The sequence below is a fragment of the Streptomyces monomycini genome (assembly GCF_022271435.1).
In the GTDB taxonomy this organism is placed as follows: Bacteria; Actinomycetota; Actinomycetes; order Streptomycetales; family Streptomycetaceae; genus Streptomyces; species Streptomyces monomycini.
In genome coordinates this window covers 1-106,995 of record NZ_JAFIQY010000028.1, presented here as the reverse complement: position 1 = coordinate 106,995, position 106,995 = coordinate 1, and the positions used below count along the sequence as shown (strand labels likewise).

The window sequence follows — 106,995 nt, the reverse complement described above, 5'->3', positions numbered from 1 at the left end:
CTGGTTCAGCCGCCTGCGCATCCGCTGGGAAACCCGCGACGACATCCACGAAGCATTCCTGAAACTCGCCTGCTCACTCATCTGCTGGCGACGCCTGCGTCCCACATTGCGTTAGGAGCTCTAAGCCGTTGCCCGCCGGACTTGGTAGTTCCAACGTGTGAGCGACCGGACGACGGTTTCAGAGCCGATGGGGTTGGCGCTGTGCACGAAGACCGTTCCGATGCGGAAAGGCCGTCCGTCGAAGGCTGCTTCTTCCATGAGCGTCACCACAGGCATGATGCTGTCGTCGCCGCCGAGATCGTGGTCCAGCCAGAGTTCGTCGATGAGACTGTCGCGGTGCTCTTGCAAGAGCTGGACACCTTCATGACTGGTGCGGGCGATCCGGGTGGCCCACGGTAGCGGTCGCAGGTCGTCAATGCCGAGGATGACGGGCGTCGGTGCGGCTGGTTGCTCTTTCACCTGACCATCATCACAGTCGGGCGACCACAGGAAGCACGGAGGACAGCGAGGACGGCGCAGCCGGCGTCGCGGTCAGGTCGCACAGCACGGTAGCGGCTCTGGCCGCAACCTCCGTGCGGCCGGCGTCGAGATGAGGCGTTCGAAGCACTGCGGGAGGCGGAGTACGGATCGGGCTGCGGCAAGGCGTCGTACGGTTCATCGAGGGCTCTTCTCCGGGGGTGATGCGTTTCGGCCGATCCGCGGCACGGCCTGCTTGGCTTGCAACGGGCCGGAGCAACAGCGACGACCTCCACGATGTCCCGGTACGCATCCGGCAGCACCGCCACGGCCAGGTCCTCCCGCCACGGCGGCACCGTCACCACCCCGTTCCGGACTTCCGCTTACAACAACACGCCGACCACGTCAGTAGCAGGCCGGCAGGCGTGTCGGTGTCGGGCGGCTTTCCGTGAGGTCGAAGGGGGCGGGGGGACGGCCGGCCCAGATCCGGCGCGAGGCGTGCTCGGGGTAGGGAGCGGTGTGCGATTCGGCGGCCAGGATGCGGGTGAGCTGCTGGTCAGGGTGGTAGGCGGGCCACCCGGGGACACCGGTGGCGGCGAACCGGACCCACGCCTGCCGGAGTTCCTGGGACACCGCGACGGCTTCGGGGGTCGGCTGGTCACCGAGGAGCTGCTTGCCGGTGGGGCTGTCCATCGTGCCGAACGCCAGGGGCACGTCGAGGCTGTGACAGGCACCCAGGTCGCCTCCCAGCGCCGGGGAGGCGAGAGCCAGCTCGAACAGGTACGAACTGCCGCCGGCTGCGGCATTCGCCTCGGCCAGCAGCAGCGACGGCATCCGGAAGGTGGCGTCGGAGAACACCGTGTCCAGCAGTTCTTCCGAGGTGGCGCGCGGGTGGGCGGCGCGGTAGGCGTCCGGGCCGCCCGGTGCGGGGGCGAGCAGGTCCAAGGCGGTGCGGGCGTCCTCGTCGGTGAACGTGCCCAGCCGTCCGGTCATGACGCTGAACAGCCGGAATTCGTCGCGGGTATGACCGGCGAGGAGTTCGATGCCGCTCGCACCACCACTGGACCATGCGGCCCAGGGCGTTTCGCTCAGGACTTCGCCGTCGACCACGGGGCACATGGCGATACCGACGTGGGCGAGCCGCCCCCAGCTCTGCTGGTAGCGGGGGAGGTCGGCGCCCAGAGAGGTGACCTCGTCTGCCAGGCGTTGCGGGGCGATGTCGCTGAGGGCCGCGGCGGTGGGCGCGGTCCCGAGCCGGTCCGCGAGCACGGCGGCGACCTGTTGGGCGAGCGCGGGGGTGCAGTGGAAGCCCGGCACCGAGTGGGTGATGGCCCGGCGGAACAGGGGGCGCGCCGGCTTCATCGTCAGCAAGGCGGCGACCGATCCTGCCCCGGCGGACTGTCCGGCAACGGTGACCAGGTCGGGGTCGCCGCCGAAGCGGGCGATGTTGCGCCGTACCCAGTGCAGCGCCGCGATCTGGTCGAGGAAGCCGCGGTTGGGCGGGGCGCCGTCGAGCAGGGCGAAGCCCTCCGCGCCCACCCGGTAGTTGACGCTGATCACGACGAGTCCGGCCTCGGCCAGTGCCGTCGGGTCGTACACCGGGTCGCTGGAGTCTGCCGTCATGTAGCCACCGCCGGGAAACCACACCAGCACCGGCAGCCCCGCCGCTGACGGGTCCGGGGTGCAGACGTTGAGCGTCAGCCAGTCGGTGCCTTGCGCTGAGGGTGCGTGCACCGGCGTGGACTGCGGCCCCAGGGGCCCGAACCGCGCCGCCTGCCGTGTCCCCTCCCAGGGCCGGGGCGGGGCTGGTGCGGCGAACCGGAGCCGGCCCACGGGCGGCTGTGCGTACGGGATGCCACGGAAGGTCGCGTGCCCGCCTCGCCGGCGGCCCTCCAGTACGCCCTCCGTCGTACGCACTCTTGGATGCTCAGACATGCTGCCGCCCCTCCCCGGTCGTCCGGTCGTCGCGTCGCAGGGTCTCAGCGTTATCGGCCAGATGTATTATGTCAACTGTATGAGAACGCGGGAGGACCGCGACTCCGGGACGAGCAACCACAGAGAGGCCGAGCATGCCGAAGCAGGTGGACCACCGCGAACGCCGCGAGACGATCGCCCGGGCACTGTGGCGAGTGGTCGAGCGGCGCGGCGCGGTACATCTGACGATGCGCGAGGTCGCGCAGGAGGCCGGCCTCTCCCACGGGGCGGTGCAGCACTACTTCACCTCCCGCGAGGCGATGCTCACCTTCGCGATGGACTTCGCGGCCGAACAGACCGCACTGCGCGTCGGCCGGGGCGTCCAAGAACTCGGCGACCGGCCGCACCCCCGCGCCGTGCTCCGGCTGATGCTCACCGAAATGCTCCCTCTGCATGCCGACGCCCGCGCGACCAGCCGGATGAGCGCGGCCTACGTCCTGGAGGCGCTGCATGACGAGAGCGTTCACGCGCGGGCGCGCGACGGGATGCTCCAAGGGCGCGCCGCCGTGGAGCGGCTGGTCCGCCAGGCCATCGCCGAGGGGCACATCAGCCCCGACCGCGACCCGGCGACCGAGACCAACCTGCTTCTCGCCCTGACCGGCTTCACTCCCCTGATCGAACTGAACGTGCTCGACCCCCAAGAGGTCCTCACCACGGTCGACCACTACCTGGACCGGCTGTTCACCCGAGAAGAGCACCGCCCGGGGACGCCCCGAGGAACCGGTACGACAAGCTGCCTTCCCGAACCCGGCGCCACCGCCGGACGGAATGTCCGTGACTCCGGTGCCCGGTGACGACCGCCAAGTGCCGGTGATGAGCGACGACCGCCGCGCCGCCTTCCTCTGTTACCCGCCCACCGACCGTGCCAACGCCTGGCACATGACCTTCGACGGCTTCCGGACCGCCCTGGAGCATGCCTTCCCCAACGCCTTCACACGCCTCAAGGCCACCAGCTTCCAGGGAGGCGGTCACCTCGCATTCGAAGTAGCGACCCCGGACAACCCCGGCCTGCGCGGGATCGCCCCCCTCCCCGTCGAAGAGTGCGGGTGCATCACCCTCACCGACGCATCACCCACCGACGCCGCCCAGATCGCCCACTGGCTGCTCCACTGAACGGCCGTAGGGTTACTGATCGTGCGCTCAGCGCATCGGAGTCTCGTCCAGGTACTCCAGAACTCCGATCCAGCCCTTCATCGGCGTATATCGTGACGCAGCTCCGCTTCCGCGTGGCGAGTAGCCGGTCCGTCTCGCATACGCGCGACGCAGACGTCGGTGACCAGGCGCTTGCCTGGGCCGTAGCTGCCTCACCTGGGCGTCATGGTTATCACGGGCGGCAGGTAAGCTCTGGTCACGTGACTGCCAAGCCCCGCATTCCGAATGTCCTGGCCGGCCGCTACGCCTCCGCGGAGCTCGCCGTCCTGTGGTCCCCCGAGTACAAGGTCAAGCTGGAGCGCAAGCTGTGGCTCGCGGTGCTCCGTGCGCAGAAGGACCTCGGGGTGGAGGTGCCGGAGGAGGCGCTCGCCGACTACGAGCGGGTGCTGGACGACGTGGACCTGGCCTCGATCGCCGAGCGGGAGAAGGTCACCCGGCACGACGTGAAGGCCCGGATCGAGGAGTTCAACGCCCTCGCCGGGCACGAGCAGGTCCACAAGGGCATGACCTCGCGTGACCTGACCGAGAACGTCGAGCAGCTGCAGATCCGGCTGTCGCTGGAGCTGATGCGCGACCGTACGGTCGCCGTCCTGGCGCGGCTGGGCCGGCTCGCCGGTGAGTATGCCGAGCTGGTCATGGCGGGGCGCTCGCACAACGTCGCGGCGCAGGCCACCACGCTGGGCAAGCGCTTCGCAACCGCCGCCGACGAGCTGCTGGTGGCCTACGGGCGGCTGACCGACCTGCTGACCCGCTACCCGCTGCGCGGCATCAAGGGCCCGGTCGGCACCGCACAGGACATGCTGGACCTGCTGGGCGGCGACGCCGCGAAGCTGGCCGAGCTGGAGCAGCGGATCGCCGGGCACCTCGGCTTCGGACAGGCGTTCACCTCCGTCGGGCAGGTCTATCCGCGCTCGCTGGACTACGACCTGGTCACCGCGCTGGTACAGCTGGCCGCGGCGCCGTCCTCGATCGCCAAGACGATCCGGCTGATGGCCGGCCACGAACTGGTGACCGAGGGCTTCAAGCCCGGCCAGGTGGGCTCGTCCGCGATGCCGCACAAGATGAACACCCGCTCCTGCGAGCGCGTCAACGGCCTGATGGTCATCCTGCGGGGTTACGCCTCGATGGCCGGCGAGCTGTCCGGCGACCAGTGGAACGAGGGCGACGTGTCCTGCTCGGTGGTGCGCCGGGTCGCGCTGCCGGACGCCTTCTTCGCGCTGGACGGTCTGCTGGAGACGTTCCTGACCGTGCTGGACGAGTTCGGCGCCTTCCCCGCCGTCGTCGCGCGGGAGCTGGACCGCTATCTGCCCTTCCTCGCCACGACCAAGGTGCTCATGGGTGCCGTACGGGCCGGGGTGGGCCGTGAGGTGGCACACGAGGCGATCAAGGAGAACGCGGTCGCCGCGGCGCTCGCCATGCGCGAGCAGGGCGCGGAGCGCAACGAACTGCTCGACAAGCTGGCGGCGGACGACCGCATCCCGCTGGACCGTGCGCAGTTGGACGCCCTGATGGCCGACAAGCTGTCCTTCACCGGTGCCGCCGCCGACCAGGTGGCCGCCGTCGTGTCGCGGGTCGAGGAGATCACCAAGCAGTACCCCGAAGCCGCGGCGTACGCGCCGGGCTCGATCCTGTGAGGCCCCGCTGAGATGGGATTCACTCCCGAGGAACTGCAGGCCGCGCGCGGCCGCCTCGTCCCCGACGTGGCGGCGCCCGGCCTGCGGGTGCTTTTCTGTGGCATCAATCCTGGGCTGATGTCGGCCGCCACCGGGCACCACTTCGCCCGCCCCGGCAACCGCTTCTGGCCCGTACTGCACAGGTCCGGGTTCACTCCCCGGCTCCTGAAGCCCGCCGAGCAGGAGGAGATGCTGGCGTACGGCATCGGCATCACCAATGTCGTGGAGCGGGCGAGCGCGCGGGCCGACGAGCTGAGCGCCGAGGAGTTCCGCGAGGGCGGGCGGCAGCTCGCCGAGAAGGTGCGGCGGCTGCGCCCGGCGTGGCTCGCGGTGGCCGGGGTGACGGCCTACCGGGTGGCTTTCGACGACAAGCACGCCAAGGTCGGCCCGCAGGACCGCACGATCGGTGGCACCCGCATCTGGGTGCTGCCCAACCCCAGCGGGCTCAACGCGCACTGGCCGCCGGCCGCGCTGGCGGAGGAGTACGGACGGCTGCGCGCGGCGGCTTTCGCCGACGAGACCGACGAAGCCGACGAGACCGAGGGAACCGAGGAATCCGAGGAAGGTGACGCGCGGGACGTGTGAGTCGCGCGTTACGGGTAAGGCGTGCGTTGTGTGTAGGGCGCACGGGGTGGTGGGGCCGTGCGGAGCGTTTAGCCCGTTCGGGAACGTTGCGCCGGGTGGATACGGCCAGTGAGCCGAAATGCCGCCCGGCGTTCCGTTAGCCCCATTCGTGTCGCTCCTATGCTGGTTATGCCGATTTCGACCTTTACGTTGATACTCGGAGTTACCGATGTGCCGCTCAGCCCCTAGCGACAGGACGAGATGACTACCGGTCAGCCTCAGCCGCCGCGCGTCCGGCGGAACAAGCGGTCGGACGGAGGAAGAAACTCCGACACCGACCGGCTGCTGCGCACCCTGCTGCGCCGACGCAAACACCAGCTCAGTGTCGAGGAAGTCACCGTCACCCCCGGACCGCAGGTACGCCGCGCGGTCACTGCGGCCGCCCTCGGCAACATGATGGAGTGGTTCGACTTCGGGGTCTACGCCTATCTGGCGGCCACGATGGGCAAGGTCTTCTTCCCGTCCAGCTCCCCCGGCGCCCAGCTCGTCTCCACTTTCGCCACCTTCGCCGCCGCCTTCCTCGTGCGGCCGCTCGGCGGTCTGGTCTTCGGGCCGCTGGGCGACCGCATCGGACGGCAGCGGGTCCTGGCCGCCACCATGATCATGATGGCGATCAGCACCTTCGCGGTCGGCTTCCTGCCCGGCTACGACTCCATCGGCTTCGCGGCGCCGCTGCTGCTGCTCCTGTGCCGACTGGTGCAGGGCTTCTCGACCGGTGGTGAGTACGCCGGTGCCACGACCTACATCGCCGAATACGCCCCGGACAAGCGCCGCGGCTTCCTCGGCAGCTGGCTCGACTTCGGAACCTTCGTCGGGTACGCCCTCGGCTCGGGCCTGGTCACCGTGCTCACCGCCGTACTGGGAACGGACGGTCTGGAGAGCTGGGGCTGGCGTATTCCCTTCATGGTGGCCGGCCCGCTCGGCCTGATCGGCCTCTACATGCGCATGAAGCTGGAGGAGACTCCGGCCTTCAAGCAGGAGGCGGAGGCCGCGCGGCAGGAGGCCGAGAACGCGAGCTCCGGCGACACGCCCGTCGAGGAGGCCCGGCAGTCCGGCAAGGGCCGGCTGAAGGAGATCTTCACCGGGCACTGGGAAGCCGTGCTGATCTGCATGGGACTGGTGCTGCTGTACAACGTCACCAACTACATGGTGACGTCCTACCTCCCCACCTTCATGACCGAGACGCTCGGCGAGGACGCCACGACCGCCCAGCTGCTGGTCCTGGGCACCATGGTCGTCGTGGCCCTGACGATCACGACCGTGGGCCGTACCTCGGACCGGTGGGGCCGCCGGCCGGTGTTCATGGCGTCCAGCATCGCGCTCGTCGCGCTGGCCTATCCGGCGTTCCTGCTGATCCGGGGAGGCGGCATCCTGCTGCCGGCCTTCGGGTGCCTCATCCTGGGCCTGCTGCTGGTGTGCTTCGCGGGCACCTCCGCCTCGACGCTGCCGGCGCTCTTCCCCACCCATCTGCGCTACGGGGCGCTGTCCATCGCGTTCAACATCTCCGTTTCGCTCTTCGGCGGCACCACTCCGCTGGTCGCCTCCGCGCTGGTGGAGTCCACGGGCAGCCACATGATTCCCGCGTACTACCTGATGATCGCGGGTGTCATCGGCTTCATCGCCGCGTTCTTCCTGCACGAGACGGCGGGCAAGCCGCTGCGCGGCTCGGGGCCGATGGTCGAGACCCCGGAACAGGCCCGCGAGCTGGTGGCGCACAGCCGGACCGAGGCCGGGCGCCAGGCCCGGGACATCTGGATCCGGTTGCGCCACCCCTGGGCGCACCACCGCGACAAGCAGGGCGATCAGGACAAGTAGAACAAGGAGGATAAGGGGGGTGATCCGGGCCGGCAGCTCGGAGCCCGGTACGGGGGTGGCCGCGCCGGTACGGCCCGCGCGCGGCCCCCGCACGCCACGGGCCCGGAACGGGTGGCGGTGGCGGTGCAGTCGGTCCACACCGGGCCGGCGGCGCCGGCACCGCCACCCGTTTTCCGTGCTCAGCGCACCGCATCCGCCCGGCCCACCGCCGCCAGCAGCTGGAAGACCGGCATCCCGGGCCCGCCCTCCCCCAGACCGACCGCGATCCAACGCCCTTCGGCGCACCAGGTGTGCACCCGCGGGACCTGGCCGCACAGGACGTCGAGCGGCGGCCGGACGGGCATCCCCATGGCCACCCGCTCCAGATGGCCCGCGAGGTCGAGCACCTCGGGCTCGCCCCAGCGTAAGCAGAGAGCCGATATGAGTCCCTCCAGCTCGGCGCGGTACTCCTCGGCGGTCTCCGCGACGTCCGCCGGGTCGGCGTCCCAGAGCTGGTCGTCGCCGCGCAGCTGGGCGACGTGGAACCCCGGACCGCTCTGGACCATGGCGGAGCGGACCGGCTCGTCGGGGAAGTCGCGGCCGCGGAGGAGGTCGATGGCGGTGAGATGCTGTGCGGTGGTGGTCGTGTGCGTCATGCCGTCAGTAAACCCCCAGGGTCTGACAATTGGCTCCGCGTCAGGCCGGCGGCGGCCCCCGGCACGGTGCCCGGGACTCGCCGCACACCGGCTGACCGGCTACGATCCGCCACACACGCAATGCGAGGGAGACGGACGTTGGGGCGGCTAACCGGCGGGGACCCCTCCCTGCTGCGACGGATCAACTCCACGGTGGTGCTGCACGCGCTGCGCGCCGCCGACTCCCCGACGCTCACCCACCTCGTGGAGGTGACCGGGCTGTCCCGGCCCACCGTCGAGGGCGTGGTCGAGGGCCTGATCGAGACCGGCCTCGTGGTCGAGGCGCCCGCCGACGAGGGCACCGCCCGCCGCCAGGGCCGCCCGGCCCGCCGCTTCCGCTTCCGTACCGAGGCCGGGCATCTGCTCGGCATCGAGATCGGCCCGCACCGGGTGGCCGCCCTGCTGTCGGACCTCGGCGGGCGGGTGCTCGGCTCCGCGCAGCGGTCGGTCGAGGAGTCGGCGTCCGCCGACGAACGGCTGGAGAAGGTACGGGCCGCGGTGGCCGAGCTGCTGCGGCGGGCGGGCGTGGCCCGCAGTTCGCTGCGCGCGGTCGGCGTGGGCAGCCCCGGCATCGTGGAGGCGGACGGCACCGTACGGCTGGGCACGGCGCTCCCGGACTGGACCGGTCTGCCGCTCGGCGACCGGCTGCGCCGCTCCTTCCGGTGCCCGGTCCTGGTGGAGAACGACGCGAACGCCGCCGCCGTGGCCGAGCACTGGAAGGGCGCGGCCGCCGCTTCGGACGACGTCGTGTTCGTCCTCGCGGGGCTGAGCCCGGGGGCCGGCGCGCTGATCGGAGGGCGGCTGCACCGCGGTTTCGGCGGTGCAGCCGGGGAGATCGGCGCGCTGCACCTGCTGGGACGCGAGGCCACCCCGGAGAAGCTGCTTTCCACAACCGGGCAGCCGCTGCACCCGCTGGACGAGGCGCAGGTGGCGCGGGTGTTCGCCCTCGCGCGCGACGGTGACGCGCGGGCCAGGGACGCGATGGACCGTTTCCTTCAGCGGCTGGTGCACGACGTCGCGGCGCTGGTGCTCGCCCTCGACCCCGAACTGGTGGTTGTCGGCGGCTGGGCCGCCGGCCTGCACGACGTACTGGAACCGCTCCGCGCCGAGCTGGCTCGTTACTGCCTGCGGCCGCCCCGGGTGACCCTGTCCATGCTCGGCGAAGCGGCGGTGGCCACGGGCGCGCTGCGGCTCGCGCTGGATCACGTGGAGGCCGAACTGTTCGCGGTGGACGGAACGGTCACGGCGCGGCGCTGACGGGCGCGGGCGAAGCAGACGGGCGAAACGGATGGGCGGGGTGGATGGGTGGGCTGGGGCTTAAGGGCGGGGGCGGAGCCGAAAGCCGGAAAGCGGGGGCGGAGCCGAAAGCCGGAAACCTGAACACACGGCTGGGTGAGCCTGGACGTACGGCTGCGTGAGCCGGTCCGTACAGCGGAGTGGGCCTGGACGTACACCCAGGTGGGGCCAGGCCCACTCCCGGGCCGATCCGGGGGATACCGCACGCCACGCGGTGCACAGTGGGGTGGTCGAGCCGTACCGGCCGCACCGGCGCACCGCGGGAACCGTGATCGCCGCGGCCGGTCGATGGAGCAGCGGAAAGGATCGTGCGACCGATGGTGTCGTGGGTGACCAGTGCCTTCGTGGGATTCGCGAGGGCGTGTGCCGTGGTGATCGTCGTCCTGTCGGTCCCGGCGGTGTGGGCCGCCGCCGTGGCGCTCGGCATCTGGTGGGGTGCGGCCAACCCGTGGTCGTGGGTGGCGCCGCTCGTGCTGGTCTGCGGGGGCACGCTCGCCCTGTCCCGTCCGGTCTGCCGGGCGGTCCGCTTCCTCGTCGCGAGGTGGACGGCCACCGTCGTGCCCGCCGGATACCGGCAGGCGGAGCCGGTGGTCCGTATGTCGACCGGCTTCTGGTGGAACGGCTTCTCCTACGAGCGCACGCGACGGGACGCCCTCCTGGACCAGCGGTGGCGCATCCGCTGGAACGATCCGGCGAACTGGCGCGACCTGCGCTTCACGGTCCTCGCACCGTTCACCACGGGTGTCGTCTCGGCCGTCCCGCCGGCCGGGGTCGCGGCGGCGGTCCTCGGGTTCAGCCAGCCGACGCCCGTCGCGCGCCTGATCGGGGTGGCCGGCTCCCTCGTGGCCGTCGCGAGCGCCCCGTACGCGTGGCGTTCCGTACGGCCGGTGGCCGTCCGCTTCCTGGGCCCTTCACGGGCGATGGCGCTGGCCGACCGGGTGGACGAGCTGACCGCCCAGCGCGCGGACACGACGGTCGCGCAGGCCGCCGAGATCCGGCGGATCGAACGGGACCTGCACGACGGGGCCCAGGCCCGGCTGGTGGCGCTCGGACTGTCCCTGGCGACCGCGGAGAAGCTGATGGCGACCGATCCCGACCAGGCCAAGGCGCTGATGCGGGAAGCCCGCGTGGGCGCCACCGCGTCGCTGACCGAGCTGCGGGAGCTGGTCAGGGGCATCAACCCGCCGGTGCTCAACGAGCGGGGTCTCGTCGATGCCGTACGGGCTTTCGCCCTGGACAGTCCGCTGGAAGCGACGGTCAGCGCAGGGCCGGAACTGCGGCTGGATCCGCCGGTAGAGTCCGCGGTGTACTTCGGGATCGCCGAACTGCTGACCAACGCGGTCAAGCACGCCCACGCGGACCGGGCCCGGATCACCCTCGTCCGGGACGAGTCCGGCCTCGTCGTCGCCGTCGAGGACGACGGCGGGGGCGGAGCCGTCGAGCGGGCCGGCGGCGGACTCGCGGGGCTGCGCCGCCGCCTCGCGGTCTTTGACGGCACCCTGGAGATCACCAGCCCGGCGGGCGGCCCGACGCAGGTGAGGATGATGGTGCCATGCGCATCGTTGTAGCCGAAGACCTCTATCTCCTGCGGGACGGGATGGTGCGCCTCATCGAGGCGTGCGGGCACCAGGTGGTGGCCACGGCGGCCACCGGACCGGAGACGCTCGAAGCCCTGCTGACGTGGCGGCCGGACGTCGCCGTCGTCGACGTCCGGATGCCGCCGGCCCAGTCGGACGAAGGGCTGCGCGCGGCCCTCGCCGCCCGCCGTGAGGTGCCCGGCCTGCCGGTCCTGGTCCTGTCCCAGCACGTCGAACAGCTCTATGCCCGCGAACTCCTGGCCGACGGGGCCGGCGGTGTCGGCTACTTCCTCAAGGAGAGCGTGTTCGACGCCGACCAGTTCATGGACGCCCTGGAACGGGTGGCCGGCGGCGGGACCGCCATGGACCCGGCCGTCATCGCCAAGCTTCTGGCCAGCGGCTCCTCGCACCGGCGCCTCGCGGAGCTGACCGAACGGGAGCACTCCGTGCTCGGCCTCATGGCCGAGGGCCTGTCCAACCAGGCCATCGGGCAGCGGCTCTTCCTCAGCGAGAGCGCCATCAGCAAGTACACCACCTCCATGTTCGGCAAACTCGGCATCACCGACGACGACAGCAACAACCGCCGCGTCCTGGCCGTCCTCACGTATTTGAACAGGCCCTGACCTTGTCATCTATGGTCCGGCGTCGAACGAGGCTCGAACTTGATCCGTGATTATCAGTTCAGCGGAGGTGAGGGCGGCGGACGGCAGGCTTGTGCCGGCCGTGGGTGTCTCGCCGTGGCTGCGGCCGGACGTCAACACGTGCAGGGCTGCCTGTCGACATCCTCGGCCGGCTTCGTTCAGACCGAGACGGATCAACACCCAGCAGGAACACCGTCTCCTGGTCACGCTCCAGCTCGATGACCCACGGCGATGGCGTCCCCTCTGGAGCGGTCAGCACGTAGTTGCGGCAGATCCCGTGAAAGGAAAGGGTCGAGATCGAGTCCGCGATCGGGTCTCCCGGATGTGAGCCCCTCAGCAGGGCGACTGTCTCGCCGACAAGATCAGGGCAGACATCAGCCAGACGCAACGGGCTTTTCTCGGGACTGCGGGACTCCATGCCCCGAAGCATGTCAGGTCCCCCCAGCCCACCGGCTCGACCGAAGCGGCAGTGCACACGTTGAACGACAAGCTGACCGTTCTCCCCGGCAGGCCTCTGGGCCGGTCCCCGGCGTGACGCGGGGGCGTTGTCAGACCCCCCGGCTAGTGTGCTGACAGTTGCTCCGGAGACCGGCCGGGCAGGTGTCACGCGGCCGGTCACGGGGCCGAACCGGGGAGAGCGCGATGAGCGAGGGTCAGGAGTCGGGCACCTATCCGTCGTCCGCCGGGTATGCGCGGGTCAACGGCCTGGATCTGTACTACGAGATCCATGGCACGGGGCAGCCGCTGGTCCTGCTGCACGGCGGACTGCTCACCATCGACCTGACCTTCGGCGGCATACTGCCCGCGCTCGCCGCGACGCGGCAGGTCGTCGCCGTCGAGTTGCAGGGGCACGGGCACACCGGCGACATCGACCGGGACCCTACGCTCGCGTACCTGGCCGACGACGTGGTGGGGCTGCTGGACCATCTCGGGATCGGCCGGGCGGATTTCTTCGGGTTCAGCCTCGGCGGCCTGACCGCCCTCCAACTGGCGCTCACCCGGCCCGCGCGGGTGGACCGGCTGGTGCTCGCCTCCACCCACTACCGGCCCGACGGCTACCACCCGGAGGTCCTCGACCCACGGGCGCGGGCGGGCTCCCGGCGGATGCCCACCGAGAGCGACTTCCAGGAGATGTACGAGGCCTACGCGAAGGTCGCCCCCGATCCCGGCCGCTTCGAGGCGTTCGCCGAGAAGCTGCAACCGACGGTGCACGCCTTCGAGGGCTGGCCCGCCCGGGCCCTGGCCGGCCTGGAGGCGCCTGTCCTCCTGCTGGTCGGCGACACCGACTTCGTGCGGCTGGAACACGCCGTCGAGATGCACGAGCTCATCCCCGGCTCACAGCTCGGGGTGCTGCCGGGGACGACCCACAGCGACCTGCCGCGGCGCGCCGACCTCGTCGTACCGCTGGTGCGGGCCTTCCTGAGACCGCCGGCCGACGCGTCACCGGCCGGTACGGGGGCAGGTTCCGATGACCGATGAGCCTCTGCGACGCCTCCGTTCAGCCGCGTCCGGTGTCGATCACGCAGAAGCGGTTGCCCTCGGGGTCGGCCAGGACGACGAAGTCGGCGTCCTCCGGGTAGCGGTCCCAGTCGACCCGCCGGGCGCCCAAGGCGACCAGGCGCTCGACCTCGGCGGCCTGGTCGGCGGCGTCACCGGCGTACAGATCCAGGTGGACCCGCGGGTGCTCCTGCGCGGGCGTCCCGCTCCGGCCGATCGACACCTGGACACCGGTGCCTTCCGCGGGCTTCAGCACCACCCAGCCGTCCTCCGCCTCCTCGCGGGGCTCATACCCCAGGGCCTCCGCCCAGAAGGCGGCCGCACGCCGCACGTCCGAAGCACCCAGCACGACCGACCCGACTCTCAGCATGGGCCGATTATCGCGCGGCAACGCTCCGGAGGCGGCGTCGGCCTCCCGTACGGCCCGTACGGCCCGTACGGCTCAGGCCTTGCCGTCAGCTCGCGAGGACGGTGACGCCCGTGTCGGTCTCGTTGTCGCCGAAGGTGAGCCGGCAGGTGTCGGCGCGGTAGGTGGACAGGGCCACGGCCGCGGTGCGGCCGCCCGCGAAGTAGCGGGTGGTGACGACGAGGACGGGGGCGCCGGGCAGTCGGTCCAGTTCCTTGGCGTCGTCCGCGCGGGCCGAGCCGAGTTCCACGGCACGGTCCTGGCCTTCCAGTTCGAGCTGCTGGAGCTCGCGCAGGACGGTGCGGGCGCGCGCCGGGGCGTCCACGGCCGCGCCGACGGCGGCCTCGGCTTCCGGTACGCAGCGGGCCGGGACGTAGAGCTGCTCGGCGGCGACCGGCTGGCCGTGCGTGACGCGGCTGCGGTGCACGACGTGCACCTGCTCGCCGGGCGTCAGTTCCAGCAGACGGGCCACGGCCGCGGGCACGTTCCGCGACGCGACGGCGTCGACGGGCTGCCAGTCGTCACCGGGCGCGCCCGGCCAGGTGTGGTGGGCGGGGTCGACGGCCACGCCCACGCGGGGCGGCGCGACGGTCGTGCCCACGCCGCGACGGCGTTGCAGCCGGCCTTCCAGTTCCAGTTGTTCCAGCGCCTGCCGCAGGGTGGCACGGGCGACGCCGAACCGCGCCGCCAGCTCGCGCTCGTTGGGCAGGATCTCACCGACCGAGAACTCCGAGTCCAGCGCCTCGCTGAGCACGGTCTTGAGGTGCCAGTACTTCGGCTCCGGCACCGTTTCGAGCTGCGTGGTCCCCACCCTGTCCTCCGCCATGGCCGTCTTCCCGGCGGAGGTGGTCCCCACCGGAGCGCGGGCCCGTCCCGAGCCCGCGCGTGCGCCCGGATATGAGCGCTTCTTTATTAAAGGTTGTTGCAGTATCCCTGTGACGATATGGCCGCCCCCACCCTTGGTCAAGACCAATCGACCGATCCGTTCACGGCCGGTGACCGGTGACCGTGATCGGCTAGCCTGCCGATCATGCTCACGCTGCTGCACACCTCGCCCGTCCACGTTCCGGTCTTCGACGCGCTGCGCGACGAGGACTCCCCCGGTACGGTCCTGCGGCATCTCGTACACCCGGACCTGCTCGACCGGGCCCGCGAGGAAGGCCCGGAGGCGGTCGGGACGGCGGTACGGGACGTGCTCGCGACAGCTGCCGGGGAAGGGGCCGCGGCGATCCTGTGCACGTGCTCGACCATCGGCGCGGTCGCCGAGGAGGCCGCGGTGGCCGTCGGTGTGCCCGTCCTGCGCGTGGACCGGCCGATGGCCGCCGCGGCCGTCGCGGCCGGATCGCGCGTCACCGTGCTCGCCACGGTGCAGAGCACCTTGCGGCCGACGGCGGACCTGATCGCCGAGGAGGCCGCACGCGCGGACAGCAAGGTCAGCGTCGTCACCCGGGTCGTGCCGGGTGCCTGGGACCTCTTCGAGGCGGGCGACCAGGAGGGGTGCGACGATGCCGTCGCCACGGCTGTCCGTGCCGCGCGGCGCGAGGCGTTCCCGGGCGGCGACGGGGAGCGCGCCGACGCGATCGTCCTCGCTCAGGCGTCAATGGCCTCGGCGGCGGAGCGGGTGGGTGACGGTGCGGCGGTGGATGACGGTGCCGAGGCGGGCGACGGCCCGGTGGGCGACGCCGCGGCGGGCGGTTCCGGACCAGACGGTCCCGGAGCGGACGGTGCTGAGGTGGGCGGTTGTGGAACAAACGCTTCCGGAGCGGACGACGTCCGGTCCCCGTACGGAATCGTCCTGTCCAGCCCGCGGCTCGGCCTGCGCGCAGCGGTACGACAACTGACGGGTACCGCGTAGCCTCCGCCGGCCCCGGGACGTACCCGAGGCGCTCACCCTCGTCAGTCCGATCGGCCCACCCCGGCAAGCAACGCCAACTTGTCCGGGTTACGGACGATGTACACGGTCTGGATCCGGCCGTCCACCACATCGACCTGGAAGACCGTATCGGGCCGGCCCGCGGAGAGCACCACCAGTGCGACGCCACCGTTCAGCTCCCGGAGGACGTACTCGGCCGACGGGACGCCGGCCCGGGCCACGCCGAGCAGGAAGCGGCCGACCTTGTCCGCCGTCTCGATGATCCGCAGCGGCGCCTGGGCCTTGCCGCCGCTGTCGCCGATCAGTCGTACGTCCTCGGCCAGCAGGGCGAGCAGGCCTTCCAGGTCGTCGCCCGCCGCTGCCGCGAGGAAGCGCTCGGTCAGGTCGCGCTGCCGGGCCGGGTCGACCTGGAAGCGCGGGCGGCGCTCTTCGACGTGGCGCCGGGCGCGGCCCGCGAGCTGGCGCACCGCCGCCTCGCCGCGCTCCAGGACGGTGGCGATCTCCGCGTACGGGTAGCCGAACGCCTCGCGCAGTACGAACACCGCGCGTTCCAGCGGTGACAGCGTCTCCAGCACCACCAGGACCGCGAGGGTGACGGACTCGGCGAGGACGGCGCGTTCCGCGGTGTCGGTGGCCGTGGCGCCGAAGTCGGTGGCCAGGGGCTCGGGCAGCCAGGGGCCGACGTACGCCTCGCGGCGCGCCTGGACCTGCCGCAGCCGGTCAATGGCCAGCCGGGTCGTGACGCGCACCAGGTAGGCACGCGGCTCGCGGACCTGTTGCCGGTCGGCGGACGACCAGCGCAGCCATGCCTCCTGCACCACGTCCTCGGCGTCGGCCACCCGGCCGAGCATCCGGTAGGCCACGCCCAGCAGGACGGGGCGGTGTTCCTGGAAGACGTCGGTCGCGGAGTCGGTTCGCACGCCTTCATCCCAGCGGCCCGGCCGGGCGTTGTCCAGCAGGAACGTCCGTGAGGTGGCCGGTTCGGACGTGATGTGCGGCACCGGGCGGAAGAATCGTGTCCGGACCGCCCGCTGTGCCGCCCGCCCCGCCGTACTCTGCAAGCCTCCCGGAGTTCACCGCCCGTTCGGCGGTGAGGCATCGGGCGCCGGTACGAACGGGAACGTCACCAAGATCGGTCGTCTTACGGGAGGTTTCACATGGCGCAGGGATCCGGCAGAGCCGTCAACCGGCGGTCGGTGCTGCACGGCGCGGCGCTCGGCACCGCGGTTCTCGCCCTCCCCGCCGCCGCGAACGCCGCGGGCGCGGGCGGTTCCGGAGCGGGCGCCGTACCCCGTACCGGAGTGGCGCCGGCGCAGGCGCGTGCCGGGCGGCCGAGTGCCCCGTGGGGCGTGCAGACCGGGGATGTGACGGCCTCTTCCGGGCTGGTGTGGGTGCGGTCCGACCGGCCGGCCCGGATGCTCGTGCAGACGGCGGCCACCGAGTCGTTCCGCAACGCCCGTACCTGGCACGGTCCGGTGCTGGGCCCCGGTACGGACTTCACCGGCACCACCGCGCTGCACGGCCTGCCGTCCGGCGAGCAGGTCCACTACCGGGTGCTGCTGGCCGACCCGTACGACTACCGGCGCACGGGCGAGCCGGTCGCCGGCACGTTCCGTACCGCCTCGGACCGGCGCCGCGACGGTGTGCGCTTCACCTGGTCGGGCGATCTCGCCGGGCAGGGCTGGGGCATCAACCCGGAGCGCGGCGGCTACCGGATCTACGAGGAGATGCGCCGCCGCGATCCGGACTTCTTCCTGTGCAGCGGCGACAACATTTACGCCGACAGTCCGATCGAAGCCAGTGTGCGACTGCCCGACGGCAGGATCTGGCGCAATGTGACCACCGAGGAGAAGTCGAAGGTCGCCGAGACGCTGGCGGAGTACCGCGGTGCCTTCCGCTACAACCTGCTGGACGCGCACCTGCGCCGCTTCAACGCGCAGGTGCCCACCATCATCCAGTGGGACGACCACGAGGTACGCAACAACTGGTACCCGGGCCAGATCCTGGACGACGCCCGGTACACGGAGAAGGACGTGGACGTGCTCGCGGCCCGGTCGCTGCGGGCGTTCCGGGAGTACTTCCCCATCCGTACGCTCCGGTCGGACCGGGGCGGACGGGTCTACCGGGTGATCCATCACGGTCCGCTGCTGGACGTGTTCGTGCTGGACATGCGCACGTACCGGAACGCCAACTCCCCGAACCGGCAGACCGACGACCGGCAGGGCATCCTCGGCGCCGAGCAGCTGGCCTGGCTCAAGCGGGCGCTGTCGCGGTCCCGTGCCGTGTGGAAGGTGATCGCCTCCGACCTGCCGCTGGGACTCGCGGTCCCGGACGGCGGGACGAACTTCGAGGCGGTGGCGCAGGGCGATCCGGGCGCGCCGCTGGGCCGGGAGCTGCAGATCGCCGAGTTGCTGCGGCACATCAAGCACCGCCGCGTCACCGGCACGGTCTGGCTGACCACCGATGTGCACTACACCTCCGCCCAGCACTACGACCCGTCGCGCGCCGCTTTCCAGGACTTCGCGCCGTTCTGGGAGTTCGTCTCGGGTCCGCTGAACGCGGGCGGCTTCCCGGCCGTGCCGCTGGACGGCACCTTCGGTCCGGCCCAGCCCTTCGTCAAGGCGCCGCAGCGGGCGAACGTCTCCCCCGCCGAGAGCCCGCAGTACTTCGGGGAGGTGGACATCGACGGGGAGAGCGGCGAGCTGACCGTGCGGCTGCGTCAGGAAGGCGGGCAGGTCCTGTTCAGCCGGTCGTTGCAGCCGGGCCGGGTCGGACAGCCGGACCGGTAGCGAACGGGAGCTGCCGCCTTTTGCCGCGATTGCGTCCTTTACCCATCGGTCACAGAGCGTTCGCGATCAGGCAACACCCGTGGGCAACGCTGGTCTGCATGACTGACGCGACATCTGCCAAAAGCACCCGCCGCCACCACTGGCGGCGGGACCTGGTCGAGCTGGCGGCCCTGTTCACCGCGGTGTCCGTGGCGGACGCGGTCGCCAACGCCATCGCACACGGCCCGTCGGGTCCGGTGCTGCTGTGCTGCTCGGCGGCCGTCCTGATCGCCACGGCCGGGTTCCACACCTGGTGGTCACGGCGCCACGACCACGCGCCGCCGCCGACCGATACGGGCGCCGCAGCGCCCACCGCTCCGGCCGTTCCCGAAGGGGAGCGGCAGGAGACGGCGCTGTGGCGGATGCGGACCACCGTACGGGACGAACCGGGCAGCCTCGCCGCGCTCTGCACGGCGCTGGCCGGGCACCGGGTGGACATCCTCAGCCTGCAGACGCACCCGCTGTCGGACGGGACGGTCGACGAGTTCCTGCTGCGCGCGCCCGTACCGCTGCCCGCCGCCGAACTGACCCGGACGGTCGCCGCGGCGGGCGGCTCCCGCACCTGGCTGGAGCGCGCGGACGCCCACGACCTGGTGGACGCCCCCACCCGGATGCTGGGGCTGGCCACCCGTACGGCCCTGGACTCCGCCGAGCTGCCGCTCGCGCTGCGCCAGTTGCTGGGCCGCTGCACCATCCGTTCGGTGCCCGCGGCAGCCCTGAACGGGCGCCCGGCCGCCGAACGGGTGCCGGACGAGGGTCTGCTCGAAGAGCACCGCATGACGTTCCGTGACCCGTCCGGGGGATCCGTCACCATCGAACGCCCGCACCTGCCCTTCACGCCCACCGAGTTCGCCCGGGTACGGGCGCTCGTCGAGCTGGACGCCCGGCTCGGCCGGCGGGTGCCGCCGCGCCGCGACGTGCTGACCCTGCCCGAGGGCAACGCCCTCACCGTCCGCCGCGCCGACGCCTCGGACCTGGCCGCGGCCCGTGAGATGCACGACCGCTGCTCGGCCCGGACGCTGGCGATGCGCTACCACGGCCCGGTCGCCGACGCCGAGCGCTATCTGGACCACCTGCTCAGCCCCCGCTTCGGCCGCACCCTCGCGGTCGAGACGGCGTCCGGGCGGCTGGTGGCCCTCGGCCACCTGCTGTGGGACGGCGAGGAGACGGAGGTCGCGCTGCTCGTCGAGGACGCGTGGCAGCAGCGCGGCATCGGGTCGGAGCTGCTGCGCCGGCTGGTCGGCATGGCGGCCGACGCCGGCTGCGCGAGCGTGTACGTGATCACGCAGGCGTCGAACACCGGCATGGTCGCGGCGATGCGGGGCCTGGGGCTGCCGCTGGACTACCAGATCGAGGAAGGGACGCTGGTGATCAGCGCCCGCCCGAAGGGGCTGCCGGGCCGAAGGGAGTCCGTACGGCCGCAGGCGGCGGCCCGCGTCGTTCCGGAGGCCGGGCCGCGGGCGACCTGACGGCGTGACCGCGAGGCGCCCGGGCCCGCGAAGGAAAGGGGGCCGGCCGGTACGCGAGCGCTCGTACCAGCCGGCCCCGGCGGTACGGAAACCGGTGCGGATCGGTGCCGTACCTCAGTGGCCTTGGGCCGTTCTGTCAGTGCCGTCCTGTCGGTGCCGTTCTGTCGGTGCTGTACTGCTCAGCTCGTCCCGCGGTCCTCAGCGGTTCCCCGAGGACCCGGCGTGCTGCTGCTCAGACCTGCTCCCACAGCGACGGCGTGTTCGCGGGCTCCCAGCCGGGCTGCGCCTGATGGCCCTGGAGGCAGCGGTACGTGGTGCCGTCGTACGTGACCTGGGCGCCCGCCTCGTAGACGGTGCCGGCGGCCCAGGTGGTCTCGCCCGGCTGGCCGGGGCCGGGGTTCTCGGAGCCGCTGGTGCCGGTCTTCAGCGTGAGGCCGTAGCCCTGGAGCAGCGGGTTGATGGGCTGGTAGAAGGTCGTGCCGCCGGAGCGGCAGTTGCCGGACCCGCCGGAGGTGACGCCCTGTGCCTGGCTGCCGGAGATGAAGGAGCCGCCGGAGTCGCCCGGTTCGGCGCAGACCGAGGTCCTGGTCACGCCGCTGACGGTGCCCTGCGGATAGGTGACGCTGGTGTTGTGCTGCTGGATCGTGCCGCAGTGCCAGCCGGTGGTGGAGCCGGAGCGGCATATCGAGGCGCCGACCGCCGCCTGGGTGGAGCCGGCGACCCGTACGTTCTGGCCGCCCTGTCCCTTGACGTACGGCGTCGAGGTCCAGCTGCTGTTGGCGGCGACCCAGGCGGTGTCCCGGCCCGGGAAGGTGGACGCCTGGAAGCTGCCCTGGGCGGCCTGGTTGTACCCGGTGGTGGAGGTCCCGGCGCGGCCGCAGTGCCCGGCGGTGGCGAAGCCCTGCTGGGCGCCGCGGGTGATCGCGAAGCCGACGGAGCAGCGTCCGCCGCCCATGTAGTACGCGTCGCCGCCGCGGATGTCGTAGAGCGGACGGGGACGTTCGGCGGTCGCGCCGACACTGACGAGGCCACGGTCGGCGCCGCTCGCCGCGACGAACGACCGGGCCGCGGCCGGGTCGGCGGCGCGCAGCCGCACGGAGTTCGTCCGCACGTCGACGGCCCACGAGGACGCTTCGGGAGCGGCCCGGCGCGCCGACGCGCGGTCCAGCTTCGCCTTGGCGGCGTCGAGTTGGGCCAGGGTGTGCGGTACGTGGACGGCGCGCGCGCCCGCCGCCCGTACGGCTGCCAGGCGTGCGGCGTCGGTGGTGGCCACGGTGAGGGTGGCGGACTCGGTGCCGCTGACCCAGGCACCGGCGAAGGAAGCGCCCAGCGCGTGGTGCAGGCGTCCGGCGACCGCGCCTGCTTCCGCCTCGTTGGCCAGCCGGCGTTCGGCCTGGGCACGGTCGAGGCCGAGGTCGCGTTTCATCGCCTGGAACACGGCGTCGGACGTGGCGCTGACGGACAGGGTCTCGGCGGCCGAGCGGTGGGGGGCCTGCGGGGACGCCGGGTCCGCCCGTACGGTCTGGGCCGTCGCCGAGCCGGGCAGTGCGGTCAGCACGAGGGCGCCGACGGCGGCGATGACGGCACACGCGCTGGTTCGGGCGTGTCTGTGGCGCATGGGGGAGGTCTCCTCGGTCTCGGGGGGGGTGGAGGTGCCGAAAACGTAGGTGGCGTGTGCCGGCCCGGAGAAGATGTCAGTTGTCCTTCTGCCGGGTGTTATGGATGGTGGGCGGGGCTCATGGGTAGTCGGTGGCTCTCGGCGGCCATGGGCGGCCCGGAGCCACCGCCCGGCCTTCCGCGCCCCCAGGCGGCCCGGGGTCGGCCGCGTCCCGGTGGTCGGCCGGGTCGCCGTGTTCGGCGAGCCACCGCGTGTAGCTGTCGCTGCGCGCGGCGGCGTCGGCGTGGGCGGCGCGTGCCTGGGTGACGACTTCGGTGGCGGACTCCGCCGCGGGGGTTCCCGGATGCCAGCCCACGAGGTGGCGCCAGGTCAGGGGCGTACCCGCCAGCGGTCTGGTCACCATGCCGGGCGTGGGGGGCAGCGTCGCGCGGCACAGGCCGGCGGCCCGGCCGACCTGTACGAGGTGGACGCAGGACGCGGTGTCGGTCTCGTAGACGCGGGTGGGGGTGAAACCGGCGCGGGCACAGGCGAGGGTGAAGCAGTCCGCGAAGCAGCCGTCACCCGGTACGTCCGCCCAGGCTTCCGCCGCCAGTTCCGCCAGGCCGATCTCCCGCCGGCCGGCCAGCGGGTGGCCCTCGGCGAGCATGACGAAGACCGGGTCCACCGCGACCTCCCGCCAGCTGAGCCGTTCGGACTCGGGGGCCGGGGCCTCCCCGCACGCCCCGATCAGTGCGAAGTCCAGCCGCCCGGCGGCGACGGACGCAGCGATCTCGCGTTCGGACCAGGTGGTGAAGGTGGTCACCGGGACGCCCGGACGGACCGTCGCGAGCCGGTCCACCAGCCCGCCGAGCAGCGGGCCGTGGGTGCCGCCGAGCCGCAGACCGGCCACGGCGCCGCCCGCGCTGGTGAACCGTACGGCCTCCTGCTGGAGCTCGCTGATCGCGGGCAGCACCACGCGGGCGCGTTCGAGCACGAACTCGCCCAGCGCGGTGGGCCGCACGCCGAACCGCCCGCGGTCGAAGAGCCGGCCGCCCAGGGTGCGCTCGATGCGTTTGAGCTGAGCGCTCAGGGCGGGCTGGGCGAGGCCGAGCCGGGCGGCGGCCTTGGTCAGGCTGCCCGCGTCGGCAATAGTCCGGATCGTCTTTAAATGCCGCAATTCCAGGTCCATTCTGTGAGCTTGGTGCGCCGCTCCGGGCGGGAGCAAGAGTCCGGTCCGGACCAATGACGGCCGCTTCACCAGGCGCGGCGGCCGGTGCCGCGGCCCTCCGCTCCCGTTCGCCCTGCGCGGACGCGGCGCCCCGACAGGAACGTACGGCGTGCTGGTGATGACGTACCGGGGGCATCCGTACGAGGATGGGGCGCATGTCCCACACCACTGCTTCCGCCAACGCGCCCCTCCCCCGCCAGGTCGCCGACGCCTATGTCGACGCCCTGGTCGACCTGGACCCCATCACCGGTACCTTCCTCGGTGTCCCGGAGAGTTCGAGCCGGCTGCCCGACTTCTCGCCCACCGGCCAGGAAGCCGTGGCCCAGCTGGCCCGTACGACGCTGGACCGGCTCGCCGAGGCCGAGCGGCGGCCGGGCGGGGACAGCGAGCTCGAACGACGCTGCGCCCGGCTGCTGCGGGAGCGGCTGACCGCGGAACTGGCGGTGCACGAGTCGGGCGAAGGGCTGCGCACGGTGAGCAACCTGCACACGCCGCTGCACTCGGCACGCGAGGTCCTGATGATCACGCCGGTCGAGACGGAGGACGACTGGGCGGCCCTCGCCCAGCGGCTGCGGGCGATGCCCGCCGCGCTGGAGGGCTACCGCGCCTCGCTGGAGGCCGGCCTTCAGCGGAACCTCCTCGGCGGGCCGCGGCAAGTGGAGACCGTCATCGGCCAGTTGGACACGTGGATCGGTACGGACCGCAGCTGGTTCGCCGACCTGACCGAGCCGGGCCCCGCGGCGCTGCGCGCCGAACTGGACGCGGCGGCGGCGCTGGCCACCGGCGCGCTGGTGGAGCTGCGCGACTGGTTCCGTGACCGTTACGCGCCGGCGGTCGAGGGCGCGCCGGACGTGGTGGGCCGCGAGCGCTACGCCCTCCTCGCCCGCTTCTTCAACGGCGCCGACCTGGACCTGGACGAGGCGTACACGTACGGCTGGTCGGAGTTCCACCGGCTGCACGCCGAGATGGTCAAGGAGGCCGAGAAGGTCCTGCCCGGCGCCAAGACCCCGTGGGAGGCGCTGTCCTGGCTGGACGAGAACGGTGAGGCCGTGGTGGGCGTCGAGGAAACCCGCCAGTGGCTCCAGGCGCTGATGGACCAGGCCGTCGAGGCGCTGGACGGCACCCACTTCGACCTGGCGGAGCGGGTCAAGCACGTCGAGTCGCGGATCGCGCCGCCCGGCGGCGCCGCCGCCCCGTACTACACCGGCCCGTCCCTGGACTTCTCCCGCCCCGGCCGCACCTGGCTGCCGACGATGGGCCAGACCCGCTTCCCGGCGTACGACCTGGTCTCGACCTGGTACCACGAGGGCGTGCCGGGCCACCACCTCCAGCTGGCGCAGTGGGCACACGTCGCCGAGGACCTCTCGCGCTACCAGACGACGGTGGGCATGGTCAGCGCCAACGCCGAGGGCTGGGCGCTGTACGCCGAGCGGCTGATGGACGAACTGGGCTTCCTGACCAGCGCCGAACGCCGGCTCGGCTATCTGGACGCGCAGATGATGCGGGCGATCCGCGTCATCATCGACATCGGTATGCACCTGGAACTGACCATTCCGGCTGACTCGCCGTTCCACCCGGGTGAGCGCTGGACGCCGGAGCTGGCCCACCAGTTCCTCGCCCTGCACTGCAGCCGTCCCGCGGACTTCGTCGAGAGCGAGATCATCCGCTACCAGGGCATGCCGGGCCAGGCCATCGGCTACAAGCTGGGCGAGCGTACGTGGCTCGCGGGGCGCGAGGCGGCGCGGCAGCGGCACGGCGCGGACTTCGACCTCAAGGCGTGGCACATGGCGGCGTTGTCGCAGGGCTCGCTGGGCCTGGACGATCTGCTGGCCGAGCTGTCGCGGATCTGAGGGGGCCGGCGCCGCGGGTTTCCCGCTGTTCCGGGCCGGAGCTTTCCGGCCCGGAACAGCGGGCCGCGGCCCCCGCACTCATCGGTCCCCGCAGTCATCCGTACCGCATTCCGCTCGCCCGGCTCATTCGCCGGCGGCATGGCCTTCGTCAACGGTATGGCCTTCGCCGGCGGTACGGACTTTGTCGGCGGTGTGAATCTCGTACCGCCAGAAATTCCGGTGCCGCCAGAATTCCACCGCCGACAGGGTGTTCACGGAATGCCTGCGCAGTCGCGCGGCCTGGAATCCCGCGCCGGGCAGCGCTCCGATCACGGCGAAGCACCGGAGCATCGGCCACATGCTGCGGGAGATGTCCTCGACGCCGCGCACCGAGAATCCGGCTTCGGCGGTCAGGCGTTCCAGTGTGCCGTAGGTGAAGCGCTGGAACGACGGCATCGCGGCCCAGTCGTTCAGCTCCCGGAACACCTCGGCCGCCGGTGCCGGCATCCGGGTGGCGGCCTCCCGGGCGTACTCGAACATGACGAGCCGGCCGCCGGGTTTGAGCACCCGGTGGAACTGCTCCAGCACCGCCTCGGCGTCCGCCGCGTGCACCAGTGTCTCCATGGTGTAGACGGCGTCGAAGCTTTCGTCGGGGAAGTCCAGGGCCGCGTAGTCGCTGTGCGAGAAGGTGAGCAGGTGGTCGAGGCCGCGGCGGCGGGCCCGGCGCCGGGCCTGGGCGACATGGGCGTCGAGCAGGTCCACGCCGTGGATCCGCAGCCCGAATCGGCCCGCCAGCCGGCCGGCCACGTCACCCACACCGCATCCGGCGTCGAGAACACGCGCGCCCGCCGGTTGCGCGAGCGTCTCCCCCATGCGGTCTTCCATACGGCGCAGCGCTTTCGACCAGGCCCACGGGGAATCCGTCTCGCCGTAGAAGCCGAAATGCTTGGTGCCGTTCAGAAAGAGGCGGTATCCCAGCCGGGAACCCGGCTGACGGTAATATCGGATGACTTCGCGTACGTTGCTCACGTTGCTCACGTTCAGCACCATGCCAGCCCGGTTCCGTCCGGTACATCGCTTCGGTGCCGGAACCCCCCTTCTGGGGTAGCGGAGGAGGTGATGATCACCGGCAAAAGCCTTGATCCGCCGGGGATTTCACTGCTAGACACCTCCCATGACCGGCTATTCCCCTGACGCCACCGACTGGCGCATCCTCGACGTCCTGCAGCGCAACGGCCGCGCGGGCTACGCCGAACTGGCCCGCGCCGTGAACATGTCCGCGAGCGCGGTGACCGAGCGGGTACGGCGGCTGGAGGAGGCCGGAGTGATATCCGGGTACGCCGCGGTGGTCGATCCCGCGGCAATCGGGCTGTCGGTGCTGGCCTTCGTCCGGCTGCGCTACCCGAACGGCAGCGACGCGCCGTTCCACGGCCTGCTGGAGAGCACGCCCGAGATCCTGGAGGCGCACCACGTCACGGGCGACGACTGCTTCGTCCTGAAGGTCGCCGCCCGCTCGATGAAGCACCTGGAGGAGGTGTCGGGCCGGATCGGGGCGCTGGGCGCGGTGACGACCAGCGTCGTGTACTCCTCGCCGCTTTCCCGGCGTCCGATCAGCGCCTGAGGGGCGCTGCGGGACACGGCGCCGCGTCCGGCCGTCCGGTCAGTCCGGCACCCGATGGCGTATGGACGACCCCGCGCGGTCCTTGACGACCTCCAGCTGGGCCGGGATGCGCTGCCGGAGGTCGGCGACATGGCTGACGATGCCGACGCTGCGGTCCCGTTCGCGCAGCGAGTCCAGGACGTCCAGCACCTCGTCCAGGGTCTGTTCGTCCAGGCTGCCGAATCCCTCGTCGATGAAGAGGGTGTCCAGGCGGGTGCCGCCCGCCTCGTCGGTGACGACGTCGGCGAGCCCGAGGGCCAGGGCCAGCGACGCGAAGAACGTCTCACCGCCGGAGAGGCTGGCGGTGTCCCGCTCGTGGCCGGTCCAGGCGTCGATGACGTGCAGACCCAGGCCGGAGCGGCGCGCGCCGCCGGCCCGTTCGTCGGAGTGCACAAGTGTGTAGCGGCCGGAGGACATGCGGTGCAGGCGCGCGCTGGCGGCGGCCGCGACCTGTTCCAGGCGGGCGGCCAGGACGTAGGACTCCAGGCGCATCCGCCGTTCGTTCTCCGCCGACGTACCGGCGGCGAGGGCAGCTAGGCGGGCGATGCGCTCGTACTCGGTACGCAGGGGGGCCAGCCGGAGTGCGTCGGACTGGGCCCGCGCGCTGAGGCGGTCGAGTTCGGCACAGCGTTCCTCGGCGGCGGCACAGGCCGCGCCGGCAGTACGCAGTCTGCGGCTCGCATGCTCCAGGTCGGCGTGCGCCTGGCCCGGGTCCGCGGGCGGGAGGCCCGCTGCGGCGACCGCTTCGGGGTCGGCCAACGCGGCTTCCACTGCGGCTGTTTCGGTTTGGTGGCGGTCGAGACGCTGTTGCAGGGCGTTCCATTCGGCGTCGCTCAGCAGCGCGGCCGACGCTTCCTGCGGGGTGTCGAAGCCGGCGCGGTAGGCGGCGTCGGACAGCTGGGCGTCGGTCTCCTTGAGGCGCTCGGCGCACGCCTCGGCCGTACGGGCCGCGGCTGCGGCCTCGGCCAGCAGCGCGACCTGCCGCTCCAGGCGGCGGGCCCGCTCGGCGACGCTCGCGAAGCCACCGCGGGCCTCTTCCAGCACACTGTCGAGCGAGGCGAGTTCACGGTCGAGGGCTTCACGGTGGGAGGTGCGCGCGGCAGCGCGACGCTCGGCCTCCTGCTGCTCGGTGCGGCGCCGCTCGTACTCCCGGTCGGCGCGGGCGGACGCTTCCCTGGCGGCATGCAGATCGGCTCCCGCCGCCCGCTCGCGCGCATACGTCTCCCGCAGCTCCTCTTCCGCGCGCGCGAGCTCGGCGACCGGGGTGTCACCGGCGGTCGCGGAGGCGGCGGCCCGCTCCTCCTTCAGGGACTGCTGAGTACGCTCGGCGTCCTGGCGCGCGGACTCGGCCTGCCGGTAGGCGCCGAGCGCCGCTTCCTCGGCCGTACGGTCCACGTGTCCGGCTCCGGTACGGGCCGGGGCGGGGTGCTCGGTGGCGCCGCACACGGCGCAGGCGGTCCCGTCCTCCAGCCCGGCGGCGAGTTCGGCCGCGATGCCGCGCAGGCGGCGGTCCTTGAGGTCGAGCCAGTGTTCATGGGCCGCCGCCGCACGCTCCCGGGCACGCAGCACGTCCTCGTCCGCGGCCCGCAGGCTGTCCGTGAGGTGGTCGCGCCGGCGCGCGGCCGCCAGCCGCTGCCGGGCCGGGTCGAGCTGCGCGTGCAGCTGTTCGGCGCGGGCCGCCGCCTCCTGGGCGGCCTCGATGCGCCGCTGGTTCTCCTGGTGCGCCGGTTCCCGGTTCGCGAGCCACGCGGCGGCGTCCACCAGCGTCTGCTCGTCGGCCCGCGCCTCCCGCTCGATCCCGGCGCGTTCCGCGGCGATCTCGGCGGCGCGGCTCTCGGCCCGGCGGGCCGCCGTCAGCGACCCGAGGTCCTGCCGCAGTGCGCGTTCCAGGGCGGCGAGCCGTTCGGCGTCCGCGCCGGCCAGGTCGGGCGGCAGCTGGGAGCGCCCGCGCCGCTCTTCGGCCTGCGCCGTCCCGTGCTCGCGCCAGGCCGCGTCGCGCAGTGCCAGGGCGGGGGCGACCTCGGAGGCCGCGCGGGCCCGCGCGAGCCGGTCCCGGGCCCGGTCCCGCTCGCCGGACTGCGCCGCCAGGTCCGCCGCGCGCCGCTGCGCCTCGGCGTACCGGCGCTGGAGGCGGTCCCGCTCGCGCTCCTCGTCCGCCCGCGCGCGGGCGGCGGCCTCCGCCGCCTCGGCAGAGTGAACGGCGAGCCGGGCGATGTCGTGCCGCTCGCGCGCATTGGCCCGTGCGACGGCCGCCCGTACCAGTACGGCTTCGGCGAAGCCCGGCTCGCCGGGGCTCGGCGTCTGGGCGGCCTGAACGGTGGCGGCCGTACCGGAGTCCGGGCGCCCGTACTGTTCCGGTACGAGTGCGGTGGCGGTCGCCGTACCCCGGGAGGGCGCAGCCGTACCGGCAGCACGCGCCGCCCGGCCCGCATACGTACCTCTGCCTGTGCCCGTACCGCCACGACGGCCCGGAGCCGGAACCGCCGCCTCCGGTGCGCGTCCCGGGGCGGGGACCGAGGGGTCGACGAGGTCGGCCGGCTCCCCCGCCGCCTGGTCCATCCGGTGGACGAGCGCCAGCAGCCGGTCGTCCCCGGCGGACACCTGGTCGGCCGCGGCCTTGCGGCGGGTGGCCAGCTGGTCTTCGAGGGCGGCGAACCGCCGGGTGTCGAAGAGCCGTCCCAGCAGCCGGGCACGGGCCTCGGCGTCGGCGCGCAGGAAACGCGCGAAGTCCCCCTGGGGCAGCAGGGCGACCTGGCAGAACTGCTCCTTGTTCATGCCGAGCAGCTGGCCGATCTCCTCGCCGATCTCCTGGTGGGACCGGCTCAGGGCCTTCCAGCGGCCGCCGTGGGCGGGGTCCGTGTCCGGCCCGCCGGTGTCGGCATCCGTCCCGTTGGTGCCCGTGTCTGCCCTGCTGGCGCCCGCGCCTCCGGAGCCGGTCACGTACTCGCGCAGCCGGCTCTGTGCCTTCTCGCGGGTCGTGCCGGTCCCGCGCTTCTTCGGGCGGGGCTGCTCCGGCAGCCGGGTGATCTCCAGCCGCCGTCCGCCGACGGTCAGTTCGAGGACCACCTCGGTCGGCGTCGACGGATCGGCGAGGTCGCTGCGCAGCGCCTGGCCGCTCTGCCGCGTCCCCGGCACGGTCCCGTACAGGGCGAAGCAGACGGCGTCCAGGATGGAGGTCTTGCCCGCGCCGGTCGGCCCGTGGAGCAGGAAGAGACCGGCCTGCGCGAGCCGGTCGAAGTCGATGGTCTGGGTCCGCCCGAACGGCCCGAAGGCCGTGACCGACAGCCGGTGCAGCCTCACCCCGCCACCTCCCGCAGCGCGTCGTCGGTGCGTACCTCGTCCAGAGCGGAGCGCAGCACGGCCCGCTCCTCGTCGTCCACGCCGCGCCCGGGCCGTACGTGGGCGACGAAGTCCTCGGCGATCTCCTGGTCACTGCGGCCGCGCAGCCGCTGCGCGTACGAGGCGAGGCTGCGGGCGGCTCCCTCCTCCGGTTCGAAGGCGAGGCTGAGGATGTGCGGGAAGCGGGCGGCGAGCCGGGCCATCGGTTCGTGCGGGCGGGCGGCGTCGGTCAGCGTCGCCTCCACCCACGCGTCCTCGTGGACGTCCAGCGCCGGGTCGGCCAGCAGGTCCTCCAGCTTGCCGCGGAGGCGGGCCAGCGGGCGGGGCACCGGGCAGTCCAGGCGCTCGGCGGTCACCGCGCCCGCGGCGTCCAGGTCGACCAGCCACATGGACTTGCGGTGCCGTTCCTCGGAGAAGGAGTAGGCGAGCGGGGAGCCGGAGTAGCGGACCCGGTCGGTGATCGTCTGGCAGCCGTGCAGGTGCCCGAGGGCCGCGTAGTCGACGCCCTCGAAGACGGCGGCGGGCACGGACTCCACTCCACCGACCGTGATGTCCCGCTCACTGTCGCTGGGCGCGCCACCGGTGACGAAGGCGTGCGCGAGCACCACCGACCGGGTGCCGGCGGGCCGGGCCGCCAGGTCGTCGCGCACCCGGTCCATGGCGGCGCCCAGTACGTGTGCGTGGTCGGCCCGTTCGGCCCCGAACTCGTCCTTGACCAGGGCCGGTTCCAGGTACGGGAGCCCGTACAGGGCGACCTCGCCGTACGCGTCGCGCAGGACGACCGGGGTGGCGCAGGCCGCCGGATCGGTCCGCAGGTGGACCCCGGCCTCCCGCATCAGCCCGGAGCCGACACCGAGGCGGCGGGCGGAGTCGTGGTTGCCGGAGATCATGACGGTGGGCACGCCCAGGCCGGCCAGCCGGTGCAGGGCGTCGTCGAAGAGTTCCACGGCGGCCAGCGGCGGTACGGCACGGTCGTAGACGTCGCCCGCGACGAGGACCGCGTCGACCCGCTGCGTACGGACCGTCTCGACGAGATGATCGAGGAAGGCGCGCTGAGCGGTGAGCAGGTTCACTCGGTGGAACGAGCGGCCGAGGTGCCAGTCGGAGGTGTGCAGAAATCTCACAGCAGCGCTCCGACCTGCATCTTCGTCCTTTCTCGGGCACCGGCTCGGCACCGAGTCGGTACGCACCTGCGTATCAGCACGACCGACTTTAGTCTCTGTGGGCCTCTTGTCCCTCACCGACCTCGTCAGGGGCTCGTGGGGGGGGCTGGTCATCGGTCGAGCCGTCGGCCTTCTCCGCGCTCCGGCTCCGGGGGCGGGGGGGGCGGCCGCGCGCGGTCACGGGATGTGATAGCCGCAGGTCGCAGCGTCAGCGCGCCGGCGCCGGGCGCTCGGCACGGTAAGGCTCAAGTTAGGGCCGCGTTATGCGCGCTTCCCAGGATGGACGCCATGGAGTCCTATGTGCGTCAGACCGAACCCCAAGCCTCTCGCGTGCTCAGTGGCCAGGACGTTCCGATCGCCGTGATCGGCCTCTCCTGCCGGCTTCCCCGGGCCCCGCACCCCGGCGCCTTCTGGGACGTCCTCCGCGAGGGGGTGGACGCGATCGGCGAGACGCCGCGCGACCGCTGGGACGCCGAGGCGTGGTACGACGCCGACCCCGACGCCCCGGGCAAGACGCCCACCCGCCGCGGCGGCTACCTGGACGAGGTGGGCGGGTTCGACGCGGCGTTCTTCGGCATCTCCCCGCGCGAGGCCGCGGCCATGGACCCGCAGCAGCGGCTGATGCTGGAGCTGAGCTGGGAGGCCCTGGAGGACGCCGGGGTCCTGCCCGCCGGCCTCCGGGACACCCGCACCGGCGTCTTCGCCGGCGCCATCGGCGACGACTACGCCACCCTCACCCGGCGCGGCGGGGCCGAGGCCATCGACCGGCACACCCTGACGGGACTCCAGCGCGGCATCATCGCCAACCGCGTCTCCTACACCCTCGGTCTCCACGGCCCGAGCATCACGGTCGACACGGCCCAGTCCTCCTCCCTGGTCGCGGTGCACATGGCCTGCGAGAGCCTGCGGCGCGGCGAGTCGGTGCTCGCGCTCGCCGGCGGCGTCAGCCTCAACCTGGTGCCGGAGAGCACGGTCGGCGCGGCGAAGTTCGGCGGCCTGTCGTCCGACGGCCGCTGCTACACGTTCGACGCGCGCGCCAACGGCTACGTACGGGGCGAGGGCGGCGGCCTGGTCGTCCTGAAGCCGCTGGACCAGGCGCAGCGCGACGGCGACCGCGTGTACTGCGTGATCCGTGGCGGCGCCGTCAACAACGACGGCGCCACGGACGGCCTGACGGTGCCCAGCGCGACTTCCCAGGAGGAGGTGCTGCGGCTGGCGCGGCACCACGCGGGCGTGGCCCCGTCCGAGGTGCAGTACGTCGAACTCCACGGCACCGGCACGCCGGTCGGTGACCCCGTCGAGGCCGCGGCACTGGGCGCGGCCGTCGGCACCGATCCCGGCCGCGACCACCCGCTGCCGGTGGGTTCCGCCAAGACCAACGTCGGCCACCTGGAGGGCGCGGCGGGCATCGTCGGCCTCCTGAAGGTCGCGCTGAGCGTCCACCACCGCGAGCTGCCTCCCAGCCTCAACTACGCCTCCCCCAACCCGCGCATCCCCCTGGACGAACTCAACCTCCGGGTGCAGACCGCGCTCGGCCCCTGGCCCCGGCCGGACCGTCCGCTGATCGCCGGTGTCTCCTCCTTCGGCATGGGAGGGACCAACTGCCACGTCATCGTGGAGGAGGGCCCCGCACCCGCCGAGCCGTCGCAGCCGGCGGACGACGGGGAGAGGGCCGTGCCCGTGCCCTGGGTTCTGTCGGGGAAGAGCGAGGGCGCGTTGCGGGATCAGGCCGCGCGGCTGTGTGACCTGGTCACGGCCCAGCCGGACCTCCGGCCGGCACAGGTCGGGCTGGCGCTGGCGACGACCCGTACACACTTCGCCCACCGGGCGGCGGTCGTCGCTGAGCGGCGGGAGGGCTTCCTCAGCGGGCTGGCGGCCATCGCCCGGGGCGAGGACGCGGCCCATGTGGTTCACGGGCACGCCGACAGTGCGGGAGACGAAGCCCGTATCGCCTTCCTGTTCTCGGGGCAGGGGAGCCAGCGGGCGGGCATGGGCGCGCAGCTTTACGCCGCGTACCCGGCGTATGCCGACGCGTTCGATGAGGTTGATGCGGCCTTGCAGGCAGAGGGGCTGGGCTGCTCGCTGCATGAGGTGCTGGGTGACGCGGAGGCGCTGAAGCGTACGGAGTATGCGCAGCCTGCCCTCTTCGCGTTGCAGACTGCGTTGTTCCGGCTCTGGGAGCATTTCGGGGTGCGGCCGGATTACGTCGCCGGGCATTCCATCGGGGAGATCGCCGCGGCCCATGCGGCGGGCATTCTCACGCTGTCGCATGCTGCGCGGCTGGCCGTCCAGCGCGGGCGGCTGATGCAGCAGCTGCCCAGCGGCGGCGGAATGCTCGCCGTCCAGGCCGACCAGAAGACCGTGCAGCCGCTGCTGGAGGGCGCCGAGGGAGTCGTCGCGCTGGCCGCTGTCAACAGCTCACACTCGGTGGTTCTGTCGGGTGATGAGGACACCCTGGCAGCGCTTCAAGGCGAGTTGGAAGAGCGCGGCATCCGTAGCCGGCAGCTCACTGTCAGCCATGCCTTCCACTCCCCCCACATGGAACCCATGCTCGACGAGCTGCGCGCCGTCACCCAGAGCCTGGACTTCCGTCCCGCGACCCTTCCGCTCATCTCCACCCTGACGGGACAGACCGCCACCCACCGCGACCTCGCCCATCCCGACTACTGGGCCGACCACGCACGCAACACCGTCCGCTTCCACCAGGCACTGACCACCCTCCACGAGCACGGCGCCACCGCCTACCTGGAGATTGGCCCGGACACCAGCCTCACCACCCACACCCAGCACACCCACCCCGACGCAGTCTCCACACCCTCCCTCCGCAAGAGCCAGCCCGAGTCCCACACCCTCACCACCGCCCTCGCCCACCTCCACACCACCGCCACCGCCACCCCTGACTGGCAGCGCCTCTACCCGAACACCACCCCTCGACTCGGTCTCCCCACCTACCCCTTCCAACGCCAACACCACTGGCTCAAGACGGCCGTTTCCGAAAGGCCGTCCGCGGCCGTCCCCGCGCCGGCGACGGGGCCTCGAAGCACCATCCCCGCGCCGCCCGAGAAGCTCTCCCTCGCGGAACGCCTCGCGGGTGTCTCGTCCGCGGAGTGCGAGCGCATTCTGTCGGACCTGGTGCTCACGAACGCGGCGACGGTGCTCGGCCACACGACGCCGGGCGGCATCGGCCCCAGGGAGACGTTCAAGGAACTCGGGCTCGACTCGCTGGGCGCGGTGGAGTTCCACAAGCGGTTGAGCACCGCCACCGGGCTGCGGCTCTCGCCGACACTCGTCTACGACTACCCGAGCCCGGCCGCGCTCACCGAACACCTGCGGGCCGAGTTCACGGGGGAAGCGGTTCTGCCGGACGGTCCGGTCACCGCGGGTTCCGTGGACGAGCCCATCGCCATCGTGGGGATGGCCTGCCGTTATCCGGGCGGGGTGACCTCGCCGGAGGAGTTGTGGGAGTTGGTCGAGGAGGGCCGGGATGCCATCTCGGCCCTGCCGGTGAACCGTGGCTGGAAGGTGGACGAGCTGTACGACCCGGTGCCTGGCCGCCCGGGGAAGACGTATGCCCGTAACGGTGGATTCCTGCACGACGCCGACGAGTTCGACCCGGCGTTCTTCGGCATCTCCCCGCGCGAAGCCGCCGCCATGGACCCGCAGCAGCGGCTGCTGCTGGAGACGTCCTGGGAGGCGCTGGAGCGGGCGGGCATCGACCCGTCGTCGCTGCGGGGTTCCGCGGCGGGCGTGTTCGTCGGTGCCATGTCGCAGGACTACGGGCCCCGGCTGCACGAGTCCGCCGAGGGGTACGAGGGGTACCTGCTGACGGGCAGCACGGCGAGTGTCTCCTCGGGCCGGGTGGCCTACACCCTGGGGCTGGAGGGCCCGGCGGTGACGGTGGACACGGCGTGCTCCTCGTCGCTGGTGGCTCTGCATCTGGCGGCCCAGGCGCTGCGCAACGGTGAATGTGGTACGGCTCTTGCGGGCGGTGCCGCGGTGATGGCGTCGCCAGGCATGTTCATCGAGTTCAGCCGCCAGCGGGGGCTCGCCGCCGACGGCCGCTGCAAGGCGTTCTCCGCCGGTGCCGACGGCACCGCGTGGGGCGAAGGCGTGGGCATGCTCGTCCTCGAACGCCTCTCGGACGCTCAGCGCAACGGCCACCGCGTGCTGGCAACCATCCGCGGCAGCGCCGTCAACCAGGATGGCGCCAGCAACGGACTCACCGCACCCAACGGGCCGTCCCAGGAACGCGTCATCCGCCAGGCACTGGCCAACGCACGCCTCCAGCCGGGTGACGTGGACGCGGTCGAAGCACACGGCACGGGCACCACACTCGGCGACCCCATCGAAGCCCAGGCGCTCCTCGCCACGTACGGACAGGAACGGCCTGAGGACCAGCCCCTCCGGCTCGGCTCGCTGAAGTCCAACATCGGCCACACCCAGGCCGCCGCAGGCGTCGCCGGCGTCATCAAGATGGTCATGGCCATGCACCACGGCGTGCTGCCCAAGACGCTCCACGTCACCGAGCCCAGCCCGCACGTGGACTGGAGCACGGGAGCAGTGTCTCTGCTGACCGATCACGCCCCGTGGCACGCGGAAGAGGACCGGCCCCGCCGCGCCGCCGTCTCCTCCTTCGGCATCAGCGGCACCAACGCCCACCTCATCCTCGAACAGGCCGCCGACGTTCCCGAGCAGGTCATCACCCGGCCGACCGGCGCCGTCCCGTGGGTCCTGTCGGCCAAGGACGAGACGGCTCTGCGCGCCCAGGCCGGGCGGCTGCACACGTACCTGGCCGACGGCCCGCCGCGGCACCCCGCCGATGTCGCGCACGCCCTGGTGGCCGACCGCGCCCTGCTGGAACACCGTGCCGTCGTCATCGGGGAGGACCCTGCGGAACTCCTCGACGGACTGTCCGCACTCGCCCGTGGCGACTCGTCGGCCGGTGTGGTCGAGGGCAGCGTGGCGGGCCCGGGCCGTACGGTCCTGGTCTTCCCCGGGCAGGGGTCCCAGTGGGACGGCATGGCGGAGGAGCTGCTGGACTCCCATCCCGTCTTCGCCGACAGCATCGCCGCGTGCGAGCAGGCTCTGGCGCCTTACGTGGACTGGTCGCTCACCGACGTGCTGCGCCGCTCGCCCGGGGCTCCGGGACTGGACCGGGTGGACGTGGTACAGCCCGCCCTCTTCGCGGTGATGGTGTCGCTGGCGGCGGTGTGGCGTTCGGCGGGCGTCGTCCCGGATGCGGTGGTGGGCCATTCACAAGGCGAGATCGCCGCGGCCCACGTCGCCGGGGCACTGTCGCTCGGTGACGCGGCCAAGGTGGTGGCCCTGCGCAGCCAGGCGATCCGGGCGCTGGCCGGGAAGGGCGGCATGGCCTCCGTACCGCTGCCCTTGCAAGAGACCGAGGCGCGCCTGGCAGGCTGGGGCGAGCGGCTTTCGGTCGCGGCGGTCAACGGCCCGTCGGCCACCGTGGTGGCCGGAGAGCAGGCGGCGCTGGCCGAGCTGGTGGCGGCCTGCCAGGCCGACGATGTGCGGGCCAAGACGATAGCCGTGGACTACGCCTCGCACTCGGCGCAGGTGGAGGAGATCCGCGAAACGGTGCTCCAGGCGCTGGCGGGCATCACACCGCGTTCGTCGGAGGTGGCCTTCTACTCCACGCTCACCGGCGAGCCCGTCGACACCGCGACGCTGGACGCCGACTACTGGTACCGCAACCTGCGGGGCACGGTGCGCTTCGAGCCGGCGATCCGGGCCCTGGCGGCCGACGGCCACCGGATCTTCGTCGAGAGCAGCCCGCACCCTGTTCTGACCATGGGCGTGCAGGAGACGCTGGAGCACGCCGCCGACGCGGCCGGAGACCCCGTTTCCGTCCCGGACCGGGCTCCCGCGGTGATCACGGGGTCCCCGGACCGGGCTCCCGCGGTGATCACGGGGTCCCTGCGCCGTGACAAGGGTGGTTGGCGTGACCTCCTGGCCTCCCTCGCCACCGTGCTCGTCGGCGGCGCCGAGGTCGACTGGAACGCGGTACCCGGCACTTCCGGCCCGGCCGTACGGGTGGACCTTCCCACGTACGCCTTCCAGCGCCGCCGTTACTGGCTCGACGCTCCGGCGCCGTCCGGTGACATGACGGGCGCCGGGCTCGCCCCCGCGGACCATCCGCTGCTGGGCGCCCTGGTGTCGCTCGCCGACGACGACGGGCTGCTCCTCACCGGCCGGCTGTCGCTGCGCGCTCATCCCTGGCTGGCCGACCACGCCGTGGCCGGTACGGTACTGCTGCCCGGCACCGGATTCGTGGAGCTGGCCCTGCGCGCGGCCGAAGAGGTGGGCTGCGACCAGGTGGACGACCTCATGCTCGAAGCGCCGCTGGTACTGCCCGAGCAGGGCGACGTCCAGCTCCAGCTGGCCGTGGATCCGGCCGACTCTTCGGGACGGCACGCGCTGCGCGTGTACGCGCGCCCGGTGGCCGACGCGTCGAGCGCCTCCGGCGCGGGCGCGGAGCCGGTGCCGTGGACCCGGCACGCGACCGCCACCCTCGTACCCGGCGAACCGGCTGCCGCCCATGTGCTGGGCTCCTGGCCACCGCCCGGGGCCGTACCGGTCGACATCACCTCGCGCTACGAGCACCTCGCCGTGCGCGGCTACGAGTACGGGCCGGCCTTTCAGGGACTCACCGCCCTGTGGCGGCGGGGCGAGGACGTGTACGCGGAAGTGCGGCTCGCGGAGGACCTCCGGGCCGACTCCGGTGCGTTTGGTGTACACCCGGCTCTGCTGGACGCGGCGCTGCACTCTGTGATCGACCGCGACACCGGTGCCGACGAGGGTCCCCTGCTGCCCTTCGTCTGGGACGGCGTTCGCCTGCCGGCCGCGGGAGCGACGGAACTGCGCGTCGCGTTCACTCCCGCGGGCCGGGACTCGGTCTCCATGACGGCCTACGACCCGGCCGGTGAACCGGTGGCCGCCGTCGGGCGGCTGACCCTCCGGCCGGTCGTCACCGAGCAGTTGGTGGCGGCGGGGCGCGAGGCCGGGGCGGGACGGTCGTTGTACCGGCTGGAGTGGGCGGCGATCCCGGCTCCGGTGGTCACCGGTGCCGCTGCCTTCCGGGAAGTGGGCGTGGCCGACGTAGCCGACTCAGCCCACGCAGCCGATGAAGGCGGCGAAGGCGGCGACATGGTGCTCCGCTTTAACGGCGGCGAGCTGCACTCCGCCCTCGGCGACACGTTGCGTACGGTCCAGGACTGGTTGGCGGATCCGCGTTTCACCGATGCCCGTCTGATCGTCACCACCCGTGGCGCCCTCGCCGCGCTGCCCGGGGAGGACGTCACGGACCTCGCCTCGGCAGCCGTCTGGGGGCTGCTGCGATCGGCTCAGTCGGAGCAGCCCGGCCGTATCGTCCTGTTGGACATCGACCGAGCCGACGGCAGCGCTGACAGCACAGGCATCACTGATAGCACAGGCAGCACTGACAGTATCGTCGATGACGGTGTCCTGGCGGCGGCGCTGGCCACGGGAGAGCCGCAACTCGCCCTCCGCGATGGCGACTTCCTCGTACCACGTCTGGCTCGGACGGAACCCGCCGCCGCAGAGGCCCCGGTACTGGACCCCGACGGCACCGTACTGATCACCGGCGGCACCGGAGGCCTGGGCTCCCTCCTCGCCCGCCACCTGGTGACCGAGCACGGTGTCCGCCACCTCCTGCTCGTCAGCCGACGCGGGCCCGCCGCCGACCACGCCACCCGCCTCCACGCCGAGCTCACCGCCCTGGGCGCCCATCCCACCATCGCCGCCTGCGACGTCGCCGACCGCGACGCCCTCGCCGCCCTCCTCGGCACCGTCCCCGCCGAGCACCCCCTGACCGCCGTCGTCCACACTGCGGGAGCGCTGGACGACGGCACCTTCCACAGCCTGACTCCGGAGCGGCTGACCCACGTCCTCCGGGGCAAGGCTGATGCGGCGCGGCACCTGCACGAGCTGACGCGGGACAGCGGTCTGACCGCCTTCCTGTTGTTCTCGTCCGTCGTCGCCACGATCGGTTACGCGGGCCAGGCCAACTACGCCGCCGCCAACGCCTGCCTCGACGGCCTCGCCACCCATCGCCGGGCCCAGGGGCTGCCCGCCACCTCGCTCGCCTGGGGCCTGTGGGAGGAGCCCAGCGGTATGACCGGGCACCTGGCGGAGGCGGATGTCACGCGGATGGCCCGCGCGGGCGTCGCGCCCCTGCCCTCGGAGGAGGGCCTGGCCCTGTTCGACGCGGCACTCGCTCGCCGGGAAGCCGTGCTCGTCCCGGCCCGGCTGGACCTGGCCGGTCTTCGGCACCAGGCCGGGTCGGGCGGAATCCCGGCCGTGTTCCGTGGCCTGGTACGTGGTCCGCTGCGCCGCGCCGCACAGGCCGGTGACACCGGTACGGCAGCCGGTGGCTGGGCCCAGCGGCTGGCCGCGCTTCCGGCGGACGAGCGTGAGCGGGCCCTGCTCGACTTCACACGCCGCGAAGTGGCCACCGCGCTCGGCCTCGGTGAGCCCGACGAGGTCACCGCCGACCAGTCGTTCAAGTCGTTGGGCTTCGACTCGTTGATGGCGGTGGAGCTGCGTAACCGTCTCACCTCCGTCACCGGCCTCAAGCTGCCCGCAACCCTCGTCTTCGACCACCCCACCACCCACGCTCTCGCCGCCCATCTCCACGAACGGCTCACCGGAGCCTCGGGGCCCGGCGCCACGTTCACCGCCACGCAGGCCGGCGCCGCCGTCGACGCGGACGATCCCGTCGTCATCGTCGGTATGGCCTGCCGCTATCCCGGTGGCGTCACCTCCCCGGAGGAGCTGTGGCGCCTGGTCGCCGACGGCACCGACGCCATCGGCGACTTCCCCGACAACCGTGGCTGGGACCTGGCCGGCCTCTACGACCCGGACCCCGACCAGGCAGGCAAGAGCTACACCCGGCACGGCGGTTTCCTCCACGACGCGGCGGCGTTCGACGCCGAATTCTTCGGCCTCAGCCCCCGCGAAGCCCTCGCCACCGACCCCCAACAACGCCTTCTGCTGGAGGCTGCCTGGGAGACCTTCGAACACGCCGGCATCGTCCCCCAGTCACTGCGCGGAAGCCGCACCGGCGTCTTCACCGGCATCATGTACAACGACTACGGCAGCCGGCTGAGCAGCGTCCCCCAGGAACTTGAGGGGTACCTGCGCAATGGCAGTTACGGGAGTGTGGCCTCCGGCCGTATCTCCTACACCCTGGGGCTGGAGGGCCCCGCGGTCAGTGTCGACACCGCGTGCTCCTCGTCCCTGGTGGCCCTGCACCTGGCGGCCCAGGCACTGCGCAATGGCGAGTGCACCATGGCTCTGGCGGGTGGTGTGGCGGTGATGGCCACGCCCAACACCCTGATCGAATTCAGCCGCCAGCGCGGTTTGTCCGCCGACGGCCGCTGCAAAGCCTTCTCCGCCGACGCCGACGGCACCGGCTTCTCCGAGGGAGTGGGCCTGGTCCTGCTGGAACGGCTGTCGGACGCGCGGCGCAACGGTCACCAGGTGCTGGCGACGGTTCGCGGCAGCGCCGTCAACCAGGACGGCGCCAGCAACGGACTGACCGCCCCCAACGGGCCGTCACAGGAACGTGTCATTCGCCAGGCCCTGGCCAGCGCCCGTCTTCAGCCGGGTGATGTGGACGCGGTCGAGGCGCACGGTACGGGCACGACACTCGGCGACCCGATCGAGGCCCAGGCTCTCCTCGCCACGTACGGCCAAGAGCGGTCCGAGGAGCAACCGCTCCGGCTGGGCTCGCTGAAGTCCAATATCGGCCACACCCAGGCCGCGGCGGGCGTCGCCGGGGTCATCAAGATGGTCATGGCCATGCGTCACGGCGTGCTGCCCAAGACCCTGCATGTCGCTGCGCCCAGTCCGCACGTGGACTGGAGCACGGGAGCAGTCTCCCTGCTGACGGACAACACCCCGTGGACCGTGGCGGAGGACCGGCCCCGCCGCGCCGCCGTCTCTTCCTTCGGCATCAGCGGCACCAACGCCCACCTCATTCTGGAAGCCGCGCCGCACGACATCGTGGAATCCGAAGGGCCCGCGGACGAGTCGGCGGACGGCGGTGTGGTGCCGTGGTTCCTGTCGGCAGACAGTCACCAGGCACTGGAGGAGCAGGCCACGCGGCTGCGTGACCTGGTCACGGCCCAGCCGGATCTCCGGCCGGCACAGGTCGGGCTGGCGCTGGCGACGACCCGTACACACTTCGCCCACCGGGCGGCGGTCGTCGCCGAGCAGCGGGAAGACTTCCTCGCCGGTCTTGACGCACTGGCCCGGGGCCAGGCCGCCGGGCATGTGGTCCAGGGCCGCGCCACTGGCCGGACCGCCAAACTTGCCTTCCTGTTCTCGGGGCAGGGGAGCCAGCGGGCAGGCATGGGCGCGCAGCTCTACACTACGTACCCGGCCTACGCGACAGCCTTCGATGAGGTTGATGCGGCCTTGCAGGCAGAAGGGCTGGGCTGCTCGCTGCATGAGGTGCTGGGTGACGCGGAGGCGCTGAAGCGTACGGAGTATGCACAGCCTGCCCTCTTCGCGTTGCAGACCGCGTTGTTCCGGCTCTGGGAGCATTTCGGGGTGCGGCCGGATTACGTCGCCGGGCATTCCATCGGGGAGATCGCCGCGGCCCATGCGGCGGGCATTCTCACGCTGTCGCATGCTGCGCGGCTGGCAGTGCAGCGCGGGCGGCTGATGCAGCAGCTGCCCAGCGGCGGCGGAATGCTCGCCGTCCAGGCCGACCAGGAGACCGTGCAGCCGCTGCTGGAAGCCTCTGAGGGAGTCGTCGCGCTGGCTGCCGTCAACAGCTCCCACTCGGTGGTTCTGTCGGGTGATGAGGACGCCCTGGCAGCGCTTCAAGGCGAGTTGGAAGAGCGCGGCATCCGTAGCCGGCAGCTCACTGTCAGCCATGCCTTCCACTCCCCCCACATGGAACCCATGCTCGACGACCTGCGCGCCGTCACCCAGAGCCTGGACTTCCGCCCCGCAGCCCTTCCGCTCATCTCCACCCTGACGGGACAGACCGCCACCCACCACGACCTCGCCCACCCCGACTACTGGACCGACCACGCACGCAACACCGTCCGCTTCCACCACGCCCTCACCACCCTCCACGAGCACGGCGCCACCGCCTACCTGGAGATCGGCCCGGACACCAGCCTCACCACCCACACCCAGCACACCCACCCCGACGCAGTCTCCACACCCTCCCTCCGCAAGAACCAACTCGAACCCCACACCCTCACCACCACCCTCGCCCACCTCCACAACACCAACACCGCCACCCCCGACTGGCAGCACCTCTACCCGAACACCACCCCTCGACTCGACCTCCCCACCTACCCCTTCCAACGCCAACACCACTGGCTCGCTGTCCCCGCCTCTCCCGGCAATCTCACCGCAGCCGGACTCACCGACGCCGAACACCCCCTCCTCGGCGCGGCGGTGGAACTGGCTGGCGGGGAAGGGCATCTCTTCACCGGGCGGCTGTCGACCACGGCGCATCCCTGGCTCGCCGACCACGCGGTACTCGGAATGCCCCTCCTCCCCGGTACGGCCGTACTGGAACTCATGCTGCTGGCCGGAGCGCGGCTCGACACGCCAGTGGTGCAGGACCTGACCCTGGAATCTCCGGTGGCTCTCCCCGAGGGCGTCACCGTCGACGTCCAGTTGGTCGCGGGAAGCGAGGACGCGTCGGGAACGCGGTCGATCCAGCTGTACTCGCGGCAGGGGGAAGGCGCCGAATGGCTGCTGAACGCCGCTGGTGTCCTTGCGCCCGCTGCGCCGGCCACCGTGCCCGAGTCGGCCGAGGCGACCTGGCCGCCCGCCACAGCCGTTCCCGTCGACCTCGACTCGGCCTACCACCGGCTTGCCGAGCACGGTTACGACTACGGTCCGGCCTTCCAGGGACTGTCCGCCATGTGGCGGCTGGGTGACACGACGTTCGCGGAGCTGCGGCTTCCCGCAGAGGACGCGGCGAGCGGTTTTGCCCTGCACCCCGCTCTGCTGGATTCGGCGCTGCACCCGATCGCCCTGGCCGGTCTCGATCTGGCGGACGACACACTCCTGCGGCTGCCGCTGGCCTGGTCCGGCGTCACCTTGCACCGCACCGGGGCCACCGCGCTGCGGGCCCGGCTGACTCCGGCCGGGAACGACAGCATGGCCGTGGAGATCGCCGACGACTCCGGCAGGCCGGTGCTGTCCGCGGTCTCCCTGTCGGTACGCGCCACGGATGCCCGGCGTCTGACCGCCGGCCTCGGGCTGCGTGACTCCCTGTTCCGGCTGGACTGGCAGACGATTCCCATGCCGTCGGCCGGCACGGCGAACGACGCCACCGTGTACGTCGCGGAGTGCGCGAACGGCACCGGGCACCCCGATGAGCTGTCCTCGGTCCTCGGCCGAACGCTCGCCGCCGTCCAGGAGCATCTGGTTCAGGAGGTCCCGCAGCCGCTGGTCGTGGTGACACGGGATGCGGTGACGTGTGAGGCCGTCGATCCGGTCGCCGCGTCGGTGTGGGGTCTGGTGCGGTCCGCGCAGTCCGAGCACCCGGAGCGGTTCGTCCTGCTCGACCTCGACGCGGACACCGAAACCCCGTCGGCCGAACTGATCTCGGCCGTACTGGCCACCGGCGAGCCCCAACTCGCCCTCCGCAACGGCGAACTCCTCGCACCACGCCTGGCACGGACCGAACCCACCACCACCCACACCCCGGAACTCAACCCCGACGGCACCGTACTGATCACCGGCGGCACCGGAGCACTCGGAACACTGCTCGCCCGCCACCTGGTGACCACCCACGGCACCCGCCACCTCCTCCTGGCCAGCCGCCGCGGACCCACCGCAGAACGCGCAGCACAACTCACCGACGAACTCACCGCACTCGGCGCCCACACCACCATCACCGCCTGCGACGTCACCGACCCCGACGCCCTCACCAACCTCCTCTCCCACATCCCCGCCCAACACCCCCTCACCGCCGTGATCCACACCGCCGGCACGACCGACGACGGAGCGCTGGGTTCCCTGACGCCCGAGCGGCTCGACACCGTGCTGCGCGCCAAGGCCGACGCCGCCTGGCATCTGCACCGGCTCACCCAGGACGAGAACCTGGCCGCCTTCGTCCTCTACTCCTCCGTGGCAGGCACCCTGGGCACCTCGGGGCAGGCCAACTACGCTGCCGCCAACGCTTACCTCGACGGTCTCGCCGCTCATCGCAGGGCTCAGGGGCTGCCCGCCATCTCGCTCGCCTGGGGCATGTGGGACACGGCCGACGGTATGGCCGGCGAACTGGGCACCGGAGACCTGGCGCGTCTGGAGCGGATGGGCATCGCCCCGTTCGACGCGGCGGAGGGCCTGGCCCTCTTCGACGCCGCGCTCGGTTCGGGCCTTCCGGTACTCGTACCCGCCCGCCTGGACACGGCCGGCCTCCGTAAGCGGACGGACGGCGTCCCGAGCCTGTTCCGGGGACTGGTACGCGCCCCTGCCCGGACAGCCCGGTCCGACGAGCCCTCGTTGCTCCAGCGCCTGGCCGCCCTGCCGACGGACCGGCAGCGGAGTGTCGTGACGGAACTCGTCCGCGATGCCGTGGCCGGAGTTCTCGGCCATGACACGTCTCGCTCCGTCGAGACGGACCGGGAATTCAAGTCGTTGGGCTTCGACTCGTTGATGGCGGTGGAGTTGCGTAACCGTCTCAACACCGTCACCGGCCTCAAGCTGCCCGCCACCCTAGTTTTCGACCACCCCACCACCCACGCCCTCGCCGCCCACCTGCACGACCAGCTCACCGGAACGACAGCAGCCCCCGTCGCCATACCTGCCACCACCACATTCGGCGACGACGCCGATGACCCCATCGTCATCGTCGGCATGGCCTGCCACTACCCCGGCGACGTCGCCTCCCCCGAAGACCTCTGGCACCTGGTCGCCAACGGCACCGACGCCACCACCGACTTCCCCGACAACCGCGACTGGAATGTCGACGCCCTCTACGATCCCGACCCCGCCCAGGCAGGCAAGAGCTACACCCGCCGTGGTGGCTTCCTCCACGACGCCGCGGCGTTCGACGCCGAATTCTTCGGCCTCAGCCCCCGCGAAGCCCTCGCCACCGACCCCCAGCAACGCCTTCTGCTCCAGACCGCCTGGGAAACCCTCGAACGCGCCGGCATCGACCCCACCACCCTGCACAGCACTCCCACCGGCGTCTTCACCGGCGTCATGTACAGCGACTACGCGTCGAGGCTCCGTCACCTGCCGGCCGAGCTGGAGGGCTACCTCACCAGCGGCAGCGCGGGCAGCGTGGCCTCGGGCCGGGTGGCCTACACCCTGGGCCTGGAGGGCCCGGCGGTGACGGTGGACACGGCGTGCTCCTCGTCCCTGGTGGCTCTGCATCTGGCGGCCCAGGCGCTGCGCAACGGCGAGTGCACCCTCGCTCTGGCCGGTGGTGTGACCGTGATGGCCACGCCCACCACCTTCATCGAATTCAGCCGCCAGCGGGGGCTCGCTCCCGACGGCCGCTGCAAGCCCTTCTCCGCCGATGCCGACGGCACCGCATGGGGCGAAGGCGTCGGCATGCTCGCTCTCGAACGCCTCTCGGACGCGCGGCGCAACGGCCACCGCGTGCTGGCCACGATCCGTGGCAGCGCCGTCAACCAGGACGGTGCCAGCAACGGACTGACCGCGCCCAACGGGCCGTCCCAGGAACGCGTCATCCGCCAGGCACTCGCCAGTGCCCGTCTTCAGCCGGGCGACGTGGACGCGGTCGAAGCACACGGCACGGGCACCACGCTCGGCGATCCCATCGAAGCTCAGGCTCTCCTCGCCACGTACGGACAGGGGCGGGCCAAGGACCAGGCGCTTCGGCTGGGCTCGCTGAAGTCCAACATCGGGCACACCCAGGCCGCGGCGGGCGTCGCCGGGGTCATCAAGATGGTCATGGCCATGCACCACGGCGTGCTGCCCCAGACCCTGCACGCCGAGGAGCCCAGCCCGCACGTGGACTGGAGCAGTGGAGCAGTCTCCCTGCTGACGGACAACACCCCGTGGCCCGTGGCGGAGAACCGGCCCCGCCGCGCCGCCGTCTCCTCCTTCGGTATCGGTGGCACCAACGCCCACCTCATCCTGGAACAGACACCGGAAGCGCCTGTCGTGGCGCAGGCCGAGGAGACCACTGGTGTAGTTCCTTGGGTTCTGTCGGGGAAGAGCGAGGACGCATTGCGTGACCAGGCCGCGCGGCTGCTCGACCTGGTCGCGGCCCAGCCGGACCTCCGCCCGGCACAGGTCGGGCTGGCGCTGGCGACGACCCGTACACACTTCGCCCACCGGGCGGCGGTCGTCGCCGAGCGGCGTCAGGACTTCCTCAGCGGGCTGGCGGCCATCGCCCGGGGGGAGGACGCGGCGCATGTGGTTCACGGTCACGCCGACAGCGCGGGAGACGAAGCCCGTATCGCCTTCCTGTTCTCGGGGCAGGGGAGCCAGCGGGCGGGCATGGGCGCGCAGCTCTACGCCGCATACCCGGCCTACGCGACAGCCTTCGATGAGGTTGATGCGGCCTTGCAGACAGAAGGGCTGGGCTGCTCGCTGCACGAGGTGCTGGGTGACGCGGAGGCGCTGAAGCGTACGGAGTATGCACAGCCTGCCCTCTTCGCGTTGCAGACCGCGCTGTTCCGGCTCTGGGAACACCTGGGCGTACGGCCCGCCTATGTCGCCGGGCACTCCATCGGAGAAATCGCCGCAGCCCACGCCGCCGGCATCCTCAGCCTGTCGCACGCTGCGCGGCTGGCCGTCCAGCGCGGACGACTGATGCAGCAGCTGCCCAACGGCGGCGGAATGCTCGCCGTACAAGCCGACCAGAAGACCGTCCAGCCGCTGCTGGAAGCCGCTGAGGGAACAGTGGCGCTCGCTGCCGTCAACAGCTCACACTCGGTGGTTCTGTCAGGTGATGAAGACACCCTGGCAGCGCTCCAGAGCGAGTTCGAAGAGCGCGGCATCCGCACCCGGCAGCTCACTGTCAGCCACGCCTTCCACTCCCCCCACATGCAACCCATGCTCGATGAGCTGCGCGCCGTCACCCAGAGCCTGGACTTCCGCCCCGCAACCCTTCCGCTCGTCTCCACCCTGACGGGACAGACCGCCACCCACCACGACCTCGCCCACCCCGACTACTGGACCGACCACGCCCGCAACACCGTCCGCTTCCACCACGCCCTCACCACCCTCCACGAACACGGCACCACCGCCTACCTGGAGATCGGCCCGGACACCAGCCTCACCACCCACACCCAGCACACCCACCCCGACACTCCGAGCGCACCCACCCTCCGCAAGAACCAACCCGAACCCCACACCCTCACCACCACCCTCGCCCACCTCCACACCACCAACACCGCCACCCCCGACTGGCAGCACCTCTACCCGAACACCACCCCCCACTCCGACCTCCCCACCTACCCCTTCCAAAACCAACACCACTGGCTCACCGCCCCGGAATCGTCCGGTGAAGCCACCGACTTTGGGCTCGACTCCACCGATCACCCGCTTCTCGGTGCCGACCTGGAACTCGTGGACACCCGCGAACACCTCTTCACCGGCAAGCTGTCCCTGCGCAGTCACCCCTGGCTGGCCGAGCACACCGTGCATGGCGCGGCCGTGCTTCCCGGCAGTGCCTACGTGGACCTGGCCCTGTGTGTCGGAGCCCGTACCGGTCATGCCGTACTGGACGAACTCACCCTTGAAGCGCCGCTGGTCGTGCCCGACCGTTCCCCGGTTCACGTGCAGTTGCTGCTGAGCGAGGCCGACGACGCGGGCCACCGGCGGCTGACCGTCCATTCCCGGCCTGGTGGCCAGGACGCGGCCGGCGCGGCCTGGGTGCGGCATGCGGTCGGCAGCCTGCGGCGGTCGGAGCCCGAGGAGCGGGAGGTTCCCGTTGCGGGTGGTTCCTGGCCTCCGGCCGGGGCGGAGCAGGTACCGGTGGAAGAGCTGTACGAGCGGCTGGGAGCGCGCGGGCAGGACTACGGTCCCGGGTTCCGCGGTGTGACGGCCGTCTGGCGCGCCGAGGACGAACTGTTCGCCGAGGTGAGGCTTCCGGATGCGGTGCGTGGCGAGGAGGCACGGTTCGCGGTCCATCCGGCGCTCCTGGACGCGGCTCTGCACCCGCTGGGCCTGCGCCCCGCGACCAATGCCGGTACCGATGACGGGGTCGACAGCAACAGCCTTCGGCTGCCGTTCGCGTGGAGCGGTGTGCGGCTGCACGCCACCGGCGCCACGGCGGTCCGGCTGAGGGTCGCGCCGTCGTCGGCGGACTCCGTGGCCCTGACGCTGACGGACGCCAAGGGCGCGCCGGTCGTCTCGGTGGAGTCCCTGGTTCTGCGCCCGTTCGACCCGGCGCAGTTGCGCTCGCCCGCCGTGGGCCACCGTGACGCGTTGTTCGCGGTCGACTGGGTGCCGGCTGTACCGGGGGCCGTCGAGGCCACGCCGGAGCACGTCGTGGAGTTCTTCGATTTCGGTACGGAGGCCACTGGGCACCCGGCCGCGCACCGCAGTGCGCAGGAAGCCCTGGCAGCCGTACAGCGATGGCTGGCGGAAGACCGGGGGGACAGGGCGCGCCTGGTGTGTGTCACCCGCGACGCGGTGGCTGCCCGGGGGAAGGACGGTGTGGCCGGCCTGGACGCCTCTCCCGTGTGGGGTCTGGTGCGGTCCGCGCAGTCCGAGCACCCGGAGCGGTTCGTCCTGCTCGACCTGGACGCGGACACCGAAACCCCGTCGGCCGAACTGATCTCGGCCGTACTGGCCACCGGCGAGCCCCAACTCGCCCTCCGTAACGGCGAACTCCTCGCACCACGCCTGGCACGGACCGAACCCACCACCACCCACACCCCGGAACTCAACCCCGACGGCACCGTACTGATCACCGGCGGCACCGGAGCACTCGGAACACTGCTCGCCCGCCACCTGGTGACCACCCACGGCACCCGCCACCTCCTCCTGGCCAGCCGCCGCGGACCCACCGCAGAAGGCGCAGCACAACTCACCGACGAACTCACCGCACTCGGCGCCCACACCACCATCACCGCCTGCGACGTCACCGACCCCGACGCCCTCACCAACCTCCTCTCCCACATCCCCGCCGAACACCCCCTCACCGCCGTGATCCACACCGCCGGCACGACCGACGACGGCACGGTGACCTCCCTCAGCCCGGAGAGCCTGGACGGCGTACTGCGGGCCAAGGTGGATGCCGCCTGGCACCTGCACCGGCTCACCCAGGACGAGAACCTGGCCGCCTTCGTCCTCTACTCCTCCTTCGCCGGTGTCCTGGGCAACGCGGGCCAGGCGAACTACGCCGCCGCCAACACCTACCTGGACGCCCTGGCCGCCCACCGCCGGGCGCTCGGCCTGCCGGGAACCTCGCTGGCCTGGGGCCTGTGGGAGGAGGAGAGTGACCTCACACGGGTCCTGGCCCCGGCCGAGCGGGCCCGGCTCGGGCGTGAGGGTGTCATGCCGATCGGGTCGTCCGAAGGGCTGGAGCTGTTCGATGCGGCGCTCGCCCTCGACACGGCGGTGCCGGTGCCCGTACGGCTGGACCCGGCGGCGTTGCGGCGCCGTGCCACGGCGGGGAGCCTTCCCCCGCTCCACCGGGGGCTGGTGCCGGCCGCGGGGCCCGCGGCGGCCTCCGCCTCCGCCGCGCCCGCCGCGTCCGTGGATGCCGGGGCGGAGCTGCGGCAGCGGCTGTCGGGCGTGGACGAGGGCGAGCGTCACCGTCTCCTGGTCGAGTTGGTGCGCGGTCAGGTGGCGGGCGTCCTCGGTCACACGTCGCCTGCCGCCGTGGCCACCGAGCGCGGTCTGATGGACATGGGCTTCGACTCGCTCTCCGCCGTCGAGCTGCGCAACCGGCTCGGTACGGCCACCAGGTTGCGGCTGTCCACGACCTTGGTCTTCGACTACCCGACTCCGGTCGCGATCGCCGGGCACCTGGTGGAGCGGCTGTCCGCGGAGATGCCCCGGGCCGAGCTGTCGTCGCTGGAGGCCTTGGAAGCGGCGGTCGAGGAGATCGGAGCCGACGAGGAGCGGCGGTCGCGGCTGACGGTCCGGCTGGAGGCGCTGCTCAACAAGCTCGCCGGGGGCTCCGCAGGACTCACCGGGCCCGAGGGTTTCCCGGACGGATTGGAAGCCGCCGCGGACGAAGACCTCTTCGAGTTCATCGACAGTGATCTCGACCTCGACTGAGCCGCCGGTGGGGCCGTCCGGCCGTCCCGGACGGCCCCACCGGAATCCACGAGAGGAAAAGCACCCGTAAGTCTGCGGTTAGCCTTCCTTGTCACCCTGGGCGGAGCAAAGCACCCGCCGTGCGCGGGCGCGCTCCCCCAGGGTGAAGGAAGGCTCGATGACGTCCGTGCGGACCCCCGTCCCGTTCACGTTCACGGAGATCAAGGGACTCGATATCGACCACAGCTACCGGGACCTGCTGGAACACGGGCGCCCGGTGTGGGTGACTCCCCCCTTCGGGGAGGACGCGTGGCTGGTGAGCCGGTACGAGGACATCAAGACGGTGCTCGGCGACAAGCGGTTCAGCCGGTCGGCCGCGCAGGACCGGGACGAGGCCCGGGTGGCGCCGCTGCCCATCAGGGGCAGCATCATGGGCCTGGACGCCCCGGAGCACGGCCGGCTGCGGCGCCTGATCTCGCAGCCCTTCTCCAACCGGAACGTCGCGCGGCTGCGCCCGCGGATGGAGCGGGTCGCCGAAGAGGTGCTGGACGCGATGGCCGGCGAGGGGGCGCCGGCGGACCTGATGGCGTCGTACACGGTGCCGTTCGCGGCGCGGAACATCTGTGAGCTGCTGGGAGTTCCCTACGAGGACCAGGGCCGCTTCCAGGGGTGGATGCAGTCCTTCTTCGGCCGGACGGACCTGCCGGACGACGAGATCGCGGCGGAGCTGGGGCTGCTGCGCGACTATGTGCGGGAGCTGCTGGCCCGGCGCCGCGCCGAGCCGGGCGAGGACCTGATCAGCGCCATGCTGGAGGCCGCGGAGGACGGCTCCTACTCCGAGGACGAGCTGCTGGACCTGGTGTACGTGCTGCTCGTGGGCGGCTACGACACCCCGGCGTCCCAGCTGGCCTCCTGCTTCTACGTCCTGCTGGCCCAGCCCGAGCAGGGGCGGCTGCTGCGGGACAACCCGCAGATCCTGCCGCAGGCCGTGGAGGAGCTGCTGCGCTTCGTCCCGCTCGTCTCGCACGTGACCTTCGCCCGGTACGCGACCGAGGACGTGGAGATCGGGGGCCAGGTCATCCGGGCCGGCGAGGGCGTGCTGTGCGCGACGCCCGCCGGGAACAAGGACCCGCGGGCCTTCGACGACCCCGATGTGCTCGACCTGCGGCGGGCGGCGAACGCGCAGCTGTCCTTCGGACACGGCCTGCACCACTGCACCGGTGCCGCGCTGGCACGGGCGGAGATGGAGGTGGCGATCGGGTCGCTGCTCGGCCGCTTCCCCGACCTGCGGCTGGCGGTGGCGCCGGAGGAGGTGCGGTGGCTGAAGGGCATGCAGATCCGGACGCTCGCCTCGCTGCCGGTCGCGTGGGGGCCCGGCAACTGAGGTGAGATGCGGTACGCAGACGGAGTGAGCCCCGAAGCCGATGCTTCGGGGCTCACTCCGTCCTGCGTGCGCCTCAGCCGGCGTCCATGCCAACCATGCCGTCCGCGCCGTCCGCGCCGTCCGCGCCGTCCGCGAGCAGGATCGCCTGTGCCGGGCACAGGTCGGCGGCCTCCTGGGCGGCCTCCCACTCGCCGGAACCGGGATCTCCGTCCAGGACCACGACATAGCCGTCGTCGTCCTGGTCGAAGACGGCAGGCGCCGCGAAGGCGCACTGTGCGGCTCCGATGCACAGTTCCCGGTCGGCGGTGACCCGCGGCTGCGCCGGACGGCCGGCGGCGCTCACCACGTCACCGGCATTTCCTGGACGCCCTGCACCGTGCCGCTGCCCAGCGGACGGGCGGCCAGCTGGTCGGCGGGCACGGCCAGGCGCAGGTTCGGAATGCGGGTGAACAGGGTGGAGAAGGCGATCTCCAGTTCCAGGCGGGCGAGGCTCTGGCCGAGGCACTGGTGGATGCCGTACCCGAACGACAGGTGGCGGCGGCCGGTGCGGCCGATGTCGAAGTCCTCCGCGTCCTGGTGGACCCGGTCGTCGCGGTTGGCCATCGTCCCCGACAGCAGTACTCCGTCGCCCTCGCGGATGGTCCGACCGGCGATCTGGATGTCGGCGGTCGCGACCCGCGCGCCGGCCAGGTCGGTGACGGCCACACAGCGCAGGACCTCCTCCACCGCGGCCGGTACGGCGGCGGGGTCGGCCTGCATCCGGGCCAGTTGCTCCGGGTGGTCGAGCAGGGCCAGGGTGCCCAGCGCGATGGTGGAGGCCGTGGTCTCGTGTCCGGCGACCAGGATGACCAGGGCGATCTGTACGAGGTCGGAGTGGCTGAGGGTGCCGCCGGCGACCTCCTCCCGGGCGAGCCGGCCGATGAGCCCGGGGCCGCTCTCAGTACGCCGGCGGGTGGCCAACCGGTCGAGGTAGCCGATGAGTTCTTCCCCGGCCGACTGGGAGTCCTCCCGGGTGGTCGCCTGCAGAAGACGGCGGGATGCCTCCTGGAAGAACTCCAGGTCCTCGCCCGGCAGCCCCAGCACCTCGGAGATCACCCGGGACGGCACCGGGAGCGCGAAGTCGCGCACCAGGTCGGCGGGCGGGCCGAGGCGCAGCATCCGGTCGACGTAGTGGTCGACCACGTCCTGGATCACGGGCCGCAGCTCGGCGACCCGCCTGCGGCTGAAATCCGGGTTCAGCAGCCGGCGGTGTTCGTCGTGCTCCGGCGGGTCCATGCCGATGAGCACCAGGCGCCGGGCGACCTCGGCCTGGAAACGCGGCGCCAGGGCCGGGTAGTCGGGGCGCTGCCGGTCGGCGGATATCCGTTCGTCCGCGAGCAGTTGTCGCGCCTCGTGATATCCGGTGACGAGCCACACCACGCGGCCGTCGAAGAGCGTGACCCGGGACAGCGGCGCTTCCTCGCCGAGTCGCCGGTAGGTCTCGGGCGGCTGATACGGGCACGTCCTCGGCTGCGGAAAGGGCGGTGCGCCGGACAGGCCCCGCTGGGCGGTGATTTCCATCGTGATCCCATCGTCTTCAGGTGCGCGGGCACGGGTTTCCCTGCGCAGGCCGGGAACGGGTCTCCCGGCAGCCGGACGCAGGCCAGGAACGCACATCCCTACGGCTGGTTGCAGGCCAGGAACGCACATCCCCGCGGCTGAACGCAGGCCGGGAACGGACATCCCTGCGGCTGGACGCAGGTTAGGAGTCGTCGCCGTTCCCCTCAACCTCGCGTAGTCCGGGCATTAGCGCCGCGTAATACCGAGGACCGCGGAAGCGCCGCGTTAGCCGGGCGGAAGCCACGTTGCGGAGTATGACCCGGGTAGAAAGGAGCAGGTGGTGGATACTCCACGGATCCGAATTCTCTCGGTGGGAACGGCATTGCCCGGGCCGCCGGTCGACAATGCGGCACTGGCCCGCACCTTTGGAATGGACGCGCTGTGGGAACAGTGGGTGGATGCCTTCATCGGCACCCGCCAACGCCATTTGGCGGTCGACATCGCGACCGGTGAGATCGGCGATTCGCTGTCCGGGCTCGGTACGGCGGCCGGCCGCAGGGCTCTGGACACGGCCGGTGTCCGGCCCGAGGAGGTGGACCTCGTCGTGATGGCGACGGCCACCCCGGAGCAGCTCATGCCCGCCACGGTCAACGTCATCTGCGACCGGCTCGGCATCAACGACGTCCCCACCTTCCAGTTGCAGTCCGGGTGTTCGGGCGCGGTCCAGGCCCTGGATGTCGCCCATCAGCTGCTGCAGACCGGCCGGCACCGTACGGCCCTGGTCATCGGTGCCGACGTGCTCGCCAGGTTCTACGACTGCGACGCGAAGCTGGCGCAGCTTCCGCCGGAGCAGCTGGTGAACTACGTCCTGTTCGGGGACGGCGCGGGCGCTGCCGTGCTCACCAACGAGCCGGGCGCGGGCCGCTGCGAGCTGGCGTCCGTCCGTACCCGCCTGACCGGCCTGGACCGGGTGGCCGGGGCGACCCTGGAGTGGTTCGGCCCGGTGGACCGTCTCTCGGACCGGCCGGCGGCCACCGAGGACTACAAGGCCATCGAGCGGTACGTGCCGGAGATGGCCGAGGAGACGCTGCACGAGCTGCTGGACGACCTCGACTGGCGCGCGGACGAGGTCACCTACCTCCTGCCGCCGCAGCTGTCCGGCGTGATGACCCGGCGCATCGTGGAGCGGCTGGACCTGCCGCAGGCCCGTGAGGTCTCCTGCGTCGACGAGACCGGCAACAACGCGAACGCCCTGGTCTTCTTCCAGCTCGAACGGGTACTGGAGCGGATCGCTCCCGGCGAGCGGGCGCTCGGCGTGGCCATCGAGTCCAGCAAGTGGATCAAGTCCGGCTTCGCGCTGGAGGGGGTCTGACGGGGATGTCCACCGCAGCCGTACCCACCGACGAACCCGCGCCCACCGGCACCGGCGAACCGGGGCCCACCGACACCACCACCCCCGCGCCCGCACCCACCACGCCTGCCGACGAACTGCTCGCCCTGCACCGCTCCGGCCGCCTGGCGACGGAGTACCCCCGCCTCAAGACCCTGCTGGCGCAGCTGGACGAGGACCGCTCCGCGCGGGCCGCCCAGCTGCTGGCCCGTGTCGACCCGGACGAGGTGCTGCGGGCCCACCCCTCGCTCCCCGCGCTCACGGTCGCGATCACCGGGCACGGCACGCTGTCCGCCCTCGTCCCGGCCCTGGCCCTGGAGGGCGCCCGGCACGGCATCGTGCTGCGGACGGTCGTTTCCGACTTCGACTCGTACGTCTTCGACCTGGCGGACCCGGGCAGCGCGCTGCACGCCGCCTCACCCGACCTGGTGCTGTGCCTGCTCGATCCCATGGTCGTCCGCGACGAACTGCCCGCGCCCTGGCGCCCGGAGGACGTCGAGGCCGTACTGGCGGAGAAGACCGCCCTGCTGGAAGGGCTCGTCTCCCGCTTCGCCGGCTCGGGCAGTGGCACCCTGGTGCTCAACACCCTGCCCCTGCCGCGCGACCTCGTGGCCCAACTGGTCGACCACCGCTCCCGTGCCCGGCTGGGCGTGCTGTGGCGGGAGGCCAACATCCGGCTGCTGCGCCTGGCGGAGACCCGTCCCGAACTGGTCGTACTGGACCTGGACCCGATCGCCGGCGAAGGCGTCGAGGTCACCGACGCCCGGCTCAGCGTCTACGCCAAGGCCCACCTCTCGCCCCGGATGCTGTCCCGGTACGCCCGGGAGGCCGGTCACCTGGCCCGGCTGGCGGCCGGGCAGACCAAGAAGTGCCTGGCGGTGGACCTGGACCAGACACTGTGGGGCGGTGTGCTCGGTGACGACGGGCCCGAGGGCATCGAGGTCGGCGACGGTCCGCGCGGCGCGGCGTTCGCGGCGTTCCAGAAGGTGGTCGGGCAGCTCGCGTCACAGGGCGTACTGCTGGCCGCCGTGAGCAAGAACGACCTCGGCCCGGTCCGCGACGTTCTCGCCAACCGTACGGAAATGGCCCTGCGCGAGGAGGACTTCGTCCGCCTGGCCGTGAACTGGCGGCCCAAGCACGAGAACCTCGCGGAGCTCGCGGCGGATCTCAACCTCGCCGTCGACAGCGTGGTCTTCGCCGACGACAGCGCCTACGAGTGCGGCCTGGTGCGCCGGGAGCTGCCGGGGGTGGCCGTCGTCCAGCTCGACGAGGAGCCGGCGCGGCACATCGGCAAGCTGCTGCGGGACGGCTGGTTCGACACGCGCGAGCTGACCACGGAGGACCGCGCCCGCCCCGCGCTCTACCGCAGCGAGGCCGAGCGCAAGGACTTCCTGCACACCTTCGACTCCCTCCAGGACTACCTGCGCGAACTCGGCGTACGGGTGGAGATCGGCCCGGTGGCCGACGCCGACGTTCCCCGCGTCTCCCAGCTGACCCTGCGGACGAACCAGTTTAACCTGACCACCCGGCGGCTCCAGCCGGCCGAGGTGCGGGCCCTGGCCGAGGGACCGGCCACTCAGGTCCTGGCCGTGCGATCGGGCGACCGGTTCGGCGACAACGGCCTGGTCGGGGCGGTTTTCCTGCGCCGCGAGGGCAGCACGGTGCACATCGACAACTTCCTCCTGAGCTGCCGGGTGTTCGCTCGTGGTATCGAGCAGGCCGCGCTGACCACGGTGCTGAGCCGGGCGCGGGCCGACGGGGCGCACGAAGTCGTCGGCCACTACCGCGAGAGCGCCAAGAACGCGAAGGTCCAGGACTTCTACCCGGCCAACGGCTTCGCGCGGACGGGCGGGGCCGGGGACGTGGGCGAGCGGCCGGACGAACGCGAAGACGAGCAGCCGGACGCGCACACGAGCGAGCGTCCGGGCGAGCAACCGGACGCGTCCGCGAACGTCCGTACGTTCCGGCACGACCTGGCCGGCATCCCCCCGCTCCCCGACCACCTGCAACTGACCGATACCTCAGAAGGACACACCCCGTGAACTCCATCGACGACTTCGTCACCCTGATCCGCGACGACCTGGGGCTGGACGTCGACATGACCGACGTGGACCGGCCCCTCGACCAGGTCGCGGGCTGGGACTCGCTCCACCTCATCGCCCTGCTCACCCGGCTGGAGCACAGCACGGGACACTCGCTGTCCCTGCCCGCCGCCCTGGAGGCGTCGTCGCTGCGCGGCCTGTACGACGTGGCGGTGACCGGGTGAAGCCGGCTCCCTTCCCGCGCGAGCGGCGGCACACGCTCTACTTCCTCGAAGAGAACCGGGCGTTCGCCCCGGTCTTCCTCGACACCGAGGTCGACATGGGGCAGGTCCGGCGCCACCGCTCGGACGCCGCCGCGGACGGCCGGCGCTACTCGGTGGTCAGCTACGTGCTCCGTGCGGCGGCCCCGGTGATGGCCGCGCACCCCCAGGCCAACGGCGCGATCGGCGGCGGGCTCTTCCCGCGCACCGTCACCAGCGGCACCGCGAGCGCCAAGCTCGTCATGGACCGGCGGCTCGGCGGCCGCCGGGTGGTCCTGGCCGCGGTCCTGCCGGACCTCGGGCGCGCGGACCTGGACGGCATCCAGCGGCAGGTGGACCACTACCGCGACGGCGACCCGCAGGTCATGCCAGAGTTCGACGGTCTGCGCAAGCTGCACCGGCTGCCCGTGCCCCTGGGCCGTGCGCTCTTCCGCCGGGCGACCCGGCCGCTGGCGAAGCGGGTGACCCGCACGGGCACCTTCGCGGTCAGTTCACTCGGGCACGGCGCCGTCGACGGCTTCCACTCGGTGGGCGGCACCACCGTCACGCTGGGCGTGGGCCGCATCCTCGACCGGCCCGTGGTACGGAACGGCGAGGTGACGGTGGCCCCGGTGATGCGTCTGAACCTGGCCTTCGACCACCGGGTCGTCGACGGGGCCGAAGCCGCCGACATCCTCGGCGAGATCAAGGACCGGCTGGAGAACTTCCCGGGCGAGACCGGAGGCCGGGCCGAGGACTCCTCCGGCCAGGCCCGTGACCGCCTGGAAACCCCCCTTGGCGAGGGCCGATGAACGACGTCACCGAACTCAAGCAGTACGTGGGCGCCCACGCCCTCTCGCAGTCGCTGCCCCCGGAGCACTTCCACAAGCTGCTTGACCGCGTCCGTACCGACGAGGGCGGCGCACCGGGGTCCTGGGCGGGCGAATGGTGCCGGGCCGGCGAGCGCCTGGAGCAGGAGGGGCACCTCCTGGAGGCGGTCCGCCACTTCAACATGGCCCGCTTCCCTTACGTCGACGGCCCTGCGCGCGCCGAGGCGCTGGAGCGCTGCGTCAGCGTCTTCGACCGCTGGCGCAAGGAGACAGGCGGTATCGAACGCCTCGACGTGGACACCCCCGAAGGCCGGGTGGGCTGCTGGACGAGCGGCCTGTCCGACACCGGCCGCAAGCCGCTGCTGATCTTCATGGGCGGCATCGTCAGCATCAAGGAACAGTGGGCACCGCTGCTGGGCCGGCTGTCCAAGCTGGGCTTCGCCGGGCTGGTCACCGAGATTCCCGGTGTCGGCGAGAACGGTCTGCCGTACCACAAGGACAGTTGGCGGCTGCTGCCCCGACTGCTGGACGCGGTACAGGGCTCCGCGGACGTGGCGAACACGTACTGCATCACGTTGAGCTTCAGCGGCCACCTGGCCATGCGCGCCGCGCTGGAGGACGACCGCATCCGCGGCGTCATGACGGTGGGCGCCCCCGTCAACGACTTCTTCACCGACCGGGCCTGGCAGGCACAGCTGCCGCGGATCACCGTCGACACCCTCGCGCATCTGACGGGCGTCGCGTCCGCGGACGTCGGCGAACACCTGCGTGACTGGGCGCTGAGCGATCAGGAGTTGCGTTCGCTGCCCGTTCCGCTGGCCTACGCGGCGAGCGCGCGGGACGAGATCATTCCGGCCGGTGATCCAGGGCGGCTCCGCCGCACCGTGCCCGACCTGCGCATCGTCGAGTACGACGACGTGCACGGGGCCCCGAGCCACCTGCCGGAGATGCAGATGTGGGGCTTCCACTCGATCCTGCGCATGAAGGGCGGCCACCTCCTGCCCCGCGCGGCCCTGCGCTACGCGCTGCTGGCCGGCCGGCTGCGCCGCCGTCCGGCTCCCACCCCCGCCTGACCCACCACCTCCTCCTGCCCCACTCCCCCCGTTGGGCCCGTACTCCCCCGAGAGGCTGACACCGTAATGGCGAGCGAGAAAGAGCTTCGCGAATATCTCAAGCGCGCCACAGGCAATCTCGCCGTGGCCCGGCAGCGCCTGCGCGAGGCCGAGGCCGACCGGCACGAGCCGGTCGCCATCGTGTCGATGAGCTGCCGCTACCCCGGCGGCGTCGCGTCCCCCGAGGACCTGTGGCGGCTCGTCGACGACGGCACCGACGCCATCGACGGCTTCCCCACGGACCGCGGGTGGAACCTGGACGACCTCTACGACCCGGACCCCGACCAGGTGGGCAAGAGCTACACCCGGCACGGCGGATTCCTCTACGGGGCAGCCGAGTTCGACCCCGAGTTCTTCGGCCTCAGCCCCCGCGAGGCCCTCGCCACCGACCCCCAGCAGCGCCTCCTGCTGGAGACGTCCTGGGAAGCCTTCGAACGGGCCGGCATCGTGCCCCAGTCATTGCGCGGAAGCCGCACGGGTGTCTTCGCCGGGGTGATGTACAACGACTACGCCTCACGGTTGTCGCCCGTACCGAAGAGCTTCGAGGGCTACCTCGGCTACGGCAGCGCGGGCAGTGTGGCCTCGGGCCGGGTGGCCTACACCCTGGGCCTGGAGGGCCCGGCGGTGACGGTGGACACGGCCTGCTCCTCGTCCCTGGTGGCCATGCATCTGGCGATCCAGGCACTGCGCAACGGCGAGTGCACCCTCGCCCTGGCCGGTGGTGTGACCGTGATGGCCACACCCAACACCTTCATCGAATTCAGCCGCCAGCGAGGCCTGTCCCCCGACGGCCGCTGCAAGCCCTTCTCCGCCGACGCCGACGGCACGGGCTGGAGCGAGGGCGCGGGACTCGTCCTGCTGGAACGCCTTTCCGACGCACGGCGCAACGGCCGCCCCGTTCTCGCCGTCATCCGTGGCAGCGCCGTCAACCAGGACGGCGCCAGCAGTCAGCTGACGGCGCCCAACGGCCCCGCGCAGCAGCGCGTCATCCGCCAGGCCCTGGCCAGCGCCCGTCTCCAGCCGGGTGATGTGGACGCGGTCGAGGCGCACGGTACGGGCACCACGCTCGGCGACCCGATCGAGGCCCAGGCGATCCTGGCCACGTACGGTCAGGAGCGGTCCGAGGAGCAGCCGCTCCGGCTGGGCTCGTTGAAGTCCAACATCGGCCACACCCAGGCCGCGGCGGGCGTCGCCGGCGTCATCAAGATGGTCATGGCCATGCGTCACGGCGTGCTGCCCAAGACCCTGCACGCCGGCGAGCCCAGCCCGCACGTGGACTGGAGCACGGGAGCAGTCTCCCTGCTGACGGACAACACCCCGTGGCCCGTGGCGGAGGACCGGCCCCGCCGCGCCGCCGTCTCCTCGTTCGGCATCAGCGGCACCAACGCCCACCTCATCCTCGAAGAGGCAGCACCCGCTGAAGAAGCGGTGGATGAGAAGCCCGCGCAGGGGGTGCGAGATGTGCCCCTGCCGTGGATCGTCTCGGGACGCAGCGAAGCGGCGGTACGGGAACAGGCCCGTACGCTGCACCAGCGGCTGACGGAGCTGCCGGAGGCCACGCCGGCCGAGGTGGGTCATGCGCTGGTGCGGACACGCACGCAGTTCCCGCACCGCGCGGCCGTGGTGGGAGCCGACCGCGAAACGCTGATGACCGAGCTGGCGGCACTGGCTTCCGGCGACGGCACGGTGGAGCGCGCGGCCGGTGAACCGGGGAAGCTGGCGTTCCTGTTCTCGGGGCAGGGGAGCCAGCGGGCGGGGATGGGGGCGCAGCTTTACGCCGCGTACCCGGCGTATGCCGACGCGTTCGATGAGGTTGATGCGGCCTTGCGGGCGGAGGGGCTGGGCTGCTCGCTGCATGAGGTGCTGGGTGACGCGGAGGCGCTGAAGCGTACGGAGTATGCACAGCCTGCCCTCTTCGCGTTGCAGACCGCGCTGTTCCGGCTCTGGGAACACCTGGGCGTACGGCCCGCCTATGTCGCCGGGCACTCCATCGGAGAAATCGCCGCAGCCCACGCCGCCGGCATCCTCAGCCTGTCGCACGCTGCGCGCCTGGCCGTCCAGCGCGGACGACTGATGCAGCAGCTGCCCAACGGCGGCGGAATGCTCGCCGTACAAGCCGACCAGGAAACCGTCCAGCCGCTGCTGGAAGCCGCCGAGGGAGTCGTCGCGCTCGCCGCCGTCAACAGCTCACACTCCGTGGTTCTCTCCGGTGACGAAGACACCCTGACAGCGCTCCAGAGCGAGTTCGAAGAGCGCGGCATCCGCACCCGGCCCCTCACCGTCAGCCACGCCTTCCACTCCCCCCACATGCAACCCATGCTCGACGACCTGCGCGCCGTCACCCAGAGCCTGGACTTCCACCCCGCAACCCTTCCGCTCATCTCCACCCTGACGGGACAGACCGCCACCCACCACGACCTCGCCCACCCCGACTACTGGACCGACCACGCCCGCAACACCGTCCGCTTCCACCACGCCCTCACCACCCTCCACGAACACAGCACCACCGCCTACCTCGAAATAGGCCCCGACACCAGCCTCACCACCCACGCCCAGCACACCCACCCCGACGCTCCGAGCGCACCCTCGCTGCGCAAGAACCAGCCCGAACCCCATGCCCTCACCACCGCCCTCGCTCACCTCCACACCACTGCCACTACCACTCCTGACTGGCACCAGCTGTACAACACCACCCCCCATTTCGACCTCCCCACCTACCCCTTCCAACGCCAACACCACTGGCTCGCCGCCCCCGCCACCCCCGGCAACCTCACCGCAGCCGGACTCACCGACGCCGAACACCCCCTCCTCGGCGCGGCGGTGGAATTCGCCGACGGGCAGGGTCAGATGTTCACGGGGCGGTTGTCGCTGGCGGCCTACCCCTGGCTCGCCGACCACGCCGTGCAGGGGTCGGTGCTGCTGCCCGGTACGGCGATGGTCGAGCTGGCGCTGCTGGCGGGTGTCCGGCTGGGGACGCCGGTGGTGGAGGATCTGACGCTGGAGGCCCCGCTACGGCTGGACGGCGTCGAGGTGGACGTACAGCTCGCCGTCGGTCCGCAGGAGGATTCCGGGCGGCGGCCCGTGCGGCTGTACTCCCGCAAGGCCGAGGGCGCCGAGTGGGTCCGGCACGCCACCGGCACGCTCGCGCCCGTACCGCAGGACACCGTGATCGACTCCGGCCGGACCGGTGCCGCCTGGCCTCCCGCCGGGGCGGACGCGATCCGGACCGACGATCTCTACGAGCGGCTGGCCGAGCACGGCTACACCTACGGTCCGGCGTTCCAGTGTCTGCGGCGTGCCTGGCGGCAGGGGGACGAGCTGTACGCCGAGGTACGGCTGCCCGGGGAGGCGGCGGGTACCGTCGCGTCGGACGACGAGGGCCTGTTCACGGTGCATCCGGCGCTGCTGGACGCCGCGCTGCACGTACTGGCACTGGAGTCCCTGCCCGAGGCGGGCGAACCGGCCGTGTTCCGGTTGCCGTTCGCGTGGAGCGACGTCCGGCTGTTCGCCGCGGGTGCGACCGGGCTGCGGGTGCACCTGGCGTGGACCGCGCCCGACACGGTGGCGCTGACCGTCTCCGACGAGGCCGGGAACCCCGTACTGACCGTCGGGGCCCTGGCGGTGCGTCCCTTCTCGGCCGAGGCACTCACGGCCGCACCGACCTGGCCCGACGGCCTGCACGGAGTCGATTGGACGCCTCTGCCGGCCCCTGCCGCGACGTCCGCGGAAGCGCCTGCGGCCGTGGGTAACGATCCCTGGGAACTGGCCGGAACGGGCGCGCGCTACGCGGAGTTGTCCGCCGTGCCCGACGGTGTCCCGGCGGTCCTGGTGTCGTACGCCACGGAGCGCGGCGAGGAGGTTCCCGCGGCGGTGCACCGGATGACCGCCGAGGCGCTGACGACCGTCCAGGAGTGGCTGGCCGGGGAGCGGTCCGATGCCGCCCGGCTGGTCGTCGTGACGTCCGGTGCCGTGGAGGCCGGTGAGGGCGACCGGGTGCGGGACCCGGCGGCCGCGTCCCTGTGGGGTCTGGTGCGTTCGGCGCAGACCGAGTACCCGGGGCGCTTGCAGATCGTCGACATCGACGGCAGCGCGGAGTCCCGTGCGGTGCTGGCGACCGCTCTGACCCGCGGTGAGCCGCAACTCGCTCTACGGCGAGGGCAGTTGTACGTACCTAGACTGGTCAGGCTGGGCAGCGGCCGGGACCAGTTGGTGCCGCCTTCCGGCGCCGAGAACTGGCGGCTCGACGTCACCGCCAAGGGAACGCTGGAGAACCTGGCGTTGGTGCCGTGTGAGATGCCGCCGTTGGAGCCCGGCCAGATCCGCATCCGCGTCCACGCCAGCGGCCTGAACTTCCGCGACGTCCTCATCGCCCTGAACATGTACCCCGGCGACGACGCCGTCATCGGCGGCGAAGCCGCCGGCATCATCACCGAAACCGCCCCCGACGTCACCACCCTCCACCCCGGCGACCGCGTCTTCGGCCTCTTCCCCCACGCCACCGCCACCCACGCCACCACCGACCACCGCCACGCCACCCACATCCCCCACCACCTCACCTACACCCAAGCCGCCACCCTCCCCGTCACCTACCTCACCGCCTACCACGCCCTCCACCACCAAGCCCACCTCCAACCCGGCCACAAAATCCTCATCCACGCCGGCACCGGCGGCGTCGGCATGGCCGCCATCCACCTCGCCCACCACACCGGCGCCGAAGTCTTCGCCACCGCCCACCCCACCAAATGGCCCACCCTCCACCACCTCGGCCTCGACAACGACCACATCGCCAACTCCCGCACCACCGACTACGAACACCACTTCCGCACCACCACCAACGGCCACGGCCTCGACACCATCCTCAACACCCTCGCCGGCGAACACACCGACGCCTCCCTCCGCCTCCTCCACCCCGGCGGCCACTTCCTCGAAATCGGCAAAACCGACCCCCGCGACCCCCACACCATCGCCACCCAACACCCCCACATCCACTACCACACCTTCGACCTCCAAAACGACACCACCCCCGACCACATCCACCACCTCCTCACCCAAATCCACCACCACCTCACCCACCACCACATCCCACCCCTGCCCACCACCACCTACGACATCCGCCACGCCCCCCAAGCCTTCCGCCACCTCCAACAAGCCCGCCACACCGGCAAACTCGCCCTCACCCACCCCCAACCCCCCAACCCCCACGGCACCACCCTCATCACCGGCGGCACCGGCACCCTCGCCACCCACACCGCCCGCCATCTCGCCACCCACCACGGCGCCGGACACCTCCTGCTCGTCAGCCGACGCGGACCCGACGCCGAAGGCACCGCGCAGCTCGTCGAAGAACTCGCCGCACTCGGCGCCCACGCCACCGTCGTCGCCTGTGACGTCACCGACCGCGACGCCCTCGCCCGCCTCCTGGCCGACATCCCCTCCGAACACCCCCTCACCACCGTCGTCCACACCCCCGGCGCCCTCCACGACGCCCCCCTGCACACCCTCACCCCCGAACAACTGCACCGGGTACTGCGGCCCAAGGTCGACGCCGCCTGGCACCTGCACGAGCTGACCCGCGACCTGGACCTGAGCCACTTCGTCCTGTTCTCCTCGGTCGCCGGCACCCTCGGCAACGCGGGCCAGGCCAACTACGCCGCGGCCAACGCCTTCCTGGACGCCCTCTCCCAGCACCGGCGCGTCGAGGCCCTGCCCGGTACGTCCCTCGCGTGGGGCCTGTGGGGCGAGGAAAGCGGGATGACCGGCCACCTGGACCAGGCCGCCCTGTCCAGGATCAGCCGTACCGGGGTCGTCCCCATGACGCCGGAGCAGGGGCTGGAACTGCTGGACGCCGCCCTGGCCACCGGACGGCCGGTGGCCGTACCGGCTCCGCTGAACCTGTCCGCGCTGCGCCGCCAGGCCGACGCCGGGTCCTTGCCGGTCCTGCTCAGCGGCCTGGTCCGGGCTCGGCTGCCGCAGGTCGCGGCCGGCGCCGCGGGCACCACGGGCGCCCCCTCCGGCGACGCACCGCTCGCCGCACTGGCGGGGCTGCCGGCTCCCGAGCGGAAGCGGGCGCTGCTGGACCTGGTACGGACCCATGTCGCGAAGGTGCTCGCCCACGCCGAGCCCGAATCGGTCGAGGCCGAGCGCCCGTTCAACGAGATCGGCTTCGACTCCCTGACCGCGGTGGAACTCCGTAACCGGCTGGGCGCGGCGACGGGCCTGCGGCTGTCGGCGACCCTGATCTTCGACCACCCCACCCCGGCCGCGCTCGCCCGGCACCTGTTCGACCTGCTCGACGACCGGCCGGAGCCGGCGGCTCCCGCAGCTGTGCGGAAGGCCGCGGGCACTACTGGGGACACGGCCGACGCGGGTGACGAGGCAATCGCGGTGGTGGCGATGAGCTGCCGTTATCCGGGCGGCGTCGCCTCGCCCGAGGAGCTGTGGCAGCTGCTGGCCGACGGGGTCGATGCCATCGCGGAGTTCCCGGCCGACCGTGGCTGGGACACGTCCGGCCTCTACGACCCGGAGCCCGGTACGCCCGGCCGGACGTACACCCGGCACGGCGGCTTCCTCTACGACGCGCCGCTGTTCGACGCCGAGTTCTTCGGTATGAGCCCGCGTGAGGCGACCGCTGCCGACCCTCAGCAGCGGCTGCTGCTGGAGACCTCCTGGGAGGCGTTCGAGCGGGCCGGCATCGACCCGGCGACCCTGCGCGGCAGCGACACCGGTGTCTTCGCCGGGACCAGCTCCCAGGACTACACGGCGCTGCTGGACGCCGCTCCGGAGGAATCCGGCGGCTACCGGCTGACCGGCAGCTCGGCCAGCATCATTTCCGGCCGGGTCGCCTACACCTTCGGGCTGGAGGGTCCGGCGGTCAGCGTCGACACGGCGTGCTCCTCGTCCCTGGTGGCCATTCACCTGGCGGCCCAGGCACTGCGCAACGGCGAGTGCTCGCTCGCCCTGGCGGGTGGAGCGTCCGTACTGGCCACGCCGACGCTGTTCGTGGAATTCAGCCGGCAGCGGGGGCTCGCCGCCGACGGCCGCTGCAAGGCGTTCTCCGCCGACGCCGACGGCACCGCCTGGGGCGAAGGCGTCGGCATGCTCGTCCTCGAACGCCTCTCCGACGCCCAGCGCAACGGACACCCCGTGCTGGCAACCATCCGCGGCAGCGCCGTCAACCAGGACGGCGCCAGCAACGGACTCACCGCGCCCAACGGGCCGTCCCAGGAACGCGTCATCCGCCAGGCACTCGCCAACGCACGCCTCCAGCCCGGCGACGTGGACGCGGTCGAAGCACACGGCACGGGCACCACACTCGGCGACCCCATCGAAGCCCAGGCCCTCCTCGCCACGTACGGACAGGAACGGCCCGAGGACCAGCCCCTCCACCTCGGCTCCCTCAAATCCAACATCGGCCACACCCAGGCCGCCGCAGGCGTCGCCGGCGTCATCAAGATGGTCATGGCCATGCGCCACGCCACCCTCCCCAAAACGCTCCACATCACCGAACTCACCCCGCACGTGGACTGGAGCTCGGGAGCGGCGCGTCCGGTGGCCGAGACCACGCCCTGGCCGGAGACCGGACGTCCCCGGCGAGCAGGCATCTCCTCCTTCGGCATGAGCGGCACCAACGCCCACCTCATCGTCGAACAGGCACCGGAAGCACCGGAAGTACCGGAAGTACCGGCACTTGAGGCCCCGGCCGTGGACGGCACGGCGGCACCGGCTCCCGGGGTGGTGCCCTGGCTGCTGAGCGGCCGCTCCGCCGAAGCGCTGCGGGCGCAGGCCAGGCAGCTGCTCACCCACCTCGAAGCGGTCCCCGATGCCCCGGACGGGGATGTCGCCCACGCCCTGGCGACGACCCGCGCGGTCTTCGAGCACCGTGCGGTCGTGGTGGCGGCGGACCGGCAGCAGGCGTGCGCCGGGCTCGCCGCGCTGGCGGCGGACGGGCCGGCGCCCATGCTGACGCAGGGCCTCGCCGCATCCGGCCATCAGCCGGTCTTCGTCTTCCCCGGGCAGGGGTCGCAGTGGGCGGGCATGGCCCTGGAGTTGCTGGAGAGCTCCGCGGTCTTCCGCGAGCGGATGCGGGAGTGCGCGGAGGCGCTGGCCCCGTACACCGGCTGGGACGTGTTCGACCTGCTGCACGGCAAGGACGGCGCGACGATGGACACCGCCGACACCGTGCAGCCCGCCCTGTTCGCGGTGATGGTGTCGCTGGCCGCCGTCTGGCGTGCGTACGGTGTCGAGCCGGCCGCCGTCATCGGCCACTCCCAGGGGGAGATCGCCGCGGCCTGCGTCGCGGGGGCCCTCACCCTGGAGGACGCGGCCTGCGTGGTCGCCCTGCGCAGCCAGGTTCTGGACGCCCTGCGGGGACGCGGGGGCATGCTGTCCGTACCCCTGCCGCAGGCGGAGGTGGCGGAACTCCTCCAGCACTGGGACGGCCGGCTGTCCGTCGCGGCGGTCAACGGCCCGCGGTCGACGGTGGTCTCCGGCGACACCGACGCCCTGCACGAGCTGCATCAGCGCTGCACCGAGCGGGACGTACGCAGCAAGGTGATCCCCGTCGACTACGCCTCGCACTGCGCCCAGGTGGAGGACGTCCGCGAACGCCTGGCCGAGGTGCTGGCCTCCGTCTCCGCGCGGCCCGCGGACATCCCGTTCTACTCGACGGTCACCGCGGGCGGGACCGACACCACCGGACTGGACTCCGACTACTGGTTCCGCAACCTGCGCGGGACCGTGCGGTTCGAGGAGACCGTCCGCGCGCTGGTGGCCGACGGCCACCACACCTTCATCGAGATCAGCCCGCATCCGGTGCTGACGACGAGCCTGCGGGAGACGGTGGAGGAGCTCGACATCCGCGGCGGCGCCACCGTACTGAGTACGCTGCGCCGCGACGAAGGGGGCCCGGCCCGGCTGCTGTCCTCGCTGGCGGAGGCCCATGTCCGGGGCCTGCCGGTGAACTGGACCGCGGTGTGGCCGAGGGGCCCGCGCAGCGCCTGCGACCTGCCGACGTACCCCTTCCAGCGGAGCCGCCACTGGGTGCGGCCGGCCGCGCACCGGACGGAACCCGCACAGCTGGGACTCCGGACGGCGGGCCACCCGCTGCTCGGCGCGGCCCTGCCGCTGGCGGACGGTGCCGGCCTGGTTCTCACCGGCAGCCTGTCGCGCACCACGCTGCCCTGGCTGGCCGACCACCAGGTGGCCGGTACCACGCTGCTGCCGGGGACCGCGTTCCTGGAGCTGGCCCTGCACGCCGCCGAGGAGGCGGGCTGCCCGGGCGTCGAGGAACTGACCGTGCTCGCCCCGCTGACGCTGTCCGACGAGACCGCCGACGTCCAGCTGACCGTCGGCGCCCCGGACGAGGACGGGCTGCGGCCCTTCCAGATTCACTCGCGTCCCGGAAAGGCCGACGCCGACCAGCCCTGGACCCGGCATGCCACCGGCACCCTGGGCACGGCGGACCGCGCCATTTCAGAGCGGACGGAGCAGGCGCTGACGGAGTGGCCGCCGCCGGGCGGTGTCCCGGTGGCGCTCGACGGGCACTACGCCACCCTGGCGTCACTGGGATACGAGTACGGACCGGCCTTCCAGGGACTCTCGGCGGCATGGCGTGCGGGCGAGGACCTGTACGCCGAGGTCGCGCCGGCCGAGGAACTGGCGGAGGCGGACACCTCCGGGCTGCACCCGGCCCTGCTGGACGCGGCCCTGCACGCCCTCGGCCTGGACGCTGCGGAGGCGCAGGACGGCGTACGGCTGCCGTTCGCCTGGCACGGTGCCCGCCTGTACGCCCGGGGCGCCCGGGCGCTCAGGGTGCGGCTCCGGCCCGCCGGTGCGGACGCGGTGGCGCTGACCGTCTGTGATCCGGCCGGGCAGCCGGTCGTCTCGGTGGAGTCGCTGGTCCTGCGGACCGTCGAACCCGGCCGGCTGGCCGGTGGCCCGGACACGTCCGACGCGATGTACCGCGTGGAGTGGACCGCGGTGTCCGAGCCGTCCGGGAGCCCCGAGCTGTCCGGGGACGACAGCCGTTGGGCCGTGGTGGACTCCCCGGCCCTGGCCGATGCCCTCGGTGCCGAGTCCTGCGCCACCCTGCGGGAGGCCGCCGACTCGGTGCCCCACGTGGTGGTGGTCGAGGGCCTCGCGTACGGCGACGGTGACCTCACCCCGGCCACGCACGAAGCGACGCACCGGGCCCTCGGCCTGATGCAGGAATGGCTCGCCGACGAGCGGTTCGCCTCCTCGAAGCTGGTGTTCCTGACCCGCGACGCGGTGGCGGCGGCACCGGGCGACCGGATCGGCGACCTGCCGCACTCCGCGGTGTGGGGGCTGCTGCGCACGGCCCAGTCGGAGCATCCCGGGCGCATCGTGGTGATCGACCTCGACGGCAAGGGGGAGGTGTACGGGAAGGTCCGCGCCGCCGTGGCCGCCGGCGAGCCGCAACTCGCCGTACGGTACGGAGAGTTGTCGGCGTCCCGGCTCGTACGCGCGACGGTGTCCGAGAGCCTGGAGCTGCCGTCCGGAGCATGGCGTCTGGAGAACACCGCCAAGGGAACGCTGGAGAACCTGGCGTTGGTGCCGTGTGAGATGCCGCCGTTGGAGCCCGGCCAGATCCGTATCCGCGTCCACGCCAGCGGCCTGAACTTCCGCGACGTCCTCATCGCCCTGAACATGTACCCCGGCGACGACGCCGTCATCGGCGGCGAAGCCGCCGGCATCATCACCGAAACCGCCCCCGACGTCACCACCCTCCACCCCGGCGACCGCGTCTTCGGCCTCTTCCCCCACGCCACCGCCACCCACGCCACCACCGACCACCGCCACGCCACCCACATCCCCCACCACCTCACCTACACCCAAGCCGCCACCCTCCCCGTCACCTACCTCACCGCCTACCACGCCCTCCACCACCAAGCCCACCTCCAACCCGGCCACAAAATCCTCATCCACGCCGGCACCGGCGGCGTCGGCATGGCCGCCATCCACCTCGCCCACCACACCGGCGCCGAAGTCTTCGCCACCGCCCACCCCACCAAATGGCCCACCCTCCACCACCTCGGCCTCGACAACGACCACATCGCCAACTCCCGCACCACCGACTACGAACACCACTTCCGCACCACCACCAACGGCCACGGCCTCGACACCATCCTCAACACCCTCGCCGGCGAACACACCGACGCCTCCCTCCGCCTCCTCCACCCCGGCGGCCACTTCCTCGAAATCGGCAAAACCGACCCCCGCGACCCCCACACCATCGCCACCCAACACCCCCACATCCACTACCACACCTTCGACCTCCAAAACGACACCACCCCCGACCACATCCACCACCTCCTCACCCAAATCCACCACCACCTCACCCACCACCACATCCCACCCCTGCCCACCACCACCTACGACATCCGCCACGCCCCCCAAGCCTTCCGCCACCTCCAACAAGCCCGCCACACCGGCAAACTCGCCCTCACCCACCCCCAACCCCCCAACCCCCACGGCACCACCCTCATCACCGGCGGCACCGGCACCCTCGGAGCACTCCTGGCCCGGCACCTGGTCACTCAGCACGGTGTCCGGCACCTCCTGCTCGCCGGCCGACGCGGACCCGACGCCGACGGCGCCGCGCAGCTGTCCACCGAACTCACCGCCCTCGGTGCCCAGGTCACCATCGCCGCCTGCGACGTCGCCGACCGCGACGCCCTCACCGGCCTGCTGGCCGGCATCCCCTCCGAACACCCCCTCACCACCGTCGTCCACGCCTCCGGTGCCCTGCACGACACCCCCCTCCACACCCTCACCCCCGAAGAACTCGACCACGTCCTCCGCCCCAAGGCCGACGCCGCTCTCCTGCTGGACGAGCTGACGCGCTCGGCGGACCTGGACGCGTTCGTGATGTTCTCCTCGGCAGCCGCCACCGTCGGTTCGCCGGGCCAGGCCAACTACGCGGCGGCCAACGCCTTCCTGGACGCCCTGGCGCACCGGCGCCACCGCGAAGGCCTGCCCGCCGTCTCGATGGCCTGGGGCCTGTGGGAGGACGCCTCGGGGATGACCGGGCACCTGGCGGACACGGATCACGGCCGGATGGCGCGCGGCGGCGTCCGCCCGCTCGCCGCCGACACCGGTCTGGCGTTGTTCGACCGGGCTCTGACCGGCGCCGATCCGGTGGTGGTACCCGCCCTGCTGGACACCGCCACCCTGCGCGAGCGCGCCGCGGCCGGCACCTTGCCGGCGCTGCTGACGCGCCTCTTCCGGGCCCCGGTGCGCCGGGCGGCGCAAGCGGGCGGCGCGGCCCCGGCGGCCGGCTGGGACCGCAAGCTGGCGGCCCTGCCGCCGGAGGACCGGCACCGCGCACTCCTCGACCTGGTCCGGGCCCATGTGGCCACGGTGCTCGGATATCCGGATCCGGGCACGGTGGACGACCAGCGTCCGCTGAAGGACGCCGGCTTCGACTCGCTGACCGCCGTCGAACTCCGTAACCGGCTCGCCGAGGCGACCGGGCTGCGGCTGCCGACGACCGTCGTCTTCGACCACCCCACTCCCGAGGACCTGGCCCGCCATCTGCTGGCGCGGCTGCTGCCCGAGGAGCCGTCGGTGCCCGACCCGGCCTTGGCCGAACTGTCCCGTGTCGAGGCGGTGCTGGCGGGCGCAGTGCCCGTCGACGACGCCGTACGGCGGGAGGTCGTCCAGCGTCTGGAGACGCTGGCCGCCACCTGGGGCCGTACGCCGGAGCCCGCGCGGCGCTCGGCGGCCCAGGAGATCGCGGAGGCCACGCCGGACGAGCTCTTCGCCCTGATCGACAACGACTACGGCCCTTCGGCCCCCTGACGCCGGCCCGGCCGACGCCGGCAAGGAGAACACCACGATGACCAACGAAGAGAAGCTGCTCGCCTATCTGAAACGGGTGACGGCCGACCTCCAGGAGACCCGGGAACGCCTGCGGGAGACGCGGGAGGCGGCCTCCGAACCGATCGCGATCACCGGCATGAGCTGCCGTTTCCCGGGAGGTGTGGACACCCCGGAGGAGCTCTGGCGCCTGCTGGAGTCGGAGTCCGACGCCATCAGCGCCTTCCCCGGCAAGCGGGGCTGGGACCTGGAGGCCCTGTACCACGCCGATCCGGACCACAAGGGCACCACCTACGCCACCGGCGGTGGCTTCCTGCACGACGCGGGTGACTTCGGGGCCGACTTCTTCGGCATCAGTCCCCGCGAGGCCACCGCGATGGACCCGCAGCAACGGTTGCTGCTGGAGCTGGCCTGGGAGTCCTTCGAGGGCGCGGGCATCGTGCCGGCGACCCTGCGCGGCAGCCGTACGGCCGTCTTCGCGGGCGTGGTCGACCAGCGTTACGGGCCGCCGCCGCACGAGGCTCCGGAGGAGTCCGAGGGCCAGCTCATGACCGGTACCGCCAACAGCGTGGCTTCCGGCCGGGTCTCCTTCACCTTCGGGCTGGAAGGGCCGGCGGTGACGGTGGACACGGCGTGCTCCTCGTCCCTGGTGGCCATTCACCTGGCGGCCCAGGCACTGCGCAACGGCGAGTGCACCATGGCCCTGGCCGGCGGTACGACGGTGATGGCCACCCCCAGCACCTTCATCGAGTTCAGCCGTCAGCGCGGGCTCTCCCCCGACGGCCGCTGCAAGGCGTTCTCCGCCGACGCCGACGGCACCGGACTGGCCGAGGGCGCGGGGCTGTTGCTGCTGGAGCGGCTGTCGGACGCCCGGCGCAACGGACGCCGCATCCTGGCCGTGATCCGCGGCAGCGCCGTCAACCAGGACGGGGTGAGCAACGGGCTCACCGCGCCCAACGGGCCGTCCCAGGAACGCGTCATCCGCCAGGCACTCGCCAACGCACGCCTCCAGCCGGGAGATGTGGACGCGGTCGAGGCACATGGCACCGGCACCACGCTCGGCGACCCCATCGAAGCCCAGGCGCTCCTCGCCACGTACGGGCACGAGCGGCCCGGGGACCGGCCGCTCCACCTGGGTTCACTGAAGTCCAACGTCGGACACACGCAGGCCGCCGCGGGCGTCGCCGGCGTCATCAAGATGGTCATGGCCATGCGCCACGGCGTGCTGCCCAAGACACTGCACGTCAGCGAGCCCACCCCGCACGTCGACTGGGACGCGGGCGCGCTCTCCCTCCTCCGCGCCGCCACCCCCTGGCCGGCCGAGGAGGACCGGCCCCGCCGCGCCGCCGTCTCCTCCTTCGGCATCAGCGGCACCAACGCCCACCTCGTCCTCGAACAGGCACCGCCCGCCGACGGCACGGCGGACGGGCCGCCCCCGCAGGACGTACCCCTGCCGTGGATCGTCTCGGGGCGCAGCCGTACGGCCGTACGGGCCCAGGCGCGCCGTCTGCACCGGTACCTGCTCGACCGGCCCGAGGCCTCGGCCTCCGACATCGGACTGTCCCTGGCGGCCACCCGGACCCACTTCCCGCACCGCGCGGCCGTGATCGGGCGGGACCGGAAGGAGCTGGCCGGCGCTCTGGAGGCGCTGGCGCGGGACCGCGGAAGCTCCTCGGTGGTCCGGGGCACCGCCGCGGGCGCGGGCGGGACCGCGTTCCTCTTCTCCGGCCAGGGCAGCCAGCGGCCGGGCATGGGAGCCGGGCTGAGCGAGGCGTTCCCGGTCTTCGCCAAGGCCCTGGGCGAGGTCTGCGACCATCTGGACGTCCATCTGGACCGTCCGCTGCGGGACCTCCTCTTCGCCGCGCCGGACAGCCCGGAGGCGGCGCTGCTGGACCGTACCCGCTACACCCAGCCGGCGCTGTTCGCCCTGGAGACGGCGCTGTACCGGCTGCTCACCCACTGGGGCGTCATCCCGGACCGGCTCATCGGGCACTCCGTCGGGGAGCTGACCGCCGCGCACGTGGCCGGTGTCCTCGACCTGCCCGACGCGGCGGCGCTGGTGGCCGCCCGGGCGCGGCTGATGGACACGCTGCCCGCGGGCGGAGCCATGATCGCCGTGGAGGCCGAGGAGGACGAGGTCCGCGAGCGCCTGGCGGGACTGGCGGAACCGGTGGACATCGCCGCCGTGAACGGTCCCCGGGCACTGGTGCTGTCCGGTGAGCGGGAGGCCACCGAGCGCGTCGCCGGTCACTTCCGGGAGCTGGGACGGCGTATCAAGCCGCTGCGGGTCAGCCACGCCTTCCACTCACCGCTGATGGAACCGATGCTGGAGGAGTTCCGGGCGGTCGCCGGGACGCTCACCTACCACCCGCCGTCGATCCCGGTGGTCTCCAACGTCACCGGCCGGCCGGCCGGGGCCGAGGAACTGTGCTCCCCCGACTACTGGACCCGGCACATCCGCGCGGCCGTCCGTTTCCACGACGGCCTGCGCCGGCTGAGCGAGGACGGTGTGACCACCTACCTCGAACTGGGGCCGGACGCCGTGCTGACCGCCCTCGCCCAGCTGTCGCTGCCCGCCGGGCAGCACGTGTTCGCCCCCGTCCTGCTCAAGGACCGGCCCGAGGCCGAGCGCCTGGTGGACGGTGTGTCCCGGGCGTGGGCGAACGGCACGGAGGTCGACTGGGACGCCGTCTTCCCGGGCGCCCGCCACATCGAGCTGCCTCCGCACGCCTTCCAGCGCCGCCACTACTGGCTGCCCTCGGCCGCCGCACGCGGTACGCGGCGGCCGGACGGCGCCCAGGCGGGGTTCTGGGACGCGGTGGCCCGCCAGGACCTGGCCGGGCTGGCGGAGTTCCTCGGGCTGGAGGAGGAGCGCCGGTCCGCGCTGAGCGAGGTACTGCCGGCCCTGTCCGCCTGGTGGCTCCGTACGGCTCCGGAACCCGCCGCCGAACAGGAGGAGCTGCCCGGCCGGACGGCGGACGCCGCCAAGCAGCGGCAGCTGGCCGAGAGCCTGGCCGGCTCCACCGTCGCGGAGCAGGAGCTGGCCCTGCTGGAGATCATCCGTACCCACTCGGCCGCCGTACTGGGGCACGCGGAGCCGGGGGCCGTCGCGGCGGACGCCCGGTTCATGGATCTGGGGTTCTCCTCCTTCACCGCGCTGGACCTGCGCAACCGACTGTGCGAGGACACCGGGCTGCTGCTGCGGCCGGTCGTCGTCTTCGACCACCCCACGCCGGTGTCCCTCGCCCGATACCTGCGCACCGCACTCGGTGCGCGGAACGACCAGGAGTGACTGATGACTTCGAACAACACCCGGCGCACGGTGGTGGTCTGCGGGGCGGGCCCGACCGGGCTGATGCTGGCCGCCGAACTCCGGCTGGCCGACGTGGACGTGGTGATACTGGAGAAGCGGCCGGGCGGCACCGACGACCGCGAATCGCGGGCGCCGGGCGTCTACGCGCGCACGGTCGAGATCTGGGACCAGCGGGGCATCCTGGAGTCCTTCACCGGCAGCCGCACGGGCCGGTACAGCCACTTCGCGCTGCTGCCGGTGGGTGTGGACCTGGGCGTGCTGGACAGCCCGCACGCGGTCATGCTGCTGCCGCAGGCCCGCATCGAGCGGGTGCTCGCCGAGCGGGCGGCCGCGTTGGGCGCGGAGATCCGGTACGGCCATGCGGTCACCGGCCTGCGGCAGGACGAGGAGGCCGTCGAGATCGAGGTGACGGGTCCGGACGGCCCGTACCTGCTGCGGGCCGCCTACGCCGTGGGCTGCGACGGGGGGCGCAGTACGGTCAGGGCGCTCACCGACGTGGACTTCCCCGGCACCGACGCCACCGCGGACGTGCTGCTGGCGGACGTCTCCGGCATCAGCCGCGACCTGCCCGGCCTCAAACTGCACCCGTTCCCCTTCGTCCGTACCGGGCGGGGCTGGATGGCGGTCTCGGCGGTGGCCGTGTCGCCCTCGGGCGAGGACGTCCTGCGGTTCATCATCGGCGACTCCTCCCGGCCGCCGGTGCGGCGCGCGGAGGCACCGAGCTTCGCGGAGGTGTGCGAGGCGGCGGCCGCGGTCGCCGGCATCGACCTGTCCGGTGCGACGCCGCACTGGGTGAGCCGGTTCGGCAACACCACCCGGCAGGCGGCGCGTTACCGCATCGGGCGGGTGCTGCTGGCCGGTGACGCGGCCCATGTGCACCCGCCGTTCGGCGGGCAGGGGCTCAACCTCGGGGTGCAGGACGCCGTGAACCTGGGCTGGAAGCTCGCGGCCGAGGTCCACGGCCGGGCACCCGCGGGCCTGCTGGACAGCTACGAGCGCGAGCGCCACCCGGTGGCCGCCCGCGTCCTGCTCAACACCCGCGCCCAGAACGCGCTGATGGCGCCGGGGCCCGACATCGACGCGCTGCGCACGGTCTTCGCCGAGTCCCTGGAGGCGCCGGAGGTCAACGAGCGGCTCGCCGGGGAGCTGAGCGCGGTCGACGTACGGTACGACCTGGGCGACGCGCACCCGCTGGTGGGCATGCGGATGCCGCACCGCGAGCTGACCACCCCGGACGGGCGCGGGACCAGCACCCTGCGGCTGCTGGAGCGGGCCCGGGGCGTCCTGCTGGACCTGAGCGGCGATCCCGGTCTGAAGGGCGCGGCGGACGGCTGGGCGGCCCGGGTGGACACGGTCGCCGCCACCGTCACCGCAGTCGCCGCCACGGGCGGTACGGACGGGCCGCACGGTACGGAGGACGACCTGGCCGCCGTACTGATCAGGCCGGACGGCCATGTCGCCTGGGCCGCGCCCCGCAACCGCCCCGTGGACCTCCGGGCCCTGGAGGCCGCTCTGCACCGCTGGTTCGGCCCGGCCTCCGCCGCCGACGCCCGGTGAGCGGACCCGCCGCACCCCCTGCCGAACCCCCTGAACCAACCGCATTCCCCACCCCGCGTTTTCCCGTACCGAGAGGAACCGACATGCCGCTGATCGACCCCTTCACCGCCGCCGTATCGATGTGCTCCGCCTGCGCGGCCAGCATGGACACCGAGCCCGCGACCGTGACGGAGGAACCCTCCGACGACTGCTTCACCCTCACCGGCCTGAGCGAGACGGTCGACCTCGACTACCGGGCCGTCGAGGAGTCCGGCTTCCACGCGGGTGACCGCAGCACCCACACGGACGAGTTCTTCGACGCCGACGGCGCCTCGGTGGGCCATCTGCTCGGGCACAGCTGGAAGGTCCTCAAGCAGGCCGACGGCCGGCTGATGGCGTTCTACCGCGAGGAGATCGACCTGCCCGACGGGCAGATCCAGACGGCCGGCTGGATCGATGTGAACGCCATCCTCGCCGGGGAGTGGCAGGCGCTCCACGCGGTGGGGACCGGCGGCCGGTTCCTCGGCAAGGTCGGGGTACGCGAGCTGCGCAGCGAGGTTCTCCGGAAGCGTTTCCGGGCAAACCTTGTGTTGTGCGGTGCGGTGAGCCGCTGAGTTCCCGGGGGCGGCGGTGCGCCGCCGCCCCCGCTCGCTCCCGTACACGGCACGCCCGTACGTGGCACACCACCGGCTCCGTACTCCGTACCGAACCATGTGGTTCGGTCCGTACCCGTACCGCATGCTTTGCCGCGGTTCATTGACCGTCTTGAGCACGGCTGGCTACGTTTTCACCAGTCGGTCCGGGCACGGCGCGAAACGGCGCCGCATTCTCCGGCCAGAAACTTGGAGTAGCACGTGCGGTACAGGATTCTGGGAAAACTTCACGTCATGCACGACGGCGAGCCGGCCTTCCTTTCGGCCCACAAGAAGGAGGTCATCCTCGCGGCGCTGCTGGCGAGAGCGAACCGTGTGGTGCCGATCGACGAACTCATACCGGAAATCTGGGGTGACCGGTCACCGCTGCGGGCCACCACGACCGTACACGTCCGTATCTGCGAACTCCGCAAATTTCTGCGCTCGTGCGGAATGCCGGAAAGCCCGGTGATCACGCGCTCGCCCGGCTACTTCATCCGCGTCGAGCCGGGTGAGCTGGACGCCCAGGTCTTCGCCGGCCTCGCCGCGCGGGGGCAGGAGGCGTCGCAGGCCGGGCGGCACCACGAGGCAGTGGAGGCGCTGCGCGGCGCCCTGGACCTGGTCGGCGAGGACTCCCTGGTGGGGCTGCGCGGCGGTCCGATCGTCAACGGTTTCGCGAACTGGCTCGACGAACTGCGGCTGTCCTGCACGGAATCCCTGCTGGAATCCGAGCTCGCGCTGGGCCGCCACCGTGACACGGTCAGCCGCCTGCAAACCCTTTTCGCCCAGCACCCTCTGCACGAGGCGTTCCACCGTCAGCTCATCATGGCGCTGCACCGCTGCGACCGCCGGGCCGACGCGCTGCGGGTCTATCAGCTCGCCCGGAACATTCTCCAGAAGGAACTCGGCCTGGAGCCGTGCCTGGCGACGCGGCGCGTTCACCATGCGGTGCTCACCGCGGACGAGGATTTCCACGCGAAGGCGGCCGCGTAACCGTATCGGGCTCCGGCGGAATGTCCGCCGGGACCGAAAGGCGCGGCATTCCCGGGGCGGACGGCCGGCCCTTCTCCAGCTGGTGCAGCGCCTCGGCCAGACAGGACCGCCCGGAGACGTTCAGCTTCCGGTACACGGCGGTGAGGTGCTTCTCCACGGCCCGCTGGGTCACCCCGAGTTCCGCCGCGATCTCGCGGTTGCTCAAACCGCGGGCGGCCAGCCGGGCGGCGGTGAGCTGCCCGCCGGTGGGCCCGGCGGGCACCGCGGCCCAGGCGGTGGGCGGGCTGCCGGTGCGGGCGGCGAGGTCCGGCACACCGCATTCTCCGGCGAGCACCGTGCCCTCGCGGAGCAGGGCGGTGGCCCGCCGGTCCCCTTCCCGGGCGCGCCGCCGGCCCAGTTCCAGCAGGGCCCGGGCCAGTTCCAGGCGGTTGTGCGAGGCGCGCAGCACCTCCACGGCCTCCGTCAGCAGGACGGTGCCGGGCGCGCCTTCGCTCAGGGTGCCCCGCACCCTGAGCGCCCGGCCGAGTGCCGCCGGGGCCCCCCACGCCCGGGTGCGGTCGCACGCTTCCCGGGTCAGTTCGTCGGCGGCCGCCCGGTCGCCGAGGCGGTGCAGCGCGAGAGCTGCCAGGGAGCGCCAGGGGAAGAGGGCCGAGTCGTGCCATCCGGCCTGTTCCAGGCGCCTGCCGCAGGCGAGGAAGTGGTCGGCGGCCGCCGCCGGGTCGCGTCGGAGCCAGGCCTGCTGGCCCCGCAGCATCCGGTGGCTGACACCGCGGTAGACATCGGTGACGTCCGGGCTCTCGGGGCCGGCGCCCTCGTCGACGAGACGGTCGCACAGGCGGGCGTCCATGGTCTCGATGGCGACCATGGACAGCGCGATGGTGGCCGCGGTGTTCGACGGCCAGCAGTCGACGGCCAGTTGCCGCGTCTCCAGCGCGAGTGCCCTGGCCCGCGTCATGTCCCCGGAAGACAGCAGCACCAGGGACCGGCCGGTGCCCGCCATCACCCTGGGCACCAGCGCGTTCTGTTCCACGGCCCGGTCCAGCAGGGTCTGCGTCCAGGCCGGCAGGTCCTCCAGCGCGTCCGCCGACAGGAGGATGAGGAGCAGCAACGGCAGCGTGGTGTACGTGACTTCGGGTACCGGTGGCTCGTGGGCCAGGATCCTGCGGGCGAGCCGCAGCGTGTCCGCGCGCGTGACCTGTCCGGCCGCCATCGCGTCGTGCAGCATGACGGTCGCCAGTTCGCGTTCCGCGACCGTCGACAGGCGCGGTTCGGGCCCCAGGTCCCGCAGCCGCCGCACCGCCCCCGCCAGGCGTTCCGGGGTGGTGGGCTCCGCGCAGTGCAGGCGGGCCCGCAGCCGCAGGGACAGCTGGTGCTCCACCTCCTCCGGGGCGCCGGGGACCAGGGCGGCCTCGACCGTGCGCAGCAGGTCGGCCGTCTGCGGTGGCGCGGTGTCGAAGACGGGCGGTGAGATGCGGGTCAGCGCCACGGCCCGCTGTCTGGCCGAAGGCAGCAGGGGCACCGCCTGCGACGCGTGGCGCGCGGCCATCCAGGGGTCGTAGACGCGTTCCACGCCGGCCAGGTCGACCAGGACGGCGGCCCGGTCCTCGCCGTCCGTGGACGTCTCGCGCAGGGACCGCCGCAGGTAGCACACCGCCTCTTGCGGCGCGCCGCGGTCGAGGGCGGCTTCCGCCGCGGCACGCAGCACGGTGACGGCCCACCGCCCGTCGCGGGAGGTGTCCGGGTGCGCGGCCATCAGGCGGGCCGCGACCTGTTCGGCGGGGTGTCCCGTACGGTGCAGCAGCACCGCGGCGTCGCCCATGAGCCGGTGCAGGTCCGCCGCGGCGACGGTCTCCCGCGCGGCTTCGAGGACGACCTGGTGCAGGAAGGCCGGCGGGCGGCCGTCTGTGTGCGGGGCGAGCAGGCCCAGCCCGCGCAGGGCCCGTTCGGCGACGGCGCAGCCCACCGGGTCCAGTCCGGCCAGCGTGCCCACCAGTGACCGGTCCGCCTGTTCGGCCAGTACCGCGAGGGCTGTGGCGAACTCGGTGAGGGGCGACGGCAGTTGTCTGATACGCAGGGTGAGGTGGTCCCTGAGCGGGGGCGGGCAGACCCGGGCGACGGTCCCGGCGTGTTCGGCGGACGGCCGCAGGCCCGCTCGGTGCAGCTCGTCGCCGAGGTGGACGGTGAGCATCGGGTTGCCGCCGGCGGCACGGTGGCAGGCGTCCGCGAACGCCTCGTCCGCCGGTTCGCCGAACTGCCGCTCCACCATGGCTCGTACGGCCTGCCGGGACAGCGGGCGCAGCCGTAGCACCGTCGCACTGCTCTCCAGGACGTCCCGCACCAGCGGGGTGGCGCCCCGGGGGTCTCCGTCGGCGAGGGTGGCCACGACGGTGACGGGCCTCACCAGGGGGCGCTTGGCGACGTACGCGAGCCAGCGCAGCGACGCCTCGTCGGCCCAGTGCAGATCGTCCACGGCGATCAGCAACGGCGCGTCCGCGGCGATGTCCTCCACCTGGGCGCGCAGTCGCCGCAGTACGGGGTGGGGTACCGCCTCCTCCGGCGACGCGGGGTCGTACAGGAGGCGGCCGTCCGCCTGTGCGGGCTCGAAGAGCTGGTGGACCACGCCGAGGGGGAAGTCCCGTTCCGACCAGGCGGCGTCGGCCCGCAGTACGCGTGTCCCGCTGTCCTCCGCCCGTGCCGACACCTCGTCGAGCAGTTCGCTCTTGCCCGCGCCGAAGCCGCCGACGACGACGGTGAGGGGGCTGCCCGCCCCGGTGGCCGCGTCCGGCGTGCCGGTCAGCGCGCGCAGTTCGGCTTCACGTTCCAGCAGCACGCGGATCAGCCCCGCACCGCGGGCGAGCGGCGGAGCGCGGCCCTGCCGCCGACGCCGAGCTTGCGGTAGGTCCTGGTCAGGTGCATCTCCACCATCCGGCGGGACACCGAGAGGTGCTCCGCTATCGCTGTGTTGGTCATACCGTCGCGGACGAGTCCGGCGATCCGCGACTCGGCCGCGGTCAGCCGCCCGCCGGCCGGGGTGCAGCCGTCGTCGGCGCGGGGTTCGGGGGTGTCGGCCTGCGGGAGGACCGGGGCGGGCGAGCCGATGAGCTGCCGGAGGCGGTGTGCGCGGCGGGTCGAGGACCATTCGGGGGGAGGGTCCTCGGCGAGCAGCCGGGCGGCCTCGGCCCTGGCCGCGCGGGCCCGGTCGCCGCCGGCCGCCAGGGCCAGGGCGAGCAGCCCGTTGCCCCGGGCGCTCCTGGTCCCCCAGGTTTCGGCGGCCGCGTGCTCCGCCGCCGCCAGTCGCTCGGCACCGGGCCGGTCTCCGCAGCCCAGCCGGGCGGCAGCGGCGGCGGCCCGCCACGGCACGACGGCGGGGTTGCGCCACCCCCGGGACAGCAGCGACTGCCCGCACTCCGACAGGTCGGCCAGCGCCGCCTGGTGGTCACCGGTCCGCAGCCCCAGCCGCCCCCTGGCGTAGAGGAACATCGGCCACCACAGTCCGTTGACCGACCGCGCGGGGAGGTCGGCGGCGGCCGCCAGCCGGGCGTCGTCCACCTCGTTCCGCTCCAGGTGCAGCATGACGCGCAGGGCCACGGCGAGCGGCCGGGTCTTCACCGGCGCGGAGCCCGTCGGCGTCGCCCAGGCGATCTCCGCGAGGTCGCGCTCCGTCTCCTCCAGCCATCCCCGGCGCAGAGCGACGGCCGCGCGGATGTTCAGCGCCGCGACGACGGCGGTGCGTATCCCCTCGGTCCTGGCCTCGGCGACGATGTCGTCCAAGTGGGCCATGGCGTCGTCGTACGCGTCGGCCAGGCCCAGAGTGAAACAGGACGCGAGCCGCACGGTGAACAGCCGCGGGTGGCCGGGGACGTGGCACAGCGCGGTCCGCGCCAGCTCCCGTACCCTGCCCGGCGGGAGAGCCATGGTCAGAGCGGTACGCAGCGCCAGCGCGCCCGTCTGGGCAGGCCCGCGGGGCTCTTCGGGCAGGGGCGCCACCAACGGGATGTCCACCGCTTCCTCCCGGGGCGCGGCGTCCTCGATCAGCCAGTACAGGGCCTGGTAGGCGGCGCGCTCCGCGTCCTCCGCGCCCGGGCGGGCCCAGGCCAGCGCGGTTCCGTGGCGCACCGTCGCCGCGTTGCCCCAGGCCGTGAGCAGGTCGGCGGCGCGCAGCCGGGCCGTGTGCGGTACGCCGTGGTCGGGGCTGCTGAGCACGCCCCACAGTGAGTGGTCGCCGCTGTCGGGGGTGCCGGTGACGGATGCCGCGCCCCGGTCGACGAGCAGGTGCGACCGGCCGTGGACGTCGAGCGGTTCGGCCAGGGCGCGTTCCAGGTAGCGGACGGCACGGTCCGGGTCCGTGGTGCGGCAGCGGGCGGCCGACCCGGCCAGCGCGGCGACCGCCCAGTCGGCGCCGTCCGGCGGGGCGCCGAGCAGCAGTTCGGCGAGGGTGGATTCGGGGAGGGCCGCGCGGTGGCCGAATACGGCGGCCCGGGTGTGCAGCGCGGTCCGCTCCTGGTGGGTCATCCCGGCGAGTACGCAGTCGGCGACGCTCTTCGGGGCGCGGGGGTGGTCACCGTCCAGCACCAGGCCGGACCGGGCCAGCCGGCGCAACGCCGGGCCTGCCGACAGGGTGTGCAGCCCGGCCAGGTCGCCCAGTTCGGCCGGGCCGAGGTGCGGCCCGCACACGGCGATCACCCGGAGCAGGGCGGTGAGTTCGGCGGAGAGCCCGTCCACCTGCCGGGCGGTACGGGCCTGGACGCACTCGGCCGCGAGCCCCGGCAGTCGGGCCGCTGTCGGGGCGAGTCCGTCCGCCCGGAGCGTTTCCAGCACGCTGTGCAGTACGGCGGGGCTGCCCTCGCAGGCTGCGGCTGCCGCGTCGACGAGTTCTTCCTCGGCCGGGCCCCCGCAGGCGGTGGCGAGCACGGCGGCCACACCGTCCCGGGTCAGCGGACGGAGGCGGAGCCGAGTGGTGTCCGGGGCACCGGCCCGGGCCCCCGTGGCGCGGCCGGCCGTCCCGGGGCCGGTGAGGGGAAGGGTCCCGGACGTCCCGGCGACGAGGATCGCCATGGGGACGTGGCGGACCCGCCGGAGCATCGATTCCAGCCACTGCCGCGACTGCGGGTCGCACCACTGCACGTCGTCGACGGCCAGCAGCAGCGGCCGCTCACGGGCGGCGGCGAGGAACGGCTGGCACAGTCCGGGCAGCGGGGTGGTGGAGACCTCGCGGTCCGCTTCCGGGCCGAGCCGCACGAGGAGTTGGGAGACGACGCCCCGGGGCAGGTCCGCCTCCGCCGGAGAGCCGTGCGCGACCGGCACGGCGCACCCCGCCGCACGGGCCCTGGCGACCGCGTCCCGCAGCACCGCGCTGCGGCCGCTGCCCGGAGGTCCTTCGACCATGACCACCGCGGGCCGTCCCGCGAGCAGCCCGTCGACGGCCGCGCGGACGGCGCGCAGTTCCGTGTCCCGCTCGACCAGCAGCACGTCCGGGGTGCCGGGGTGCTCCGCCGTCCCCGTCATGTCGTCGCCTGGTACGGGGAGCGGTACACGGACAGCGAGGACGGCGATGACGGCGACGCGGGCGATGACGCAGGCGGGGACGCGGGCCGTGCCGTGGACGGCCCCGGACGTACGGTGCGCAGCGCGAGCGCGCCGGGCAGTCCCGCCCGCCCCGCCAGGCCGAGTTTGCGGTAGACGGAGGTGAGGTGCATCTCCACGGTCCGCCGGCCGAGGAACAGGGTCTCCGCGATCTCACGGTTGCTGGCGCCCCGCGCCGCCGACCCCGCCACCTGCCACTCCGTCGGGCTCAGCCGGGCCAGGGCGCCGGCCGTCCGGCGGGCGCCGCCGCCCGCGGTGGCCAGGACGCCGAGGGTCTTGGCCGTCAGGGCGGACGAGCCGCAGTGCCGCGCCGTCTCGTACGCGTCCCACAGCCGCCGGTACGCCCCCTCGGCGTCACCGCGCCGTGCCAGGGCGCTGCCCAGCAGCATGTGGGCCCGGGCCCGGTCCAGCCGCGCCTGCGTCCGGGACAGCTCGTGGACCGCCTGCTCCAGCAGGGCGACGCGCCGGTCGCCGGTCGCCGCGATGCCGGCGGTGAGGAGGGCCAGGCCGACGGCGTGGCGGGTGCCCCAGCGCCGGGCGGGTTCCAGGCCGGCGTCGGCGAGTTCGGCGGCCTCACCGGTGCGCCCGAGCCCTGTCAGGGCCGTGACGGCCAGGGAGCGCCAGGGCCCCCAGGCGGGATTGGTCAGGCCCGCGTCGTCCAGCCACCGTCCGCAGGCGCGGGCATGGGCCAGGGCGCCTTCCAGGTCGCCGCGGTGCAGCCGCTCCTGGGCCCGCACGGTCAGGTAGTAGGGCTCGTCCAGAACCGAGTACTGCAGGTGACGTTCGGTCACCTGGTCGAGCACCGGCTTCGCGGCATCGGGCCCGAACCGTTCCAGCTGCACCCTCGCCCACGCGGCGAGCGGGGAGGCGGAGCAGGTGCGCTGCCCGGGGTGGCGCATGCCCTCCAGCGCGGCGCGCGCGTCGGCGGTCGCGGCAGGGATGTCCCCCAGCCGGTGGCGCACGGTCGAGCGGGCAGCCAGCAGCGCCCAGCGGGGCACGCACCCGGCGCTGTCGGCCAGGGCCCGGCCGAGCATTTCCAGCGTCATGCCGGGCTCGTCGGCCAGGTAGCAGACCAGGGCCGCCTGGACCCGCATCCAGTCGGGCACCTCGGTCTCCCCGGCCCGTACGGCCCGGTCCGCCAGGTCGGCCACGGTACGGGCGGAGGTTCCTTCGACGGCGCCCAGCAGAGCTCTGGGGAGCAGGCCGGCGGCGCCGTCCGGCGCCCGGGCGGCCGCGTCCCGTACCCGTGTGCCCAGCGCCTCGGAGGCCGGTCTGTCGTGCAGGGCGGCGAACAGGAGAGCGGCCTCGGCCCTCCGGCCCAGCTCGCGGTCGGCCGGGCCGGTGTCCGATGCGGACGCCTCCCCCAGCGTCCGCCGGGCGTGGGAGAGGACGTCGAAGGCCGCCGAGGGGTTGCCGGTGGCCACCGCGGTCGTACCGAACTGCACGGCGGCCAGGGCATGCAGCCGGGCGTCGGCGGTCTCGTGCAGCAGGCGTTCCAGGACGTCCAGCGCGGCCGACGGGTCGGTGGTCACCAGCGCCGCGGCCAGCTCCAGTCCAGTACGCACCCGGCCGTGCTCCTCCCGCTCGTGCGCCAGCAGCAGGCGCAGGCAGGGGACGGCCTCCGCGGGGGCACCGGACCACCGGGCCTGCTCGGCGGCGTCCCGCAGCACGCCGAGCATCCACGCCTCCGTGAGCCGGGGCAGGAACAGCAGGTGCGCGGCGACGTCGTGCGCCGGGCAGCCTTCGTCGTTGAGCAGCCGGGCGGCGCGGGTGCGCAGGTCCGTCAGTTCCTCGGGCGGTGTGGTCGCCAGCACGATGGCGCGCAGGCTCTCCGGTTCGCCGATCGGCGGGACGTCACCGTAGCCGCCGAGGATCTCGGACGCCTGCCAGGCGGACACCCCGGCGAGCGCTCCGACGCGTTCGGGCGTGGCCGGGTGGCCGTCGGCGGCAGCGGCGGGCGGCGGGGTGCCGGTCCAGCCGAGGACGGCGGCCGCGCGCAGCACCCGGCGCCGCTCCTCGGGCAGCCGTCCGAGGTGGGCGCGGACCACGGCGGTACGCGCCTCGTGCCAGCCCTCGTCGGCATGGCCGACGGCGTCGCCGGCCGGCGGCGTCCCGCGGCGGCGAAGGCGCACCAGCAGGTGGCGCAGGAGCAGGGGGTTGCCGCCGGTGAGGGCGGCGCAGCGCCGGACGAAGGCGGGGTCGGGCGGTGTGCCGAAGGTGCGTCCCACGACCTCGCCCACGGCGGCCTCGCGCAGCGCTTCCAGGGTGACCAGGCGGGTTCCGGGCTGGCGGACGAGCGTACCGAGCGCGGCCCTGGCGGAGCCGGTGCCGTGCGCGCCCCAGGCCAGGACGATCAGCAGGGGCAGGCCCTCCGCCTCTCGCGGGAGGCGTTCCAGCCGGCGTAACGACCGTTCGTCGCACCACTGCGCGTCGTCGACGACGAGCACTCCCGGGCCCCGCCCGATCGCGTCGGCCACCGCCTGCCAGGTGCCGCTGCCGCCGGACGGCAGGCGCTCCGCGTCCGGGAGCAGGCGTCGCAGCGCGCCGTGTTCTTCCTGGCTGTGCCGTTCCTCACAGACCGTGTCCAGCACGGTGGCGCCGCGCAGCCGGGGGTCGCGACGGAGGGCCCGCAGCAGGCTGGTCTTGCCGGTGCCGGCCGCGCCGCGCACCACCACGCGGCGGGCCGTTCCGGTGCGGGCCTCCTCGGCGGCCTGGACCAGGGCGGCCAGTTCGGCATGACGGCCTGCCGGCCGGCCGCCGGCCGAGGGGCTCCTCGGTCGCATTCGGTCCTCCGGTCGATCAGATGATCTTGGGTTCGCGCATGGTGCGCCGCCCCCCTTGCCAACCGCTTGCCGGATCCTTGCCGTCTGCCCGTAAGGGACCGGAAGCCGGGTTGGAGCCCGCCTTTTTCCATGGAAAGATCCACTTCGGCCGGTGGTGCGCGGCACGGCACCCTCCGGCCACACGCATTTCTCGTACGTGCCGGATTGGGACCGGACATGCCCTCACACCCGGCGGCCACCGCCCCGGACGAGCCTCTGCTGAGGGTTCTGGGCCCGGTGTCGGCCCGTCATGGCGGACGCACCCTGACGCTCGGCCCGCCGCTCCGGCGGGCGCTGCTGTCCCTGCTGCTCGTACGCCTGGGCCGGGTGGTGCCACAGGATCTGCTGGTGGAGGAGTTGTGGCCGCGGGAACCGCCGGCCCGGCCCGTCGCCGCGCTGCAGAGCCATGTGTCCCACCTGCGGCGTGCGCTGCGCCCCGTGGCCGACGCGGCCGGTCCCCCGGTCCTGCTGCACCGCGCGTCCGGGTACGTCCTGGAACTGGAGCCGGAGCAGACCGACGTCCACCGCTTCGAGCGGCTGGTGGCGGCCGGGCGCCGACGGCTGGAGCAGCGGGATCCGCGCGGCGCTGACCAGCGGCTCGCCGCGGCGCTCGGGCTGTGGCGGGGCTCGCCGTACGCGGAGTTCGACGCCTACCCGCCGCTACGCGACGAGCAGCACCGGCTCGAACAGATCCGGCTGACCGCCGTGGAGGCCCATGCCCAGACCCGGCTGACCCTGGGCCGCCCGGCGGAGGTGGCGGCGGACCTGGAGCCGGAGGCCCGCGCCCATCCCGCCCGGGAGCGCCTGGTCGGCCATCTGATGCACGCCCTGCACCGGCTGGGGCGGCGGGCCGAGGCCCTGGAGGTGTACGAGCGCACCCGCGGCCACCTGGTCTCGGAGTTCGGCGTGGACACCGCGGCCGAACTCCGCCGTACGAGGGCCGCGATCGTACGGCAGGAGCCGGGCGACGACGGCCCGGCCGGGCCACCCCGTCCCGTACGGGATGCCGAGCCGCCTCCGGCCACCGCGGGCGATGCCGCACCGGCCTTGCCCGAGTCCCAGGCGCGGCCGGACGGCGGACCGGCGGCGGACGGGCGCGAGGCCCCGGCACCGCCCGCCGAAGGGCCGGCGGCGGACGAGGGCCACGACGCCGGATGCCCGGCCGGCGCGTTGCCGTTCACCGGACGGCACCGGGAGCTGCGCAGACTGACCACCGCGGCGCTGGCGGCGCGGGACGGCCACGGCCAGGTGACAGGTGTGTTCGGCCCGGCCGGCATGGGCAAGACACGGCTGCTGCTGGAACTCGCACCGTGGCTGGAGGACACCCCCGCAGGCGGGGACGGCACCGCGCCGGAAGGGGTGTGGGGGCACTGCTTCCCCGGCGAGGGCATGCCGCCGTACTGGCTGTGGACCCAGGTCCTGCGACGGTTGTCCGCCACCCGCTCCGCGGCCTTCGACGAGGCGGCACGGCCCTTCGGCGCCCTGCTGGGCCCGCTGCTGCCAGAACGGACCGGCACGCTGGGCGAGCGGCCGGGCTTCCCTTCCGACTGGGAGCACGCCCGCTTCCTCGTCCACGACGCCGTCTGCGAGATCCTGCTCACCCTCGCCGGGCAGCGCCCGCTGGTGCTCCTCCTGGAAGACCTGCACTGGGCCGACTCCGCGTCCCTGGACCTGCTCAGGCTGCTGAGCACCCGCGGGCAGGGGCACCCGCTGAGCATCGTGCTGACGGGCCGCGAGTTCGAGGTGGAGTCCGACGCCACACTGCGCCGCACGCTCGCCGAGATCCTGCGCGGGCCCTGGTCCGGGACCGTACGCCTGGACGGTCTCTCCCGTGAGTCCGTCGCCTCCCTGGTCCGGGCCCAGGCCGGCCGGGAGGTCCCCGCCGAGGTCGTCGAGGTGCTGCACCGGCGCAGCGGGGGCAACCCGTACTTCGTGGCGCAGTTGCTGTCCCTGCTGGGGGACGCCCGGCGGCTGCACCGGCCCGATGCGGTGGAAGTCCTGCTGGCGCGCGTCCCGACCGGTGTACGGGAGGTGCTGCACCAGCGGTTCGCCGCGCTGCCCGAGCCGGTGCTGGCGGTCCTGCGGCTGTGCGCCGTCATCGGCTCCGAGGTCGACACGGATCTGCTGCACCGTGTGGCGGACGCGGACGAACCGGTCGGCTCGGCACTGGAGTCGGCGATGGACGCCGGGCTGCTCGACGAGGACCCCCGCCATCCCGGACAGCTCCACTTCGCGCACGCCCTGGTACGGGAGACACTCGTCGACGACCTGGGAAGCGAAGCCCGCCAGCGGCTGCACGCCAGGGTGGCCGAGGTGCTGGCCGCCCGCGGCCACGGCCGGATCACTGGGCAGGAGACCGAGCGCGTCGCCCACCACACCTGGCAGGCCAGGAGCATCCTGCCCGCCGGACGGATGCTTCCGCGCCTGATGCGCGCCGCCGAACACGCCGAACAGCACCTGGCCTACGAACAGCGGGAGACCTGGCTGCGCCGGGCGATCCACCTGAACGGTTTCCTGCCTCCGGACCGGCCGGCGACCGTACGGCTGGAACAGCAGCTGCACATCCAGCTCGGCCAGGCGCTGGCCACCACCCGCGGCTACGGCCACCCCGAAGCGGAGCGGGCACTCGCGCACGGCCGGGCCCTCAGGGCGGTCACCCGGACCCCCGAGGACCCCTCGGTGCTCTGGGCCCTGTGCGCCGCCTACCTGGTCACCGGGCGCTACGAGGAGTCCCGTGAGTTCTCCGGCCTGCTGCGGGAGATCGCGGAGCAGCGCGGGGAGCCGGTGGCGCTGCTGGGCGCCGCGTACGGGGAGGGCATCGTGCTGCACGTACGCGGCCTGCTGCCGGAAGCGCTCACCGAACTGGAACGGGCCGTCGGACTGGCGGACCGCTTCGCACGGGAGGACCACGCGCTGGCCCGCACCTTCCAGCACGACCCGCGGGTCTCCTGCCGCTCCTACGACGCCTTCACCCACTGGCTGCTGGGCGACCACCGCGCCGCCGGGCGACGCCGCCGGGAGCTGCTGAGCCTCACCGCGAACGGCAGCCGGCCCTCCGACCGGTCGTTCGCCCTGTACGTGGACGCGGTGGTGGCCGCCTGGGAGGGGGACGCGCGGACCGCCCACCGCTCCGGCTCCGAAGGCGCCCGCCTGGCGGGGGAACACGGCCTGCGGTACTGGGAGGCGATGCTCGGCCTGCTGGACGGCTGGGCGCTGAGCCACCTGGGGCAGGCGGACGACGGCCTGTCCCGGATGCACTCCTGCCTCACCGAACTGGACGGCTCCAGAACGCATTTGCGCCAGGCCCTCCACCTGGGGCTGCTCGGCCAGGCACAGCACCACGCGGGGCGGCCGCAAGAGGCCGCGGCCACCTTCCGGTCGCTGCTGTCCGCCGTCGAGAGCCATCAGGAGCAGGCGTACTTGAGCATGGCGCTGCCCACCACCCGTCTGCTTCACGAGTTGCTGCACTGAGCGTGGGCTCTTCCGGTGGTCCTGACGGGCAGGCGCGTCCGCGGTCACGGCCGGCAGACCCGTCCGGCAGCCCGCCGGAGCGCCCGCCTCCGGACCTCCGGACCTGCCGAAGGCGCCGGTCCACCCACCGGCGCCTTCGGAGAACGTCGGCGCGGCGTCAGGACTTCGCCGCCTGCTGCCCCTGCTTCGCCGCCTTGTCCGTGATGTCGACCGTGTCCTTCGCCGGGGGCGCGGTCACGTTCACGTCCGTACCGAAGTCGCTGAACTTCAGCGTGGTACTGACGCTGGTCCGCGCGCCGCTGCTGCCCTGCTTGCCGCTCTGCGGCTTGACCTCGACCTTCTCCTGGCGGAGCCGGCCCTGCGCGTCCAGCCAGATGTCGAGCGGCAGCCGGTCGCCGAGCTGCGTCCTGAGCTGCTTCGCCTGCTGGGCGTTGCCCTTGGCCAGCTCCGCCACGTCGACGGACACCTTGTAGTGCGTCGTGGCCGTACCGTCGACGGTCTCGGTGCCGACCTTCGTGACGTCCTTGTCGCTGATGCCCTTGGTGTAGTTGAAGGAGGACGTCGGGTCCTCGTACTGCGAGCTGCCGCCGTTCTGCTGCATCAGCTTCTTCAGATCCACCTTCAGCCACGACTTGCCCTGCGGCAGCTGCTGCCGCTGGGCGGCGGGCGGCTGCTGGTAGAGGGCACCGTCCACCGTGCGCTGACGGATCTGCTGGTTGCCGGTCCGCAGCACCATGTCGCTGCTGCCGTTGCCGAGGTCCACGACCCCGGACCCGCGGACCTCCGCGTTGTTGCCGCCGCTCTGCGCCCGCGTGAGCAGCGTCATTTTGGCGGTCTTGGCGGCGGTGGTCTTCTGGTGCGCGGCCCGTACCGCCTGCGGGCCGTCCGCCGCGGCGCTCTGAGAGGCCGACGCCCCGTCCTGCTTACCGGGGTCCTTGCCCGATGCCTTGTCGTTCCCTCCGCCGCAGCCGGTGACGAAGGCCAGGGACAGTGTCCCGGTCGCCGCCACCGCTAAGAGACGCGGACGGTTGCTCACAGTTCGCACGGTTCTCACTGAGACCTCCTGGTCGCCATCCCGTACAGGCCGACGGTGTCGTTGCGGGTGCCCCGTGGCGCACGGATGAATCACGGCGTCTTGCGGACGGCGGGGTGCCGGTCACCGGCCGCCGTCTCCTGCCGCGCCCTCCTGTCGCGCGCCCTTGCCGTGCCCCCTTTCGCGCCCCCTGTCGTACCAAATAAGTCGACAGCGGCGAAAGAATCGTTCTTTCCCAGCCTCCACCCTTCGGAATCGAGCCAGCCCCGCATATGGCCTGAACATGGTCGAACACGCCTTCCGCAATTGACGGCGCCACATGCCGCGGGCAGCCTTTCCCTTACTGCCACAGCAACGGGATGGGGACGCAAGTGACCGTCAACGGTAATGGCCAGTCCGCCGACGAACCGTACGTCATCACCGGCCGGGGGCAGGACGCCGCCCCCAAGAACGCCTTCTCCTTGTTTGCCGACGTCAACTACAACGTGGGAGGGTCCCGCACCAAAATCCTCGTCATTCCGGCGAACGGCACGGCGAACAACTTCAGCGATTACGGGTTCGACCAGAGCGACGACGGCGTGAGCAGCGTCGTCAACAACACCGGCCGGGACAACATCCTTTTCACCCGCACCAACCAGGGCGGCTCGCAGTTACCCGTACCCGCCGACTCCTCGGTCGCCGACCTGACGCGGATCCCCCTCTCCGGGAGCCCCACCAGCACCTGGAACGACCAGGCCCAGTCCGCCCTCGCCTTCAACAAACCCGTACCGCTCCCGGTGTTCACCGCGCCGAAGCCCAGCGCGCAGACCCAGGAGCGCCGGCAGGCGGTCCAGGGCAACGCGGCCCCCGACGTCCAGCAGGTGCTGCTCTACCAAGGGGTGACGCTGCTGGGCACCTGCCCGGTCAAAGACAGCACGTGGGAGTACACCCCGGACACCGACTGGCCGCTCGGCCAGCACGACCTCTCCGCCATCGCGGTGCGCGACGACGTCCTGTCCGGCAAGGCGCCGCTGCGGTTCTACGTCGTCCTGCCGACGCCCGTCGTGGACATCCGGTCCCCCCAGGACGGCGCCGAGGTGGACAGCGGCGCCAGCATCGACGGTGTCGCCTTCAACGCCGACACGGTGACGCTCGCCGAGGGCGCCGCCCAGCTCGGCACCGCCAAGGTGACCAGCAACCTGTGGAGCTTCGCCCGCGAGGGCGGCTGGTCGGCCGGGAAGCACAGCGTGACGGCGAAGGCCGTACGCGGCAGCCAGGAATCCGCGCCGGAGACCGTGAATTTCACGGCGGCCAACAAAAACCTCACGGTGGAAAGCACCTTCAACTCCTCCTGGCAGGACTGGCAGACCCACAAGTACATCTACTCCTACGACGTCACCATGTACGCCGGTGACACCGATGTGAAGCACTGGCATGTCGGCTTCGGCCAGCTCCCGGACGGCTCGGTTCTGGCCCCGGAATTCGAGGCGAGTTTCTGGGGAATGGTCATCAGTGACGGCTCCGACGGAAACGTCGTCCTCGGCTCGCCTCCCGAGGGCGTCCACATCGTCCCGGCCAAGGGCCATCTGACCCTGCGCGTCCTGGTGCTCATTCCGACGCAGGACGAGGCGTACAAGAAGCTCTACGGCCTGTTCGCCAAGTCTCTGGCCGAATAACGGCCGCCGCCTCGACAGGCACGAATACCGCGGGGCCCCGGGCGCATGGTCCGGGGCCCCGCGCTCGCGTGCCTCGCGCACCGGGCAGGCCGCGCCCGCCTGCTCCCCCGCCCCGCCCGCGAGCGGTCATCGGCCCTTCCCCGCGGCGCGGCTCCCGGCATCGGGGACGGTGCTCGCGTACTGGGCGGCCTGAATCTCGTAAAGGGAGCGGTAGTGACCGCCGTCGAGAGCCATCAACTGGGCGTGGGTGCCCTGCTCGATGAGGCGGCCCTCGTCGAGGACGTAGATGAGGTCGGCGGTCGCGGTGGCGGCGAGCCGGTGGGTGATCAGCAGGACGGTGGTGCCGTCGTCGGTGAGGGCCCGCAGGGCCTGGAACGCCTCGACCTCGGCCCGGGGGTCGAGCGCGGACGTCGGCTCGTCCACGACCAGCAGCGGGGCTTCACGGTAGTGCGCGCGAGCGGCGCCGACGCGCTGCCACTGCCCGCCGGAGAGCTGGGTGCCGCGCTCGAAGCCCTTGACGACCAGGCTGTCCCAGCCGTGCGGCAGGGAGGTGACGACGTCGGTCGCGTCCGCTTCGTCGGCCGCCCGCTCGACGCGCCACTGTTCCAGCCGCTGTTCGCTGCGCCCTATGTGGATGTTGGCGCGGGCGGTCATCGGCCAGTGCGGGAAATCCTGGGCCAGCAGCGCCACCTGGCCGAAGACGGCCGCTCGGTCGGCGTCGCGGGTGTCGGTGCCGTTCCACAGCAGGCGCCCGTCGCTGGGCAGGTACAGGCCGGCCACCAGTTTGGCCAGGGTCGACTTGCCCGAACCGTTCTCCCCGACCAGCGCCACGACCGTGCCGCGGGGAATCGTCAGGTCCACCTTGTCCAGGGCGGGTGAGGTGGCGCCGGGATAGGTGAACGACACGTTCTCCAGGCGGACCTCCTCCAGCGGCCCGGTCAGCGGGACTCCCCCGGCGGGAATGGCGTGCCGCTTCGCGGTGCTGCACGCGTCCTCCCAGTCCTTGAGGTACATGGCTTCCTCGTAGAGGCGGTTGAACTGCATGACCAGGGACATCAGGCCGGCGCTGGACGTCCGTACGGCGATCACGGCGGTCCCGGCCACGGCCAGCGGCATACCGCCGCCGGTCAGCAGCAGCCACAGCGCGCCGTAGGCGCCCAGGGACGCCAGGCCCGAGGCCGCCGAGGCGACGGTCTGGGTGCCGGCCTCGGCGCGGGCCAGCCGCTGCTGCTCGCGCTCCACCGTCCTGGACATGTCCGCGTACGCGTCCACCAGCAGCCGCCCGGCACCGTGCACCCGGATCTCCGCGGCGCACGCCTGGTCGGTGAGCTTCTGGGTGATGACGGAGATGGCGCGACGGTGCTCGATCCAGGTGTGCCGGGACTCGTACTGGCGGCGGGCCGAGAGCACGGCGCCCCACCCCTTGGGGGCGGCCACCAGGAACAGCATCAGGACGAGCAGCGGGTGCAGCATGAGCAGCACACCGGCCGCGGCGAGCAGGCCGATCAGCGCGTTGAGGACCAGGATCGAGGACCCGAGCATCATCCGGATGGAGTCGGTGCCGAACCGGCCGGCGTCGAGCGTGCGGTGGACCTGCTGGTCCTCCAGGGCGGCGAGTTCGACGCGGATCACGCCGTGGTAGAAGCGGGCCGTGCACACGCGCTCGATCTTGGGCTCCAGTTGGCCGGACGCCGCCGTGGACACCGCCGACAGAAGGGCCGAGAGCACCGCGACGACAGCCACGGCCACCAGGGCGGGCAGCGCCTGGCGCAGCCGCTCGGGCGTGGGCCCGGCCGCGAACAGTGCCACGAGCGCCTGATTGGTGGCCACCAGGGTGAAGGCCCGCAGGACGCCTTGGCCGGCCTCCGCGCCGAGCAGCAGCGTCAGCGCGACGCGGTCCTCGCGCCAGGCCGCCTTGGCGACGGCGCGCATCATGGCGGGGAACTGGCGGGCCATCGACCACAGTCCCATCCGCAGGATCGGCATCTCGTGCCGCGTGAACGACAGGTCGTAGCGCAGGGCGCCGCCGAACAGCACCCGCTCGCTCTCGGAGACGGGCAGCCGGGTCCGGGGCCGGACGCCGCGCCTCTTCACCGCGTCTCCGGCCACGCGGCATGCGCGGTACGGCTGCGGGGGACGCGGGCGGTACGGGTGCGCGGGCGGGCCTGCGCGGGGCGGGCCGGGGCTCCGGCTGATCCGGTCGTCACCGTCACGGTGTCCCTCATGGCTTCTCCTCCGGCTTGTGTCGTCGTGCCTCGTGCTATGCCCCGTCCGGCCCGCCCCGGCACGCCCGGCGCCTGATCCGGTCGAACCCCGCGGCCACCCCCGCCGCTCGGGACACCCCGACCGCCACCCGCCCCGCCGGGTAATACGATTTCCAGCCACGACCACTTTTCACCACGACCACTCTGAGCCACGACCGCTCTTCACGATGTCCAACGGGGGTTCTCTTCACGTGTTCGGGATCGTCAGGCCCTGCACCCACCGCCTGTCCAACGGGCTCAAGGCCGAATGGATGGCCCACCTGTGTGGGCTGTGCCTCGCTCTGCGCGGTGACCACGGGCAGTTCGCCCGGGTGGTGACCAATTACGATGGCTTGATCGTGTCCGTCCTGACGGACGCCCAGGCCGGCCGGGCGGCGGCGCAGCGCCGTACCGCCGGGCCCTGCCCGCTGCGCGGCATGCGGACCGCCTCGGTGGCGAAGGGTGAGGGCGCGCGGCTGGCCGCTTCGGTCTCGCTGGTGCTCGCCTCGGCGAAGATCCGCGACCATGTCGCCGACCGGAACGGGCTGTTGCGCCGCCGCCCGGTGGCCGCCGCGGCACGCAAGGTCGCCGCCGGCTGGGACCGGGCGGGAGCCCGTACCGGCGCGACCCTCGGCTTCGACACGTCCGTCCTCGTCGACGCCGTCGACCGCCAGGTGGGCATCGAGCAACTGGCGGGTCCCGGCACCCCGTTGACCGTCATCACCGAGCCCACCGAGACGGCGACCGCCGCCGCCTTCGCCCACACCGCGGTCCTCGCGGGCCGTCCCGGCAACGCCGCACCGCTGACCGAGGCCGGCCGGCTCTTCGGGCGACTGGCCCACCTCCTCGACGCCGTGGAGGACCGCGCCGCGGACGCCGCCGAGGGCGCCTGGAACCCGCTGACCGCCACCGGCGCCTCCCCCGCCCAGGCCCGCCAACTGTGCGACGACGCGCTGCACGGCATCCGCCTGGCGCTGCGTGACGTGGAGTTCACCGATTCCGCGCTGGTGCACGTCCTGCTCGTGCACGAGCTGCGACGGTCCGTCGACCGCGCCTTCGGTACGGCGTCATGCTCGCACCAGGGGCACGGGGCGGGCCCGTACGACGGTGGGGCCGGCACTCCGTACGGGCAGCCGCAGCCCCCGCAGCAGCCGTACCCCGCACCGCCTTCGTACGGCCAGACCGCGCCCGGCGGCCCGTACGCCCACGGCCCGCAGCACCTCAACGGCCCGCAGAACCCGTACTCGGGCGGGCCGGTGGCGCCGGGCGGGCCGGGTGGTTACGGGGGTTACGGGGGCCATGGCGGTTCTGGAGGTCATGGAGGCCAAGGCGGCTCCGGGGGCCATGGGGCCTTCGGGGGCAACGGCGGCCACGGCGCCCCTCCTCCGCCGAAAAAGCCCCGCGGCCTCCTGACCGGCTGCGCGGTCGCCATCGGGCTCTGCTGCACCTGCCAACTCTGCTGCGCGGAGGAGTACGAGGGGCCGTGGTCGCGCAAGAAACGCGAAGGCTGCTGCCGGGACTGCGACTGCTGTGACAGCTGCGAATGCTGCAACTGCTGTCCGGACTCCTGCTGCCCGGATTCCTGCTGTTGCGACGGCTGCTGCTGCGACTGCTGACCCGCACGACGCCCCCCGTCCCCACCGGCCCAAGTCCCACCCAACCCCGCCCCGCCACTTCCCACCCCGCCCCGTCACGTCGACACGGCGCCGTAACGACGTGACGGGGCCGGCACGTCGTACCGATGCCGTACCGACGTCGTACCGCTACAGACGGAACAGACGAGACGAACCGAACCGCACCCCCCGGCCACGATCACGCCCCCAGGCCACTGATCCGGACACGCCCCCTGAAAAACCTCGACACTCCCACCCCCCTGGTCCTTTCCTTGCGCCAACGGCTCATCCACCCCGTACTGGAGGCTGCATCCGTGACGCGCACCAGGCGATCCGCCCCTGAGGGCCAGGCCCCGGCCGGCCCCCGGGCCGACCACGACTTCCTGCGCAAGCTGGGCTACACCCCCGTACTGAAACGGCGGATGGGCCCGTTCGCGAACTTCGCCATCTCCTTCTCGGTGATCTCCGTCCTCTCCGGCTGCCTGACGCTGTACGGGTTCGGCCTGGTCACCGGCGGCCCCGCGGTGATGATGTGGGGCTGGATCGTGGTCGGCGTCATGGTGATGTTCGTCGGCGCCGGGCTGGCCGAGGTCACCAGCGCCTACCCGACGTCGGGCGCGCTGTACTTCATGGCCGACCGGCTCGGCGGCAAGCGCTGGGGGTGGTACACCGGCTGGCTGAATCTCCTCGGCCTGCTCGGCGCGATCGCCGGTATCGACTACGGCTGCGCCCTGTTCGCGGGCGCGTTCGCCGGTCTGCAGTGGGGCTTCGAGCCCACCCCCGGGTCACTCATGGTGATCTACGTCTGCATCCTGGCACTGCACGCGACACTGAACCTCTTCGGCGTACACCTGGTCAGCATCCTCAACACCGTCTCCGTGTGGTGGCACCTGGCCGGGGTCGCGCTCATCGTCGGCGTCCTGTGGCTGGTCCCCGCCCACCACCAGTCCCCCTCCTTCGTCTTCACCACCTTCGTCAACGGCACCGGCTGGAACAGCACGCTGTACGTGGCGCTGATCGGCCTGCTGCTGGCCCAGTACACCTTCAGCGGGTACGACGCGTCGGCGCACCTGAGCGAGGAGACCACCGGGGCGCAGGTGAACGCGGCCCGCGGGATCGTACGGGCCATCCGCTGGTCCTGGGTCGCCGGCTTCTTCCTGCTGGCCGGGCTGACCTTCGCCATCCAGGACTACACCGGCGTGCAGAACACCCCGACCGGCGTGCCGCCCGCGCAGATCTTCCTCGACGCGCTCGGCGTCAGCGGGGCGAAGGCGCTGCTGCTGGTGGTGATCGTCGCGCAGCTGTTCTGCGGCAACGCGGAGGTGGCGGCCACCTCCCGCATGGTGTTCGCGTTCTCCCGCGACGGCGCGCTGCCCGGCTCCGCCTGGTGGCGGCACGTCTCCCCGCGCACCGGCACACCGACCCGGGCCGTCCTGCTCTCCGTGGCCGTCGCCGCCGTCCTCGCCCTCCCCTCCCTCTACTCCTCGGCGGCCTACGCGGCCGTCACCTCCATCAACGTCATCGGCATCACCCCGGCCTACGCCATCCCCGTCTATCTGCGCCTGCGCCACCGCCGCACCTTCCGGCCCGGCCCGTGGAACCTGGGCCGCTGGGGCGTCCCGGTCGGCCGGGTCGCCGTGCTCTGGGTGGCCTTCGTCACCGTCCTGTTCCTGCTCCCCCAGTCCCACCCCGTCTCCCTCGCCACCTTCAACTACGCGCCCGTGGCCCTGCTCCTCGTCCTCACCCTGGCCACCGCCTGGTGGGCCGTCGCGGGCCGCCGCTCCTACCACCTGCCCGACCCCGGACACGAGCCGGAACCCGGACCGGCAGCCCCACCCACCACGCGGCAGACCAAGCCACCAATTGACCAAGAATCAACCAAGCCACCGATAAATTGACCGGCTTGCCCCTCCCCCTGGTAAAGGCTCCCGGCGCCGGGTAGTCAGCACGTCATGGCCAACGCATACGACCAGACCAGCCGGATGACCAAGCCCCTGCCGCCGCTGCGGACGGTACCGCTCGACGGGAGAGGGCCGGAGGACGTGGTGGTGGACGCGGCCGGGCGGGTGCTCACCGGTTTGGAGGACGGCCGCGTACTGCGGCTGGACCCCTTCCCGAAGAGCCCGGGCAACGAGCCGACCGGCACCACCCCCGCCGGCGCACCCCGCGCCGAAGTCGTCGCCCGCACCGGCGGCCGCCCACTCGGGCTGGAACCGCTGCCCGACGGCGGAGTCCTGGTGTGCGACGCGCGCCGGGGACTGCTGCGCGTCGAACCGTCCGACGGTACGGTACGGACTCTCGCCGACACCGTCGACGGCTCCCCGCTGCGCTTCTGCAGCAACGCCGCGGCAGCCGCCGACGGCACGGTCTACTTCAGCGTCTCCAGCCGCCGCTACCCCCTGGAGGACTGGCTCGGCGACATCCTGGAGCACACCGGCACCGGTCACCTGGTCCGGCTGCGCCCCGGCGGTACGCCCGAAGTCGTACTGGACGGCCTCCAGTTCGCCAACGGCGTCGCCCTGGCGCCGGACGAGTCCTACGTCACCGTGGCGGAGACCGGCGCCCGCCGGCTGTCCAGGCTGTGGCTGACCGGACCACGGGCCGGACAGCACGACATACTCGCCGCCGACCTGCCGGGCTACCCCGACAACATGTCACGCGGTCCCGGTGGTCTGTTCTGGGTGGCCCTGGCCGGGCCGCGCTCCACCGGCCTGGACCGCCTGCACCGCACAAAACCGGCACTGCGCCACGCCGCGTGGAGCGTGGCCCGGCGCGTCCGCCCCCGGCCCGGCCCCCTCACCGGCGTCCTGGCGGTCGACACCGCCGGCCGCATCGTCCACGACCTGCGACGCCGCAGCCCGGACTACCGCATGGTGACCAGCGTCTGCGAACACGAAGGCCACCTGATCCTGGGCAGCATCCACGAACACGCACTGGCCGTCTGCGAACTCCCCGGCGCGTCACGGGATTGAACCCTGCCCGCACGGGCACCCGGGACATCCAGGTTCCCACGTGCGGACTCGGACAACAGGGGGCCACAACAGCCGCCCCCGCAAGCCCGCCGCCCCAAGGCGCCGGGCCGACTGACGTGCCGCCACCGCGTACGGGCACGGCCCGGTACGCGGCTCCGTGGGGAACCTGCGACGAAAAGACGAAAGAAGACAACCTTCCGACAATCCCCGCGAGGTAAGGCAGCCATGAAGTGGTGGGAAAAAGCAGCGTGCCTGGACGAGGACCCGGAACTCTTCTTCCCCGTAGGAGTGACGGGCCCCGCCGCCCAGCAGCAGGCGGACGCCAAGGCAGTGTGCCGCCGGTGCCCGGTGGCCGGCGCCTGCCTGGAATGGGCCCTCCAGACGGGCCAGAACTACGGCATCTGGGGCGGCACCGACGAGGAGGAACGCCGCAAGTTCTCTGGCCTGCGAAAACGCCGGGCGGCCTGAAGGTCGGCAGCGCTGTGGGGCTTCTCTGGGACTTTGCGCACCTGCCGAGACCGACTCTCCCCTGGGCCAAGGCCGGTCTCGGTGCCCCAATCCGGCCTATGCGAAGACCGCGTCGATGGCTGCTGTGCCCCGTGCGCTGGCGCGGGGCAGGAAGTGGGAGTACGTCCGCAGCGTAAAGCCCGGGTCCGAGTCCCCCAGCCACCGCGCCAGGGAGACGACGGACTCACCAGCCTCCAGTTCCTCGGAAGCATAGAAGTGGCGCAAGGCATGAAAGCCGTGCTCCCTGGACGGCTCCCACACACGAGAACGCCCTGGGCGGCCCTCTTGCAACGGAGCGATGACACCTGCTCTGGCCAAGGCCGGCTTCTACACGTAGATGTTGAAGCTCTTGCGGTCGATGGCGCCGCGCCTGCGCCCGGTTACCAAGAGGTCGAACGCCCTCGGCCTCCGATGCTTCACCTCCACCGGCGTCTCGGGCGGACGCGGGTCGGCCCATGGCAGCGGCACCGGCAGCGGCACCGGCAGCGGCACGAAAGGTACCAGGTGCCACTGAATGTCCCGAGCCACGCTTGACGGCAACGGAACGTCCCGGACCTTGCGGCCCTTGGGGAGTGCGAAGCACAGGCTGGAGCCCACACGCTTGACCTGGCGCCGGACGTGGACGACCTCTTTGGCGAAGTCGATGTCCTCCAAGCTCAGCCCGAAGGCTCCCCCTGGCGCAGCCCGAGCCCCGCTCCGAGCACGACGAGCAGCCGGGGTAGCGGTCGGGCATCGTCGCGCGAACGGCCGGCACACGCTCAGGCGGCCATGCCTCGACCCTGCCCGGTGTGGCCGTCGGCGGGCCGACCGTGCCGACACGACATGGGTTGCGTGTGAGGCGGCGGTCCTCGACGGCGTTCTGAAGAACACCGGAAAGGGTCGCCCAGACCAGCCGGATCGAGGTCGGACCGAGAGCCTGCTCAAGCCGCTTCATCCAGGTGCGCAGGACCTGCGCACCCTCGCGGGTCAATAAACTCGCCACGCCCGGCCTCCGCCTGGGATTGAGCGAGCCAGGTCTTAGCGTCCTGAAGCGCGTCAAATGAGCGGCTCCTGACGCCGGGTATGCCTTTGACGCGGTAGCGCGTGCACTTACCGTACAACGCTGTGCGCTCACGCTTGCCGGTCTCCGGATTGGGACGCTTCTTCAGCCAACGGTCTTCTATGTAGCCAGACACGTATGACGCCTTTCCGTAGGGGATGGGTGCAGTGCCGCCGGATGAGCAACGGATCAAGAACTGGGTACTGGGCCGGACTGAAACTGCAGACCGGTCACCTAAGGACTCAGTACAGTAGCGGTTCGCGAGTCCGCCTGTTCCTGTTCGTGCACCCAGGCATCAACAGACTCCACGCAATATATGACTCGGCCACGGGGGCCCATCCGGAAGCTCGGCGGCCCCTGCCGTCGATGACGCCAGACGTAGAGCGTGTGAGGTGAGAGACCTAGGTATTCGGCGGCGTCTTTGACGTTCATGAACGCCGCTTGTGCGGCACGGGTGGCAGGAAGAGCAGGCAGCGAATGTGTGGGCATGGATGATTCCTCATGTGCAGGTGGGCTGAGGCGCCAGACGATGGACAGCGTCAGGACTGCAGCAGGGCTGCGGGTTCGATGGAGCATGAGCAGGCTCATTGCGTCCTCATCTCCCTTGCGACATCCTCCACTGCGTCCGCAAGGGCATCACCGAATAGTGCAGCCGTCGCGAACTCCTCTATGGTCGCGACGATCGCCGGTTTGGCTAACCGGCGATTCTCGGCTATGTTGCGCTCCTTCACTGGGGCGCCCCTGATCCAAAATCGCCTGACCCTCATTTCGCGGATCACACGTTGTCTGCCTCCAGAGGAGGAAGTCGTGGGCAGTTATTCGCAAAGCCCGGAGGGTGTGATCCCACAGAATGAACTCCTCACATGTCGCCCGGAGAGCACTGACGAGCCCTATTCAGCCAGGGGGGTCGTACGTTGACATGACCCCCGGGAAGGTTTCCAGCTCTTTGCGGGGCCCTCCTCGTCTGCCGTGGGCGAATGGGTCAGCCGGTGACCTACCCGCGACGCAGGAAGTAAGCACGAAGTTCGGGCGCCGACGCCCTAGTTAAAGTGCGGACGACAGCCGACACGGCGTGGCGGGTGTGGATCTACTACGGCGACGCTGCGCGGTTGAACACGAATGTTCTGCAGTCCGTCTAATAGGACTCCGTTAGGTCTTCCTATCAGCGCTGATCACGAGCATGTTGGGTGTGCGGATGCACCTGAAGTGGGCCGTGTCCGGACCACGTTGGCGTTGTAAGTGGCTGATGTGTTCGCGTCTGTGCCGCGCAAAAGGCGACTGCTACCTGCGGGGACTGGACTCATGCTGGACGGCCGCCGCACATCGATCCAGGCGATGGCCGCGCGCCTGCCGGACGACAACGAGCAGAACGTGCAGCAGTTCGTGAACCAGTCGACGTGGGATCCGGTGCCGGTGCAGCGGCGGATCGTCGAGCGGACGCTGCCGCTCATCCACCCGACGGCCTGGGTGATCGACAACGTGTCGGTACCCGAAGACGGACAGATGTCGGTCGCCGTGGCTCCGCAGTACTGCGGAGCGTTGGGCAAACGGGCGAACTGCCAGGTCGCGGTCAGCGTCCATGCCGCGACCGACACGGCTTCCCGCCCGCTGCAGTGGCGGCTGTTCCTGCCCGAGGAGTGGGCGTCGGACACCGGCCGCCGGGCCATCACCCGCGTCCCGCCCGAGGTCACGCCCCGCGAGAAGTGGCGGCTGGCTCTGGACATGCTCGACACACCGGCCGACTGGGGCATCAGACCCCCGGTCGTGGTGGCCGACGCCGCCTACGGCACCCACGCCCACCTGCGGACGGCGCTGTCCGAGCGTGGGCTGGCCTACGTCCTGGCCATCCGCTCGGATACGAGCGTCCACCCCTTCGAGGCAGAGCCTGTCGCCCCGACGCGCAACGGTCCTGTCGGATGCTGGCCCCAGCCGCGATACCGGCAGGCCGCACCATCGGTGGCTGCCCTGGCCGTCAGCCCCGGGCAGGAAGCATTCGCCCCTCTCACCTGGCGAGGCGGCTCCCGAGGAGAGTTGCGTTCCCGCTTCGCCGCCGTGCGTGTCCGCCCGGCCGGCAAAGCCGTCGAGCGTCCGGTCAAGGCCGCGGCCTCGGCCTCGGCCGGACAAGGCTGGTGGGACGGGATCCTGCCCGACTGCTGACTGCTGACTGCTGACTGCTGACTGCTGACGGAATGGCCCGCCGACGCCGACGCACCGACCGGATTCTGGCTGTCCAATCTGCCGGCCGACATCCCGGTCGCCGACCTGGTCCGTCTGGCCAAGGTCCGCTGGCGCATCGAACACGACTACCGCGAACTCAAACGCGGCCTGGGCGTGGACCACTTCGAAGGGCGTTCCTGGCCAGGGTGACACCACCACGTCACCCTCGTGACCGCCGCTGCGCGGCGTCGTAGTCGACGACGCACACGATGACGTCAGCTACGCACCAGAACGTAAGCATCCAGGCGAGGGCGGTGCGCGGTGGCGTGTCACGCTGTCAGCCGACGTCCAACTCCCTATACAGGCGCCTGAACTCGCAGAAGCTCTCCGCTCCGGCCATCAGCACCACGCCGTCCCACAGCCGCCCGGCCGCCTCGCCCCTGGGGGCGGGGGACACGACGGGGCCGAAGACCGCTCCCACCCCGTCGACGGAGAGCACCGGCGTGCCGACGTCGGTACCGACCAGGGCGATGCCCGCCTGATGCGAGGCCCGCACCACGGCGTCGTACTCCCCGGTCATCGCCACGGACGCGAGGTCCGCCGGGAGTCCCGCGGCGGCGAGCGCGGCCGCCATGCCGGGCCAGTCCTGCTGTTCGTGGAGCCGCTGCCCGAGGGCGTCGAAGTACCGGCCGAGCGCCTCGTTCCCGTGGCGCTCGCGGACCGCCGCGCACACCCGGCCGTGCGCCTTCATGTACTCCCCGTACAGCCCCTCGGGGTCCTCAGGGTCGACGGCGAGGCCTTCGTTGAGCACGGCGAGGCTCATCACCCGCCACCGCACGGCGATGTCGCGCACCCGCTCCACCTCGCGCAGTCAGCACGAGGTGATCTAGGCGTACGGGCACACGGGGTCGAACCAGAAGTCGACACCCACGCGACGCCGGTCCGAATCTTTGCCGACGGTCGCCCAACCAATCGTACCCCTACGGCAGTTGTGGCCGGGCGGAACGCATGAAGGGCCTTTCTGAACACCTCACAAGGGAAGACTGTTACCTCCCCCACCTGCCCTTGCGTGAACGATTGTTGATGTGCTAACAATCCTCCAGAGATCGAATAGCTCAAGGCCCTGGGACGCCGGATCAGGTACCCATACCTGATGCGCCTCGCGTCTCGCTTGAGTACTCCTGGACGGCACACGACAAGAATTGGGCACCACGGGCAGAATCCCTCGCCCGGAGAATCCCGAAGGCCCTACCTGAAAGGAAACGCATGTCGAAGAACCCCCAGAAGGATTCACCACCCGGCGAGTTACCGGACGCGCTGCACGTCCTCCGCACCCGCAGCGTCGTCCGCAACTACGCACCCGAGCCGGTCGACGCCTCCGTGATCGACCAGCTGCTCGACGCCATGCTCGCGGCCCCCTCCGCCTCCAACAAGCAGGCCTGGTCCTTCGTCGTCGTACGTGATCCGGCGTCCGTGCGGCGCCTGCGGGCCTTCTCCCCCGGCATCATCGGGACCCCCGCGTTCTGCGTCCTCGCCTGCGTCGACCAGAGCCTGACGAAGCATCACTCTCCGGCGGCCGCGGAGAACATCCACGCCACCAGCAAGCTCTGTGTGGCCATGGCGGTGGAGAACCTGCTCCTCGCCGCGCACGCCGTCGGCCTGGGCGGATGCCCCGTGCACAGCTTCCGCAAGGACGCGGTCGGCGCGCTGCTCGGCCTTCCCGAGCACATCGAGCCGGTGCTGATCGTGCCGATCGGCCGGCCCGCGAGCCCGCCCACCCCCTCCGAACGCCGCGACAAGAAGGAGGTCGTCAGCCATGAAGTCTGGGGAAACCACTCCGCCACGACCCCGGCCGTCTGAGGTGCCGAACCGGCCGTCCGCCGCGCCGGACCGGCTGCACGAGGACGTCGCCCTCCTCGCCGCGTATCTGCTCAGCAGCGCACGGGGGCTTCTCGCAGAGCCGCCCGAGTACGGCGTGTACCGCTGCCTCGACGGCGCTCGGCGGGCGCTGGAGACCCTGGACCAGAACGGCGTGAGCACCCCGGAACTCAGCGCCGTTCGCCGCCGCCTGGACGACCAGATGTTCAGTCCGATGGGAGGCGATGAGCTGCTTCCCGGAATCCTTGACGACGTATGCATGCGCCTGGTCGACGCCCTGAAGAATATGAAATCCGCGTGAACAGAAGTGGAATGAGAGATTCCCCCGACATGCTGAATACCGTCCCCCTCGGCGACTCCCACGGCATGCAGTCAGAAGCCCTCGGTGAGAAGTCCGGGCGATTATGGAAGATGGGTGAGCACGCCCTCATCGGGATAAGCGCAGGCAACAGCTACTTCAGTCAGCGCCGGCTCACGGCTCTGCTGCAGTGGGCCGCGCACCATTTCAAGATGACGGACGTCGTCTATGTCGATACCCACATCGACGACATGCAGATCGCGGACGGCCGTGACCCCCGCGAGGCCGCCAAGTCGGTGAAGCGCACGCTCAAGGACGTACGCCGCCGCATCCATCGGGCGACGGAGAGCCTGGGCCCCGAAGTCGCCCGCTTCCGCGTCCGGCCCCTCTCCGAGATCCAGGACACCCCCGAGTACCAGGCCGTACGCGCCCGCGTGGACCAGGCCGTCCAGTACGACGAGCCCTTCGCCGCGGCCTGCCGGGACATGGTGCGCGCCGTCGTCACGAACCGCCCGGACGGCGAGGGGATCTCCGACGCGCACCTTGAGGCAGGCATGAAGTACGTCATGGCCGAGGCACCGCTGTTCGTGGACTCCCCCGGCGTCTTCGGCGTCTCGACCTCGGTGCTCTGCTACCACATGCTCACCCCGGTCACCGTGCACTTCGCCGGTGGAGACACGGAGTACCAGGCCGCCACGGGCCAGGGCTACGTGGTCGTCCGGCCCGGTGAAGGCGAGGAACGGGGCGGGCCGGTCGCCGCTTGAGGTGCCGGTAGCGGGCGATGCGGGCCGGCCGGCGCGAAGCTCCGCCGAGGCGATTTCGTACACCTCGGCGGAGCGCCGGCACACCAGGCCCGGGGCCTCCGCCTAGGGGCTCTCGTTTGGATCAGCGAGCGGACCAGAGGAAGATGCCAGCGATGTGCAGTCCGGCCAGGCAGATCGTGGCGGTCTTCTCGTAGCGGGTGGCGATCCCGCGCCACTGCTTCAAACGGTTGATGCACCGCTCGACGGTGTTGCGCTGTTGGTATGCCTCGCGGTCGAAGGCTGGTGGCCTGCCGCCCCGGCTGCCCCGCCGCAGCCGGTGGCCACGCTGGCCGGCCGGGACCGGGACCACCGCCCGGATGCCGCGTTTGCGCAGGTGGTCACGGATCGCACGGAGGAATACGCCTTGTCCGCCAGCACCACGTCCGGCCTCGTACGCGGGCGGCCACGCCGCCGGGGAACGCTCAAGCGGGCCATGACCGCCGCGAAGGCGGGTGCGTCCCCGGCCTGCCCGGCGGTGAGGACGAAGGCGAGGGACGGCAGCGGCCGTCGGCGACGAGGTGATCTTCGTGGTCAGTCCGCCGCGGGACCGGCCGATGGCGTGGCCGGCCGGCTCACCGGCCGGAGCCCCTTTTTGCGGGCCCCCACCGCGTGCTGAGGAGCCCGAACGACCGTGGAATCCACCGAGACGGCCCAGGTCAGGCCCTCGTCGGCGTCGGCCTGGGCCATCAACGCGGTAAACACCCGCTCCCACGTGCCGTCCACGGCCCACATCCGCAACCGGTTGCAGACACCTCTCCAGTTGCCGTACTTCTCCGGCAGGTGCACCCACTGCGTGCCGGTCTGGAACTTCAAGGCAATCGCGTCGATCACCACTCGGTGATCGCGCCAGCGACCACCCCGCCCCGGCGCCCGGTCCGGCAGCAACGGCTCGATCCGTGCCCACTGCACGTCGATTAACGGCATACCTGGACCAACGACCAACCGATCCAAACAAAACTGCCTAAGAGCTCCTAACGCAATGTGGGACGCAGGCGTCGCCAGCAGATGAGTGAGCAGGCGAGTTTCAGGAATGCTTCGTGGATGTCGTCGCGGGTTTCCCAGCGGATGCGCAGGCGGCTGAACCAGTGCAG

56 protein-coding genes and 5 pseudogenes are annotated in these 106,995 nt (G+C 72.3%); 37 read left to right on the top strand and 24 right to left on the bottom strand.

What is annotated here, in order from left to right; translation table 11 throughout:
• A pseudogene (locus tag JXZ78_RS26995) lies at window positions 1-115 on the top strand (IS5/IS1182 family transposase); the annotation flags it as partial.
• A 5-nt stretch (window positions 116-120) separates the two neighbouring features.
• Here the strand turns inward: JXZ78_RS26995 and JXZ78_RS26990 are convergent.
• Both JXZ78_RS26990 and JXZ78_RS26985 read right to left on the bottom strand, forming a co-directional pair.
• Window positions 121-459, bottom strand: coding sequence for a cyclic-phosphate processing receiver domain-containing protein (locus tag JXZ78_RS26990; protein WP_030022998.1), 339 nt, complete (start codon window positions 457-459; stop codon window positions 121-123).
• Between the two features lie 402 nt (window positions 460-861).
• Window positions 862-2,391 carry a carboxylesterase/lipase family protein gene (locus JXZ78_RS26985; protein ID WP_050502846.1) on the bottom strand — a complete coding sequence of 510 codons (1,530 nt, stop codon included), beginning with the start codon at window positions 2,389-2,391 and terminating at the stop codon, window positions 862-864.
• Window positions 2,392-2,525: 134 nt separating this feature from the next.
• Between JXZ78_RS26985 and JXZ78_RS26980 the strand changes: the two genes are divergently transcribed.
• The 5 genes from JXZ78_RS26980 to proP all read left to right on the top strand — a co-directional run bounded on the left by JXZ78_RS26980 (window position 2,526) and on the right by proP (window position 7,694).
• A complete protein-coding gene (locus tag JXZ78_RS26980; RefSeq protein ID WP_078624556.1) occupies window positions 2,526-3,224 on the top strand; it encodes a TetR/AcrR family transcriptional regulator in 699 nt (232 codons plus the stop codon).
• A 19-nt stretch (window positions 3,225-3,243) separates the two neighbouring features.
• Window positions 3,244-3,543, top strand: a complete 300-nt coding sequence (locus JXZ78_RS26975; protein WP_238783399.1) for a hypothetical protein — start codon at window positions 3,244-3,246, stop codon at window positions 3,541-3,543.
• Between the two features lie 239 nt (window positions 3,544-3,782).
• Window positions 3,783-5,216, top strand: a complete 1,434-nt coding sequence (purB, locus tag JXZ78_RS26970) for an adenylosuccinate lyase (RefSeq protein WP_030022993.1) — start codon at window positions 3,783-3,785, stop codon at window positions 5,214-5,216.
• A 12-nt stretch (window positions 5,217-5,228) separates the two neighbouring features.
• Window positions 5,229-5,840, top strand: a complete 612-nt coding sequence (mug, locus tag JXZ78_RS26965; protein WP_030022992.1) for a G/U mismatch-specific DNA glycosylase — start codon at window positions 5,229-5,231, stop codon at window positions 5,838-5,840.
• 321 nt (window positions 5,841-6,161) lie between these two features.
• Entirely contained in the window at window positions 6,162-7,694 is a 1,533-nt protein-coding gene (gene proP / locus JXZ78_RS26960) for a glycine betaine/L-proline transporter ProP (RefSeq protein WP_208870212.1), read from the top strand.
• A gap of 179 nt (window positions 7,695-7,873) precedes the next feature.
• Here the strand turns inward: proP and JXZ78_RS26955 are convergent, their stop codons facing one another.
• Window positions 7,874-8,329: a hypothetical protein gene (locus JXZ78_RS26955; protein WP_030022990.1), complete on the bottom strand. Its 456-nt coding sequence runs from the start codon at window positions 8,327-8,329 to the stop codon at window positions 7,874-7,876.
• A 138-nt stretch (window positions 8,330-8,467) separates the two neighbouring features.
• Here JXZ78_RS26955 and JXZ78_RS26950 point away from each other — a divergent pair, with 138 nt between their 5' ends.
• The 4 genes from JXZ78_RS26950 (at window position 8,468) to JXZ78_RS26935 (ending at window position 13,361) form a co-directional block, all read left to right on the top strand.
• Window positions 8,468-9,625, top strand: a complete 1,158-nt coding sequence (locus JXZ78_RS26950; RefSeq protein ID WP_030022988.1) for an ROK family transcriptional regulator — start codon at window positions 8,468-8,470, stop codon at window positions 9,623-9,625.
• A 356-nt stretch (window positions 9,626-9,981) separates the two neighbouring features.
• Complete coding sequence (locus tag JXZ78_RS26945) at window positions 9,982-11,232, top strand: sensor histidine kinase (protein WP_030022987.1); 1,251 nt, start codon at window positions 9,982-9,984, stop codon at window positions 11,230-11,232.
• Window positions 11,217-11,864, top strand: a complete 648-nt coding sequence (locus JXZ78_RS26940; RefSeq protein WP_030022986.1) for a response regulator transcription factor — start codon at window positions 11,217-11,219, stop codon at window positions 11,862-11,864. The genes JXZ78_RS26945 and JXZ78_RS26940 overlap by 16 nt, the downstream gene beginning before the upstream one ends.
• 660 nt (window positions 11,865-12,524) lie before the next feature.
• Window positions 12,525-13,361, top strand: a complete 837-nt coding sequence (locus JXZ78_RS26935; protein ID WP_030022985.1) for an alpha/beta fold hydrolase — start codon at window positions 12,525-12,527, stop codon at window positions 13,359-13,361.
• Window positions 13,362-13,380: 19 nt separating this feature from the next.
• On the opposite strand, the gene JXZ78_RS26930 is transcribed toward JXZ78_RS26935, so the two are convergent.
• Window positions 13,381-13,749: a VOC family protein gene (locus JXZ78_RS26930; RefSeq protein ID WP_030022984.1), complete on the bottom strand. Its 369-nt coding sequence runs from the start codon at window positions 13,747-13,749 to the stop codon at window positions 13,381-13,383.
• A gap of 85 nt (window positions 13,750-13,834) precedes the next feature.
• Complete coding sequence (locus JXZ78_RS26925; RefSeq protein WP_030022983.1) at window positions 13,835-14,596, bottom strand: GntR family transcriptional regulator; 762 nt, start codon at window positions 14,594-14,596, stop codon at window positions 13,835-13,837.
• A 219-nt stretch (window positions 14,597-14,815) separates the two neighbouring features.
• Between JXZ78_RS26925 and JXZ78_RS26920 the strand changes: the two are divergent.
• Window positions 14,816-15,490 (top strand): annotated as a pseudogene (locus JXZ78_RS26920) (aspartate/glutamate racemase family protein); the annotation flags it as partial.
• 191 nt (window positions 15,491-15,681) lie between these two features.
• On the opposite strand, the gene JXZ78_RS26915 reads toward JXZ78_RS26920, so the two are convergent.
• A complete protein-coding gene (locus tag JXZ78_RS26915; RefSeq protein WP_030022981.1) occupies window positions 15,682-16,578 on the bottom strand; it encodes an RNA polymerase sigma-70 factor in 897 nt (298 codons plus the stop codon).
• A 237-nt stretch (window positions 16,579-16,815) separates the two neighbouring features.
• Between JXZ78_RS26915 and JXZ78_RS26910 the strand changes: the two genes are divergently transcribed.
• Window positions 16,816-18,447 carry an alkaline phosphatase D family protein gene (locus tag JXZ78_RS26910; RefSeq protein WP_030022979.1) on the top strand — a complete coding sequence of 544 codons (1,632 nt, stop codon included), beginning with the start codon at window positions 16,816-16,818 and terminating at the stop codon, window positions 18,445-18,447.
• A gap of 98 nt (window positions 18,448-18,545) precedes the next feature.
• Window positions 18,546-19,955, top strand: a complete 1,410-nt coding sequence (locus JXZ78_RS26905) for a GNAT family N-acetyltransferase (protein WP_030022978.1) — start codon at window positions 18,546-18,548, stop codon at window positions 19,953-19,955.
• Window positions 19,956-20,187: 232 nt separating this feature from the next.
• Here JXZ78_RS26905 and JXZ78_RS26900 read toward each other — a convergent pair whose 3' ends face one another.
• Together JXZ78_RS26900 and JXZ78_RS26895 are read right to left on the bottom strand one after the other, a co-directional pair.
• On the bottom strand, window positions 20,188-21,573 hold the full coding sequence (locus JXZ78_RS26900) for a carbohydrate-binding protein (RefSeq protein ID WP_030022977.1): 1,386 nt from the start codon (window positions 21,571-21,573) through the stop codon (window positions 20,188-20,190).
• A gap of 118 nt (window positions 21,574-21,691) precedes the next feature.
• A complete protein-coding gene (locus JXZ78_RS26895; protein ID WP_050502844.1) occupies window positions 21,692-22,741 on the bottom strand; it encodes a LysR family transcriptional regulator in 1,050 nt (349 codons plus the stop codon).
• Between the two features lie 194 nt (window positions 22,742-22,935).
• On the opposite strand from JXZ78_RS26895, the gene JXZ78_RS26890 reads away from it, so the two are divergent.
• The gene (locus JXZ78_RS26890; RefSeq protein ID WP_030022975.1) at window positions 22,936-24,630 is read left to right on the top strand and encodes a DUF885 domain-containing protein; all 1,695 of its coding nucleotides are present in this window, start codon (window positions 22,936-22,938) and stop codon (window positions 24,628-24,630) included.
• Window positions 24,631-24,753: 123 nt separating this feature from the next.
• Here the strand turns inward: JXZ78_RS26890 and JXZ78_RS26885 are convergent, their stop codons facing one another.
• A complete protein-coding gene (locus JXZ78_RS26885) occupies window positions 24,754-25,647 on the bottom strand; it encodes a class I SAM-dependent methyltransferase (RefSeq protein WP_208870211.1) in 894 nt (297 codons plus the stop codon).
• Between the two features lie 136 nt (window positions 25,648-25,783).
• On the opposite strand from JXZ78_RS26885, the gene JXZ78_RS26880 reads away from it, so the two are divergent.
• Window positions 25,784-26,230 carry an Lrp/AsnC family transcriptional regulator gene (locus JXZ78_RS26880; protein ID WP_030022971.1) on the top strand — a complete coding sequence of 149 codons (447 nt, stop codon included), beginning with the start codon at window positions 25,784-25,786 and terminating at the stop codon, window positions 26,228-26,230.
• A 39-nt stretch (window positions 26,231-26,269) separates the two neighbouring features.
• Here the strand turns inward: JXZ78_RS26880 and JXZ78_RS26875 are convergent, their stop codons facing one another.
• Together JXZ78_RS26875 and JXZ78_RS26870 are read right to left on the bottom strand one after the other, a co-directional pair.
• Window positions 26,270-29,569 carry an AAA family ATPase gene (locus JXZ78_RS26875; RefSeq protein WP_030022970.1) on the bottom strand — a complete coding sequence of 1,100 codons (3,300 nt, stop codon included), beginning with the start codon at window positions 29,567-29,569 and terminating at the stop codon, window positions 26,270-26,272.
• On the bottom strand, window positions 29,566-30,732 hold the full coding sequence (locus JXZ78_RS26870; protein ID WP_030022969.1) for an exonuclease SbcCD subunit D: 1,167 nt from the start codon (window positions 30,730-30,732) through the stop codon (window positions 29,566-29,568). The genes JXZ78_RS26875 and JXZ78_RS26870 overlap by 4 nt, the downstream gene beginning before the upstream one ends.
• 327 nt (window positions 30,733-31,059) lie before the next feature.
• Here JXZ78_RS26870 and JXZ78_RS40415 point away from each other — a divergent pair, with 327 nt between their 5' ends.
• Together JXZ78_RS40415 and JXZ78_RS26850 are read left to right on the top strand one after the other, a co-directional pair.
• On the top strand, window positions 31,060-50,004 hold the full coding sequence (locus JXZ78_RS40415) for a type I polyketide synthase (RefSeq protein ID WP_275128231.1): 18,945 nt from the start codon (window positions 31,060-31,062) through the stop codon (window positions 50,002-50,004).
• Between the two features lie 157 nt (window positions 50,005-50,161).
• Window positions 50,162-51,367 (top strand): cytochrome P450, encoded by a 1,206-nt coding sequence (locus JXZ78_RS26850; protein ID WP_030025300.1) that lies wholly within the window; start codon window positions 50,162-50,164, stop codon window positions 51,365-51,367.
• A gap of 73 nt (window positions 51,368-51,440) precedes the next feature.
• Here JXZ78_RS26850 and JXZ78_RS26845 read toward each other — a convergent pair whose 3' ends face one another.
• Both JXZ78_RS26845 and JXZ78_RS26840 read right to left on the bottom strand, forming a co-directional pair.
• On the bottom strand, window positions 51,441-51,713 hold the full coding sequence (locus tag JXZ78_RS26845; RefSeq protein ID WP_308281064.1) for a ferredoxin: 273 nt from the start codon (window positions 51,711-51,713) through the stop codon (window positions 51,441-51,443).
• A complete protein-coding gene (locus JXZ78_RS26840) occupies window positions 51,707-52,927 on the bottom strand; it encodes a cytochrome P450 (protein ID WP_030025303.1) in 1,221 nt (406 codons plus the stop codon). Before JXZ78_RS26840 ends, JXZ78_RS26845 begins: the two co-directional genes overlap by 7 nt.
• 409 nt (window positions 52,928-53,336) lie before the next feature.
• Here JXZ78_RS26840 and JXZ78_RS26835 point away from each other — a divergent pair, with 409 nt between their 5' ends.
• The 10 genes from JXZ78_RS26835 (at window position 53,337) to JXZ78_RS26790 (ending at window position 77,830) form a co-directional block, all read left to right on the top strand.
• Entirely contained in the window at window positions 53,337-54,278 is a 942-nt protein-coding gene (locus JXZ78_RS26835) for a 3-oxoacyl-ACP synthase III family protein (protein ID WP_078624751.1), read from the top strand.
• 5 nt (window positions 54,279-54,283) lie between these two features.
• Window positions 54,284-56,338, top strand: a complete 2,055-nt coding sequence (locus tag JXZ78_RS26830) for an HAD-IIIC family phosphatase (RefSeq protein ID WP_078624752.1) — start codon at window positions 54,284-54,286, stop codon at window positions 56,336-56,338.
• Complete coding sequence (locus tag JXZ78_RS26825; protein WP_030025308.1) at window positions 56,335-56,562, top strand: acyl carrier protein; 228 nt, start codon at window positions 56,335-56,337, stop codon at window positions 56,560-56,562. Before JXZ78_RS26830 ends, JXZ78_RS26825 begins: the two co-directional genes overlap by 4 nt.
• The gene (locus JXZ78_RS26820; protein ID WP_050503124.1) at window positions 56,559-57,389 is read left to right on the top strand and encodes a 2-oxo acid dehydrogenase subunit E2; all 831 of its coding nucleotides are present in this window, start codon (window positions 56,559-56,561) and stop codon (window positions 57,387-57,389) included. Before JXZ78_RS26825 ends, JXZ78_RS26820 begins: the two co-directional genes overlap by 4 nt.
• Window positions 57,386-58,480 carry an alpha/beta hydrolase gene (locus JXZ78_RS26815; RefSeq protein WP_033040485.1) on the top strand — a complete coding sequence of 365 codons (1,095 nt, stop codon included), beginning with the start codon at window positions 57,386-57,388 and terminating at the stop codon, window positions 58,478-58,480. Before JXZ78_RS26820 ends, JXZ78_RS26815 begins: the two co-directional genes overlap by 4 nt.
• Before the next feature lie 66 nt (window positions 58,481-58,546).
• Complete coding sequence (locus JXZ78_RS26810; RefSeq protein ID WP_238783398.1) at window positions 58,547-71,338, top strand: type I polyketide synthase; 12,792 nt, start codon at window positions 58,547-58,549, stop codon at window positions 71,336-71,338.
• 37 nt (window positions 71,339-71,375) lie between these two features.
• The gene (locus JXZ78_RS26805; protein ID WP_275128229.1) at window positions 71,376-74,648 is read left to right on the top strand and encodes a type I polyketide synthase; all 3,273 of its coding nucleotides are present in this window, start codon (window positions 71,376-71,378) and stop codon (window positions 74,646-74,648) included.
• A gap of 3 nt (window positions 74,649-74,651) precedes the next feature.
• Window positions 74,652-76,226, top strand: a complete 1,575-nt coding sequence (locus JXZ78_RS26800) for an FAD-dependent monooxygenase (RefSeq protein ID WP_030022709.1) — start codon at window positions 74,652-74,654, stop codon at window positions 76,224-76,226.
• An 83-nt stretch (window positions 76,227-76,309) separates the two neighbouring features.
• A complete protein-coding gene (locus JXZ78_RS26795) occupies window positions 76,310-76,819 on the top strand; it encodes an allene oxide cyclase barrel-like domain-containing protein (RefSeq protein WP_050502808.1) in 510 nt (169 codons plus the stop codon).
• Between the two features lie 273 nt (window positions 76,820-77,092).
• Window positions 77,093-77,830: an AfsR/SARP family transcriptional regulator gene (locus JXZ78_RS26790; RefSeq protein WP_078624525.1), complete on the top strand. Its 738-nt coding sequence runs from the start codon at window positions 77,093-77,095 to the stop codon at window positions 77,828-77,830.
• On the opposite strand, the gene JXZ78_RS26785 is transcribed toward JXZ78_RS26790, so the two are convergent.
• The 3 genes from JXZ78_RS26785 to JXZ78_RS26775 are packed head-to-tail and all read right to left on the bottom strand — an operon-like array spanning window position 77,790 to window position 86,196.
• The gene (locus JXZ78_RS26785) at window positions 77,790-80,660 is read right to left on the bottom strand and encodes a helix-turn-helix transcriptional regulator (RefSeq protein WP_050502807.1); all 2,871 of its coding nucleotides are present in this window, start codon (window positions 80,658-80,660) and stop codon (window positions 77,790-77,792) included. The genes JXZ78_RS26790 and JXZ78_RS26785 overlap by 41 nt on opposite strands.
• Before the next feature lie 5 nt (window positions 80,661-80,665).
• Window positions 80,666-83,335, bottom strand: coding sequence for a helix-turn-helix transcriptional regulator (locus JXZ78_RS26780; protein ID WP_030022705.1), 2,670 nt, complete (start codon window positions 83,333-83,335; stop codon window positions 80,666-80,668).
• Window positions 83,332-86,196 carry an AAA family ATPase gene (locus tag JXZ78_RS26775; RefSeq protein WP_030022704.1) on the bottom strand — a complete coding sequence of 955 codons (2,865 nt, stop codon included), beginning with the start codon at window positions 86,194-86,196 and terminating at the stop codon, window positions 83,332-83,334. Before JXZ78_RS26775 ends, JXZ78_RS26780 begins: the two co-directional genes overlap by 4 nt.
• Before the next feature lie 216 nt (window positions 86,197-86,412).
• Here JXZ78_RS26775 and JXZ78_RS26770 point away from each other — a divergent pair, with 216 nt between their 5' ends.
• Window positions 86,413-89,706 carry an ATP-binding protein gene (locus JXZ78_RS26770; protein WP_050502806.1) on the top strand — a complete coding sequence of 1,098 codons (3,294 nt, stop codon included), beginning with the start codon at window positions 86,413-86,415 and terminating at the stop codon, window positions 89,704-89,706.
• 157 nt (window positions 89,707-89,863) lie between these two features.
• On the opposite strand, the gene JXZ78_RS26765 is transcribed toward JXZ78_RS26770, so the two are convergent.
• Window positions 89,864-90,742: an SCO4651 family lipoprotein gene (locus JXZ78_RS26765; RefSeq protein WP_033038986.1), complete on the bottom strand. Its 879-nt coding sequence runs from the start codon at window positions 90,740-90,742 to the stop codon at window positions 89,864-89,866.
• Between the two features lie 356 nt (window positions 90,743-91,098).
• Here JXZ78_RS26765 and JXZ78_RS26760 point away from each other — a divergent pair, with 356 nt between their 5' ends.
• Window positions 91,099-92,394, top strand: coding sequence for a hypothetical protein (locus JXZ78_RS26760; RefSeq protein WP_157851684.1), 1,296 nt, complete (start codon window positions 91,099-91,101; stop codon window positions 92,392-92,394).
• A 126-nt stretch (window positions 92,395-92,520) separates the two neighbouring features.
• Here the strand turns inward: JXZ78_RS26760 and JXZ78_RS26755 are convergent, their stop codons facing one another.
• Window positions 92,521-94,488 (bottom strand): ABC transporter ATP-binding protein, encoded by a 1,968-nt coding sequence (locus JXZ78_RS26755; protein ID WP_030022699.1) that lies wholly within the window; start codon window positions 94,486-94,488, stop codon window positions 92,521-92,523.
• Window positions 94,485-94,619 (bottom strand): hypothetical protein, encoded by a 135-nt coding sequence (locus JXZ78_RS40410; RefSeq protein ID WP_275128228.1) that lies wholly within the window; start codon window positions 94,617-94,619, stop codon window positions 94,485-94,487. Before JXZ78_RS40410 ends, JXZ78_RS26755 begins: the two co-directional genes overlap by 4 nt.
• Before the next feature lie 230 nt (window positions 94,620-94,849).
• Between JXZ78_RS40410 and JXZ78_RS26750 the strand changes: the two genes are divergently transcribed.
• From JXZ78_RS26750 to JXZ78_RS26735, 4 genes are all read left to right on the top strand, one after another.
• Window positions 94,850-96,253 carry a DUF5685 family protein gene (locus tag JXZ78_RS26750; RefSeq protein ID WP_030022698.1) on the top strand — a complete coding sequence of 468 codons (1,404 nt, stop codon included), beginning with the start codon at window positions 94,850-94,852 and terminating at the stop codon, window positions 96,251-96,253.
• Between the two features lie 380 nt (window positions 96,254-96,633).
• Entirely contained in the window at window positions 96,634-98,148 is a 1,515-nt protein-coding gene (locus tag JXZ78_RS26745) for an amino acid permease (RefSeq protein ID WP_238783400.1), read from the top strand.
• 54 nt (window positions 98,149-98,202) lie between these two features.
• On the top strand, window positions 98,203-99,222 hold the full coding sequence (locus tag JXZ78_RS26740) for an SMP-30/gluconolactonase/LRE family protein (RefSeq protein ID WP_372498449.1): 1,020 nt from the start codon (window positions 98,203-98,205) through the stop codon (window positions 99,220-99,222).
• A gap of 225 nt (window positions 99,223-99,447) precedes the next feature.
• A complete protein-coding gene (locus JXZ78_RS26735; protein ID WP_030022692.1) occupies window positions 99,448-99,690 on the top strand; it encodes a WhiB family transcriptional regulator in 243 nt (80 codons plus the stop codon).
• A 366-nt stretch (window positions 99,691-100,056) separates the two neighbouring features.
• Here JXZ78_RS26735 and JXZ78_RS26730 read toward each other — a convergent pair whose 3' ends face one another.
• Together JXZ78_RS26730 and JXZ78_RS26725 are read right to left on the bottom strand one after the other, a co-directional pair.
• Window positions 100,057-100,383: a site-specific integrase gene (locus JXZ78_RS26730; protein WP_238783397.1), complete on the bottom strand. Its 327-nt coding sequence runs from the start codon at window positions 100,381-100,383 to the stop codon at window positions 100,057-100,059.
• Between the two features lie 619 nt (window positions 100,384-101,002).
• Window positions 101,003-101,200, bottom strand: a complete 198-nt coding sequence (locus JXZ78_RS26725) for a helix-turn-helix transcriptional regulator (protein WP_208870206.1) — start codon at window positions 101,198-101,200, stop codon at window positions 101,003-101,005.
• Between the two features lie 807 nt (window positions 101,201-102,007).
• On the opposite strand from JXZ78_RS26725, the pseudogene JXZ78_RS26720 reads away from it, so the two are divergent.
• Window positions 102,008-103,132 (top strand): annotated as a pseudogene (locus JXZ78_RS26720) (IS701 family transposase); the annotation flags it as partial.
• 130 nt (window positions 103,133-103,262) lie between these two features.
• Here JXZ78_RS26720 and JXZ78_RS26715 read toward each other — a convergent pair.
• On the bottom strand, window positions 103,263-103,787 hold the full coding sequence (locus tag JXZ78_RS26715) for a mycothiol-dependent nitroreductase Rv2466c family protein (RefSeq protein WP_372498448.1): 525 nt from the start codon (window positions 103,785-103,787) through the stop codon (window positions 103,263-103,265).
• Window positions 103,788-104,191: 404 nt separating this feature from the next.
• Between JXZ78_RS26715 and JXZ78_RS26710 the strand changes: the two genes are divergently transcribed.
• From JXZ78_RS26710 to JXZ78_RS26700, 3 genes are read left to right on the top strand one after another with little or no spacing between them, the layout of a single operon-like run.
• On the top strand, window positions 104,192-104,785 hold the full coding sequence (locus tag JXZ78_RS26710; RefSeq protein ID WP_030022688.1) for a nitroreductase family protein: 594 nt from the start codon (window positions 104,192-104,194) through the stop codon (window positions 104,783-104,785).
• Window position 104,786: 1 nt separating this feature from the next.
• On the top strand, window positions 104,787-105,104 hold the full coding sequence (locus JXZ78_RS26705) for a DUF6092 family protein (RefSeq protein WP_050502804.1): 318 nt from the start codon (window positions 104,787-104,789) through the stop codon (window positions 105,102-105,104).
• A 29-nt stretch (window positions 105,105-105,133) separates the two neighbouring features.
• On the top strand, window positions 105,134-105,865 hold the full coding sequence (locus tag JXZ78_RS26700; RefSeq protein WP_238783395.1) for a tRNA-dependent cyclodipeptide synthase: 732 nt from the start codon (window positions 105,134-105,136) through the stop codon (window positions 105,863-105,865).
• A 121-nt stretch (window positions 105,866-105,986) separates the two neighbouring features.
• On the opposite strand, the pseudogene JXZ78_RS26695 reads toward JXZ78_RS26700, so the two are convergent.
• Both JXZ78_RS26695 and JXZ78_RS26690 read right to left on the bottom strand, forming a co-directional pair.
• Window positions 105,987-106,828, bottom strand: a pseudogene (locus JXZ78_RS26695) (IS5 family transposase).
• A 47-nt stretch (window positions 106,829-106,875) separates the two neighbouring features.
• A pseudogene (locus tag JXZ78_RS26690) lies at window positions 106,876-106,995 on the bottom strand (IS5/IS1182 family transposase); the annotation flags it as partial.

Bases quoted from the DNA above. Each gene is read 5' to 3' on its own strand.
- JXZ78_RS26770 (WP_050502806.1), top strand. From the start codon at position 86,413: ATGCCCTCACACCCGGCGGCCACCGCCCCGGACGAGCCTCTGCTGAGG.
- JXZ78_RS26810 (WP_238783398.1), top strand. From the start codon at position 58,547: ATGGCGAGCGAGAAAGAGCTTCGCGAATATCTCAAGCGCGCCACAGGC.
- mug (WP_030022992.1), top strand. From the start codon at position 5,229: ATGGGATTCACTCCCGAGGAACTGCAGGCCGCGCGCGGCCGCCTCGTC.
- JXZ78_RS26900 (WP_030022977.1), bottom strand. From the start codon at position 21,573: ATGCGCCACAGACACGCCCGAACCAGCGCGTGTGCCGTCATCGCCGCC.
- JXZ78_RS26760 (WP_157851684.1), top strand. From the start codon at position 91,099: ATGGGGACGCAAGTGACCGTCAACGGTAATGGCCAGTCCGCCGACGAA.
- JXZ78_RS26930 (WP_030022984.1), bottom strand. From the start codon at position 13,749: ATGCTGAGAGTCGGGTCGGTCGTGCTGGGTGCTTCGGACGTGCGGCGT.
- JXZ78_RS26835 (WP_078624751.1), top strand. From the start codon at position 53,337: ATGGACGCGCTGTGGGAACAGTGGGTGGATGCCTTCATCGGCACCCGC.
- JXZ78_RS26800 (WP_030022709.1), top strand. From the start codon at position 74,652: ATGACTTCGAACAACACCCGGCGCACGGTGGTGGTCTGCGGGGCGGGC.
- JXZ78_RS26895 (WP_050502844.1), bottom strand. From the start codon at position 22,741: ATGGACCTGGAATTGCGGCATTTAAAGACGATCCGGACTATTGCCGAC.
- JXZ78_RS26740 (WP_372498449.1), top strand. From the start codon at position 98,203: ATGGCCAACGCATACGACCAGACCAGCCGGATGACCAAGCCCCTGCCG.
- JXZ78_RS26940 (WP_030022986.1), top strand. From the start codon at position 11,217: ATGCGCATCGTTGTAGCCGAAGACCTCTATCTCCTGCGGGACGGGATG.
- JXZ78_RS26945 (WP_030022987.1), top strand. From the start codon at position 9,982: ATGGTGTCGTGGGTGACCAGTGCCTTCGTGGGATTCGCGAGGGCGTGT.
- JXZ78_RS26975 (WP_238783399.1), top strand. From the start codon at position 3,244: ATGAGCGACGACCGCCGCGCCGCCTTCCTCTGTTACCCGCCCACCGAC.
- JXZ78_RS26710 (WP_030022688.1), top strand. From the start codon at position 104,192: ATGTCGAAGAACCCCCAGAAGGATTCACCACCCGGCGAGTTACCGGAC.
- JXZ78_RS40415 (WP_275128231.1), top strand. From the start codon at position 31,060: ATGGAGTCCTATGTGCGTCAGACCGAACCCCAAGCCTCTCGCGTGCTC.
- JXZ78_RS26775 (WP_030022704.1), bottom strand. From the start codon at position 86,196: ATGCGACCGAGGAGCCCCTCGGCCGGCGGCCGGCCGGCAGGCCGTCAT.
- JXZ78_RS26830 (WP_078624752.1), top strand. From the start codon at position 54,284: ATGTCCACCGCAGCCGTACCCACCGACGAACCCGCGCCCACCGGCACC.
- JXZ78_RS26735 (WP_030022692.1), top strand. From the start codon at position 99,448: ATGAAGTGGTGGGAAAAAGCAGCGTGCCTGGACGAGGACCCGGAACTC.
- JXZ78_RS26890 (WP_030022975.1), top strand. From the start codon at position 22,936: ATGTCCCACACCACTGCTTCCGCCAACGCGCCCCTCCCCCGCCAGGTC.
- JXZ78_RS26805 (WP_275128229.1), top strand. From the start codon at position 71,376: ATGACCAACGAAGAGAAGCTGCTCGCCTATCTGAAACGGGTGACGGCC.
- JXZ78_RS26700 (WP_238783395.1), top strand. From the start codon at position 105,134: ATGCTGAATACCGTCCCCCTCGGCGACTCCCACGGCATGCAGTCAGAA.
- JXZ78_RS26815 (WP_033040485.1), top strand. From the start codon at position 57,386: ATGAACGACGTCACCGAACTCAAGCAGTACGTGGGCGCCCACGCCCTC.
- JXZ78_RS26910 (WP_030022979.1), top strand. From the start codon at position 16,816: ATGGCGCAGGGATCCGGCAGAGCCGTCAACCGGCGGTCGGTGCTGCAC.
- JXZ78_RS26880 (WP_030022971.1), top strand. From the start codon at position 25,784: ATGACCGGCTATTCCCCTGACGCCACCGACTGGCGCATCCTCGACGTC.
- JXZ78_RS26935 (WP_030022985.1), top strand. From the start codon at position 12,525: ATGAGCGAGGGTCAGGAGTCGGGCACCTATCCGTCGTCCGCCGGGTAT.
- JXZ78_RS26980 (WP_078624556.1), top strand. From the start codon at position 2,526: ATGCCGAAGCAGGTGGACCACCGCGAACGCCGCGAGACGATCGCCCGG.
- JXZ78_RS26795 (WP_050502808.1), top strand. From the start codon at position 76,310: ATGCCGCTGATCGACCCCTTCACCGCCGCCGTATCGATGTGCTCCGCC.
- JXZ78_RS26790 (WP_078624525.1), top strand. From the start codon at position 77,093: ATGCACGACGGCGAGCCGGCCTTCCTTTCGGCCCACAAGAAGGAGGTC.
- JXZ78_RS26725 (WP_208870206.1), bottom strand. From the start codon at position 101,200: ATGAACGTCAAAGACGCCGCCGAATACCTAGGTCTCTCACCTCACACG.
- JXZ78_RS26850 (WP_030025300.1), top strand. From the start codon at position 50,162: ATGACGTCCGTGCGGACCCCCGTCCCGTTCACGTTCACGGAGATCAAG.
- JXZ78_RS40410 (WP_275128228.1), bottom strand. From the start codon at position 94,619: ATGAGGGACACCGTGACGGTGACGACCGGATCAGCCGGAGCCCCGGCC.
- JXZ78_RS26840 (WP_030025303.1), bottom strand. From the start codon at position 52,927: ATGGAAATCACCGCCCAGCGGGGCCTGTCCGGCGCACCGCCCTTTCCG.
- JXZ78_RS26780 (WP_030022705.1), bottom strand. From the start codon at position 83,335: ATGACGGGGACGGCGGAGCACCCCGGCACCCCGGACGTGCTGCTGGTC.
- JXZ78_RS26985 (WP_050502846.1), bottom strand. From the start codon at position 2,391: ATGTCTGAGCATCCAAGAGTGCGTACGACGGAGGGCGTACTGGAGGGC.
- JXZ78_RS26955 (WP_030022990.1), bottom strand. From the start codon at position 8,329: ATGACGCACACGACCACCACCGCACAGCATCTCACCGCCATCGACCTC.
- JXZ78_RS26905 (WP_030022978.1), top strand. From the start codon at position 18,546: ATGACTGACGCGACATCTGCCAAAAGCACCCGCCGCCACCACTGGCGG.